Source organism: Bacillus sp. HY001, from assembly GCF_007558965.1.
Taxonomy (GTDB): domain Bacteria; phylum Bacillota; class Bacilli; order Bacillales; family Bacillaceae_G; genus Bacillus_A; species Bacillus_A mobilis.
In genome coordinates this window covers 1-115,343 of the sequence record NZ_VLTE01000021.1, presented here as the reverse complement: position 1 = coordinate 115,343, position 115,343 = coordinate 1, and the positions used below count along the sequence as shown (strand labels likewise).

Annotated in this window: 104 protein-coding genes and 1 riboswitch (1 of these 105 running past the window's edge); of the genes, 96 read left to right on the top strand and 8 right to left on the bottom strand. The window is 36.3% G+C overall.

All coding sequences use genetic code 11. The features are described 5' to 3' along the window. The 82 genes from acpP to FOT98_RS11990 all read left to right on the top strand — a co-directional run. A protein-coding gene (gene acpP, locus FOT98_RS12400) for an acyl carrier protein (RefSeq protein ID WP_000786062.1) crosses the window boundary here: on the top strand, nucleotides 1-163 show its 3' portion. Its footprint begins 71 nt before the window's first position; only the last 163 of its 234 coding nucleotides appear in the window; the start codon falls outside the window, past its left edge; its stop codon occupies nucleotides 161-163. Between the two features lie 58 nt (nucleotides 164-221). Next, complete coding sequence (gene rncS, locus FOT98_RS12395) at nucleotides 222-959, top strand: ribonuclease III (RefSeq protein ID WP_001146868.1); 738 nt, start codon at nucleotides 222-224, stop codon at nucleotides 957-959. A gap of 146 nt (nucleotides 960-1,105) precedes the next feature. Further along, entirely contained in the window at nucleotides 1,106-4,675 is a 3,570-nt protein-coding gene (gene smc, locus FOT98_RS12390; RefSeq protein WP_063260422.1) for a chromosome segregation protein SMC, read from the top strand. 15 nt (nucleotides 4,676-4,690) lie between these two features. Next, nucleotides 4,691-5,680, top strand: a complete 990-nt coding sequence (ftsY, locus tag FOT98_RS12385) for a signal recognition particle-docking protein FtsY (RefSeq protein WP_000007660.1) — start codon at nucleotides 4,691-4,693, stop codon at nucleotides 5,678-5,680. 134 nt (nucleotides 5,681-5,814) lie between these two features. Further along, complete coding sequence (locus FOT98_RS12380; RefSeq protein WP_000891061.1) at nucleotides 5,815-6,147, top strand: putative DNA-binding protein; 333 nt, start codon at nucleotides 5,815-5,817, stop codon at nucleotides 6,145-6,147. 12 nt (nucleotides 6,148-6,159) lie between these two features. After that, nucleotides 6,160-7,509, top strand: a complete 1,350-nt coding sequence (gene ffh, locus FOT98_RS12375; protein WP_000863466.1) for a signal recognition particle protein — start codon at nucleotides 6,160-6,162, stop codon at nucleotides 7,507-7,509. A gap of 100 nt (nucleotides 7,510-7,609) precedes the next feature. Further along, nucleotides 7,610-7,882 carry a 30S ribosomal protein S16 gene (gene rpsP / locus FOT98_RS12370; protein ID WP_000268750.1) on the top strand — a complete coding sequence of 91 codons (273 nt, stop codon included), beginning with the start codon at nucleotides 7,610-7,612 and terminating at the stop codon, nucleotides 7,880-7,882. 14 nt (nucleotides 7,883-7,896) lie between these two features. Next, entirely contained in the window at nucleotides 7,897-8,124 is a 228-nt protein-coding gene (locus FOT98_RS12365) for a KH domain-containing protein (RefSeq protein ID WP_000737399.1), read from the top strand. A 121-nt stretch (nucleotides 8,125-8,245) separates the two neighbouring features. Beyond that, nucleotides 8,246-8,761 (top strand): ribosome maturation factor RimM, encoded by a 516-nt coding sequence (rimM, locus tag FOT98_RS12360; protein WP_000170282.1) that lies wholly within the window; start codon nucleotides 8,246-8,248, stop codon nucleotides 8,759-8,761. Further along, the gene (trmD, locus tag FOT98_RS12355) at nucleotides 8,761-9,495 is read left to right on the top strand and encodes a tRNA (guanosine(37)-N1)-methyltransferase TrmD (RefSeq protein ID WP_061678208.1); all 735 of its coding nucleotides are present in this window, start codon (nucleotides 8,761-8,763) and stop codon (nucleotides 9,493-9,495) included. Before rimM ends, trmD begins: the two co-directional genes overlap by 1 nt. Before the next feature lie 146 nt (nucleotides 9,496-9,641). Then, complete coding sequence (rplS, locus tag FOT98_RS12350; protein WP_001186518.1) at nucleotides 9,642-9,986, top strand: 50S ribosomal protein L19; 345 nt, start codon at nucleotides 9,642-9,644, stop codon at nucleotides 9,984-9,986. Nucleotides 9,987-10,087: 101 nt separating this feature from the next. Further along, the gene (gene lepB, locus FOT98_RS12345; protein WP_000711857.1) at nucleotides 10,088-10,639 is read left to right on the top strand and encodes a signal peptidase I; all 552 of its coding nucleotides are present in this window, start codon (nucleotides 10,088-10,090) and stop codon (nucleotides 10,637-10,639) included. A 20-nt stretch (nucleotides 10,640-10,659) separates the two neighbouring features. Continuing rightward, on the top strand, nucleotides 10,660-11,550 hold the full coding sequence (gene ylqF / locus FOT98_RS12340) for a ribosome biogenesis GTPase YlqF (protein ID WP_063260421.1): 891 nt from the start codon (nucleotides 10,660-10,662) through the stop codon (nucleotides 11,548-11,550). Between the two features lie 51 nt (nucleotides 11,551-11,601). Beyond that, a complete protein-coding gene (locus tag FOT98_RS12335; RefSeq protein ID WP_063260420.1) occupies nucleotides 11,602-12,375 on the top strand; it encodes a ribonuclease HII in 774 nt (257 codons plus the stop codon). 194 nt (nucleotides 12,376-12,569) lie between these two features. Beyond that, nucleotides 12,570-13,730, top strand: coding sequence for an ADP-forming succinate--CoA ligase subunit beta (sucC, locus tag FOT98_RS12330; RefSeq protein WP_001020792.1), 1,161 nt, complete (start codon nucleotides 12,570-12,572; stop codon nucleotides 13,728-13,730). Between the two features lie 19 nt (nucleotides 13,731-13,749). After that, entirely contained in the window at nucleotides 13,750-14,652 is a 903-nt protein-coding gene (gene sucD / locus FOT98_RS12325; RefSeq protein WP_000115178.1) for a succinate--CoA ligase subunit alpha, read from the top strand. A gap of 87 nt (nucleotides 14,653-14,739) precedes the next feature. Next, on the top strand, nucleotides 14,740-15,609 hold the full coding sequence (gene dprA, locus FOT98_RS12320) for a DNA-processing protein DprA (RefSeq protein ID WP_063260419.1): 870 nt from the start codon (nucleotides 14,740-14,742) through the stop codon (nucleotides 15,607-15,609). 144 nt (nucleotides 15,610-15,753) lie between these two features. Further along, nucleotides 15,754-17,832 (top strand): type I DNA topoisomerase, encoded by a 2,079-nt coding sequence (gene topA, locus FOT98_RS12315; protein WP_063260418.1) that lies wholly within the window; start codon nucleotides 15,754-15,756, stop codon nucleotides 17,830-17,832. A gap of 48 nt (nucleotides 17,833-17,880) precedes the next feature. Beyond that, complete coding sequence (gene trmFO / locus FOT98_RS12310) at nucleotides 17,881-19,185, top strand: FADH(2)-oxidizing methylenetetrahydrofolate--tRNA-(uracil(54)-C(5))-methyltransferase TrmFO (RefSeq protein ID WP_063260417.1); 1,305 nt, start codon at nucleotides 17,881-17,883, stop codon at nucleotides 19,183-19,185. A gap of 65 nt (nucleotides 19,186-19,250) precedes the next feature. Then, nucleotides 19,251-20,150: a tyrosine recombinase XerC gene (xerC, locus tag FOT98_RS12305; protein WP_063260416.1), complete on the top strand. Its 900-nt coding sequence runs from the start codon at nucleotides 19,251-19,253 to the stop codon at nucleotides 20,148-20,150. Nucleotides 20,151-20,192: 42 nt separating this feature from the next. Then, on the top strand, nucleotides 20,193-20,735 hold the full coding sequence (hslV, locus tag FOT98_RS12300; protein WP_000526271.1) for an ATP-dependent protease proteolytic subunit HslV: 543 nt from the start codon (nucleotides 20,193-20,195) through the stop codon (nucleotides 20,733-20,735). 22 nt (nucleotides 20,736-20,757) lie between these two features. After that, complete coding sequence (gene hslU, locus FOT98_RS12295) at nucleotides 20,758-22,149, top strand: ATP-dependent protease ATPase subunit HslU (RefSeq protein ID WP_061678204.1); 1,392 nt, start codon at nucleotides 20,758-20,760, stop codon at nucleotides 22,147-22,149. 77 nt (nucleotides 22,150-22,226) lie between these two features. Beyond that, on the top strand, nucleotides 22,227-23,006 hold the full coding sequence (codY, locus tag FOT98_RS12290; protein ID WP_000421290.1) for a GTP-sensing pleiotropic transcriptional regulator CodY: 780 nt from the start codon (nucleotides 22,227-22,229) through the stop codon (nucleotides 23,004-23,006). 350 nt (nucleotides 23,007-23,356) lie between these two features. Then, on the top strand, nucleotides 23,357-24,058 hold the full coding sequence (rpsB, locus tag FOT98_RS12285) for a 30S ribosomal protein S2 (protein ID WP_000111485.1): 702 nt from the start codon (nucleotides 23,357-23,359) through the stop codon (nucleotides 24,056-24,058). 103 nt (nucleotides 24,059-24,161) lie between these two features. Next, nucleotides 24,162-25,049: a translation elongation factor Ts gene (gene tsf / locus FOT98_RS12280; protein ID WP_001018583.1), complete on the top strand. Its 888-nt coding sequence runs from the start codon at nucleotides 24,162-24,164 to the stop codon at nucleotides 25,047-25,049. Between the two features lie 66 nt (nucleotides 25,050-25,115). Then, complete coding sequence (pyrH, locus tag FOT98_RS12275; RefSeq protein WP_000042667.1) at nucleotides 25,116-25,838, top strand: UMP kinase; 723 nt, start codon at nucleotides 25,116-25,118, stop codon at nucleotides 25,836-25,838. Nucleotides 25,839-25,840: 2 nt separating this feature from the next. Next, nucleotides 25,841-26,398: a ribosome recycling factor gene (gene frr, locus FOT98_RS12270; RefSeq protein WP_000531505.1), complete on the top strand. Its 558-nt coding sequence runs from the start codon at nucleotides 25,841-25,843 to the stop codon at nucleotides 26,396-26,398. An 85-nt stretch (nucleotides 26,399-26,483) separates the two neighbouring features. Next, nucleotides 26,484-27,260 (top strand): undecaprenyl pyrophosphate synthase, encoded by a 777-nt coding sequence (gene uppS, locus FOT98_RS12265; RefSeq protein WP_000971311.1) that lies wholly within the window; start codon nucleotides 26,484-26,486, stop codon nucleotides 27,258-27,260. A gap of 17 nt (nucleotides 27,261-27,277) precedes the next feature. Further along, on the top strand, nucleotides 27,278-28,069 hold the full coding sequence (gene cdsA, locus FOT98_RS12260) for a phosphatidate cytidylyltransferase (protein ID WP_061678202.1): 792 nt from the start codon (nucleotides 27,278-27,280) through the stop codon (nucleotides 28,067-28,069). Nucleotides 28,070-28,092: 23 nt separating this feature from the next. After that, on the top strand, nucleotides 28,093-29,235 hold the full coding sequence (dxr, locus tag FOT98_RS12255; protein WP_063260415.1) for a 1-deoxy-D-xylulose-5-phosphate reductoisomerase: 1,143 nt from the start codon (nucleotides 28,093-28,095) through the stop codon (nucleotides 29,233-29,235). Between the two features lie 17 nt (nucleotides 29,236-29,252). Beyond that, nucleotides 29,253-30,509: an RIP metalloprotease RseP gene (gene rseP / locus FOT98_RS12250; protein ID WP_063260414.1), complete on the top strand. Its 1,257-nt coding sequence runs from the start codon at nucleotides 29,253-29,255 to the stop codon at nucleotides 30,507-30,509. Nucleotides 30,510-30,618: 109 nt separating this feature from the next. Further along, nucleotides 30,619-32,319 (top strand): proline--tRNA ligase, encoded by a 1,701-nt coding sequence (locus tag FOT98_RS12245; protein WP_063260413.1) that lies wholly within the window; start codon nucleotides 30,619-30,621, stop codon nucleotides 32,317-32,319. 124 nt (nucleotides 32,320-32,443) lie between these two features. Beyond that, complete coding sequence (locus FOT98_RS12240; protein ID WP_063260412.1) at nucleotides 32,444-36,745, top strand: PolC-type DNA polymerase III; 4,302 nt, start codon at nucleotides 32,444-32,446, stop codon at nucleotides 36,743-36,745. Between the two features lie 332 nt (nucleotides 36,746-37,077). Further along, nucleotides 37,078-37,548 carry a ribosome maturation factor RimP gene (gene rimP, locus FOT98_RS12235; protein ID WP_063260411.1) on the top strand — a complete coding sequence of 157 codons (471 nt, stop codon included), beginning with the start codon at nucleotides 37,078-37,080 and terminating at the stop codon, nucleotides 37,546-37,548. 17 nt (nucleotides 37,549-37,565) lie between these two features. Continuing rightward, on the top strand, nucleotides 37,566-38,672 hold the full coding sequence (gene nusA / locus FOT98_RS12230; RefSeq protein ID WP_000102596.1) for a transcription termination factor NusA: 1,107 nt from the start codon (nucleotides 37,566-37,568) through the stop codon (nucleotides 38,670-38,672). A gap of 11 nt (nucleotides 38,673-38,683) precedes the next feature. Next, complete coding sequence (gene rnpM, locus FOT98_RS12225) at nucleotides 38,684-38,956, top strand: RNase P modulator RnpM (protein WP_000071127.1); 273 nt, start codon at nucleotides 38,684-38,686, stop codon at nucleotides 38,954-38,956. Next, nucleotides 38,957-39,268 (top strand): YlxQ family RNA-binding protein, encoded by a 312-nt coding sequence (locus FOT98_RS12220; protein WP_001286520.1) that lies wholly within the window; start codon nucleotides 38,957-38,959, stop codon nucleotides 39,266-39,268. 4 nt (nucleotides 39,269-39,272) lie between these two features. After that, nucleotides 39,273-41,333, top strand: a complete 2,061-nt coding sequence (gene infB / locus FOT98_RS12215; RefSeq protein ID WP_061678197.1) for a translation initiation factor IF-2 — start codon at nucleotides 39,273-39,275, stop codon at nucleotides 41,331-41,333. Next, nucleotides 41,330-41,611 (top strand): DUF503 domain-containing protein, encoded by a 282-nt coding sequence (locus FOT98_RS12210; RefSeq protein WP_017151268.1) that lies wholly within the window; start codon nucleotides 41,330-41,332, stop codon nucleotides 41,609-41,611. Before infB ends, FOT98_RS12210 begins: the two co-directional genes overlap by 4 nt. 15 nt (nucleotides 41,612-41,626) lie before the next feature. Continuing rightward, on the top strand, nucleotides 41,627-41,983 hold the full coding sequence (gene rbfA, locus FOT98_RS12205) for a 30S ribosome-binding factor RbfA (RefSeq protein ID WP_000776444.1): 357 nt from the start codon (nucleotides 41,627-41,629) through the stop codon (nucleotides 41,981-41,983). Nucleotides 41,984-42,069: 86 nt separating this feature from the next. After that, nucleotides 42,070-42,993: a tRNA pseudouridine(55) synthase TruB gene (truB, locus tag FOT98_RS12200; RefSeq protein ID WP_063260410.1), complete on the top strand. Its 924-nt coding sequence runs from the start codon at nucleotides 42,070-42,072 to the stop codon at nucleotides 42,991-42,993. 43 nt (nucleotides 42,994-43,036) lie between these two features. After that, complete coding sequence (gene ribF, locus FOT98_RS12195) at nucleotides 43,037-44,008, top strand: bifunctional riboflavin kinase/FAD synthetase (protein ID WP_000766716.1); 972 nt, start codon at nucleotides 43,037-43,039, stop codon at nucleotides 44,006-44,008. Nucleotides 44,009-44,108: 100 nt separating this feature from the next. Continuing rightward, the gene (rpsO, locus tag FOT98_RS12190) at nucleotides 44,109-44,378 is read left to right on the top strand and encodes a 30S ribosomal protein S15 (RefSeq protein ID WP_001229392.1); all 270 of its coding nucleotides are present in this window, start codon (nucleotides 44,109-44,111) and stop codon (nucleotides 44,376-44,378) included. Nucleotides 44,379-44,538: 160 nt separating this feature from the next. Continuing rightward, on the top strand, nucleotides 44,539-46,677 hold the full coding sequence (pnp, locus tag FOT98_RS12185; protein ID WP_061678193.1) for a polyribonucleotide nucleotidyltransferase: 2,139 nt from the start codon (nucleotides 44,539-44,541) through the stop codon (nucleotides 46,675-46,677). Between the two features lie 151 nt (nucleotides 46,678-46,828). Beyond that, entirely contained in the window at nucleotides 46,829-47,728 is a 900-nt protein-coding gene (locus FOT98_RS12180) for a polysaccharide deacetylase family protein (RefSeq protein WP_063260409.1), read from the top strand. A gap of 86 nt (nucleotides 47,729-47,814) precedes the next feature. Next, nucleotides 47,815-49,056: a M16 family metallopeptidase gene (locus tag FOT98_RS12175; RefSeq protein ID WP_000593004.1), complete on the top strand. Its 1,242-nt coding sequence runs from the start codon at nucleotides 47,815-47,817 to the stop codon at nucleotides 49,054-49,056. Between the two features lie 130 nt (nucleotides 49,057-49,186). Further along, complete coding sequence (locus tag FOT98_RS12170) at nucleotides 49,187-49,438, top strand: YlmC/YmxH family sporulation protein (RefSeq protein ID WP_060631972.1); 252 nt, start codon at nucleotides 49,187-49,189, stop codon at nucleotides 49,436-49,438. A gap of 274 nt (nucleotides 49,439-49,712) precedes the next feature. After that, nucleotides 49,713-50,615 carry a dipicolinic acid synthetase subunit A gene (dpaA, locus tag FOT98_RS12165; protein ID WP_000954734.1) on the top strand — a complete coding sequence of 301 codons (903 nt, stop codon included), beginning with the start codon at nucleotides 49,713-49,715 and terminating at the stop codon, nucleotides 50,613-50,615. Next, on the top strand, nucleotides 50,612-51,211 hold the full coding sequence (dpaB, locus tag FOT98_RS12160) for a dipicolinate synthase subunit B (protein WP_001049480.1): 600 nt from the start codon (nucleotides 50,612-50,614) through the stop codon (nucleotides 51,209-51,211). Before dpaA ends, dpaB begins: the two co-directional genes overlap by 4 nt. A 150-nt stretch (nucleotides 51,212-51,361) precedes the next feature. Next, entirely contained in the window at nucleotides 51,362-52,408 is a 1,047-nt protein-coding gene (gene asd / locus FOT98_RS12155; RefSeq protein ID WP_063260408.1) for an aspartate-semialdehyde dehydrogenase, read from the top strand. Nucleotides 52,409-52,431: 23 nt separating this feature from the next. After that, nucleotides 52,432-53,664: an aspartate kinase gene (dapG, locus tag FOT98_RS12150; RefSeq protein WP_063260407.1), complete on the top strand. Its 1,233-nt coding sequence runs from the start codon at nucleotides 52,432-52,434 to the stop codon at nucleotides 53,662-53,664. A gap of 11 nt (nucleotides 53,665-53,675) precedes the next feature. After that, the gene (dapA, locus tag FOT98_RS12145; protein WP_063260406.1) at nucleotides 53,676-54,554 is read left to right on the top strand and encodes a 4-hydroxy-tetrahydrodipicolinate synthase; all 879 of its coding nucleotides are present in this window, start codon (nucleotides 53,676-53,678) and stop codon (nucleotides 54,552-54,554) included. Nucleotides 54,555-55,312: 758 nt separating this feature from the next. Then, the gene (locus FOT98_RS12135; protein WP_000823086.1) at nucleotides 55,313-56,983 is read left to right on the top strand and encodes a ribonuclease J; all 1,671 of its coding nucleotides are present in this window, start codon (nucleotides 55,313-55,315) and stop codon (nucleotides 56,981-56,983) included. Between the two features lie 104 nt (nucleotides 56,984-57,087). Continuing rightward, complete coding sequence (gene tepA, locus FOT98_RS12130; RefSeq protein ID WP_063260405.1) at nucleotides 57,088-57,837, top strand: translocation-enhancing protein TepA; 750 nt, start codon at nucleotides 57,088-57,090, stop codon at nucleotides 57,835-57,837. Next, entirely contained in the window at nucleotides 57,834-58,037 is a 204-nt protein-coding gene (locus FOT98_RS12125; RefSeq protein WP_000605027.1) for a YlzJ-like family protein, read from the top strand. Before tepA ends, FOT98_RS12125 begins: the two co-directional genes overlap by 4 nt. A gap of 212 nt (nucleotides 58,038-58,249) precedes the next feature. Beyond that, nucleotides 58,250-60,634, top strand: a complete 2,385-nt coding sequence (locus FOT98_RS12120) for a DNA translocase FtsK (protein ID WP_063260404.1) — start codon at nucleotides 58,250-58,252, stop codon at nucleotides 60,632-60,634. A 203-nt stretch (nucleotides 60,635-60,837) separates the two neighbouring features. Then, nucleotides 60,838-60,939, top strand: a riboswitch (purine riboswitch). A gap of 233 nt (nucleotides 60,940-61,172) precedes the next feature. Next, nucleotides 61,173-61,898: a GntR family transcriptional regulator gene (locus tag FOT98_RS12115; RefSeq protein ID WP_061678186.1), complete on the top strand. Its 726-nt coding sequence runs from the start codon at nucleotides 61,173-61,175 to the stop codon at nucleotides 61,896-61,898. A gap of 92 nt (nucleotides 61,899-61,990) precedes the next feature. Continuing rightward, nucleotides 61,991-63,067, top strand: coding sequence for a BMP family lipoprotein (locus tag FOT98_RS12110; protein WP_063260403.1), 1,077 nt, complete (start codon nucleotides 61,991-61,993; stop codon nucleotides 63,065-63,067). A 118-nt stretch (nucleotides 63,068-63,185) separates the two neighbouring features. Continuing rightward, complete coding sequence (locus FOT98_RS12105; protein WP_000456925.1) at nucleotides 63,186-64,718, top strand: ABC transporter ATP-binding protein; 1,533 nt, start codon at nucleotides 63,186-63,188, stop codon at nucleotides 64,716-64,718. Next, entirely contained in the window at nucleotides 64,711-65,769 is a 1,059-nt protein-coding gene (locus FOT98_RS12100) for an ABC transporter permease (protein WP_001085261.1), read from the top strand. Before FOT98_RS12105 ends, FOT98_RS12100 begins: the two co-directional genes overlap by 8 nt. Further along, complete coding sequence (locus tag FOT98_RS12095; protein ID WP_000008857.1) at nucleotides 65,770-66,729, top strand: ABC transporter permease; 960 nt, start codon at nucleotides 65,770-65,772, stop codon at nucleotides 66,727-66,729. Between the two features lie 199 nt (nucleotides 66,730-66,928). Beyond that, a complete protein-coding gene (yfmF, locus tag FOT98_RS12090; RefSeq protein WP_063260402.1) occupies nucleotides 66,929-68,203 on the top strand; it encodes an EF-P 5-aminopentanol modification-associated protein YfmF in 1,275 nt (424 codons plus the stop codon). Then, the gene (yfmH, locus tag FOT98_RS12085; protein WP_063260401.1) at nucleotides 68,204-69,490 is read left to right on the top strand and encodes an EF-P 5-aminopentanol modification-associated protein YfmH; all 1,287 of its coding nucleotides are present in this window, start codon (nucleotides 68,204-68,206) and stop codon (nucleotides 69,488-69,490) included. Between the two features lie 103 nt (nucleotides 69,491-69,593). After that, a complete protein-coding gene (ymfI, locus tag FOT98_RS12080) occupies nucleotides 69,594-70,307 on the top strand; it encodes an elongation factor P 5-aminopentanone reductase (protein WP_063260400.1) in 714 nt (237 codons plus the stop codon). A gap of 75 nt (nucleotides 70,308-70,382) precedes the next feature. Next, nucleotides 70,383-70,631: a DUF3243 domain-containing protein gene (locus FOT98_RS12075; RefSeq protein ID WP_000114455.1), complete on the top strand. Its 249-nt coding sequence runs from the start codon at nucleotides 70,383-70,385 to the stop codon at nucleotides 70,629-70,631. A 139-nt stretch (nucleotides 70,632-70,770) separates the two neighbouring features. Continuing rightward, entirely contained in the window at nucleotides 70,771-71,556 is a 786-nt protein-coding gene (locus FOT98_RS12070; protein WP_000574107.1) for a DUF3388 domain-containing protein, read from the top strand. A 21-nt stretch (nucleotides 71,557-71,577) separates the two neighbouring features. Then, a complete protein-coding gene (locus FOT98_RS12065) occupies nucleotides 71,578-72,489 on the top strand; it encodes a helix-turn-helix domain-containing protein (protein ID WP_063260399.1) in 912 nt (303 codons plus the stop codon). Nucleotides 72,490-72,552: 63 nt separating this feature from the next. Continuing rightward, complete coding sequence (pgsA, locus tag FOT98_RS12060) at nucleotides 72,553-73,131, top strand: CDP-diacylglycerol--glycerol-3-phosphate 3-phosphatidyltransferase (RefSeq protein WP_001052972.1); 579 nt, start codon at nucleotides 72,553-72,555, stop codon at nucleotides 73,129-73,131. Nucleotides 73,132-73,151: 20 nt separating this feature from the next. Beyond that, nucleotides 73,152-74,390: a competence/damage-inducible protein CinA gene (cinA, locus tag FOT98_RS12055; RefSeq protein ID WP_063260398.1), complete on the top strand. Its 1,239-nt coding sequence runs from the start codon at nucleotides 73,152-73,154 to the stop codon at nucleotides 74,388-74,390. A gap of 144 nt (nucleotides 74,391-74,534) precedes the next feature. Further along, entirely contained in the window at nucleotides 74,535-75,566 is a 1,032-nt protein-coding gene (recA, locus tag FOT98_RS12050; protein ID WP_063260397.1) for a recombinase RecA, read from the top strand. A 480-nt stretch (nucleotides 75,567-76,046) separates the two neighbouring features. Continuing rightward, entirely contained in the window at nucleotides 76,047-77,609 is a 1,563-nt protein-coding gene (gene rny / locus FOT98_RS12045) for a ribonuclease Y (protein WP_000099773.1), read from the top strand. A 144-nt stretch (nucleotides 77,610-77,753) separates the two neighbouring features. Then, entirely contained in the window at nucleotides 77,754-78,548 is a 795-nt protein-coding gene (locus FOT98_RS12040; protein ID WP_001221093.1) for a TIGR00282 family metallophosphoesterase, read from the top strand. Nucleotides 78,549-78,697: 149 nt separating this feature from the next. Next, nucleotides 78,698-78,958, top strand: a complete 261-nt coding sequence (gene spoVS / locus FOT98_RS12035) for a stage V sporulation protein SpoVS (RefSeq protein WP_000404341.1) — start codon at nucleotides 78,698-78,700, stop codon at nucleotides 78,956-78,958. A 58-nt stretch (nucleotides 78,959-79,016) separates the two neighbouring features. After that, entirely contained in the window at nucleotides 79,017-79,940 is a 924-nt protein-coding gene (locus FOT98_RS12030) for a dipeptidase (RefSeq protein WP_063260396.1), read from the top strand. Nucleotides 79,941-80,167: 227 nt separating this feature from the next. Beyond that, nucleotides 80,168-81,925 carry a 2-oxoacid:acceptor oxidoreductase subunit alpha gene (locus FOT98_RS12025; RefSeq protein ID WP_000625413.1) on the top strand — a complete coding sequence of 586 codons (1,758 nt, stop codon included), beginning with the start codon at nucleotides 80,168-80,170 and terminating at the stop codon, nucleotides 81,923-81,925. Beyond that, a complete protein-coding gene (locus tag FOT98_RS12020; protein ID WP_000190158.1) occupies nucleotides 81,912-82,778 on the top strand; it encodes a 2-oxoacid:ferredoxin oxidoreductase subunit beta in 867 nt (288 codons plus the stop codon). The genes FOT98_RS12025 and FOT98_RS12020 overlap by 14 nt, the downstream gene beginning before the upstream one ends. Before the next feature lie 429 nt (nucleotides 82,779-83,207). After that, nucleotides 83,208-84,737: a tRNA (N6-isopentenyl adenosine(37)-C2)-methylthiotransferase MiaB gene (gene miaB, locus FOT98_RS12015; protein ID WP_061678178.1), complete on the top strand. Its 1,530-nt coding sequence runs from the start codon at nucleotides 83,208-83,210 to the stop codon at nucleotides 84,735-84,737. A 3-nt stretch (nucleotides 84,738-84,740) separates the two neighbouring features. After that, complete coding sequence (locus FOT98_RS12010; protein WP_000870464.1) at nucleotides 84,741-85,172, top strand: YlbF/YmcA family competence regulator; 432 nt, start codon at nucleotides 84,741-84,743, stop codon at nucleotides 85,170-85,172. Nucleotides 85,173-85,297: 125 nt separating this feature from the next. Beyond that, nucleotides 85,298-85,840: an outer spore coat protein CotE gene (cotE, locus tag FOT98_RS12005; protein ID WP_001288800.1), complete on the top strand. Its 543-nt coding sequence runs from the start codon at nucleotides 85,298-85,300 to the stop codon at nucleotides 85,838-85,840. A gap of 181 nt (nucleotides 85,841-86,021) precedes the next feature. Beyond that, on the top strand, nucleotides 86,022-88,706 hold the full coding sequence (gene mutS / locus FOT98_RS12000; RefSeq protein ID WP_063260395.1) for a DNA mismatch repair protein MutS: 2,685 nt from the start codon (nucleotides 86,022-86,024) through the stop codon (nucleotides 88,704-88,706). An 8-nt stretch (nucleotides 88,707-88,714) separates the two neighbouring features. Further along, nucleotides 88,715-90,658: a DNA mismatch repair endonuclease MutL gene (gene mutL, locus FOT98_RS11995; protein ID WP_063260394.1), complete on the top strand. Its 1,944-nt coding sequence runs from the start codon at nucleotides 88,715-88,717 to the stop codon at nucleotides 90,656-90,658. 230 nt (nucleotides 90,659-90,888) lie between these two features. Further along, complete coding sequence (locus FOT98_RS11990; RefSeq protein ID WP_063260393.1) at nucleotides 90,889-91,875, top strand: choloylglycine hydrolase family protein; 987 nt, start codon at nucleotides 90,889-90,891, stop codon at nucleotides 91,873-91,875. Nucleotides 91,876-92,222: 347 nt separating this feature from the next. Here FOT98_RS11990 and FOT98_RS11985 read toward each other — a convergent pair whose 3' ends face one another. Beyond that, a complete protein-coding gene (locus tag FOT98_RS11985) occupies nucleotides 92,223-92,408 on the bottom strand; it encodes a hypothetical protein (protein WP_000461128.1) in 186 nt (61 codons plus the stop codon). Between the two features lie 483 nt (nucleotides 92,409-92,891). Between FOT98_RS11985 and FOT98_RS11980 the strand changes: the two genes are divergently transcribed. Further along, entirely contained in the window at nucleotides 92,892-95,675 is a 2,784-nt protein-coding gene (locus FOT98_RS11980) for a dynamin family protein (protein WP_063260392.1), read from the top strand. A gap of 84 nt (nucleotides 95,676-95,759) precedes the next feature. On the opposite strand, the gene FOT98_RS11975 is transcribed toward FOT98_RS11980, so the two are convergent. The 4 genes from FOT98_RS11975 to FOT98_RS11955 form a co-directional block, all read right to left on the bottom strand. Continuing rightward, nucleotides 95,760-97,679 (bottom strand): LTA synthase family protein, encoded by a 1,920-nt coding sequence (locus FOT98_RS11975; RefSeq protein WP_063260391.1) that lies wholly within the window; start codon nucleotides 97,677-97,679, stop codon nucleotides 95,760-95,762. A 434-nt stretch (nucleotides 97,680-98,113) separates the two neighbouring features. Further along, nucleotides 98,114-99,451, bottom strand: a complete 1,338-nt coding sequence (locus FOT98_RS11965) for an NAD(P)/FAD-dependent oxidoreductase (protein ID WP_063260390.1) — start codon at nucleotides 99,449-99,451, stop codon at nucleotides 98,114-98,116. Nucleotides 99,452-99,707: 256 nt separating this feature from the next. Next, nucleotides 99,708-100,955: a Zn-dependent hydrolase gene (locus tag FOT98_RS11960; protein WP_235607921.1), complete on the bottom strand. Its 1,248-nt coding sequence runs from the start codon at nucleotides 100,953-100,955 to the stop codon at nucleotides 99,708-99,710. Then, on the bottom strand, nucleotides 100,919-101,620 hold the full coding sequence (locus FOT98_RS11955; RefSeq protein WP_088028719.1) for an L-2-amino-thiazoline-4-carboxylic acid hydrolase: 702 nt from the start codon (nucleotides 101,618-101,620) through the stop codon (nucleotides 100,919-100,921). Before FOT98_RS11955 ends, FOT98_RS11960 begins: the two co-directional genes overlap by 37 nt. A 133-nt stretch (nucleotides 101,621-101,753) precedes the next feature. Here FOT98_RS11955 and FOT98_RS11950 point away from each other — a divergent pair, with 133 nt between their 5' ends. From FOT98_RS11950 to FOT98_RS11915, 8 genes are all read left to right on the top strand, one after another. Next, nucleotides 101,754-102,641, top strand: a complete 888-nt coding sequence (locus FOT98_RS11950) for a LysR family transcriptional regulator (RefSeq protein WP_063260388.1) — start codon at nucleotides 101,754-101,756, stop codon at nucleotides 102,639-102,641. 77 nt (nucleotides 102,642-102,718) lie between these two features. Beyond that, complete coding sequence (locus FOT98_RS11945) at nucleotides 102,719-104,176, top strand: sodium/proline symporter (protein WP_063260387.1); 1,458 nt, start codon at nucleotides 102,719-102,721, stop codon at nucleotides 104,174-104,176. Nucleotides 104,177-104,409: 233 nt separating this feature from the next. Continuing rightward, on the top strand, nucleotides 104,410-104,601 hold the full coding sequence (locus FOT98_RS11940) for a hypothetical protein (RefSeq protein WP_061678165.1): 192 nt from the start codon (nucleotides 104,410-104,412) through the stop codon (nucleotides 104,599-104,601). Nucleotides 104,602-104,654: 53 nt separating this feature from the next. Next, on the top strand, nucleotides 104,655-105,335 hold the full coding sequence (bshB2, locus tag FOT98_RS11935) for a bacillithiol biosynthesis deacetylase BshB2 (protein ID WP_063260486.1): 681 nt from the start codon (nucleotides 104,655-104,657) through the stop codon (nucleotides 105,333-105,335). Nucleotides 105,336-105,379: 44 nt separating this feature from the next. Next, a complete protein-coding gene (pdxR, locus tag FOT98_RS11930; RefSeq protein WP_063260386.1) occupies nucleotides 105,380-106,813 on the top strand; it encodes a MocR-like pyridoxine biosynthesis transcription factor PdxR in 1,434 nt (477 codons plus the stop codon). A gap of 33 nt (nucleotides 106,814-106,846) precedes the next feature. Then, entirely contained in the window at nucleotides 106,847-107,203 is a 357-nt protein-coding gene (locus FOT98_RS11925) for a CidA/LrgA family holin-like protein (protein ID WP_063260385.1), read from the top strand. A 23-nt stretch (nucleotides 107,204-107,226) separates the two neighbouring features. Continuing rightward, entirely contained in the window at nucleotides 107,227-107,898 is a 672-nt protein-coding gene (locus FOT98_RS11920; protein ID WP_063260384.1) for an LrgB family protein, read from the top strand. Nucleotides 107,899-107,919: 21 nt separating this feature from the next. Further along, entirely contained in the window at nucleotides 107,920-108,345 is a 426-nt protein-coding gene (locus FOT98_RS11915; RefSeq protein ID WP_073516037.1) for a YfmQ family protein, read from the top strand. A 63-nt stretch (nucleotides 108,346-108,408) separates the two neighbouring features. Here FOT98_RS11915 and FOT98_RS11910 read toward each other — a convergent pair whose 3' ends face one another. After that, entirely contained in the window at nucleotides 108,409-109,098 is a 690-nt protein-coding gene (locus FOT98_RS11910; RefSeq protein WP_063260382.1) for a Crp/Fnr family transcriptional regulator, read from the bottom strand. 78 nt (nucleotides 109,099-109,176) lie between these two features. Between FOT98_RS11910 and FOT98_RS11905 the strand changes: the two genes are divergently transcribed. Beyond that, the gene (locus tag FOT98_RS11905) at nucleotides 109,177-109,932 is read left to right on the top strand and encodes an HAD-IIB family hydrolase (protein WP_063260381.1); all 756 of its coding nucleotides are present in this window, start codon (nucleotides 109,177-109,179) and stop codon (nucleotides 109,930-109,932) included. Between the two features lie 53 nt (nucleotides 109,933-109,985). Here the strand turns inward: FOT98_RS11905 and FOT98_RS11900 are convergent, their stop codons facing one another. After that, nucleotides 109,986-110,468: a CBO0543 family protein gene (locus tag FOT98_RS11900; protein ID WP_235607919.1), complete on the bottom strand. Its 483-nt coding sequence runs from the start codon at nucleotides 110,466-110,468 to the stop codon at nucleotides 109,986-109,988. Continuing rightward, nucleotides 110,374-111,552: a DUF2515 domain-containing protein gene (locus FOT98_RS11895; RefSeq protein ID WP_063260380.1), complete on the bottom strand. Its 1,179-nt coding sequence runs from the start codon at nucleotides 111,550-111,552 to the stop codon at nucleotides 110,374-110,376. The genes FOT98_RS11900 and FOT98_RS11895 overlap by 95 nt, the downstream gene beginning before the upstream one ends. Nucleotides 111,553-111,862: 310 nt before the next feature. Here FOT98_RS11895 and FOT98_RS11890 point away from each other — a divergent pair, with 310 nt between their 5' ends. From FOT98_RS11890 to FOT98_RS11875, 4 genes are read left to right on the top strand one after another with little or no spacing between them, the layout of a single operon-like run. Next, complete coding sequence (locus FOT98_RS11890; protein WP_063260379.1) at nucleotides 111,863-112,849, top strand: UDP-N-acetylglucosamine 4,6-dehydratase family protein; 987 nt, start codon at nucleotides 111,863-111,865, stop codon at nucleotides 112,847-112,849. Then, complete coding sequence (locus FOT98_RS11885) at nucleotides 112,846-113,757, top strand: SDR family oxidoreductase (RefSeq protein WP_063260378.1); 912 nt, start codon at nucleotides 112,846-112,848, stop codon at nucleotides 113,755-113,757. The genes FOT98_RS11890 and FOT98_RS11885 overlap by 4 nt, the downstream gene beginning before the upstream one ends. A gap of 25 nt (nucleotides 113,758-113,782) precedes the next feature. Next, the gene (locus tag FOT98_RS11880) at nucleotides 113,783-114,103 is read left to right on the top strand and encodes a DUF6572 domain-containing protein (protein WP_063260377.1); all 321 of its coding nucleotides are present in this window, start codon (nucleotides 113,783-113,785) and stop codon (nucleotides 114,101-114,103) included. Between the two features lie 48 nt (nucleotides 114,104-114,151). Then, nucleotides 114,152-115,216 (top strand): undecaprenyldiphospho-muramoylpentapeptide beta-N-acetylglucosaminyltransferase, encoded by a 1,065-nt coding sequence (locus tag FOT98_RS11875; RefSeq protein ID WP_063260376.1) that lies wholly within the window; start codon nucleotides 114,152-114,154, stop codon nucleotides 115,214-115,216. The last annotated feature ends 127 nt before the right edge of the window (nucleotides 115,217-115,343 follow it).

The following is a 115,343-nucleotide window of genomic DNA, read 5'->3' as shown; positions in this document are numbered from 1 at the left end:
ACCAGCTGCGAGCTTTAAAGAAGATTTAGGCGCAGACTCCCTAGATGTAGTAGAACTTGTAATGCAATTGGAAGATGAATTCGAAATGGAAATTTCTGATGAAGATGCTGAAAAGATTGCTACTGTTGGCGATGCTGTGACTTACATAGAGAGTCATCTATAATGCTTAAGTGAAGTCCCGTTTTTTAGCGGGGCTTCTCGGCTTATATCTGGAGGGACTTATGCCGTACCGAAAACATAGAGAAAAAAAATACGAAACAAAATATCGTGAAGCGTTTAAAGTATTTCAAGAAGAAATAGGTATTACGTTTTCAGATGAAAAATTATTGATTCAAGCATTTACGCATTCATCGTATGTGAATGAGCATCGAAAAAAACCGCATGAGGACAATGAGCGTCTTGAATTTCTTGGTGATGCTGTATTGGAACTCACTGTATCGCAGTATCTGTTTCAAAAATATCCGACAATGAGCGAAGGAGAGTTAACAAAACTACGTGCAGCTATTGTATGTGAACCATCTCTTGTTCGTTTTGCAAACGAATTGTCATTTGGTAGCCTTGTTTTATTAGGAAAAGGCGAGGAAATGACGGGTGGACGTGAACGACCAGCTTTATTAGCGGATGTCTTTGAAGCGTTTATTGGTGCCCTTTATCTTGATCAAGGGCTTGAAACAGTTTGGGGATTCTTAAAAGAAGTTGTATATCCGAAAATTAATGAAGGTGCTTTTTCTCATGTGATGGATTATAAGAGTCAATTACAAGAGTTGATTCAGCGTGATGGTAGTGGCAATATTGAGTATCAAATTTTGCAAGAAAAAGGACCGGCTCATAACCGAGAATTTGTGTCACGTGTTACGTTAAATAACGTGGCTTTAGGTCTTGGTAGTGGCAAGTCGAAAAAAGAAGCAGAGCAACAAGCTGCTGCAGAAGCATTGAAAAAATTAAAAGAACAACTATAAGGAATCCCCCTTTGAATGAGGGGGATTCCTTATGCATAGAATGAAACTTTCTTTTGTTTGTGAATAAAGGGAAGGGAAATCCGTATAATAGCTCGTTTTTGTATAGATAACAGTTATAACAACGGAGAATAGGAGGAAGGCCTTTCGTGTTTTTAAAAAGATTAGAAATAGCAGGATTTAAGTCGTTTGCTGAGCGTGTATCTGTTGATTTTGTCCCAGGTGTAACTTCTGTAGTAGGACCTAATGGAAGTGGGAAAAGTAATATTACTGATGCGATTCGCTGGGTACTTGGTGAACAATCTGCAAAATCATTACGTGGTGCAAAGATGGAGGATATTATTTTTGCGGGCAGTGATACGAGAAGAGCAGTTAATGTTGCTGAAGTAACATTAACTTTAAATAATGAAGATCAACGTTTACCGATTGAATATAATGAGGTGTGTGTAACACGTCGTGTATCTCGTTCTGGTGATAGTGATTTTTATATTAATAAACAATCATGTAGATTGAAAGATATTATCGATTTATTTATGGACTCTGGTATGGGAAGAGAAGCTTTTTCGATTATTAGCCAGGGGAAAGTTGAAGAGATTTTAAGTAGTAAATCGGAAGAACGTCGTGGTGTATTTGAAGAAGCTGCTGGAGTGCTGAAATACAAACTTCGTAAAAAGAAAGCTGAAGCAAAATTAGCAGATACACAAGAAAACTTAAATCGTGTACAAGATATCATTCACGAATTAAGTAGTCAAGTAGAACCTTTAGAAAGACAAGCTTCTATTGCGAAAGATTATCTTGAGAAAAAAGAAGAATTAGAGAAAGTAGAAGCGGCGCTTATTGTACATGAAATTGAAGAATTACATGAGAAATGGGAAGCGCTTCGAAATCAGTTTGGACATAATAAAAACGAAGAAGCTAAAATGTCAACGCATTTACAAAAAGGTGAAGAAGAGCTAGAGGAATTACGAGGACAATTACAAGCAGTAGATGAGTCTGTAGATTCCTTACAAGAAGTACTTCTTCTTTCTAGTAAAGAGCTAGAAAAGTTAGAAGGACAGCGTGAGTTATTAAAAGAGAGAAAACAAAATGCAACGACGCATTGTGCGCAACTCGAGCAGTTAATTGTTGAATTAACAGAGAAAGCTACAAGTTATGATGGTGAAATTGAATCCAGTACAGAAGTGTTGATGCAATTTGTAAATCAAGTAAAAGAGTTGGAAACGAAATTGCATGATAATGAGTTACTGCTTGCAACTTTTGCTGACAATTTAGAGGAACAAATTGAGAATTTAAAAGGTGACTATATTGAACTTTTAAATCAACAAGCTAGTCATCGCAATGAGTTGTCTATGATTGAAGAACAATCTAAACAACAAAACTCTAAAAATGAACGCCTTGATGAAGAAAATGCGAAATATGTAGAAATGCGTATGGAAATTACCGCGAAAAAGACGAAGCTTGTGGAAAGTTATGAACAAGTGAAAGAAAAAGTAGCTGGTATCCTTTCGAATATACAAAAGACAGAAGCGGCACTTGGGAAATGCAAGACGCAGTATAGTGAAAATGAAACGAAACTGTATCAAGCGTATCAATTTGTACAACAGGCACGTTCTCGAAAAGAAATGCTAGAAGAGATGCAAGAAGATTACTCTGGTTTCTATCAAGGAGTACGTGAAGTATTAAAAGCTAGAGAAAATAAGCTGCAAGGTATCGAGGGTGCTGTTGCAGAACTGCTAACAGTACCGAAAGAATATGAAATTGCAATGGAAATTGCTCTAGGTGCAGCAATGCAGCATATTGTCGTACAAAAAGAAGAACATGCTCGTAATGCAATTGCGTTTTTAAAACAAAATAAACATGGACGAGCAACGTTTTTACCGCAAGCTGTTATTAAAAGTAGATCGTTATCATTTGAACAATTACGTATTGTAAATCAACACCCATCGTTTGTAGGTGTGGCGGCAGAACTTGTGCAATATAATAATAAATATGAAAATGTAGTTTCGAATTTATTAGGTACTGTTATTGTTGCAAAAGATTTACGCGGGGCAAATGAGTTAGCGAAACAACTGCAATACCGTTATCGCATTGTAACAATCGAAGGTGATGTAGTGAACCCTGGTGGTTCTATGACAGGTGGAGCGGTAAAACAGGCGAAATCTTCTTTATTAGGACGTCAACGTGAACTAGAAGAGTGGACGAGTAAGTTAACTGATATGGAAGAGAAAACAACGAAGTTAGAAAACTTTGTTAAAGCAGTAAAGCAAGAGATTCAAGAAAGAGAAGTGCAAATACGCGAACTAAGGCAAAGTGTAGAAGTAGAGCGTGTAGATGAACAGAAATTAAGAGAAGAAATTAATCGTTTAGAATTAGAAGAACATCGTATTAATGATCGTTTATCTATTTACGATTTAGAGATTGAAGGATTCTTACAAGATCAAGTGAAGATACAAGGGCGTAAAGAAGAGCTAGAAAAGATTTTAGCGACTCTTCAAGCTGAGATTACGGGATTAGATAGCAAAATTGTCGCTTTAACAAAACAAAAAAGTGAGCAGCATTCTTCTAAAGAAAAAGTTCAAAAAGAAATGACTGAGTTAAAAGTGCTGGCGGCTGAAAAGCAACAACGCTTATCTAATCAAAAAGAAAAAGTTGAACGATTGACTAAGGAAAAAGAAGAAACGGATGCAACGCTTGTCAAAACGAAAGAGGATTTAGCATTCTTAAAACAAGAAATGACATCGAATTCAAGTGGTGAAGAACAAATTACGAATATGATTGAGAAGAAAGCATATGATCGTAATCAAACTTCAGAGTTAATTCGCTCTCGTCGTGAACAACGCGTATCGTTACAAGAAAGAGTAGAACAGTTAGAGCGTAATCTGAAAGAAACAACAGGTAAGCATAAATACATTCTTGAGATGTTGAAAGATCAAGAAGTAAAAATAAACCGACTTGATGTAGAGTTAGAAAATAGATTACAACATTTACGTGAAACATATACAATTTCATTTGAAGCAGCAAAACTGAAGTATACAATGATAATGCCTGCCGAGGATGCACGTAAAAAGGTGAAACTAATTAAACTATCCATCGAAGAGCTAGGCACAGTAAACTTAGGGGCAATTGAAGAGTATGAGCGTGTAGCAGAGCGTCATACATTCTTACTAGAGCAAAAAGATGACCTAGAAGAAGCGAAAACGACATTACACCAGCTTATTACTGAAATGGATGAAGAAATGAAAAAACGCTTTTCTACTACGTTTGAAGGAATCCGAATGGAGTTTCAATCAGTATTCTCTGAATTATTTGGAGGCGGTAGAGCGGATTTAGTCATGACGAATCCAGAGGACTTATTAAATACGGGTATTGATATTGTAGCGCAACCGCCAGGGAAGAAACTACAAAACTTAGGTTTACTTTCAGGTGGAGAGCGTGCTTTAACAGCAATTGCGCTGTTATTTGGTATTTTAAAAGTGCGTCCAGTTCCATTCTGTGTACTAGATGAGGTAGAGGCGGCTCTTGATGAGGCGAATGTTGCCCGTTTTGCACAGTATTTAAAGAAATTTAGTGATGAGACACAGTTTATTGTCATTACACATAGAAAAGGTACAATGGAAGAGTCTGACGTATTGTACGGTGTAACAATGCAAGAGTCAGGGGTATCTAAACTTGTTTCGGTTCGTTTAGATGATGGAGAAGAACTAGTGGCAAGTAATTAGGAAGGATGGGACAGTATGAGCTTTTTTAAAAAATTAAAAGAAAAAATTTCAAAACAAACAGATACGGTAACAGAGAAATTTAAACAAGGGTTAGAAAAGACGAGGAATTCGTTTGCAGATAAAGTAAATGATTTAGTTTATCGTTATCGTAAAGTAGATGAAGATTTCTTTGAGGAACTAGAAGAAATTTTAATTGGTGCAGATGTCGGAGTTTCGACGGTAATGGAATTAATTGATCAATTGAAAGAAGAAGTGCAACGTCGTAACATCCAAGATCCAAAAGAAGTACAAGCTGTTATTTCAGAAAAGTTAGTAGGAATTTACAAAGGTGACAGTGAATTTAGCAACGAAATTAATATGCAAGAGGATCAATTAACAGTTGTTTTATTTGTCGGTGTTAATGGCGTAGGAAAAACGACGACGATTGGTAAACTAGCACATAAATTCAAAACAGAAGGTAAGTCTGTCCTATTGGCAGCAGGAGATACATTCCGCGCGGGAGCGATTGAACAATTAGAAGTATGGGGCGATCGCGTTGGTGTAGAAGTGATTAAACAAGGATCAGGATCTGATCCAGCGGCGGTTATGTATGACGCTGTACAAGCTGCGAAAGCACGTAAAGTAGACGTATTACTATGTGACACAGCAGGGCGCTTACAAAATAAAGTAAACTTAATGAAAGAGTTAGAGAAAGTGAAGCGTGTAATTGAGCGTGAAGTACCGGGGGCTCCTCATGAAGTATTACTTGTTATTGATGCAACAACAGGACAAAACGGTTTAAGTCAAGCGAAAACATTCCGTGAAGCAACGAATGTTACTGGTATTGTTTTAACGAAGTTAGATGGAACTGCTAAAGGTGGTATTGTATTAGCGATTCGTAACGAAATGGATGTACCGGTGAAATTTGTTGGATTAGGGGAGCAAATGGATGACTTGCAGCAGTTTGATCCAGAACAATATGTGTATGGTTTATTTGCGAACTTAGTAGAAACAGAAGAAGTGTAAGTGAAAGAAGCGGTATTTTCCGCTTCTTTTTCTATAAAAAATATGTGATGTTAAGAAAAAAACTTGACACTCTTTTGTACTCCATGTAAACTAATTCATGTAAAGGGAAATCACTTAACAAAGGATGATCCAACATGCTCGAGAAAACAACGAGAATGAACTATTTATTTGATTTTTATCAATCGTTGTTAACGCAAAAACAAAGAAGTTATATGTCGCTTTATTATCTAGATGATTTATCTCTTGGTGAAATTGCGGAAGAATTTGATGTAAGTCGCCAAGCCGTGTATGATAACATTAAACGGACTGAAGCGATGCTTGAAGAATATGAAGATAAATTAGTATTACTTCAAAAGTTTCAAGAGCGACAGCGACTTGTTGCAAAGCTAAAACAGCTAATCAGCGAAGAAGAGCATGTGAATGAAGAAATGAAACAAGTTGTTGAAGCTATCGAAAAATTAGATTAGGAGGGCGGCAATATGGCATTTGAAGGATTAGCCGACCGACTTCAACAGACAATGCAAAAAATCCGCGGCAAAGGAAAAGTTTCTGAAGCCGATGTGAAAGAAATGATGAGAGAAGTTCGTCTAGCTCTTTTAGAAGCGGACGTTAACTTTAAAGTAGTAAAAGATTTTGTAAAGCGTGTGTCTGAACGTGCTGTCGGACAAGATGTAATGACAAGTTTGACACCTGGACAACAAGTAATTAAAGTCGTACAGGAAGAACTTACAGAACTTATGGGCGGAGAGCAAAGCAAAATTGCTGTTGCTAATAGGCCACCGACTGTTATAATGATGGTTGGTCTGCAAGGTGCGGGTAAAACGACGACGACAGGTAAGCTTGCGAATTTGCTTCGTAAAAAGCATAATCGTAAACCAATGCTTGTTGCAGCGGATATTTACCGTCCAGCAGCGATTAAACAGCTTGAAACATTAGGGAAGCAATTGGACATGCCTGTATTCTCTTTAGGAGATCAAGTAAGTCCTGTTGAAATTGCGAAACAAGCGATTGCAAAAGCAAAAGAAGATCATCACGATTATGTTTTAATCGATACAGCAGGTCGTCTGCATATTGATGAAGAACTAATGGATGAATTAGCGAAAGTGAAAGAAGTTGCGAAACCGGATGAAATTTTCCTTGTTGTCGATGCGATGACGGGTCAAGACGCGGTAAATGTTGCACAAAGTTTCCATGAACAGTTAGGTTTAACAGGTGTTGTATTAACGAAATTAGATGGTGATACGCGCGGTGGTGCGGCATTATCTATTAAGGCTGTAACAAATACACCGATTAAATTTGCTGGTATGGGTGAAAAACTAGATGCGATTGAAGCGTTCCATCCAGAGCGTATGGCATCCCGTATTTTAGGGATGGGAGACGTCTTAACATTAATTGAAAAAGCGCAAGCTACAGTTGATGAAGAGAAAGCAAAAGAACTTGAGCAAAAAATGCGTACGCTTTCGTTTACGCTTGACGATTTCCTAGAACAACTTGGACAAGTGCGTCAACTTGGACCGCTTGATGAATTGTTAGGAATGCTTCCTGGTGCAAATAAAATTAAAGGGCTGAAAAATGCGCAAGTTGATGAAAAACAAATTGGGCATATTGAGGCAATTATTCGTTCTATGACTAAATTAGAGCGAGAACAACCGGAAATAATCAATGCTAGTCGCAAAAAGCGCATTGCCAAAGGTAGCGGTACAACGGTACAAGAAATCAATCGTTTAATCAAGCAATTTGATGATATGAAAAAGATGATGAAAACGATGACTGGCATGCAAAAAGGTAAGAAAAAAGGACTAGGTGGATTGAAGTTTCCATTCATGTAAGGAAAAAAGATGGCTCTGTTAAGAAAAAATACTTTACAAAGCAATAGTCTTTTTGCTAATATAATTATCTGTGTGAAATAAATTCGGAGGTGCTTTATAAATGGCAGTTAAAATTCGTTTAAAACGTATGGGAGCTAAAAAAACTCCTTTCTATCGTGTAGTTGTTGCAGATTCTCGTTCTCCTCGTGACGGACGTTTCATTGAGGAAATCGGTACTTACAATCCGGTTGCTCAACCAGCTGAAGTTAAGATCAACGAAGAAGCAGCATTAAAATGGTTAGGAAATGGTGCTAAACCATCTGATACAGTTCGTAACTTATTCTCTAACCAAGGTATCATGGAGAAATTCCACTTATCTAAACAAGGTAAGTAATTGAGGCAATGACTATGAAGAAGTTAGTCGAGACGATTGTCAAGCCTCTTGTCGATCATCCTGAAGATGTAAAAGTTACACAGGAACTTTACAACGGAGAGATAAAGTATCGATTAACTGTACATCCTGAGGATGTTGGAAAAGTCATTGGAAAGCAAGGGAGAGTTGCAAAAGCAATTCGAATGCTCTTGTATTCAGTGGGACATCATAATGATGAAAAAGTAACACTGGAAATTCAATAAACGTAAAAAGGGCGAGGAGTTATTTCCTCTCCCTTTTTTAACATTTAAAGAGAAGTTGCATGTTCCATATATGAAATGGAAATGCTTAATTTATATAGAAACCAGGGGTGACATACTATTTATGACAAAGTGGTTTAACGTAGGGAAAATTGTAAATACTCATGGCGTAAGAGGAGAAATTCGTGTTATTTCTCGTACTGATTTTCCAGAAGAGCGATATAAAGTAGGAAACACATTATACATAAGTAATGAGAAAAGTACAGACTACCTTCCGGTGAAAGTAACTTCTCATCGTCAACATAAGACATTTGATTTATTAACATTTGAAGGATACAACAATGTAGATGAAGCAGAGAAGTTTAAAGGTTCTTTAATAAAAGTACCAGAAGAGCAGTTAGGTGAACTAGCTGAAGGCGAATACTACTACCATGAAATTATTGGTTGCAGTGTTGTAACGGAAGAAGGAGAAGCGTTAGGAACAATAAAAGAAATTTTATCTCCTGGTGCAAATGATGTTTGGGTAATTAAACGTCCAAAAGGTCAAGATCTATTAATTCCTTATATTGATGATGTTGTACTTCAAGTTAACATTGAGAATAAATTAGTAACCATTCATGTAATGGAAGGATTGCTATAATGAAAATTGACATTTTAACATTGTTTCCAGATATGTTTACGGGTGTGTTTGGATCTTCAATTTTAAAGAAAGCACAAGAAAAAGAAGCGGTAGAGCTTCGTGTTGTCAATTTCCGCGATTATACAACGAGTAAGCATAATAGCGTAGATGATTATCCGTATGGTGGTGGAGCTGGGATGGTATTAACCCCTCAGCCTATCTTTGATGCAGTGGAAGAGTTAACGAAGGAAACAGACCGTAAACCGAGAGTTGTTTTAATGTGTCCACAAGGAGAGCGTTTTACGCAGAAGAAGGCAGAAGAGCTTGCTGAAGAAGAGCATGTTATTTTTGTGTGTGGTCATTATGAAGGGTACGATGAACGAATTCGTGAGCATCTCGTAACAGATGAGATTTCTATTGGTGACTACGTATTAACCGGCGGAGAGTTAGCCTCTATGGTTATTACTGATAGTGTCGTGCGTCTTCTGCCAGGAGTGTTAGGAAATCATGCTTCACAAGTTGAGGATTCGTTTAGTACAGGTTTATTAGAACATCCTCATTATACACGTCCAGCTGATTTTCGTGGTATGAAGGTACCGAATGTATTAATGTCAGGAAATCATAAAAATATTGATGAATGGCGACACAAAGAATCACTACGTCGTACGTACACGCGTAGACCGGATTTACTGGAAGAACGAGAATTATCTAAGCAAGAAGTGAAATGGCTAGAACAGATTAAAGAAGACAAGTAAGGGCTAGATATATTTTCTATTGCAACAGTCCTAGCAATATGCTATTATAACACTTGTGCTACTGAAATCAGTGGCCGTATTAACGATGTTCCGCTGTAATTTATTAAGACTTTATAAGAGCATCTGTTTAAAGGAGAGAATTTAATATGCAACAATTAATCGCAGAAATTACTCAAGGCCAATTAAAAACTGACCTTCCTTCATTCCGTCCTGGAGACACTTTACGTGTACACGTAAAAGTAGTTGAGGGAACTCGTGAAAGAATTCAGCTTTTCGAAGGTGTTGTAATTAAACGTCGTGGTGGCGGAATCAGTGAAACATTCACAGTTCGTAAGATTTCTTACGGTGTAGGTGTTGAGCGTACATTCCCAGTTCACACGCCAAGAATCGCGAAACTTGAAGTACTTCGTCGTGGTAAAGTACGTCGTGCTAAGTTATACTACTTACGTAACCTTCGCGGTAAAAAAGCACGTATTAAAGAAATTCGATAAGACATGTATGGGAGCTTGTAAATGCACAAGCTCCCTTTTTCCAATCTATATAAAATTTTGATATAATACGAGCAGCTTACATAATCGTGGAGGGGAAATGCATGAAGAAAGAAAAGAGTTCACTTTGGGAATGGATCAAGGCAATTTTGATTGCTGTTGTATTAGCGGGTGTTATTAGACAGTTTTTCTTTGCGCCAATTCTCGTAGATGGAGTGTCGATGGCGTCTACTTTACATGATCGCGATCGAATGATTGTCAATAAAATTGGTTATCACATAGGAGATCCGAAACGATTTGATATTATCGTATTCCGAGCAACGGAAGATAAGGATTATATTAAGCGCATTATCGGCCTGCCAGGCGATGAAATAGAGTATCGTAATGATAAACTATATGTTAACGGAAAGGCTTATGAGGAGCCGTATTTAGACAAGCAGAAAAAACAAATTGCTGACGGACCGCTTACATATGATTTTACTCTTGAAGAAATGACAGGGAAGAAAACTGTTCCAGAAGGTCAATTATTTGTTTTAGGCGATAATCGTCGTTTTAGTAAAGATAGTCGCTCGATTGGTACAATTTCAATGGACCAAGTGATTGGAAAAGCAAATATACTATATTGGCCGTTAAAAGATGCTCGTATTGTGAAATAAAAGAAAAAGAAGGTGGCAACATGGTAATTCAGTGGTTCCCGGGACATATGGCAAAGGCTAGACGCCAAGTAACAGAAAAATTAAAGTTAATTGATGTTGTAATTGAGCTTGTAGATGCTCGATTACCTTTATCTTCTCGAAATCCAATGATCGATGAGATCATTACACATAAACCGAGGCTTGTTGTTTTAAATAAAGCGGATATGGCAGATGATCGTTTAACAAAGCAATGGATCGCATATTTTAAAGAAAAAGACCAAATGGCAATTTCAATTAACGCACAAGCTGGACAAGGTATGAAGGAAATTGCAGCGGCTTGTAAAGTGTTGGTGAAAGAAAAATTTGATAAAATGGCTGCAAAAGGTATTAGACCGAGAGCGATTCGTGCATTAATTGTAGGTATACCGAATGTTGGTAAATCTACGTTAATTAATAAGTTAGCGAAGAAAAATATTGCTAAAACAGGAGATCGCCCTGGTGTGACAACAGCTCAACAATGGATTAAAGTTGGGAAGGAAATGGAACTGTTAGATACACCTGGTATTTTATGGCCTAAATTTGAAGATCAATTAGTCGGTCTTCGTTTAGCGACAACGGGCGCAATTAAAGATTCAATTTTAAATTTACAAGATGTTGCTGTTTACGCACTACGTTTTATGGAGAAACATTATCCAGAACGTTTGAAAGAGCGATATAATTTAAATGAAATTCCAGAAGATATTGTAGAGTTATTCGATGCAATTGGAAAAAATAGAGGCTGTTTAATGGGCGGCGGAATGATTGATTATGATAAAACATCTGAGCTTGTACTTCGTGAGCTTCGTGGTGGAAAACTTGGAAAAATGACGTTTGAAACACCGGAAGAGTTTGCAGAGCAGACAGAAGATGCAGAAAAAATAGAAGAAGTATAAGACGTGCGTTAGTACGTCTTTTCTTTTTTGTATATAAAGGGAGTGGCATGAATGCAAAAAGTGACTATTCAAGAAGCGGAACGTTTACTGCATGAAATAATGAGTGAAGAAGATGATCGCTTTCAACTATTAATGAAAGACGAGCGAAAAGGGATACAAAAGCTCATTTTGAAGTGGCATAAACAAAAAGAATTAGTGCAGAAAGAAAAAGAAAAGTTTTTCGAGATGTCTAGGTACGAGATTGCATTACGTGAAAAAGGGCTCACACTTATCGCGGGTATAGATGAAGTAGGGCGTGGGCCACTAGCTGGGCCTGTCGTGACAGCAGCTGTTGTCCTTCCGGAAGATTTTTATATTCCAGGGTTAAATGACTCGAAAAAGCTGAGTGAGGCGAAGCGAGAGCGTTTTTATGATGAAATCAAAGCACAAGCAATTGCAATTGGAGTTGGAATTGTATCACCACAAATGATTGATGAGATAAATATTTATCAAGCGACGAAACAAGCGATGTTAGATGCTGTTGCGAATTTATCTTGTGCACCAGAATATTTATTAATTGATGCGATGAAACTTCCTACACCAATTCCGCAAACATCCATCATTAAAGGTGATGAGAAAAGTATTTCTATTTCAGCTGCATCCATTATTGCGAAGGTAACGAGAGATCGTATGATGAAAGAACTTGGAGAAAAGTATCCTGCATATGGATTTGAACAACATATGGGATATGGTACAAAACAACATTTAGAAGCGATTGAAGCGCATGGAGTATTAGAAGAACATCGGAAATCGTTTGCACCAATTAAAGATATGATTCAAAAATAAGCTGCGAATATGCAGCTTATTTTTTTATTTTGGTATATGAACATTACTATTTTCAAAAAAGAATAAAGCGATTTCAGTTTTCTGACACTTTATTGTAGACAGCGTGCCAATCATCATATACAATGGCAATGTAATGTTTTTTAAACATTAAAAAACTTTTCGAGTAAAACAGGAAAACAGGGGAGGATGGGACCATGAATATCCATGAGTACCAAGGTAAGGCAGTCCTTAGAAGCTATGGGGTTAGCGTTCCGAACGGGAAGGTTGCATTTACAGTAGAAGAAGCTGTAGAAGCAGCGAAAGAATTAGGAACGGATGTATGTGTAGTAAAAGCACAAATTCACGCTGGTGGACGCGGCAAAGCTGGCGGAGTAAAAGTTGCAAAAAATTTAGATGAAGTTCGTACATATGCAGAGAGCATTTTAGGAACTACACTTGTGACACATCAAACAGGTCCTGAAGGTAAGGAAGTAAAACGCTTACTTATCGAAGAAGGTTGCGATATTAAAAAAGAATATTATGTTGGTCTAGTTTTAGATCGTGCAACTTCTCAAGTTGTTTTAATGGCATCTGAAGAAGGTGGAACAGAAATTGAAGAAGTAGCAGAACAAACACCTGAAAAGATCTTTAAAGAATATATTGATCCAGCAGTAGGCTTACAAGGCTTCCAAGCGCGTCGAATCGCATTTAACATCAATATTCCAAAAGAGCTTGTAGGACAAGCTGTGAAGTTTATGATGGGCTTATACCGTGCGTTTATCGAAAAAGATTGCTCTATCGCGGAGATTAATCCACTTGTTACAACAGGTGACGGTAAAGTTATGGCATTAGATGCAAAATTAAACTTTGATTCTAATGCTTTATATCGCAATAAAGACATTTTAGAACTTCGTGATCTTGATGAAGAAGATTCAAAAGAAATTGAAGCTTCTAAATATGACTTAAACTATATTCCATTAGATGGAAATATCGGTTGTATGGTTAATGGTGCAGGTTTAGCGATGGCTACAATGGATATCATTAAACATTACCATGGCGATCCAGCTAACTTCTTAGATGTTGGTGGCGGTGCAACAGCTGAAAAAGTTACAGAAGCATTCAAAATTATCCTTTCTGACAAAAATGTAAAAGGTATCTTTGTTAACATTTTTGGTGGCATTATGAAGTGTGATGTTATCGCAGAAGGTGTTATTGAAGCGACGAAACAAGTAGGTCTTGAATTGCCTTTAGTTGTACGTCTTGAAGGTACAAACGTAGAGTTAGGTAAGAAGATTTTAAATGAGTCTGGCTTAAATATTGTTGCAGCAGAATCTATGGCAGACGGTGCACAAAAAATTGTTTCACTAGTGGGCTAATAGAAAGCGGGGGAGAAAAATGAGCGTATTAGTTAATAAAGATACAAAAGTTATTGTTCAAGGTATTACAGGTTCTCAAGGATTATTCCACACAAAACAAATGATTGAATACGGTACGAAAATTGTCGGTGGTGTAACGCCAGGTAAAGGTGGCACTGATATTGAAGGTGTACCAGTATTTGATACTGTAGAAGATGCAGTGAAAGCAACAGGCGCAAATGCTTCAGTTGTATACGTTCCACCCGCTTTTGCGGCTGATGCAATTATGGAAGCAGTTGATGCAGAAATCGATTTAGTAGTATGTATTACTGAAGGAATTCCTGTATTAGATATGGTAAACGTAAAGAGATATATGGCAGGTAAACATACACGTTTACTTGGACCAAACTGTCCTGGTGTTATTACGCCTGATGAATGCAAAATTGGTATTATGCCAGGTTACATTCATAAAAAAGGCCATGTAGGTATCGTATCTCGCTCTGGTACATTAACGTATGAGGCTGTACATCAGTTAACACAAGAAGGTATTGGCCAATCTACTGCGGTAGGTATCGGTGGGGACCCAGTTAACGGTACGGACTTTATTGATGCGTTAAAAGCATTTAATGAAGATGAAGAAACGCATGCTGTAATTATGATTGGTGAAATCGGTGGTACAGCGGAAGAAGAGGCAGCTGAATGGGTGAAAGCTAATATGACAAAACCTGTTGTAGGCTTCATTGGTGGCCAAACAGCGCCTGCAGGCAAACGTATGGGCCATGCTGGTGCAATCATTTCTGGTGGTAAAGGAACTGCTGCTGAAAAGATTAAAACAATGGAAGCTTGTGGTATTAAAGTAGCGGAAACTCCAGCGGTTATGGGCGAAACGCTAATCTCTGTCTTAAAAGAAAAAGGTCTATTTGAGACTTGTAAAAACTACTAATCTGTTGAAAGACACCTTCTTGTTTGAAGGTGTCTTTTTACGTAATTCTTGTTTACATAATAAAAATTATGGGTAAGGAGAATTAATATGAAAAGAGAACGATTATTACACCTTCATTATTTTTTAGCAGATCATTGGAAGGCGATGGAAAGACTACTATATGTTGATCCTGAATTGAAGGGAATATACACTTTTAATGCAGCACAAATGGAATACTACACTGGAATATCCTCGAAAAAATCTTCAGAATTAGTACGTTTTCTTCAAAGTTCAAATCTCTCGCAATATATATCTTATTTAGAGAAAAATCGAATCTTTTATATGACTATCTGTGATGAAGATTATCCACAATTATTACGTGAAATACAAGATCCGCCCTTTGTGTTATATGGAAAAGGTGAGAAGGATTTTCTCAATAAGGCGAATAAATTAGCGGTTATTGGAACGAGAGAACCGACTTTATATGGGCATGAGAGTTTACAATTTATTTTACACCCATTATTAGAAAGAGAATGGCTTATTGTCAGTGGGTTTGCAAGAGGGATAGATACAATGGCTCATGAAATTACAGTAAGACGGCATTGTCCGACTATTGCAATACTAGGACATGGATTATCGTATATGTATCCAAAAGAGAATAGACATTTATATGAAACATGGAATGAATATATATTGTTATTAACAGAGTATCCGCTGCACTATGCACCGAAAAAATGGTATTTTCCAAAAAGGAACCGAATCATTAGTGGTATAAGTAAAGGTGTTTTAGTTGTAGAAGCGAAATCAAGAAGTGGAACACTTATTACTGCGGACCTTGCTTTAGAGCAAAATAGAGAGGTATTTGCACTTCCTGGACCTATATTTATAGATAGTGCATCAGGAACGAATCATCTAATTCAACAAGGAGCAAAACTAGTAAGAAATGCAGAAGATATCTTGGAAGAGATTTTAAATTAACCTTATATTTTCATGTTTTTATTAAACAATTATTGACAAATGGTAGAAAGGCACTGTATGGTATATTCATTCTTGATTGACAAAAACAAGAGAAATCAATAAGATTGATGAAGACTTGAATCCACCTCTTAAGGAGGCACTAGCATGTCAGATTACCTCGTAATCGTGGAGTCGCCTTCTAAGGCGAAGACCATTGAGAAATATTTAGGGAAAAAATACAAAGTTGTCGCGTCTATGGGACACGTTCGCGATTTACCTAAAAGCCAAATGGGGATAGAAGTAAAGAACAACTTCACCCCGAAGTATATTACCATTCGTGGTAAAGGTCCCGTCTTAAAAGATTTAAAATCAGCGGCAAAAAAAGCAAAGAAAGTCTATCTCGCGGCCGATCCAGACCGCGAAGGGGAAGCAATTGCTTGGCATTTAGCCAATACGTTAAATGTGGACGTTGAATCAGATTGCCGAGTTGTGTTTAATGAGATTACAAAAGATGCAATAAAAGAATCATTTAAACATCCTCGTGCGATTAATATGGATTTAGTAGATGCACAACAAGCAAGACGTATACTAGATCGTCTTGTGGGTTACAATATTAGTCCTTTATTATGGAAGAAAGTAAAAAAAGGATTAAGTGCAGGACGCGTACAATCTGTAGCAGTTCGTTTAATTATCGAACGTGAAAAAGAAATTCAAATCTTTGAGCCTGAAGAATTCTGGACAATCAAGACAGAATTTGTGAAGGGGAAAGACACATTTGAAGCAAGTTTTTACGGTGTAGATGGTGAAAAAGTTCAATTAACGAATGAAACGCAAGTGAATGAAATAATTGAACAGATGAAAGATAATGCGTTTTCAGTTGAAAATGTAACGCGAAAAGAGCGAAAACGTAATCCTGCATTACCGTTTACAACATCTTCCTTGCAACAAGAGGCAGCTCGTAAGTTAAACATGCGAGCAAAGAAAACAATGATGCTCGCGCAGCAATTGTATGAAGGGATAGATCTTGGTAAGCAAGGAACTGTAGGTCTTATTACGTATATGAGAACTGACTCAACACGTATCTCAGAAACAGCTCAAACAGAGGCGCGTACTTACATTACAGAGGCGTTTGGTGCGGAATACATAGGAACAGAAAAGAAGAAAGAAACGAAAAAGTCGAACGCACAAGATGCGCATGAGGCAATTCGTCCTACTTCGGTAATGAGAAGGCCAGAGGAACTAAAGGGTTTCTTAAGTCGTGATCAACTTCGGTTGTATAAACTGATTTGGGAGCGATTTGTTGCAAGTCAAATGGCGTCTGCTATAATGGATACTGTGACAGCTAGACTCATTAATAACAATGTTCAGTTCCGTGCAAGTGGATCGGTTGTAAAGTTTCCAGGATTTATGAAAGTGTATGTAGAGTCGAAAGATGACGGGGCTGAAGAAAAGGATAAAATGTTGCCACCTTTAGAAGTAGGGGAAACGGTATTTTCGAAGGATTTAGAACCGAAGCAACACTTTACACAACCTCCGCCGCGCTATACAGAGGCGCGTCTAGTAAGAACACTTGAAGAGCTTGGAATTGGAAGACCATCGACTTACGTACCGACACTTGAAACGATTCAAAAACGTGGATACGTAGGTTTGGATAATAAACGCTTTGTTCCAACTGAACTTGGTGAAATAGTAATTGAACTTATTTTAGAGTTTTTCCCAGAAATTATTAACATTGAATTTACTGCTAACATGGAGCAAAGTCTTGATGAAGTAGAAGAAGGAAATGCGAATTGGGTAAAAATTGTTGATGATTTCTACGTAGGCTTTGAACCGCGTTTAGAAAAAGCGGAAAAAGAAATGCGTGAAGTGGAAATTAAAGATGAACCAGCTGGGGAAGACTGTGAATTGTGTGATCACCCAATGGTCTTTAAAATGGGTAAATACGGGAAATTTATGGCTTGTTCGAATTTCCCAGATTGTCGTAATACAAAACCGATTGTGAAAGAAATCGGTGTTACTTGTCCGAAGTGTGATAAAGGTCAAATTATTGAACGCCGTAGTAATAAAAAGAAACGTCTTTTCTATGGATGCGGTACGTATCCAGAGTGTGACTTTGTATCTTGGGATAAACCAATTGGTCGTAAATGTCCGAAGTGCGAAGGTATGCTTGTAGAGAAGAAGTTGAAAAAAGGCGTGCAAGTACAATGTATTTCGTGTGATTATGAAGAAGAACAACAAATGTGAGCGTAACTGCTCACATTTTTTTCGGGAAGAAAAGGAAAGGTGATTAATATGACAACACAAGTAGTAAACGTCATTGGCGCAGGTCTTGCAGGAAGTGAAGCAACTTACCAAATTGCAAAACGTGGTGTCCAAGTAAAATTATATGAAATGAGACCAGTAAGGCAAACACCAGCTCATCACACAGATAAATTTGCAGAGTTAGTATGCAGTAACTCGCTTCGCGCAAACACATTAACAAACGCTGTTGGTGTTATTAAAGAAGAAATGCGTCTAATGGACTCTGTTATTATTCGTGCAGCTGATGAGTGCTCTGTACCAGCAGGAGGGGCTTTAGCTGTAGATCGTCATGAATTTGCGGCAAAGGTAACGGAGTATGTGAAAAACCATCCGAACGTAACTGTGATGAATGAAGAAATTACTGAAATTCCAGAAGGGCCTACTGTTATCGCGACAGGTCCACTTACGTCTCCTGATCTTGCTGCACAATTAAAAGAATTAACAGGTGAAGATTATTTTTATTTCTATGATGCTGCAGCACCGATTGTTGAGAAAGACAGCATTGATATGAATAAAGTATATTTAAAATCTCGTTACGATAAAGGTGAAGCTGCATATTTAAACTGCCCAATGACGGAAGAGGAATTTGACCGTTTTTACGAGGCTTTAATTGCTGCTGAAACAGTACCTTTAAAAGAATTTGAAAAAGAAATTTTCTTTGAGGGTTGTATGCCAGTAGAAGTTATGGCAAGTAGGGGAAGACAGACGTTAGTATTTGGACCAATGAAACCTGTTGGATTAGAAGATCCGAAAACAGGGAAAACGCCATATGCTGTTGTTCAGTTACGTCAAGATGATGCAGCAGGAACGTTATACAATATCGTAGGTTTCCAAACGCATTTAAAGTGGGGACCACAAAAAGAAGTGTTACAGTTGATTCCAGGACTGGAAAACGCAGAGATTGTACGTTATGGTGTAATGCATCGTAATACGTTTATTAATTCACCTAACTTACTTCGTCCAACATATCAATATAAACAACGTGATGATTTATTCTTCGCTGGTCAAATGACTGGAGTAGAGGGATATGTTGAATCGGCAGCATCAGGATTACTAGCAGGTATTAACGCTGCTCGACTTGTGAAAGGTGAAGAGCCGGTTGTATTACCATCTGTAACTGCAATGGGAAGTATGGCGAATTATATTACTGCGACAAATGCGAAAAACTTCCAACCAATGAATGCAAACTTCGGTCTGTTTGCACCGTTAGAGAAGAAAATTAAGAAAAAAGCAGAACGAAATGAAGCCTATGCAACACGCGCTTTAGAAACAATTCAAAATTTTGTAAATATTTAGTTAAATTTCTTGCAAAGGCTACTAAGTTGTGATACGATTTAGTAGCCTTTATTGAGGTGAATTGTGTGAATGTGAAGAAATTGTTACAATTATTCGTTGGATATTTACAAATTGAAAGAAATTATTCAAAATATACAATTGCAAGTTATCAAAATGATTTAGAACATTTTGTGCAATTTATGGAACGAGAAGGCATATCCTCTTTTTTAGATGTTACATACGCGGATGTTCGTTTGTACTTAACGACGTTGCACGATGAAAAGTTAGCCCGTAAATCTGTCGCGAGAAAAGTATCAAGCCTACGAAGTTTATATCGTTTTTTGATGCGTGAAGGTTATCGGAAAGATAATCCGTTTGCACTTGCGTCACTCCCCAAAAAAGAATTGTCAATCCCAAAGTTTTTATATGCTGAAGAATTAGAGGAATTGTTTGAAGTTTCTGATACGGAAACGCCGCTAGGTCAAAGGAATCAAGCTTTATTAGAATTGATGTATGCGACTGGAATCCGTGTGAGTGAATGTGTCAATTTACAACTTACCGATATTGACTTCGCGGTGGGAACAATTTTAGTAATGGGAAAAGGAAAAAAACAAAGGTATATTCCGTTCGGAAGCTATGCGCAAGATGCTTTAATTACTTATATAGAGAACGGGAGAAAACAGTTAGCTCGCAAAACTGAAGAACACTCTCATATGGTATTTTTAAATGCGAAAGGCACGCCGCTAACAAGTCGAGGGGTACGCTATGTATTAAACGAACTCATTAAGAAAGCTTCACTGACAATGCGGATCAGTCCCCATATGTTAAGGCATACATTTGCTACACATATGTTAGATGAAGGGGCAGATTTGCGTACTGTACAGGAGCTACTCGGTCATGAGAATTTGTCGACGACACAAATTTATACGCATGTCTCTAAAGAAAGATTGCGTTCGGTCTACATGAAGCATCACCCACGGGCATAAATTGCTTTTAAAGCTATAAAAACATATAAAGGAGTTTTTTCTATGGGGAATTTCCACGCTACAACGATATTTGCAGTTCATCATAATGGAGAATGTGCAATGGCTGGAGATGGCCAGGTGACGATGGGAAATGCAGTTGTAATGAAACATACAGCTCGTAAAGTCCGTAAACTTTTCCAAGGGAAAGTTTTAGCTGGCTTTGCAGGTTCCGTTGCTGACGCATTTACTCTTTTTGAAATGTTTGAAGGAAAATTAGAAGAGTACAATGGAAACTTGCAGCGTGCTGCAGTTGAGATGGCAAAACAATGGCGTGGCGACAAAATGTTACGTCAACTAGAAGCGATGCTCATTGTCATGGATAAAACAACTATGCTTCTTGTTTCAGGTACAGGAGAAGTAATCGAACCAGATGATGGTATTTTAGCGATTGGATCTGGTGGGAATTATGCGCTTTCTGCAGGTCGTGCTTTAAAACAATATGCAAGTGAACATTTAACAGCGAAGCAAATTGCGAAAGCGAGTTTAGACATTGCTGGCGATATTTGTGTTTATACAAACCACAATATAATTGTGGAAGAATTGTAGAATCGTAAGGGAGGCATTTTATATGCATTTACATTTTACTCCGCGTCAAATTGTGGAAAAATTAGATCAATACATTATCGGTCAAAAAGATGCGAAGAAAGCGGTTGCTGTAGCTTTAAGAAATCGATATCGTCGAAGTAAATTAGCTGAAAATCTACGTGATGAAATTGCGCCTAAAAATATTTTAATGATTGGACCAACGGGTGTTGGTAAAACAGAGGTAGCACGACGAATGGCGAAACTCGTTGGAGCACCTTTTATTAAGGTTGAAGCTACGAAATTTACAGAAGTTGGATATGTAGGTAGAGATGTAGAATCGATGGTACGTGACCTTGTGGAAACGTCAGTTCGTATCGTGAAAGAAGAAATGGTAGTTAAAGTACAAGATAAAGCAGAAGAACAAGCGAACCAACGTCTTGTAGAAATTTTAGTGCCGAGTCCAGAGAAACAATCTGGATTTAAAAACCCATTAGAAATGCTATTTGGTGGTGCTCAAAATTCGAATCAAACATCTGATGCACAGGAAGATGTTGAAATCGAAAAGAAACGTCAAGATGTGGAAAGAAAGCTTGCTGCAGGACTTCTTGAAGATGAAATTGTATCGATTGAAGTGACTGAGCAACAGTCTTCCATGTTCGATATGTTACAAGGAACTGGCATGGAACAAATGGGGATGAATTTCCAAGATGCATTAGGAAGTTTTATGCCGAAAAAAACAAAAAAACGTAAACTTTCTGTAAAAGAAGCAAGAAAACTCTTGACAAATGAGGAAGCACAGCGCTTAATTGATATGGATGAAGTTACACAAGAGGCTGTTTATCGTGCTGAACAGCTCGGGATTATTTTTATCGATGAAATTGACAAAATTGCTGGTAAGCAGTCGAATAGCGTAGATGTATCACGTGAAGGTGTGCAACGTGACATTCTGCCGATTGTAGAAGGATCGAATGTTGCGACAAAATACGGATCAGTAAAAACGGATTATATTTTATTCGTTGCAGCTGGAGCGTTTCATATGTCTAAACCGTCGGATTTAATTCCGGAACTGCAAGGGAGATTTCCGATTCGAGTAGAATTAACAAAATTATCGACAGATGATTTTGTTAAAATATTAATCGAGCCTGACAATGCGTTAATTAAACAATATATGGCTTTATTAGCGACTGAAGGTATAGAAATTGAATTTTCAGACGAAGCTATTCGTAAGATTGCTGAGATTGCTTATCAAGTTAATCAGGATACAGATAATATTGGAGCAAGAAGACTTCATACGATTATGGAGAAGCTCCTTGAAGATTTATCGTTTGAAGCATCTGAAATTACGTTAGAGAAAATAACGATAACGCCTCAGTACGTTGAGGAGAAATTAGCAACGATTGCTAAAAATAAAGATGTGAGCCAGTTTATTTTGTAATTGTGTCATCAGGTGACTCGCCCTAGTTTCCAAGTGATGAAAAAATATGTGAGTAACATGTAGGAGGAACTTTTGAAATGGAATTATTAGCAAAAACAAGAAAATTAAATGCGTTATTACAGAGCGCAGCAGGAAAGCCTGTAAACTTTAGAGAAATGTCTGACACAATGTGTGAAGTAATCGAAGCGAACGTATTCGTAGTAAGTCGTCGTGGTAAATTACTAGGTTATGCAATTCACCAACAAATTGAGAATGAGCGTATGAAACAAATGCTTGCAGAGCGTCAATTCCCGGAAGAATACACACAAAGCTTATTCAACATTACAGAAACATCTTCTAACTTAGATGTAAACAGTGCTTACACAGCATTCCCAGTAGAAAATAGAGAATTATTCGGTCAAGGTTTAACTACAATCGTACCAATCGTTGGTGGCGGTGAGCGTCTAGGTACATTAGTATTAGCTCGTCTTGGTCAAGAGTTCTTAGACGATGATTTAATCCTTGCTGAATACAGTTCAACTGTAGTAGGTATGGAAATCTTACGTGAAAAAGCGGAAGAAATCGAAGAGGAAGCACGTAGTAAAGCTGTTGTTCAAATGGCGATTAGCTCATTATCTTACAGTGAGTTAGAAGCAATTGAGCATATCTTCGAAGAATTAAATGGAACAGAAGGTTTACTAGTTGCAAGTAAAATTGCTGATCGCGTAGGAATTACTCGTTCTGTAATCGTAAATGCATTACGTAAATTAGAAAGTGCTGGTGTTATTGAGTCTCGCTCTTTAGGTATGAAAGGAACATACATTAAAGTGCTAAACGACAAGTTTCTACAGGAACTTGCTAAATTAAAAACAAACTAATTTATAAAACTCTCCTCATTTTTTGAGGAGAGTTTTTTGTGTATAAAAGATTGCTGGTGTTGGCAAGTAGCGTCATAATCGTGTTTTTCGGAAAAGCTATGAATTGTATTTCATTTCTTTGCTTAAAAGAAATACAGGTTGGTAATACTAGAATTCGAGTGTGAACAAAGAAAGTTTTACATTCTTCGCATTTTCGACTTGATTGTAATATTTCAGTATGATATAGTAAGCAGTGGTGTCAGTACAAAGTACACACGTTTACTGATTTAAGTGTTGGTGCTACGTTTGTAGTTTCGCTTAGAGATGAAGTAAACGGAGGATATCAAAAACCATTTAGGAGGAACTATATTATGTCAGTAATTTCTATGAAGCAATTGCTTGAAGCTGGTGTTCATTTCGGACATCAAACTCGTCGTTGGAACCCAAAAATGAAGCGTTACATTTTCACAGAGCGTAACGGTATCTACATCATCGACTTACAAAAAACTGTGAAAAAAGTTGAGGAAGCTTACAGAACGATGCGCGACATCGCTGCTGAAGGTGGAGACATCTTATTCGTAGGTACTAAAAAACAAGCACAAGAAGCTATTAAAGAAGAAGCAACTCGTGCTGGTATGTACTTCGTTAACCAACGTTGGTTAGGTGGAACTTTAACAAACTTCCAAACAATCCAAAAACGTATCAAGCGTCTTAAAGACATCGAAAGAATGCAAGAAGATGGTACTTTCGAAGTACTTCCTAAGAAAGAAGTTGTTCAACTTAAAAAAGAGTTAGAGCGTCTTGAGAAATTCTTAGGCGGTATTAAAGATATGAAAGGTCTTCCAAGTGCATTATTCGTAGTAGACCCTCGTAAAGAGCGTATTGCAGTTGCTGAAGCACGCAAATTACACATTCCAATCATCGGTATCGTTGATACAAACTGTGATCCAGACGAAATCGATCACGTTATCCCAGCAAACGATGATGCAATTCGTGCTGTAAAACTTCTTACATCTAAAATGGCAGACGCGATCCTTGAAGCAAAACAAGGTGAAGAAACTGTTACTGCGTAACAAAGTTGGAAAGGTGATAAGGGGTTCGGCCTTTTATCACCTTTTTTAAGGTATAAACACCTTTATAAAAGGTATAAATACATATTTTAGGAGGATGAATAGTATGGCAATCACTGCACAAATGGTAAAAGAATTACGTGAAAAAACTGGCGCAGGTATGATGGACTGCAAAAAAGCTTTAACAGAAACTAATGGCGACATGGAGAAGGCAATTGACTTCTTACGTGAAAAAGGTATCGCGAAAGCTGCTAAAAAAGCAGACCGCATCGCTGCTGAAGGTTTAACTTTCATCGAAACAAACGGTAACGAAGCTTTAATCTTAGAATTAAACTCTGAAACTGATTTCGTTGCGAAAAACGAAGGTTTCCAAGCGTTAATTAAAGAATTAGCTGCTCACTTATTAGCTAACAAACCAGCTAACATTGAAGAAGCTATGGCTCAAACAATCGAAGGCGGCAAAACAGTAGAAGAGCACATCAACGAAGCAATCGCTAAAATTGGTGAAAAACTTACACTTCGTCGTTTCGAAATCGTATCAAAAACTGATGCTGATGCATTCGGCGCTTACCTACACATGGGTGGACGTATTGGTGTATTAACAGTTCTTGAAGGTTCTACTGACGAAGCAGCTGCTAAAGATGTAGCAATGCACATCGCAGCAGTTAACCCTAAATACATTGACCGCGATGCTGTAACAGCTGAAGAAGTTGAGCATGAGCGTCAAGTATTAACACAACAAGCTTTAAACGAAGGCAAGCCTGAAAAAATCGTTGCAAAAATGGTTGAAGGCCGTCTTGGCAAATTCTTCGAAGAAATTTGCTTACTTGACCAAGCATTCGTTAAAAACCCTGATATGAAAGTTCGTCAATTCGTTGAGTCTAAAGGCGGAACATTAAAAGGATTCGTTCGCTACGCTGTTGGTGAAGGTATCGAAAAACGCGAAGACAACTTTGCTGAAGAAGTAATGAACCAAGTAAAAGGTAGTAACTAATAAAGATTAGGGAACACATTGTGTTCCCTTTTTTAAAATAAAGATGTAAGCAATTGGAGGTTCATTATGAGTAAACCGAAATATAATCGTGTCGTATTAAAGCTAAGCGGAGAAGCGTTAGCTGGCGAACAAGGATTTGGAATTAACCCATCTGTTATTAAATCAGTTGCGGAACAAGTGAAAGAAATTGCAGAACTTGATGTAGAAGTTGCTGTTGTTGTTGGTGGCGGAAACATTTGGCGTGGAAAAATCGGAAGTGAAATGGGAATGGATCGTGCTGGAGCAGATTACATGGGTATGTTAGCAACAGTTATGAACTCATTAGCTCTTCAAGATAGCCTAGAGAACATTGGAATTCAAACTCGTGTTCAAACTTCAATTGAAATGCGTCAAGTAGCAGAGCCTTACATTCGTCGTAAAGCAGTTCGTCATCTAGAGAAAAAACGTGTTGTGATCTTTGCAGCAGGTACAGGTAACCCGTATTTCTCTACAGATACAACGGCAGCACTACGTGCAGCGGAAATCGAAGCAGACGTTATCTTAATGGCGAAAAACAATGTAGATGGCGTATATAATGCAGATCCATCTCTTGACCCAACAGCTACGAAATACGAAACACTTACTTACTTAGATGTATTAAAAGAAGGTTTAGGTGTAATGGATTCAACAGCTTCTTCTTTATGTATGGACAATGATATTCCATTAATTGTATTCTCTGTTATGGAAAAAGGTAACATTAAACGTGCCGTTTTAGGCGAAAATATTGGAACAGTTGTAAGGGGGAAATAAATATGGGACAACAAGTATTGAAGTCTTCAAATGAAAAAATGGAAAAAGCAGTTGCTGCTTACTCTCGTGAATTGGCAACAGTTCGCGCAGGTCGTGCAAGCTCGTCTGTATTAGATAAAGTACAAGTTGATTACTATGGTGCACCAACACCTGTTGTGCAATTAGCGAACATTACAGTTCCAGAAGCACGTTTACTTGTAATTCAACCGTATGATAAAACTTCTATCGGTGATATCGAAAAAGCAATTTTAAAAGCAGATTTAGGCTTAAACCCTTCTAATGATGGAACTGTAATTCGTATTGCATTCCCTGCATTAACAGAAGAGCGTCGTCGTGATCTTGTTAAAGTTGTGAAAAAATATGCTGAAGAAGCGAAAGTTGCTGTTCGTAACGTACGTCGTGACGGTAACGATGACCTTAAGAAGCTTGAAAAAGCTGGCGAGATTACAGAAGATGATTTAAGAGGATATACTGAAGATATCCAAAAAGAAACAGATAAATATATTGCAAAAGTTGACGAAATCGCAAAAAACAAAGAAAAAGAAATCATGGAAGTGTAATAGCGATACCTTCGCAAATATGACCCTCTTCTTAAGGGGGTCTTTTTACACTTTTAGGCATACGTCTGCTTGCTGGAGGGTATGAATGATGTTTAAAAACTTTCCTTTTTTTAAAAGTAAAAAGGTCGCATCGTTTGATCATCTCGTTGAAAAAGTGAAAAAAGGATATATCCCAGAACATATTGCCATCATTATGGATGGTAATGGAAGATGGGCAAAGAGGAGAGCGATGCCTCGTATTGCGGGACATCATGAAGGCATGCAAGTTGTAAAGAAAATCACAAAATTTGCAAGCAAACTTAATGTAAAAGTATTAACTCTTTATGCTTTTTCAACTGAGAACTGGAAAAGACCTAAAAAGGAAGTTGACTATTTAATGAGGCTTCCAGAAGAATTTCTAGGTACATTTTTACCAGAATTGATTGAAGAGAACGTACAAGTCCGAGTAATAGGACAACAAGATCGTCTTCCTACGCATACACGCAGAGCGATGGAAAAGGCCATGGAAGATACGAAAGAGAATACGGGATTAATTCTTAATTTCGCGTTAAACTATGGAAGTCGAGATGAAATCGTTTCTGCTGTGCAACATATGGTGAAAGATAGTGAGGAAGGAAAAATTCGTGTTGAAGATGTAAGTGAAGAAATGCTTTCTTCCTATTTAATGACGAGTTCTTTACCTGACCCAGAGTTGTTAATCCGTACGAGCGGAGAGCTACGTATTAGTAATTTCATGTTATGGCAAATTGCATATTCGGAATTTTGGTTTACAGATGTGTATTGGCCAGATTTTACCGAGGAGCATTTGCTAAATGCGATTACAGACTTTCAGCATAGAGGGCGCAGATTCGGAGGCGTGTAGAAAGAGAGGGTTTGGTAGTGAAACAGAGAATTATTACTGGAGTGGTTGCTGCCGCGCTATTCATTCCCATCGTAATTTACGGTGGCGTGCCTTTTACGGTTTTAGTGTATGCACTTGCTTCTATAGGTTTATATGAATTAATTCGTATGAATAAGCTTACGCTTATTTCAATACCAACAGTTTTAGCTGCAGTATTATTATGGATTATTTTAATTCCAAGTAGTGCATCAGAACTGTTTACGCAGATTGGATTAGGTAAATTAGAAATCACATTTGTGATTGTTTTATTACTTTTATCATATACAGTCCTTTCTAAGAATACATTTACTTTTGACAATGCTTCATTTTTACTAATGGCAACAGCATATGTTGGAATGGGATTTCTATATTTGAATGAAACGAGAATATTAGGAATTAAATATGTGTTTTGTGCATTATTTGTTATATGGGCTACTGATTCAGGCGCATATTTCGTAGGAAAAGCATTAGGAAAAAGAAAATTATGGCCAGAAATTAGTCCTAATAAAACGATTGAAGGTTCATTAGGCGGCATCGTTTGTGGAATTGTTGTGGCAGTTGTTTATAATATGTTCTTCCCAGTTGAGGCTAATGTAGGGATTTTAATTGTGTTGACAATTATCATTTCTATTTTTGGACAAATTGGCGATTTAGTACAATCTGCATTTAAACGTCATTATGGCGTAAAGGATTCAGGTACGATTTTACCTGGGCATGGTGGTATATTAGATCGAACAGATAGTTGGTTATTTGTTTTACCAATTCTCTACTTCTTATTACAATATAATTAATAAATGAACGAGGGGTTGGAGTCATGAAAAACATTAGTTTATTAGGTGCAAGCGGATCAATTGGTACACAAACTTTAGATGTATTACGCTCGCACCCAGACCAATTCCGTCTCGTTGCTTTTTCTGTAGGGAAAAATATTGACTACGCAGTAAAGGTAATTCAAGAATTTTCTCCGCAAATCGTCTCTGTGCAAAGAGAGGAAGATGTTTTAAAATTACAAGCTGTTTCTGGTAATACAAAAATTGTATATGGTAGTGAAGGGCTTTTAGAAGTAGCATTACATCCAGATGCGGAGATTGTAGTAAATGCTGTTGTAGGTAGCGTAGGGTTGTTACCAACACTTCGTGCAATTGAGGCGAAAAAAACAATTGGAATTGCAAATAAAGAAACGTTAGTAACTGCAGGGCATCTTGTAATGGAAGCAGCGCGAAAACATAATGTTTCGTTACTTCCAGTAGATAGTGAACATTCAGCTATTTTTCAATGTTTGAATGGTGAAAATGAAAAAAGAATTTCTCGACTAGTTATTACGGCTTCTGGTGGAAGTTTTCGTGATAAAACGAGAGATGAATTGCATCATGTGACCGTAGAAGATGCGCTTCGACATCCAAACTGGTCAATGGGTTCGAAAATTACAATTGATTCTGCTACAATGATGAATAAGGGGCTAGAAGTAATTGAAGCACATTGGCTTTTTGGTATCCCTTATGAGCAAATCGATGTTGTTTTACATAAAGAAAGTATTATCCATTCTATGGTTGAATTTGAAGATCGTAGTGTAATGGCACAGCTTGGCTCACCTGATATGCGAGTACCAATTCAATACGCACTTACATATCCTGATCGATTGCCTCTTTCAGACACAAAACAGTTAAACTTATGGGAAACAGGAACGTTGCATTTTGAGAAAATGAATCAAGAACGATTCCGTTGCCTACGTTTTGCGTATGAAGCTGGAAAAGCAGGTGGAAGTATGCCAGCTGTAATGAATGCAGCGAATGAAGTAGCTGTTGAAGCTTTTTTACAAAAGAGAATTGGTTTCTTAACAGTGGAAGACCTCATTGAAAAAGCAATGAACCATCACAATGTCATTGCACGTCCGAGCTTAGAGGAAATTCTGGAAATTGATGCAGCCACAAGACGGTTTGTGATGGAACAAATTTAGCAAAGGTGGTTATGGAATTGAATACAGCGATTGCCTTTATATTAATTTTCGGTGCACTCGTATTTTTCCATGAGCTAGGGCATCTATATTTCGCAAAAAGAGCAGGTATTTTATGCCGTGAGTTTGCGATTGGTTTTGGTCCGAAAATATTCTCATTTGAAAAGAATGAAACGGTGTATACGATTCGATTACTGCCCCTTGGCGGCTATGTAAGAATGGCTGGCGAGGATGCAGACACAGTTGAGTTAAAGCCTGGTAAAAAGGTTGGCCTTGTATTAAATGAAAAAGACGAAGTTGCGAAATTAGTTTTTGATGGATATGAAAAGTATCCAAATGTTCGCGTCATTGAAGTCGAACAAGCTGATTTAGAGCATAATTTAACAATTTCGGGCTATGAAGAGTACGAGGAAGAGCTTCAAACATTCCGAGTGAATGAAAAGGCTCGTATCATTACTGCTGGTGAAGAAATTCAAATTGCTCCGTATAATAGGCAGTTCGGCTCCAAGAAATTGGGTCAACGTGCTTTAACAATCTTTGCGGGTCCTGCGATGAACTTCATTTTAGCATTTGTTATTTTTGTGATTCTTGGATTTGTACAAGGTGTTCCCGTTGACAAGCCAATGGTCGGAAAAGTAATGGAGAAAAGTGCAGCACAGCAAGCTGGATTAAAAGAAAATGATACAATTCAAGCAATCGATGGGAAAAACACAAGTACATGGAAAGATGTTGTTTCTATTGTACGTGAAAATCCAAATAAAGAAATTACGTTACAAGTAAAGCGTGATAGTGAACAGTTGAATGTGAAAGTAACGCCAACGCTCGATAAAGAAGGTAAAGAAGAAGTTGGGAGAATTGGTGTTTACTCTCCAGTAGAGAAAACAGTAATGGGTTCTATTAAATCAGGTTTTGAACAAACATACCAATGGACGAAACTAATTTTTGAGTCTCTTGTGAAATTAGTAACTGGTCAATTCTCTATTAATGAGTTGTCAGGTCCAGTAGGAATTTATAATCTAACAGATCAAGTTGTAGATTATGGATTTACACGTGTATTAAGTTTAGCAGCAGTTTTAAGTATTAACCTTGGTTTATTTAATTTACTACCAGTCCCTGCTTTAGACGGTGGACGTTTGTTCTTCTTCTTAATTGAGGCGTTACGAGGGAAACCAATTGACCGCCAAAAAGAAGGCATGGTTCACTTTATTGGTTTTGCATTACTAATGTTACTAATGTTAGTTGTAACTTGGAATGACATTCGTAAGTTTTTCTTGTAAAATAAAGTGAAACTTATAATGAAATAGAGATCGTAGAATAAAATCCCTCACCTAACTCGAGGTGAGGGGTTTTACTGCGTATAAGAGTAAAATGAAGAGGTGCGAATAAATGAAACAAAGTATGGTATTCAGTCCTACATTACGTGAAGTTCCAGCTGATGCGGAGATTAAGAGTCATCAGTTATTACTTCGTGCAGGTTTTATGCGTCAAAATGCTTCAGGTATTTATAGTTTTCTACCATTTGGTTTAAAAGTACTACACAAAGTAGAACGTATTGTTCGAGAAGAAATGGAGCGCGCAGGTGCTGTAGAATTATTAATGCCAGCGATGCAAGCTGCAGAATTATGGCAAGAGTCAGGCCGTTGGTATTCTTACGGATCTGAATTAATGCGTATGAAAGATCGTAACGCTCGTGAATTCGCATTAGGAGCGACACATGAAGAAGTAATTACGGATCTTGTACGTGATGAAGTGAAGTCATATAAAAAATTACCGTTAACATTATACCAAATTCAAACAAAATTCCGTGATGAACAAAGACCTCGTTTCGGTTTATTACGTGGAAGAGAGTTTCTAATGAAAGATGCATACTCTTTCCATGCTACACAAGAGAGCTTAGATGAAGTGTATGATCGTTTATACAAAGCATACTCTAACATTTTTGCTCGTTGTGGCTTGAATTTCCGTGCGGTTATTGCTGACTCTGGAGCAATGGGCGGAAAAGATACACATGAATTTATGGTATTATCTGATGTTGGTGAAGATACAATTGCATACTCTGATACATCTAATTATGCAGCGAACATCGAAATGGCTCCTGTTGTAGCTACGTATACGAAGAGTGACGAAGCAGAAAAAGCACTTGAAAAAGTAGCAACACCGGATCAAAAAGCAATTGAAGAAGTATCTACATTCTTAAACATTGAAGCTGACAAGTGTATTAAGTCTATGGTATTTAAAGTAGATGAGAAATTAGTAGTTGTACTTGTTCGTGGTGATCATGAAGTCAACGATGTAAAAGTGAAAAATGTATACGGTGCTTCAGTTGTTGAGCTTGCTTCTCATGAAGAAGTGAAAGAACTATTACATTGTGAAGTTGGTTCATTAGGACCGATTGGTGTAACAGGTGACATCGAAATTATCGCTGACCATGCTGTAGCATCAATTGTTAACGGATGTTCAGGAGCAAACGAAGAAGGATTCCATTATGTAAATGTAAATCCAGAACGTGACTTTAAAGTAAGTCAATATACAGATTTACGCTTCATTCAAGAAGGAGACCAATCTCCGGACGGAAACGGAACAATTCTTTTCGCACGCGGAATTGAAGTTGGTCATGTATTCAAATTAGGAACACGTTATAGTGAAGCAATGAACGCAACATTCCTAGATGAAAACGGAAAAACACAACCACTTATTATGGGTTGTTACGGTATCGGTGTATCTCGTACAGTGGCAGCAATCGCAGAGCAGTTTAATGATGAGAACGGTTTAGTTTGGCCAAAAGCTGTTGCACCATTCCATGTGCATGTAATTCCAGTAAATATGAAATCTGATGCACAACGTGAAATGGGTGAAAACATCTACAACTCATTACAAGAGCAAGGATATGAAGTATTACTAGATGATCGTGCAGAACGTGCAGGTGTTAAATTTGCAGATGCAGATTTATTCGGCCTTCCAGTTCGTGTGACAGTTGGTAAAAAAGCAGACGAAGGTATTGTAGAAGTGAAAGTACGTGCTACAGCCGAGTCTGAAGAAGTGAAAGTAGAAGAACTTCAAACATATATTGCAAATATTTTAAAATAAGAAGAGGTACCTCGCAATGAGGTACCTTCTCTTTCTTTGTAAACGTATTTTGTAAAAGAAGAAGGGAGAAATCTTTCTTTGTAGTACGTTTCAATTTATAATAGCAAATGGAAGGAGAGTGCTTATGTCTTTAACAAATGAACAACAAGAGCGATTTCAAATTTTGCTCCAGCAGTTGCAAATACCAGATGACCTTATAAATCAATATTTACAAGGCGGTGGTATTGAAAGACTCGTTATTGATAAAGCGAATAAAAGTTGGCATTTTAATTTACAAGTGCCACGTATTTTGCCTACAGAATTATATGAATTGCTAGAAACAAAGCTTAAGCAATCATTTTCTCATATTGCAAGAACAACATTTGCATTAGAAGCAGAGAATAAACAATTTACAGAAGAAGAAGTGAGGGCGTATTGGCCGCTTTGTACGGAACGAATTACATTTTCACCTATGTTTGCTTACTTAAAGAAGCAGCTTCCGCAGGTGAATGGAGTGAAGTTGCTAATAAATGTGAATAACGAGCTGGAATCTACCGCTTTAAAGAAAAACGTTGCGAAACCAGTAGGAGATCAATACGAAGCTTTTGGATTCCCGCGTTTTCAGTTAGACACACATATACAGCAAAATACAGAAGAAATGCAAAAGTTTCGTGAGCAAACGCAGCAAGAAGACCGTGAACGTGTTATACAAGCTATGGAAGAAATGGCGAAGAAGCAAGCGGAAGAAAGTAGCGTTGTGCATGAAGGACCGGTTGTGCTTGGGTATCTTATTAAGCCAGATGAAGAGATTACACCGATGCGAGAAATTCAAGATGAAGAAAGAAGAAAAACAGTTCAAGGGTATGTCTTCCATGTAGAAACGAAAGAGCTTCGTAGTGGCCGTACGTTATTAACTTTAAAAATAACAGATTATACGGATTCAATTATGATCAAAATGTTCTCACGTGATAAAGAAGATATTCCTATGCTGCAATCCTTGAAAAAAGGAATGTGGGTGAAAGCGCGTGGTTCTGTTCAAAATGATACGTTTGTTCGAGATTTAGTAATGATTGCAAATGATATTAATGAAATAACAGGACCATCTCGTAAAGATAAAGCGCCAGAAGGTGAAAAACGTGTAGAGCTGCATCTTCACACACCGATGAGCCAAATGGACGCTGTTACTCCTGTTTCTCGACTTGTTGCTCAAGCAGGTAAATGGGGACATGAGGCAATTGCTGTTACAGACCATGCTGTTGCGCAGTCTTTCCCAGAGGCATATTCTGCGGGAAAAAAGGCTGGGGTTAAAGTTATATATGGTGTAGAAGCGAATTTAGTTAATGATGGTGTACCAATTGCATATAACGAAGCGCATCGTTTACTTGCAGAGGAAACGTATGTTGTTTTTGACGTTGAGACGACAGGTTTATCAGCTGTATATGATACTGTTATCGAGTTAGCGGCTGTAAAAGTAAAAGGCGGCGAAATTATTGACCGCTTTGAATCTTTCGCAAATCCGCATCAACCATTATCTGCGACGATTATTGAATTAACAGGTATTACAGATGATATGTTAACGGATGCACCAGAAGTGGACGAAGTGTTTAAAAAGTTTGAAGAATGGATGGGCGACCATACACTTGTTGCGCATAACGCAAGTTTTGATATGGGCTTTATTAACGTAGGTTTTAAAAAGGCTGGACTAGAAAAAACGAATAATCCTGTTATTGATACGTTAGAACTTGCAAGATTCTTATTCCCAGAAATGAAAAACCATCGATTAAATACGATGTGTAAAAAGCTTGATATTGAATTAACGCAACATCACCGTGCGATTTATGATACAGAAGCAACGGGATACTTACTTGTGAAAATGTTAAAAGATGTGATTGAAAAGGGATTTGAATATCACGATCAATTAAATGATAGCATGGGGCAAGGGGATGCGTATAAGCGTGGACGTCCAAGTCATATGACGTTACTTGCCACATCAGATGTAGGATTGAAAAATTTATATAAACTTGTTTCCTATTCTCACCTAAATTACTTTTACCGAGTACCACGAGTACCAAGGTCACTATTAAAAAAATATCGCGAAGGAATTTTAGTAGGAACGGCTTGTGATAAAGGTGAAGTGTTTGAGGCGATGATGCAAAAAGCGCCTGAAGAGGTAGAAGAAATTGCGCAGTTCTATGATTACATTGAAGTAATGCCTCCAGAGGTGTTACGTCATTTAGTAGAGCGTGAACTTGTTCGAGATGAGGGACAGTTAAAAACAATTATTTCTAATTTAGTAAAACTTGGTGAGACGTTAGATAAACCAGTTGTTGCTACAGGAAACGTGCATTATTTAGATCCAGAGGATGGAATGTATCGCAAAATTTTAGTTAGTTCGCAGGGCGGAGCCAATCCGTTAAACCGACATTCATTACCGCCTGTACATTTCCGTACAACGGATGAAATGTTAGAGTGTTTTTCATTCTTAGGTGAAGACGTTGCGAAAGAAATTGTTGTAACGAATACACAAAAGGTTGCATCATTAATTGGTGATGTTCATCCAGTAAAAGATGATCTATATACACCGAAAATTGAGGGTGCAGATGATGAAACGCGTGATATGAGTTATAAAATGGCGCGTAGCATTTATGGTGAAGAGTTACCTGAAATTGTAGAAGCACGTTTAGAAAAAGAATTAAAAAGTATTATTGGGCATGGATTCGCCGTAATTTATTTAATTTCACATAAGCTTGTGAAAAAATCGTTAGTAGACGGATATCTAGTAGGTTCGCGTGGATCGGTAGGTTCTTCATTCGTTGCAACGATGATGGAAATTACAGAAGTAAACCCATTACCACCACACTATGTATGTCCGAAGTGTAAGCAATCAGAATTCTTTAATGATGGTTCTGTAGGTTCTGGTTTTGACTTGCCGGATAAAGAATGTCCTGCATGTAATGTTCCATACGTGAAAGATGGACATGATATTCCGTTCGAAACGTTCCTTGGATTTAAAGGAGATAAGGTACCCGATATCGATTTGAACTTCTCCGGGGAATACCAGCCACGTGCCCATAACTATACGAAAGTACTGTTTGGTGAAGATTATGTATACCGTGCGGGTACAATAGGTACAGTTGCGGAAAAAACCGCTTATGGGTATGTAAAAGGTTATGCAAATGATCATAACTTAACGATTCGAAATGCAGAGATTGACCGTTTAGTATCAGGATGTACCGGTGTAAAACGTACGACTGGACAGCATCCAGGTGGTATTATAGTTGTGCCAGATTACATGGATATTTTTGATTTTTCACCAATTCAGTTCCCGGCAGATTCAATAGGTGCTGAGTGGAGAACGACACACTTTGATTTCCACTCGATTCATGATAACTTATTGAAACTTGATATACTAGGACACGATGATCCAACTGTTATTCGTATGTTACAAGATTTAAGCGGTATTGATCCGAAAACAATCCCAACAGACGATCCGGAAGTAATGAAAATTTTCTCAGGACCTGAATCGTTAGGTGTAACGGAAGAACAAATTAACTGTAAAACAGGTACACTTGGTATACCAGAGTTTGGTACGAAATTCGTAAGGCAGATGTTAGAAGAGACGAAGCCTACGACATTCTCTGAGTTAGTCCAAATTTCAGGACTATCGCATGGTACGGATGTATGGCTTGGTAATGCAAACGAGTTAATTTATAACGGTACATGTACGCTGAGTGAAGTTATCGGTTGTCGTGATGACATCATGGTATATTTAATCTATCAAGGTTTAGACCCATCATTAGCCTTCAAAATCATGGAGTCGGTTCGTAAAGGTAAAGGTGTACCAGAAGAATGGGAAGAGGACATGAAAAGTAATAATGTACCGGGTTGGTATATTGATTCATGTAAGAAGATCAAGTACATGTTCCCTAAAGCCCATGCGGCTGCTTACGTACTTATGGCTGTACGTATTGCATATTTTAAAGTGCATTTCGCGCTTTTATTCTATGCGGCATACTTTACAGTTCGTGCAGATGACTTTGACGTAGAGGCGATGGCGAAAGGCTCAGCATCTATACGTGTGAAAATTGATGAAATTGCACAAAAAGGTTTGGATGCAGCGCCGAAAGAGAAAAGTTTATTAACGGTACTAGAAATGACACTTGAAATGTGTGAGCGTGGATACTCATTCCAAAAGGTTGATTTATACCGTTCGCATGCAACAGAATTTATTATTGATGGGGATTCTTTAATTCCTCCATTTAATGCAGTGCCTGGACTTGGTACAAACGCAGCTTTAAGTATTGTAGAAGCACGCAAAAATGGAGATTTCTTATCAAAAGAAGATTTACAGCAGCGCAGTAAGGTTTCGAAAACAATTATTGAGTATTTAGATAGTCAAGGTTGCTTAGGCGATCTACCTGATCAAAACCAGTTATCACTGTTCTAGTAGGTAGGAAAAGTCTTTGCAAATCAACATTTGCTATGGTATACTATTAACCGAGATAACCATGTCATGTATATTGTGTAAAAAAAAGAGTGGGGAAACCCACTCTTTCGTGTTACTATCTACGTTTTATTGATGTGGAGAGGTAAGAAATTTCTGTCGTATATACATATTTTGTTACAAGTTTTACTTCTTAAATTTGGTAATACTAAGACAGATATTCCCTGCTTAACGGCAGGGGCTTTTGTTAGCTAACGAGAAAGAATAAGATAAACCGTTTTATGGACGGAGTCTTTTCTTGTAAATGGTACATGGCGGCAGGAAGGAGGCTGTTTATGGATAAGAAAGTCACAGAAGTTGTAGAAGCATTTGCGCAGCCAATCGTTGAAGAGTTAAATCTTGAACTTGTAGATGTAGAGTATGTGAAAGAAGGACAAGACTGGTTCTTACGCGTATTCATCGATTCTGATAAAGGAGTCGACATTGAAGAATGCGGTGCGGTAAGTGAACGTTTAAGCGAAGCTTTAGATAAAGAGGATCCAATTCCTCATCTTTACTTTTTGGATGTATCATCTCCTGGAGCGGAACGCCCATTAAAGAAAGAGAAAGACTTCCAGCAAGCGGTAGGAAAACAAGTGGCAATTAAAACATATGAGCCGATTGATGGTGAAAAAATGTTTGAAGGAAAACTACTTTCCTACGATGGTACTACAATTACACTATTATTAACAATTAAAACACGTAAAAAAGAAATCCAAATTTCAATGGACAAAGTTGCAAATGCGCGACTTGCTGTTACGTTTTAGTTAGAAGGGGGATCTTCATGAGCACTGAGTTGTTAGATGCCTTGCTCGTATTAGAGTCAGAAAAAGGAATTAGCAAAGATATTATTATTGATGCGATTGAAGCAGCGTTAATCTCTGCTTATAAACGCAATTTTAACCAAGCACAAAACGTTCGTGTGAGCTTTAACCCAGAAGTGGGAACAATTCAAGTATTAGCACGTAAAGACGTTGTTGATAATGTGTTTGATCCACGTCTTGAAATTTCTGTTGAAGAAGCAAGACAAATTAATCCAAACTATCAAGATGGTGACGTACTAGAAATTGAAGTAACACCAAAAGATTTCGGTCGTATTGCAGCACAAACTGCAAAACAGGTTGTAACACAACGAGTGCGTGAAGCAGAGCGTGGTGTTATTTACTCTGAGTTTAGTGACCGTGAAGAAGATATTATGGTAGGTATCGTACAACGTCAAGATGCTCGTTTCATCTATGTAAGCTTAGGGAAAGTAGAAGCTTTATTACCTGTAAGTGAGCAAATGCCAAACGAACAGTACAAACCACATGATCGTATTCGTGTATTCATTACGAAAGTAGAAAAAACAACAAAAGGACCACAAATTTACGTATCACGTACACATCCTGGTCTTTTAAAACGTTTATTCGAAATGGAAGTTCCTGAAATTTATGATGGAACTGTTGAAATTCGTTCTGTAGCACGTGAAGCAGGCGATCGTTCTAAAATTTCTGTACATGCAGAGAACATTGATGTTGATCCAGTAGGTTCTTGTGTAGGACCAAAAGGACAACGTGTACAACGCATTGTAGACGAACTAAAAGGCGAAAAGATTGACATCGTTCGCTGGTCAAATGATCCAGTAGAATATGTTGCAAATGCTTTAAGCCCATCACAAGTTGTTAAAGTACTTGTAGATGAAGAAGAAAAAGCAACAACTGTTGTTGTTCCAGACCACCAACTGTCATTAGCTATTGGTAAGCGTGGACAAAATGCACGTCTTGCAGCTAAATTAACAGGTTGGAAAATTGATATTAAGAGTGAGTCTGATGCGAAACAACTTGGTATTGTAACAGAAGAAGATAGCGTAATCGCATTCGGATTCGATTCAGTTGAAGACGAAATCGAATAGAGGTGATGAGTATGAGCAATCGAAAAGTTCCGTTACGAAAATGTGTTGCAACGCAAGAAATGAAATCAAAACGAGAGCTCGTTCGCATTGTTCGTTCCAAAGAGGGAGAAGTGTCCATTGATTTAACTGGAAAGAAATCAGGACGAGGTGCTTATTTATCAAAAGATAAAGAAAGCATTCTTCAAGCCCAAAAGAAAAATGTTTTGGAACATCATCTAAAAGCGAAAATCGACGGTTCTCTATACGAAGAGCTTCTTGAGCTTGTTGAGAAGGAGTCGAAATAAGTGTCCGATTGGAAATCGTTTTTAGGACTAGCAAACCGGGCTCGGAAAATTATTTCGGGTGAAGAACTTGTTTTAAAAGAAGTACGAAGTGGCAAAGCAAAGCTTGTATTGCTATCTGAAGATGCGTCAGCAAATACTACAAAACGCATCATGGATAAAACGACGTATTACAACGTACCAATGAGAAAGGTCGAAAATCGACAACAATTAGGGCATGCGATTGGGAGAGATGAGCGAGTCGTTGTAGCTGTGTTAGATGAAGGCTTTGCGAAAAAGCTGCGTAGCATGCTCGATACAAATTACCGGGGGTGAAGGTATGAGTAAAATTCGAGTGCATGAATATGCAAAACAACATAATATCTCAAGTAAAGATCTTATGACAAAACTAAAAGAAATGAATATCGAGGTTTCGAATCATATGACAATGTTAGAAGATGAAGTAGTAAATAAATTAGATAATGCGTATCAAACTGAAAAACCTTCTGTTGCAGATGAGTTTGAAGTAGAAGAAAAAGTTGTTCGTAGTAAAAAGAACAGCAATAAGAAAAAGAAAAAAGGCAAAGGAAATGAAGACAAACGTCAAGATAACTTTGCTGGAAGACAACAAACACAAACTGTAGAAACACCAGATAAAATTACTTTCTCTGGAAGTCTTACAGTAGGTGAGCTTGCTAAAAAATTAAGCAAAGAGCCGTCTGAAATTATTAAGAAGCTCTTTATGCTTGGAATTATGGCAACAATTAACCAAGACTTAGATAAAGATACAATTGAATTAATTGCTACTGATTATGGTATTGAAGTAGAAGAAGAAGTAGTTGTAAGCGAGACTGAATTCGAAACATTCATCGATGAGCAAGACGATGAAGAGAACTTAAAAGAACGTCCAGCTGTAGTTACAATTATGGGACACGTTGACCATGGTAAAACAACTTTACTTGACTCTATCCGTAATTCAAAAGTAACTGCAGGCGAAGCAGGTGGAATTACTCAGCATATTGGTGCATACCAAGTTGAAGTAAATGACAAGAAGATTACATTCTTAGATACGCCTGGTCACGCGGCATTTACAACGATGCGTGCTCGTGGTGCGCAAGTAACAGATATTACAATCCTTGTTGTTGCAGCTGATGACGGTGTTATGCCTCAAACAGTTGAAGCGATTAGCCATGCGAAAGCAGCTGGAGTACCAATTATTGTAGCTGTGAATAAAATGGATAAACCAGCGGCAAATCCTGATCGTGTAATGCAAGAATTAACAGAATATGAATTAGTTCCAGAAGCTTGGGGTGGAGATACAATTTTCGTACCAATTTCTGCAATTCAAGGTGAAGGAATTGACAACTTATTAGAAATGATTCTTCTTGTAAGTGAAGTTGAAGAATATAAAGCAAATCCAAACCGCTATGCAACTGGTACTGTAATTGAAGCACAGCTTGATAAAGGTAAAGGAACTATCGCGACATTACTTGTTCAAAACGGTACACTTCGAGTTGGAGATCCAATCGTTGTTGGTACTTCATTCGGACGTGTTCGTGCAATGGTAAGTGACATTGGTCGTCGTGTAAAAGTTGCTGGACCATCAACTCCTGTTGAAATTACAGGTTTAAACGAAGTACCACAAGCGGGAGATCGTTTCATGGCATTCGCTGATGAGAAGAAAGCTCGTCAAATCGGTGAATCACGTGCACAAGAAGCGTTACTTGCTCAACGTGGTGAGAAATCTAAATTAAGCCTTGAAGATTTATTCCAACAAATCCAAGAGGGCGATGTAAAAGAAATTAACTTAATTGTGAAAGCAGACGTACAAGGTTCTGTAGAAGCAATGGCAGCGTCACTTCGTAAAATTGATGTTGAAGGTGTTAAAGTTAAAATTATCCATACAGGCGTAGGTGCGATCACAGAATCTGATATCATTTTAGCTTCTGCATCTAATGCAATTGTAATTGGATTTAACGTACGCCCTGATGTGAATGCGAAGCGTACAGCTGAATTAGAGAATGTTGATGTTCGTTTACACCGTATTATCTATAAAGTAATCGAAGAAATCGAATCAGCAATGCAAGGTATGCTGGATCCAGAATTCGAAGAAAAAGTAATCGGTCAAGCGGAAGTACGCCAAACATTCAAAGTAACAAAAGTTGGAACAATCGCAGGTTGTTACGTAATTGACGGTAAAATTACACGTGATAGTGGCGTGCGTATTATCCGTGATGGCGTAGTAATTTTCGAAGGACAACTTGATACGTTAAAACGTTTCAAAGACGACGTAAAAGAAGTTGCACAAAACTATGAGTGTGGTATTACAATTGAGAGATATAATGATCTTAAAGAAGGGGACATCATTGAAGCGTACATTATGGAAGAAGTGAAGCGATGATTATCGCTTCACTCTCATTCGAGTGTATGATTTACGATGTGCATTCTTTAAAAGAGAAACGAGCAATTTTACAACGGGTGCTAACTCGTGTGAAGCAGCGCTATAATGTAGCTGTTTCAGAAGTAGGGCATCAAGATGTATGGCAACGTACAGAAATTGCAATTGTTTCTGTATCCTCTAATCGTGTTGTTTGTGAAAAAGAAATGAATCGTGTACTCGAGTACATCGATTCATTTCCTGAAATTGAACGTACAATAACACAATTGGAATGGTATTGAATGAGGTGAAGAGTTATGAAATTACGTGCAAACCGTGTAGGCGAGCAAATGAAAAAAGAATTAGGCGACATCATCAGTCGTAAAATTAAAGATCCACGTGTCGGATTTGTTACAGTAACAGATGTACAAGTGAGTGGGGATTTACAAATTGCTACAGTATATATTTCTGTTTTAGGTGATGAAGAACAGAAAGAAAGTACATTAAAAGGTTTAGCGAAAGCAAAAGGCTTCATTCGTTCAGAAATTGGCCAACGTATTCGTCTTCGCAAAACACCGGAAATTTCCTTTGAATTTGATGAGTCTATCGGATATGGTCATCGAATTGATACACTTTTACATCAAATTAATAAAGACGATAAACGTGAAGAATAATGGATAGACATTTGTCTATCCATTTTTTCAATGCAAAATAAATTTTGGATAATTACTATGAAAGAATTATGATGAGGTGAACATATATGGAAGGTGTAGTATTATTACATAAGCCAAAAGGCATGACATCACATGATTGTGTATTTAAATTAAGAAAGATATTGCGTGAGAAACGAATTGGTCATACAGGAACATTAGATCCAGATGTAACAGGAGTATTACCTATTTGTGTGGGACGAGCAACGAAGATTGCACAATTTTTAACAAGTGAGACGAAAACATATGAAGGTGAAGTAACACTTGGATTTTCAACAACAACTGAAGATGCTTCTGGTGAAGTTGTTGAAACGAAACATGTAGATCGCGTTATTACTCGTAAGGAAGTAGAAGGGGCTCTTGCTGCATTAACAGGTACGATTGAACAAATGCCTCCGATGTTTTCGGCTGTAAAAGTTAACGGGAAAAAATTATATGAATATGCAAGAGCAGGACAAGAAGTTGAGCGTCCAGTTCGTACAATTACAATTCATGAATTTGTATTACTAGATGACCGTGAAGTGTTTGAGGGGGAAAATATTTCATTCCGTTTCCGTGTAACGTGTAGTAAAGGAACATATGTAAGAACGTTAGCAGTAATGATTGGTGAAAAACTTGGTTTTCCATCACATATGTCTCACCTTGTAAGAACAGCTTCTGGAGAATTTTTATTAGAAGATTGCATATCATTTGAAGAAATTGAAGAAAACGTGCAAAATGGAACAGTAGAGTCTATCTTCATTTCAATTGATGAAGCATTAAGTAAGTTCCCGAAAATTGTTGTAGATGAAAAGCAAGCAGAGAAAATAAAGAATGGTATGTTCTTAAAAAATGAATTGCAAATAACAGCACCATTTATAACAGTGTTTGATAAAAATGATCGCTGCCTTGCAATTTTTGAGCACCATCCAAAACACCCTGGTATGCTAAAGCCGATGAAAGTACTTGTGAATAATCAAGAACTAAAGCTATAATGAATTATTGGAAGGATTATTACAGAAAAAGGTGAATTCAAGCGTGAAACTTATTCATTTAACTCATCCACATGAACAAAATAAATTAGAATTACCACCGACTGTAATGGCATTAGGATTTTTTGATGGCATTCATTTAGGACATCAATGTGTAATTCGAACTGCGAAACAAATAGCGGATGAACGGGGATATAAAAGTGCAGTTATGACATTTTATCCGCACCCATCTGTTGTTTTAGGGAAAAAGGAAGCCCATGCGGAGTATATTACACCCATGTGTGATAAAGAAAAAATAGTCGAAAACTTAGGGATCGATATATTATATGTTATTAAATTTGATGAATCGTTTGCAGGCTTATTGCCACAACAATTTGTAGATGATTATATTATTGGTTTAAATGTAAAGCATGTAGTAGCAGGGTTTGATTATTCATATGGACGTTTAGGAAAAGGAAAGATGGAGACTTTACCATTTCATGCAAGAGGGGAGTTTACACAGACTGTGATTGAAAAAGTTGAATTTCAAGAAGAGAAAGTAAGTTCTACAGCATTACGAAAGTTAATTCGAAATGGCGAAATGGAACAAATTCCATCTATTTTAGGTAGAGCATATACAGTAGGGGGAACGGTTGTACACGGTGATAAACGTGGACGTCAAATTGGTTTTCCTACAGCAAATGTAGGTTTAAGTGATGAGTATCTATTGCCACCTGTAGGTGTTTATGCAGTGAGATTAAAGGTTCACGATGAATGGTACGATGGTGTATGTAATATTGGATATAAACCAACTTTTAAAGAAGATGAGCGTCAATTATCTATTGAAGTGCACTTATTTGAATTTAACAAAGACATATATGATCAAAATGTTACAGTAGAGTGGCATATGCGTATAAGAGAAGAGAAGAAATTCAATGGCATCGATGAGTTAGTTGAACAAATCGCAAAAGATAAGAAAACAGCACAAGAATATTTTGCGAACGAAAAGAATATACTTGCTTTTTCAAATGAAAAGTAGTATTCTATGTTATGTACTTTATGACAACCATTGCTTGGCATTGCGACTCACCGACGCTTGCTAGGTAATTGGGGGTTTAATTAATAGGAGGTGAAATAGGATGGCTTTAACACAAGAGCGTAAAAATGAAATCATTGCACAATTTAGAACTCATGAGACTGATACTGGTTCTCCAGAGGTTCAAATTGCTGTCCTAACGGAGCAAATTAACACTCTAAACGAGCACTTACGTACTCACAAGAAAGATCATCATTCACGTCGTGGTCTATTAAAGATGGTTGGTAAACGTCGTAACTTACTAACTTACCTTCGTAATAGCGATATCACACGTTACCGTGAATTAATCACAAAGCTTGGCTTACGTCGATAGTCAAAGAAGCGGGAATATTCCCGCTTTTTTGTTAGGTAAAAATATATCTTCTACCCTTTATAGCTTACTTCATTTTCGGTAATACTAGAGGTAGAATATTGTGATATACTATCCATTTACATAGAAGAATTGAATACTTTAAATTGAGAGGGGTACTTAAATGAGTCAAGAAAAGCAAGTCTTCTCGATAGATTTAGCTGGTCGCCAGCTAACAGTTGAAACAAGTCAGCTTGCGAAGCAAGCGAACGGAGCAGTATTAGTAAGATATGGCGATACAGCGGTTCTATCTACAGCAACTGCATCAAAAGAACCAAAAAATGTAGATTTCTTCCCACTTACAGTAAACTATGAAGAGCGTTTATATGCAGTCGGAAAAATTCCTGGCGGTTTCATTAAACGTGAAGGTCGTCCAAGTGAAAAAGCAATTTTGGCAAGTCGTTTAATCGACCGTCCAATTCGTCCACTTTTCGCAGATGGTTTCCGTAACGAAGTACAAGTTGTCAGCATTGTAATGAGTGTTGATCAAGATTGTTCTTCTGAAATGGCAGCTATGCTTGGTTCTTCATTAGCGTTATCGATTTCAGATATTCCATTTGAAGGTCCAATTGCGGGTGCAACAGTTGGTCGTATTAACGGCGAATTCGTTATTAATCCAACAGTAGAACAGCAAGAGCAAAGTGATATTCACCTTGTTGTAGCTGGTACGAAAGATGCAATTAACATGGTTGAAGCAGGAGCAGATCAAGTGCCTGAAGAAACGATGTTAGAAGCAATTATGTTTGGACATGACGAAATTAAACGTCTAATTGCATTCCAAGAAGAGATTGTACAAGCTGTAGGTAAAGAGAAATCAGAAGTGAAACTTTATGAAGTGGACGCTGATCTTAATCAAGCTGTACGTGAAATGTCTGAGAAGGATATGCATTCTGCAATTCAAGTACATGAGAAACATGCACGTGAAGATGCAATTAACGAAGTGAAAAAGCGTGTAATTGAGCATTACGAAGCGCAAGAAGCTGACGCTGATACATTAGGACAAGTAAATGAGATTTTATATAAAATTGTAAAAGAAGAAGTACGTCGTCTTATTACAGTTGAAAAAATCCGCCCAGATGGCCGTAAAGGTGACGAAATCCGTCCATTAGCATCAGAGGTTGGCATTTTATCTCGTACACACGGTTCTGGTTTATTCACACGTGGACAAACACAAGCATTAAGTATTTGTACATTAGGTGCATTAGGCGATGTGCAAATTTTAGATGGTCTTGGTGTAGAAGAATCAAAACGCTTCATGCACCATTACAACTTCCCATCATTTAGTGTTGGTGAAACAAGACCGATGCGTGGACCAGGTCGTCGTGAAATTGGTCACGGTGCACTAGGAGAACGTGCTCTTGAACCTGTAATTCCATCTGAAAAAGATTTCCCATATACAGTACGTCTTGTATCTGAAGTTTTAGAATCAAATGGTTCTACTTCACAAGCAAGTATTTGTGGTAGTACTTTAGCAATGATGGATGCTGGTGTTCCACTTAAAGCTCCAGTTGCAGGTATTGCAATGGGTCTAGTTAAAACTGGTGAGCATTACACAATTTTATCTGATATTCAAGGTATGGAAGATCATTTAGGTGATATGGACTTTAAAGTAGCAGGTACAGCAAAAGGTGTTACTGCACTACAAATGGACATTAAAATCGATGGTCTATCTCGTGAAATTTTAGAAGAGGCATTACAACAAGCGAAAGTTGGTCGTGTGCACATTCTAAATCATATGTTATCTGTTATTGGAGAGCCACGTACTGAATTATCAGCTTACGCTCCAAAGATTATTACAATGACAATTAACCCAGATAAAATCCGTGACGTTATTGGGCCGAGCGGTAAACAAATCAATAAAATTATTGAAGAAACTGGCGTTAAAATTGATATCGAGCAAGATGGTACAGTATTCATTTCTTCAATAAATCAAGAAATGAATGACAAAGCTAAGAAAATTATCGAAGATATCGTTCGCGAAGTACAAGTAGGTGAAATCTACGAAGGAAAAGTGAAACGTGTTGAGAAATTCGGTGCTTTCGTTGAACTATTCAGCGGTAAAGATGGATTAGTTCACATTTCTGAACTTGCACTTGAGCGTGTAGGTAAAGTAGAAGACGTTGTGAAGATCGGTGATGTAATTACAGTTAAAGTTATCGAGATTGACAAGCAAGGTCGTGTGAATCTATCTAGAAAAGTATTGCTAAAAGAAGAGCAAGAAAAAGAAGCTGCTAAAGAAGAAAACAAACAAGAGCAGCAATAAGTAAAAGCCAGTTGAACTGGCTTTTTTTGTTATGTAAAAAATATGATTTATATATATTTTTATGTCAGTTTAGGTATAGTTTTCATTATAACGCTCAAATTAACAAAGATAAGAAGAAAAAGGTATTTATATAGTTAATGGGAGGGTTTATATGAAAGCTCGTATATTGGCATACATATGTATATTTTTTTTATATGTCAGTGTAGGCTCTTATTCCGTTTTTGCACAGGATAACTTGTATGAAGAAATTCAAAAACATGCAAAACAATATGAGATTGCACCACAAAATGCGATGATTGATAAAATATGGAAAGCAACACCGGGATATAATGGAAGACAAGTTGATATCGAAGCATCTTATAATAATATGAAGAAGCTAAAGGAATTTGATCAAAAAAATCTTGAATTCAAGGAAGTATCCCCAAGTGTTCACTTAAAAGATTTATCACCAGCTCCAATTTATAGGGGACATCCAAATAAAAAGATGGTGGGATTAACAATAAATGTGGCATGGGGAAACGAGTATTTGCCGCGTATATTAGAGATATTGAAAAAACATGATGTGAAGGCGACTTTCTTTTTAGAAGGACGCTGGGTGAAAGAAAATTTGCGATTTGCAAAAATGATTGTCGATGCAAATCAAGAAGTTGGAAATCATTCTTATACACACCCTAATATGAAAACGCTATCGTCTGATGAAATACGAGATCAGTTACTAAAAACAAATCGAATGATTGAAGTTGCAACGAATCAAAAGGTGAGATGGTTTGCCCCGCCGAGTGGAAGTTTTCGGGATGAAGTCGTGAAAATTGCTGATGATTTCCAAATGGGAACGATCATGTGGACTGTCGATACAATTGATTGGAAACGACCTGATCCAGATGTACTATTGCAGAGAGTAATGAGAAAAATACATCCAGGTGCTATCGTATTAATGCATCCAACTTCATCTACAGCAGAAGCATTAGATACAATGATTACAAAATTGAAGGAACAAGGATATCGAGTAGGGAATATAACAGAATTACTGGATGAAAAACGTGTGGATTAAATACATTTGCATGACATTCATCCTTAAACTTGTTATCATTAAATAATAGCACTTATTTAGAGAAACTGGCAGTAGGAGGAAAGTTTTTGATTAAAAAATATACTTGTAAAAATGGTGTAAGAATCGTTATGGAGAATATACCAACCGTAAGATCGGTTGCGATTGGTATTTGGATTCATGCGGGGTCAAGAAATGAAAATGAAAAAAATAATGGGGTTTCTCACTTTTTAGAGCATATGTTCTTTAAAGGGACAGAAACACGTAGTGCACGCGAAATTGCAGAATCATTTGATAGCATTGGTGGGCAAGTGAATGCTTTTACTTCAAAAGAATACACTTGTTACTATGCAAAAGTGCTAGATGAGCATGCTAAATATGCTTTAGATGTACTAGCAGATATGTTCTTCAATTCAACATTTGATGAGGAAGAACTGAAAAAAGAGAAGAATGTCGTATGTGAAGAAATTAAAATGTACGAAGATGCTCCAGATGATATTGTACATGATATGTTAACGAAAGCAACATATGAAACGCATCCGCTTGGATATCCTATTTTAGGAACTGAAGAAACGCTTGATACGTTTACAGGTGATACACTACGCCAATATATAAAAGATCATTACACACCTGAAAATGTCGTTGTTTCAGTTGCAGGAAATATTGATGAAGCCTTTTTACAAACGGTAGAGCAATATTTCGGTAGTTATGAAGGAACAACAAACCGTGAACAAGTACATAGCCCAATTTTCCATTTTAATAAGGTAGCACGTAAAAAGGAAACAGAACAAGCTCATTTATGTTTAGGATATAAAGGCTTACAAATGGGACACGAAGATATTTATAACTTAATTGTATTAAATAACGTTTTAGGCGGTAGTATGAGTAGCCGTTTATTCCAAGAAGTACGTGAGCAACGCGGGTTAGCCTACTCAGTATTTTCTTACCATTCTTCTTATGAAGATACAGGTATGTTAACGCTGTATGGTGGAACAGGTAGCCAACAATTAGATACACTGTATGACACAATGCAGGAAACATTAGAAACATTGAAAAATACAGGTATTACAGAAAAAGAGCTTATTAATAGTAAAGAGCAATTAAAAGGAAACTTAATGTTAAGCTTAGAAAGTACGAATAGCCGTATGAGCCGCAATGGTAAGAATGAATTGCTACTTCGTAAGCATCGTTCACTTGATGAGATTATTGAAAGTGTAAACACTGTAACGAAAGCAAATGTTGATGAGTTAATTCGTAACATGTTTACAGATGAATTCTCTGCAGCATTAATTAGTCCAGATGGAAAACTTCCAAAAGGAATAAAACTATAATTGCTTTATATAAAGTATGTAAAAATAACCGTATCTCTTTTAAATGAGATACGGTTATTTTTTTTGGAAATACAGAATAGGTACTAATTATAGATAACTTACATTCATAACTTCTGTAGGGGGAGAGCGTATGCGATTAAGTGAATTAAGCGGTAAAGAGATCGTAAATTTAGAAAGAGCCGAAAAAATGGGGGTTCTAGGTTATGTGGATTTAGAAATTGATGAGAAGGATGGTCAAATACAGGCTCTTATCATACCTGCTGGGAAATGGGGAGGCTTTAAAAAGGAACCACAAGAAGTAAGAGTCACGTGGAGCCAAATTAAGAAAGTAGGGCATGATATGATCCTTTGTGATATTACAGATCGTCCAAATTCGAAGTGAAAGATGGCCATTTTGGTCATCTTTTTTTTGCACATTCCCCGCAGAGTATTAGCTCACATGAATCGAGCTTTTACGGGCAATCAATTTCCTACATAATGTCCTCTCATATGCGGAATTTTGAGGGGAGGTCTTTCTGCATACAAAGAGCGGGATCAATCATGTGTGCTTTTTGTTTTTCAATCACCTAAAACCCGTACATTACATATGATGTGGAGGAAAAAGAAAAAGTAGGCACTTTTCTTATAAATGACAGAAAAAGAAGGTGAATTAGGGAATGTTGACTGAGATGCATATTGCTGTCATAGGAGGAGATGCAAGACAGCTAGAAGTAATTCGCAAGCTAGTTGAATTGGATGCGAAACTTTCATTGATAGGGTTTGACCAGTTAGATCATGGCTTCACAGGGGCAGCAAAAGAAAGTATACAAAATTTAGATTTCACTTCTGTAGATGCAATTATTTTGCCAGTTGCAGGTACAAATGCCAAGGGAGAAGTAGATACTATTTTTTCAAACGAGAAAGTTTCTATAACGAAAGAACAAATTGAAAATACACCAGAACACTTTACTATATATTCAGGTATTGGCACGCCTTACTTGGAAAATCTCGTATCTACTACAAACCGCAAACTTATTAAATTATTTGATCGTGATGATGTCGCAATCTACAATTCTATTCCAACTGTAGAAGGTACATTAATGATGGTAATTCAACATACCGACTATACAATTCATGGTTCCAATGTAATGGTTTTAGGATTTGGTAGAACAGGGATGAGTGTTGCCAGAGCATTTCAATCATTAGGAGCCCATGTCAAAGTTGGAGCAAGACGATCGGAACATATTGCACGTATTACAGAAATGATGTTTTCTCCTTTTCATATGCAAGACATTGAGAAAGAAGTAGGGAATATCGATATTGTCATTAATACAATTCCGCATCTCGTTGTGACAGCGAATGTCATTTCAAAAATGCCGGCTCATACGTTAGTAATTGATTTGGCTTCTAAACCAGGCGGTACCGACTTTAGATATGCGGAAAAAAGAGGAGTCAAAGCGCTGTTAGCACCTGGATTACCAGGTATTGTTGCTCCGAAAACAGCAGGACAAATTTTAGCGAACGTTCTTTCTCAGCTACTAGCAGAAGATGTAATCGCAAGAAAGGAGAATGGGGAATGAATTTAAAAGGGAAAAGAATAGGATTTGGTTTTACTGGTTCACATTGTACGTACGAAGAAGTAATGCCTCATTTAGAAAAATTAATTGCTGAGGGAGCAGAAGTACGTCCTGTTGTTTCTTACACTGTTCAATCAACAAATACGAGATTTGGAGAAGGGGCAGAGTGGATTAAAAAGATTGAAGAAGTAACAGGCTTTAAAGCAATTAATTCCATCGTTGGCGCAGAACCACTAGGACCTAAAATTCCACTAGATTGCATGGTAATTGCACCGCTAACAGGAAATTCTATGAGTAAATTTGCAAATGCAATGACAGACTCTCCGGTACTAATGGCAGCGAAAGCGACGCTAAGAAATGGCAAGCCTGTCGTATTAGCTGTTTCGACGAATGATGCTTTAGGGCTTAATGGAGTAAACCTCATGCGCCTAATGGCAACAAAAAACATCTACTTCGTCCCATTCGGTCAAGATGCACCAGAGAAAAAACCGAACTCAATGGTAGCTCGCATGGAGCTGCTTGAAGATACAGTGTTAGAAGCGCTGCAAGGAAAGCAATTGCAACCGGTTGTCGTAGAAAAATTCAGATATATGAATTAAAAAACGAAAAAAAACGGACAATTTTTGATGAAACCATCATTCTTACTGTAGAATATGATAAAATTAACGTTATTAAGATTAGAAGGGGTATTCTATACTCCTTCTGATTCTAAGTTATAGAAGGATTGGTATCTAGAAAGGGGCATAGTGATGGAAAAGCAAAAAACTTTTCATGTCGCTGTAGTTGGAGCAACCGGCGCAGTTGGTGAACAAATGTTAAATACTTTAGAGAAACGAGAATTTCCAATCGGGAAATTAACGTTACTTTCATCTAAACGATCTGCAGGTAAGAAACTTGTATTTAAAGGCGAAGAAGTTACAGTTCAAGAGGCAACTCCTGAAAGTTTTGAAGGAGTAGATATCGCACTATTTAGTGCTGGTGGATCTGTATCAAAACAATTAGCGCCAGAAGCAGCAAAGCGCGGTGCGATTGTTGTTGATAATACAAGTGCATTCCGTATGACAGAAAACGTGCCACTTGTTGTACCTGAAGTAAATGAAAACGACTTAAAAGAACATAATGGTATTATTGCAAATCCAAACTGTTCTACAATTCAAATGGTAGTAGCTCTTGAGCCAGTTCGTCAGCAATATGGTTTAAAACGAGTAATCGTTTCCACATATCAAGCTGTATCAGGTGCTGGTGCGGCAGCGATTGAAGAACTTCATGAACAATCACAAGCAATCTTAAATGGCGAAGAAGTGAAGGCAAATGTTTTACCTGTATCAGGTGATAAGAAACATTTCCAAATTGCTTTCAACGCGATTCCACAGATTGATAAATTCCAAGATAATGGATTTACGTTTGAAGAAATGAAAATGATTAATGAAACGAAAAAAATTATGCATATGCCAGAGCTAGAAGTAGCGGCAACATGTGTACGTTTACCGGTTGTATCAGGTCACTCTGAGTCTGTTTACATCGAAGTAGAAAAAGAAGGTGTAACAGTAGAAGAATTCAAGAATTTACTTGCAAATGCAGAAGGTATTGTTCTACAAGATAACCCAGAAGAGCAGTTATATCCAATGCCAGCTACTGCAGTAGGTAAAAACGAAGTATTCGTTGGAAGAATCCGTAAAGATTTAAATAACGATAAAGGATTCCATCTTTGGGTCGTATCTGATAACTTATTAAAAGGCGCTGCATGGAATTCTGTTCAAATTGCAGAGCGCTTAGTAAAATTACAATTAGTGTAAACGGCTAAGAGAAGGTGCAAAATATGAAAATTATTGTTCAAAAATTTGGTGGCACATCCGTACGTGATGAAAATGGACGTAAGCATGCGCTTCATCATATAAAAAAATCGCTAGATGCGGGTTATAAAGTAGTTACTGTCGTCTCTGCTATGGGCCGTAAAGGTGAACCATATGCAACTGATACTTTGTTAAGTCTTGTAAATCAAGAGGAATCTCACATTTCTAATCGTGAGCAAGATTTATTATTATCATGCGGAGAATTAATCTCAGCAATCGTTTTCTCTAACATGTTAAATGAGAGCGGTATAAAAGCAGCGGCATTAAATGGTGCACAAGCTGGTTTTGTAACAAATGATGATTTTACAAATGCTAAGATTATTGAAATGAACTGCGATCGTATACATGAAGAGCTAGAAAATGTAGATGTAATCGTCGTTACAGGATTCCAAGGACAAACGAAAAAAGGTGATACGACAACACTGGGACGCGGAGGTAGCGATACTTCAGCTTCTGCATTAGGTGTTGCGCTTCATGCTGAATTTATTGATATCTTTACAGATGTAGAAGGTGTTATGACTGCGGATCCTCGTATTGTAAAAGATGCACGTCATCTTCAAACGGTAACGTACAATGAAATTTGTAACATGGCATATCAAGGTGCAAAAGTCGTTCATCCACGTGCAGTTGAAATTGCGATGCATGCCAAAGTACCACTTCGTGTACGTTCTACGTATTCTGATAGTGAAGGTACGCTTATTTCAGCATCGGACGGTGCGACAAAAGGCCGTGATGTAGAAGAACGTCCTGTTACAGGTATCGCTCATGTATCAAATGTGACGCAAATTAAAGTGCTTGCAAAAGAAACAGCATATGATTTACAACAGCATGTGTTTAAAGAAATGGCGAATGAAGGAATCAGTGTCGATTTAATTAACATTTCACCTACTGGAGTAGCTTATACGGTGAGTGATAGTGTATCAAGTCGTGCAGTTGAATTATTAAAAAACCTTGGATATGAGCCAATTGTGACAGAGCATTGTGCAAAAGTATCTATTGTAGGAGCTGGAATGGCAGGCTACCCAGGGGTTACTGCGAAAATCGTTACAGCTTTAGCGGAAAAAGGTATTCAAATTCTGCAATCGGCAGATAGCCATACGACAATTTGGGTTCTTGTAAAAGAAACTGATTTAGTGGAGGCTGTAAATGCATTACATAGTGCGTTTGAGCTTTCAAAAGAAAAGCAACTGGAACAATAAGGAGTGAGACCATGATAGATTTTGGGACAATTGCAACCGCGATGGTAACTCCGTTTGATAAAAACGGAAATATCGATTTTGCAAAGACAACGAAATTGGTAAATTATTTAATAGATAACGGTACAACAGCAATCGTGGTAGGAGGAACGACAGGCGAATCTCCTACATTAACTTCAGAAGAAAAAGTAGCGTTATATCGCCATGTCGTATCTGTTGTCGATAAAAGGGTGCCCGTAATCGCTGGAACAGGTAGTAATAATACGCATGCTTCTATTGACTTAACTAAAAAGGCAACAGAAGTTGGTGTTGATGCAGTAATGCTAGTAGCACCGTATTATAACAAACCGAGTCAAGAAGGAATGTATCAGCACTTTAAAGTAATTGCTGAAAGTACGCCGCTTCCGGTTATGCTATATAACGTTCCAGGACGATCTATTGTACAAATCTCCGTTGATACAGTTGTTCGTTTATCAGAAATAGAAAACATTGTTGCGATTAAAGATGCAGGCGGCGATGTGTTAACAATGACAGAAATCATTGAAAAAACAGCGGACGACTTTGCAGTATACAGCGGTGATGATGGTTTAACGTTACCAGCTATGGCAGTTGGAGCGAAAGGTATCGTTTCTGTAGCATCTCATGTGATTGGAAATGAAATGCAAGAAATGATTGCAGCATTCCAAGCAGGAGAATTCAAGAAGGCGCAAAAATTACATCAATTACTTGTAAGAGTAACGGATTCATTATTTATGGCGCCAAGCCCAACGCCAGTAAAAACAGCGTTACAAATGGTTGGATTAGACGTAGGTTCTGTACGTTTACCACTTCTTCCGTTAACAGAAGAAGAAAGAATAACGTTACAATCTGTTATGCAATCTATCCCTCGTTAATAAAAAATGACCTAGTGTAGAACTAGGTCATTTTTTATTGGTAAGAAAATCTTTGCCGTTCTTTTCTTACCTACATGAATACTTATAAGATTATTAACCGCTTTTTCATTATGTATTGCAACATGTATAAGAAAATATCGTACCCTTGAAATGAATAAAAAACTAAAGTGATTATAGAATAAACATTTGTATATACGTAATAAACCACCGCTTCTGTTTTTTAGAGAAATCCCCTCAAATGTCACGTAATTCATAAAAAAACTCCATTTTGTCTGTGTTTTTGTTCAATTTTAGAAAAATAAGTCTTGAAAATCCATATTATGAAATGAATTTAGTGTATGTATGGCTATTTCTTCAAAATAATATAGAGTATAAAATTGAAGTAAATATAAAGGAAATACGTTCGATACTTTTGTTATAATTCCGTTCTTTTACCTATTCTTTCGCACGATTTAACTTGTGTTCTATTTCTTGTATCAGGTATAATATGGCTAAGTAGCTTAGTACGGGTATGCTTAGCAAAATTGGTAAAAATTATAATTTGATTACATTTTCATATCATATCGAATAAGATATTTGATTTATATAATGAAAGAGAGGTGAAACCTGGTTTAAAAAATAAACAAGGACATGATATCGCATAACGGTAAGGACATTCGTCTTGGACGGTGAATATATGGTGGTTGTAGAGTTTCCCCTGGTGTCTCTGCAATTTTAGTGAAATCAGTGTTTGAAAGATTTTTAAACCAGGCAACAACATGAAGAGAAAAGAGAATGAGTCTGTTAAAGTATTTGCTCTTGGTGGAGTAGGTGAAATCGGGAAAAACATGTACTGTGTTGAAATTGATTCTGAAATCTTTATTGTAGATGCAGGGTTAATGTTCCCGGGAGATGAAATGTTTGGAATTGATATCGTTATTCCTGATATTACATATTTAGTGGAAAACCAAGAGCGAGTAAAAGGTTTATTTATTACTCACGGTCATGAAGATCATATCGGTGGTATTGTTTACGTACTTCGTAAATTATCTATTCCAGTGTATGCAACGAAATTAACAGTAGGACTTATACAAGAAAAACTTGGCGAAGCGGGTATGTTAGGCCGTGTAGACTTAAAAACAATCGATTCAAATTCAACAGTAGAGTTTAATACTACAACGGTGTCATTCTTTGGAACGACACATAGTATTCCAGATTCTGTTGGTGTTTGTTTCCATACATCAAAAGGTGCGATTGTATATACAGGAGACTTTAAATTCGATCAAACTCCAATTGGAAATAGTGGAGCAGATCTTGGGAAAATGGCGCAAATTGGAAATGAAGGCGTACTGTGCTTATTATCTGATAGTACAAATGCTGAGCGTCCAGGCTATACAGGTTCTGAAAAAGAAGTTGGTGTAGAAATTTCTAAAGTGTTCTACGGCGCAGAAGGACGTATTATCGTTGCTTCATTTGCATCGAATGTACATCGTATTCAACAAGTATTTGATGCAGCTGCTGAAACAGGACGAAAAGTAGCGGTTGTAGGACGTAGTATGGTGAAAGTAGTAGATATCGCAAGACGTCTTGGTTATTTAGATGTTCCAGAAGGTATGGTTATTTCACTACAAGAAGTAGACAATTTCCCAGAGAAAAAGGTAGCTATTTTAACGACAGGTAGCCAAGGTGAACCGATGGCGGCCCTTTCTAGAATGGCGAAGCAAGCTCATAAACAAATTTCAATTCGTAAAGGTGATACGGTTATTATTGCGGCTTCTCCAATTCCGGGTAATGAAATATCTGTATCAAAAATTATCGACTTGTTATTTAGAGCGGGAGCTGAAGTTGTTTATTACGGTGAAAGAAAAGTTCACGTTTCAGGTCATGGTAGCCAAGAAGAATTAAAATTAATGTTAAATTTAATGAAACCGAAATATTTTGTACCCGTACATGGTGAGTTCCGTATGCAAAAAGCACATGCATATTTAGCTGAAGATGTAGGTATTGCAAGAGAAAATATCTTTATCGTAGAAAAAGGCGATGTAATCGGTTTTGGTGACGATGAAGCGAACTTAGTTGGTAAAGTGCAAGCGGGCAATGTATTAATTGATGGATTAGGTGTAGGTGACGTTGGTAATATCGTTCTTCGAGATAGAAAAATGTTATCTCAAGATGGAATATTAGTAGTTGTTGTAACACTTGGTAAGGATGAAAAGAAAATTGTTTCTGGCCCAGAAATCATTTCACGTGGTTTTGTGTATGTACGTGAATCAGAAGCGTTAATTGACCGCTCTACAGAGATTGTACGTATGATTGTTGAGCAATCAATTAAAGAATATTCAATTGAATGGTCTATGTTAAAACAAAATATTCGTGAATTATTAGGACAATTCTTGTACGAAGAGACAAAGAGAAAACCTATGATTTTACCGATTATTATGGAAGTTTAAAAAAGGTCACCTTTACGGGTGATCTTTTTTTCTTTTTAAACTCTATCGAATGAAATTTATAACTTAAGAAATAATAGTGATATACGAGTGAAAGGGGATGCGATATGACAGAACGTGATCGTTATACAAATGAAGAGAAAGAGGCTGAGCCGAAAGAAACTGGAAAAGAAGCTTCAATAGTGGAAAAAATACAACAGCTTGGACAAACGAATGTACCACAAATGAATGAATCGCGTATTCATTGTTTAACAATCATTGGACAGGTGGAAGGTCATGTTCAGTTGCCGCCGCAAAATAAAACAACGAAATATGAGCATATCATTCCGCAAATTGTTGCGATAGAACAAAATCCGAAAATTGAAGGTTTACTTTTAATATTAAACACGGTTGGTGGTGATGTTGAAGCTGGGCTAGCAATTTCTGAAATGGTCGCTTCGCTTTCAAAGCCAACAGTATCACTTGTTCTGGGCGGAGGACATTCTATCGGTGTACCGATTGCTGTCTCTACGGACTATTCATTTATTGCGGAAACTGCGACGATGACAATTCATCCTATTCGTCTAACAGGTCTTGTTATAGGTGTGCCGCAAACATTTGAGTATTTAGATAAAATGCAAGAAAGAGTCATACGATTTGTGACGAAGCATTCGAAAGTAACGGAAGATCGTTTTAAAGAGCTTATGTTTGCGAAAGGGAATTTGACGCGAGATATTGGAACGAATGTAATTGGCGGAGATGCAGTGAAATATGGTCTTATAGATGATGTCGGTGGTATCGGAAATGCGATTCGAAAATTGAACGAATTAATAGATGCACGCGGGGATGATCGTGCAGAAGGGACAATGTTGCAATGATTTTATATACAATTATGCCGGAGCAACTTGTCTATCCAGCCGATTATTCGCAATGTGAAAGTCAAAAAGTTGTAAATATAAACGGTGTTGAGTTAATGGTTTCTGAAGAAGAACATGGGTATTATTCTATTGTACGTGTGCTAAGTACGGATCCGCTTCACTACTTAGAGTTTGAGCCTGGTCAGAAAATAACCTTTTAGCAAAAAGAAGGATTTTGTTTAGAAGCTATGGTATAATATAAAAAACAAGACGGTTGAGCAGCCATGAGAGGGCTGCTTTCTTCTGTTTATTTAACAATTTACAAGAAGTGTAAAAATAGAAGATATAAGACCTGAAAAAATAGAGAAAACAGACATATAAGTAGAGCTTTTTTCAGGAAGCTCTATTTACATGTAGAACACGAGGTGAAGAAATGGCAAAACAAAAGCAAAGAGGGACGAAGGCAAAAGCAAGACGCACGATAAAGCCAACTTTGTATTATGAAATCGTCGGTTTAACTCTTTTTGCACTTTCAATCATTACGATTTTACAGCTAGGCGTTGTAGGGAAATCGTTTGTGTTATTTTTTCGCTTCTTCTTTGGTGAGTGGTACATAATTGGTGTGTTAGGTGTAATAGCTTTATCGGTTTCGTTTGTTATCAAACGTGGATGGCCGAACCTTTTAAATAAACGGTTAATCGGTTTTTATTTAATAGTATTGGCGATATTAATGTTTAGTCATATTACATTATTTAACCTACTTACGAAAGATGGAGCAGTGCAAAATACTTCTGTTATTGTGAGTACGAAAGATAACTTCTTTCTTGAAATGAAAAAGGGTCCAGATAGCGTTCATTTAGGCGGTGGTATGTTTGGCGCGCTTATGTTCGCGACATGTTACTTCTTATTTGATGAAGTAGGAGCCTATATTATTGGAATTATTTTAGTGATACTCGGCATACTTTGTATAACAAATAAGCATATTGGGGAAGTACTTGCCCCTGTAGGAAGAATCCTTAGAAGTCAATTTGAAGTAATGCAAGGGGATTATAAAGATTGGAGATCCAAAAGAACGGCTGAGCAAACAGAAAAGAAAAAAACAACGAGAAGCACAAGGAGCAAACGTGCTGCAGAACAAGAAGAAATTATTGAGCCGATGGAAGAAATCTCAATTGATCCTCCTATTATTTCGAATTTTACTGAGAATTATCCAGTAAATGAAGAAGAGGACAAACGAATTGGTGAAGTACAGGAAGCAGAGTTGATAACTTCGCCGCCTATTGAAGAGGCTCCGCCTGCTGATGAATCTAAGAAAAAGCGTGGAGAAAAAATTGTTGAATCGCTAGAGGGTGAAACACAAGCACCTCCTATGCAATTTTCAAATGTAGAAAATAAAGATTACAAGCTTCCTGCACTTGATATATTGAAATTTCCTAAGAACAAGCAAGTTACAAATGAAAATGCAGAAATTTATGAGAATGCTCGTAAATTAGAACGTACATTCCAAAGCTTTGGAGTGAAAGCGAAAGTAACAAAAGTACATAGAGGTCCTGCAGTCACAAAATATGAAGTATATCCTGATATGGGAGTAAAGGTAAGCAAAATCGTTAGTTTAAGTGACGATTTAGCACTTGCTTTAGCTGCGAAAGATATTCGTATTGAGGCACCAATTCCCGGGAAATCAGCTGTAGGGATTGAAGTTCCGAACTCAGAAGTTTCTATGGTAACACTTCGAGAAGTCCTTGATTCTAAGGCTAATAATCATCCAGAAGAGAAGTTGTTAATTGGTCTTGGACGAGATATTACAGGTGAAGCTGTATTAGCCCGTTTAAATAAAATGCCCCATTTACTAGTAGCTGGGGCGACGGGTAGCGGGAAAAGTGTATGTATTAACGGTATTATTGTTAGTATTTTAATGCGTGCAAAACCACATGAAGTAAAATTAATGATGATTGATCCGAAAATGGTAGAGTTAAATGTATATAACGGTGTTCCACACTTATTAACACCAGTTGTAACTGATCCGAAAAAAGCATCACAAGCTTTGAAAAAAGTTGTGAGCGAGATGGAGCGTCGTTATGAGTTATTTGCTCATAGTGGCACGCGTAATATCGAAGGGTACAATGACTATATAAAAGAACATAATAGTCAATCAGAAGCGAAACAACCGGAATTACCTTATATTGTAGTTATTGTGGACGAGTTAGCAGATTTAATGATGGTTGCTTCATCGGATGTAGAGGATGCGATTATGCGTCTAGCGCAAATGGCCCGTGCGGCTGGTATTCATTTAATTATTGCAACGCAGCGTCCTTCAGTTGATGTTATTACGGGAGTTATTAAAGCGAATATTCCATCACGTATTGCATTCGCTGTATCTTCTCAAACAGATTCTCGTACAATTCTTGACGGTGGTGGTGCAGAGAAACTACTAGGTCGTGGAGATATGCTGTTTATACCAATTGGTGCATCGAAGCCTGTACGTGTACAAGGTGCGTTTTTATCAGATGATGAAGTTGAGAGAGTTGTAGAATATGTTATTGGTCAGCAAAAAGCGCAATATCAAGAAGATATGATTCCGCAAGATGTTCCCGATACGAAGCAGGAAGTAGAAGATGAATTATATGATGAAGCAGTTCAGCTCGTAGTGGAAATGCAAACAGCATCTGTTTCTATGTTGCAACGTAGGTTTAGGGTAGGTTATACGCGAGCTGCCCGTTTGATTGATGCAATGGAAATGAATGGTGTAGTAGGTCCGTATGAAGGTAGTAAACCACGAGAAGTGCTCATTAATGATGTACAAGAGAAAAGTTCATAAAAAAAGCCTAATTGTTTTTACAATTAGGCTTTTTTATATACTGGTTTTGTTATATACTATATTCAGCTACTAAGAAAGGGCTTACATTAGAAGGGGTTCTTTAGAATACGAATGCTTTGAATATGTTTTTGATGAATGTTCGATATTTAATGTAGAAAAATGTTAAATTTTGTTGACACGTATGGGAGCAAGTGGTAAGATTACTTCGAAAAGAATCACTGCCTCATATAATCTTGGAGATAAGGTCCATAAGTTTCTACCTGGCAACCATGAATTGCTGGACTATGAGGGGAAAAGTGTGTAACAAAGGATGTAAGAGATCTTTGTGCCGAACTTTTTCTCGAAATGAGGAATGTTTATGGTGCAAAGTTTTTTTTATGCAGTAAAGAGTGAAAATTTCATCTTAAAAAATTATTAATATTTATTCGACAATTAAGCTTATTTTTAGTATGTAGCAATTTTTATTATGTTGTAAGTTGAAAAAAGAGAAAAGAAGTCTTACATCAGAGGTCGAATAATTGAAATGCGGGGGAGTCTTATGTCAGTAAAATCCGATAGTCGTCACCTATATTTACGGGTGATTGATCACATCAAAGAAAAAATTAAAGATGGAGCTTACAAAGAAAGACAGAAGTTACCATCAGAGTTTGATTTAGCGAAAGAACTTGGTGTAAGTAGGGCGACTTTAAGGGAAGCGCTGCGTATTTTAGAAGAAGAAAATGTTGTCATTCGTAGACATGGTGTAGGGACATTTGTAAATGCAAAGCCGTTATTTTCTTCTGGGATTGAACAACTTTCCAGCATTACAGATATGATTTCTAGTGTGGGGAAAACACCAGGAACTATCTTTTTATCATCATCTACAACAAGTTTAACAGAAGAAGAAAAAGAGAAGTTTAATAGTGACGATGGTTTTAATGCAGTAATGATTGAGCGTGTGCGTACAGCAGATGGGGAACCTGTTGTATATTGTATCGATAAACTTGCAAAAGAAATCTTGCCGGATTTATCGGGATACAACGAGGAATCATTGCTTACAGTGATACATAACAATACGCATAAACGTATCACATACGCGGTTGCACACATTGAGCCAATTGGCTATCATCCGAAAATCTCACCGATTTTAGAATGTGAACCAGAAACAGCACTGCTAGTTTTAAAACAAATGCACTATGATCAAAATGATGAGCCAATCTTATATTCTATCAATTACTTTAGAGCTGACAAGTTTAGCTTCCACGTATTAAGAAAACGTATGTAGGTAAGTTCCATTTTAGGGAGGTGACAGCAAGAAGTTAGGGACAGCAGCGTAAGAATAAAGAGAGATATATAATTTCAGGAGGGGTTTCTAGTATGAAGAAAAAAACAGGTCTTTTATTATCATTAACATTAGCAGCAAGCACGGTTTTAGGTGCATGTGGTAACTCGGATAAGGCGAGCAGTGACAAGAAAGAAGATAAAGAATTCAAAGTTGGTATGGTAACAGATGTTGGGGGCGTTGATGATAAATCATTCAACCAATCTTCTTGGGAAGGTTTGAAAAAGTTTGGTAAAGATAATGGATTAAAGGAAAAAACAAATTATCGTTACCTACAGTCTGAAAAAGAAGCAGATTATATTCCGAACTTAAAGAAATTCTCAAAAGATAAGTATGATTTATCTTTCGGAATCGGTTATAAATTAGAAGGTGCAATTAAAGAAGTTGCAAAAGAGTCTCCAAAACAACAATTCGCAATCGTTGATACTGTTGTAGATGCACCAAACGTAACAAGCATTACATTTAAAGATCATGAAGGATCATTCCTTGTGGGTGCGGTAGCAGCTATGTCAACAAAATCGAATAAAGTAGGATTTGTTGGTGGAATGAAGAGTGATTTAATTAGTAAATTCGAAAATGGATTTAAAGCTGGTGCAAAGGCAGTAAATCCAAATATTGAAATCGTATCTGAATATGCGGAAGCATTTGATAAACCTGAAAAAGGTACAGTTCTTGCATCAGCAATGTATGGTCAAGGTGTAGATGTAATTTATCATGCTGCTGGTGGTACAGGTAACGGCGTGTTCACTGAAGCGAAAAACCGTAAGAAAAAAGGTGAAAATGTTTGGGTAATCGGTGTTGACCGTGACCAAAACCAAGAAGGTATGCCTGAAAACGTAACATTAACTTCAATGGTAAAACGTGTAGATATCGCTGTTGAAAAAGTAGCACAAGAAGCGAAAGATGGTAAATTAAAAGGCGGTAAAGTAGAAGCGTTTGGCTTAAAAGATGACGGTGTTGGTATAGCAAAAACAACTGACAACGTGAAAAAAGTTAACCCTGAAATTTTAACAAAAGTAGAAGAGCTTGAAAAGAAAATTACAGATGGTGAAATTAAAGTACCAGCTACAGATAAAGAGTATAAAGAATATGAAGCTTCTCTAAAAAAATAAATAGAGAAATAGCAAAGGTTAGTTCATAGAACTAACCTTTGTATGTATAAAACTTCCAAATTGCTTAATAAGTTAATAGTGTAATAGGGGAATGTTCCCTGTTAAAAGGAGGAACACAATGGAATACGTAATTGAGATGAATAACATTACGAAAGTATTCCCAGGCATTGTAGCGAATGATGATATTACGCTGCAAGTAAAGCAGGGAGAAATACATGCTTTACTTGGAGAAAATGGTGCAGGGAAATCCACATTGATGAATGTACTATTTGGTTTGTATCAACCGGAACAAGGTGAAATTAAAATTAAAGGAAAGTCTGTAAACATTACCAATCCAAATGTGGCAAATGACCTTGGTATTGGAATGGTTCATCAGCACTTTATGCTTGTTCATAATTTTACAGTTACAGAGAATATTATTCTCGGAAATGAACCGAAGAAAAAAGGGAAAATTGCTGTTGAGGAAGCTGCTAAAGAAATTCAAAAACTGTCTGAACAATACGGATTAGCTGTAGATCCATATGCGAAAATACAGGATATTTCAGTTGGTATGCAGCAGCGTGTTGAGATTTTAAAAACACTTTACCGTGGTGCAGAAATTTTAATATTTGATGAACCGACAGCTGTGTTAACACCACAAGAAATTCATGAGCTAATTCAAATTATGAAAAAGCTTGTACAAGAAGGAAAATCTATTGTTCTTATTACACATAAGTTGAAAGAAATTATGGAAGTGTGCGATCGTTGTACGATTATTCGTAAAGGAAAAGGGATTGGAACGGTTGACGTTGCAAATACGGATGAAAATAAACTTGCAGAATTAATGGTCGGACGTCAAGTGAATTTTAAAACAGAAAAAATAGACGCGAAGCCAAAAGAAGAGGTACTTTCAATTGCAAATCTTGTTGTTCACGATGCACGTCAACTACCTGCTGTAAAAGGCCTTGACTTAACTGTTCGTGCGGGGGAAATTGTTGGAATTGCAGGGATTGATGGAAACGGACAAAGTGAATTGATAGAAGCAATTACTGGTTTACGAAAAGTTGAGTCAGGTTCTATTGCAATTAAAGGAAAAGAAATAACGAATTGGCCTGTTCGAAGAATTACAGAGGAAGGAATTGGTCATATTCCAGAAGATCGTCATAAACACGGCCTTGTTCTTGATTTTTCTGTTAGAGATAATATAGTGCTACAAACGTACTATAAAAATCCGTTTTCAAAGAAAGGGATTTTAAATTTTAGTAAAATTACAGAAAAAGCAAAGGCACTTATTGAACAGTTTGATGTGCGTACACCTAGTGAGCAAACGTTAGCGCGCGCTTTATCTGGGGGGAATCAACAAAAAGCAATTATTGCACGTGAAGTAGACCGTGATCCAGATTTATTAATCGCGGCACAGCCAACACGTGGTTTAGACGTAGGAGCAATTGAATTTATTCATAAGAGATTAATAGAGCAGAGGGATAAAGGAAAAGGTGTATTACTTTTATCTTTAGAGTTAGATGAAATCTTAAATGTTAGTGACCGAATTGCTGTTATTTATGAAGGGAAAATTGTAGCAATTGTTGATGCGAAAGAAACGAATGAACAACAGCTTGGATTGTTAATGGCTGGAGGAACAAAGAAGGAGCAGGTGGGTACAAATGGCTAAAAAACTTTTAACAGAACGAACGATAAATATTTTAGTCCCAGTACTATCCGTTATTTTCGGCTTACTTGTCGGAGCAATTGTAATGCTAGTTAGTGGCTATGATCCGATTGTTGGTTATAGTGCACTTTGGACAGGAATGTTCGGTAGCCCAAGTGCAATAGGTGAAACGCTTCGTACAATGATCCCGCTTATTCTTGCCGGCTTATCAGTGGCGTTTGCATTTCGTACAGGTTTATTTAATATCGGGGTAGAGGGTCAATTACTAGTTGGTTGGCTTGCAGCAGTTTGGTTCGGTTATGCAGTTTCGCTACCAGCTGTTCTTCACATTCCGTTATCTATTTTATTTGCAGCATTGGTAGGTGGAATTTGGGGTTTCATCCCTGGATATTTAAAGGGGAAATTTCAAGTTAATGAAGTTATTGTAACAATTATGATGAACTATATTGCGTTATACGTAACATATGACATTATTAAGCGTTTCTTGCATGAGGGTAATGATAAAACGTACGACATCAAAGCGAGTGCGTCATTATCTTCAGACTGGCTTGCTGCCATCACTGATGGTTCGCGCCTTCACTGGGGAATTGTTGTAGCAATTTTAATCGCTATTTTAATGTGGTTCTTATTAGATCGAACAACTTTAGGGTATGAATTAAAGTCGGTAGGATTTAATCAACATGCTTCCCAATATGCTGGTATGAAGGTTTCTCGCAATGTAGTATTCTCTATGACAATTGCTGGTGCATTTGCGGGGATTGGTGGAGCGATGGAAGGGTTAGGAACATTCCAAAGTATGACAGCAATGTCTTCGTTTACAGGAGTAGGATTTGACGGGATTGCCGTAGCCTTACTTGGGGGGAATAATCCGTTTGGTATTATCCTTTCAGCTTTATTATTTGGTGGTTTGAAAAGTGCTTCCCCTCAAATGAACTTTGAGGCAGATGTACCATCAGAGCTTATTAATGTGATTATTGCATGTATCATCTTCTTTGTTGCATGTAGTTATGTGTTAAGATGGGCGCTTACACGCATGAGCAAGGAGGGGAAATAAATGAGCTTTTTAGATATATTAGCCATTCTTGTGACGGGTACGTTATATACATCAGCACCTATAATTTTTACAGCACTAGGTGGTGTATTTAGTGAACGGTCAGGTGTTGTAAATATAGGGTTAGAAGGACTAATGCTATTTGGTGCATTTATTGGAGTTGTTACAAACTTATTAATGGGTGATACTTGGGGAACGATGACTCCGTGGATTGCGTTATTATTTGCGGCAATTGGTAGTGGATTATTTGCATTACTTCATGCGGTAGCATCTATTACATTCCGAGCGGATCAAGTTGTAAGTGGTGTAGCGATTAACTTCTTATCTCTTGGATTAACGGTATTTGCAATTAAGAAGATTTTTGATAAAGGACAGACTGACTTTATTCAGTACCGTATTGAAAAGATTGATATTCCAGGCCTTTCGGATATTCCGGTTTTAGGGAAGATATTCTTCTCGAACGTACCGATAACGTCGTATATTGCTATTATTTTAGCATTCGTTGTTTGGTATGTTATTTATAAAACACCGTTCGGTCTGCGTCTTCGTGCGGTTGGTGAGCATCCAATGGCAGCTGATACGATGGGGATTAACGTATATAAAATGCGCTATATTGGTGTGTGTATATCAGGTGTGTTTGCTGGAATTGGTGGAGCAATTTTTGCAATGTCAATTTCTAATAACTTCTCAGGGGCAACTATTACTGGACAAGGTTTCTTAGCGTTAGCTGCTATGATCTTTGGGAAGTGGAATCCACTAGGTGCATTAGGTGCAGCGCTATTCTTTGGTTTTGCACAATCGTTAAGTGTAACAGGTGGAACAATTCCTGTATTAGATCAAATTCCGAGTGTTTTATTAACGATATTACCGTATGTATTTACAATATTAGCACTTGTTGGTTTTGTAGGTCGTTCTGAAGCTCCGAAAGCATTAGGAACACCTTATGAAAAAGGAAAACGATAAGTATAAAAAAAGCTCGCACATTAGTGCGGGCTTTTTTACATAGACTATATTTAATACGGAATTTTACGCTGTTCCTTACAAATGAAAGTTTTTAGAAAGAGCCTAATGTAAGTAAAGTGAGGAAGAAAAGTTGATTTTTTATTTCTAAAAACTGTATATTGAAGAGGAATATTCCTACATACGTAAAGGAGGGCTATAAATGAAACTAATGGAACAACAGTTACATGAGTTAGGTGGTTTACGAGTACATATTATTCCAACAGATAAATATAAAACAAATACTTTTGTATTTCGTTTGAAAGCACCTTTAAATGAGGAGACGGTGACAGAGCGTGCCCTATTGCCATACGTATTACAAAGTGCGACAGAAAAGCTTCCTTCTGTAATTCGTCTTCGTCAATATTTAGAAGAATTATACGGATCTTCTTTGGCAGTAGATGTAAGTAAAAAAGGTGAAGACCATATTATCTCTATTTATGTGGACATTGCAAATGAAGTATATTTACATGATGCGCCACCGTTATTTGAAAAAGCACTTTCTATGTTATCGGATATAGTTTTACATCCAGCGACAGAGGGGAACGGTTTTCTACCTTCTATCGTAGAAAGTGAAAAACGCGCGCTCTTGCAACGAATTGAAGCTACGTATGATGATAAAATGCGCTATGCAAACGAGCGTTTAATTGAAGAAATGTGTAAAGTAGAACCATATCGTTTAAGTGCAAATGGGAAAAAAGAGAGTGTTTCTTCTATTACAAATGAAAGTTTGTATCAATATTATCAAAAAGTGTTAGCGGAAGATGAAATGGATCTATACATTATTGGTGATATTTCAGAAAACGCAGTTGATCTTGTAAGTAAGTATTTTTCTATTTCAGCGCGTCCTGCGAGAGAAAGAAATGTACTTCTTCATAAGAGAAATAATGAAGAAAAAGAAGTTGTAGAAAAACAAGAATTAAAACAAAGTAAATTACACATCGGTTATCGTACGTTTATTACGTATAAAGACGAAGATTATTTTGCACTGCAATTGTTCAATGGATTGTTTGGAGGATTTTCTCATTCGAAGTTATTCGTTAACGTTCGTGAAAAAAATAGTTTAGCGTACTATGCGGCATCCCGCTTTGAAAGTCATAAAGGCTTATTGTTTGTTATGTCAGGGATCGAAGCGAAAAATTATGAAAAAGCTGTTGAGATTATTAAAGAACAAATGTTAGCGATGCAAAATGGTGATTTTTCTGAAGAAGAGATGCACCAAACGAAAAGTGTCATTCAAAATCAAATATTAGAGGCGATTGATACACCACGCGGATTTGTGGAAATGTTGTATCATGGTATTATTTCAGAGCGTACGCGTCCGGTTGAAGAATGGCTTACAGGTATTGAAAGTGTGACGAAAGAAGAGATTGTGAAAGTTGCTAAAAATATTGAACTAGATACAATTTACTTTTTACAAGGAACGGAGGGAGAATAAATGGAGAAAATTGTTTATGAGCAATTAAAAGAGACACTCTATTATGAAAAACTTCCTAATGGATTAGATGTATATATTTTACCTAAGCAAGGATTTAATAAAACATTTGCAACGTTTACGACAAAATATGGTTCTATGGATAATACATTCGTACCATTAGGTAAAGAAGAAATGATTCGTGTGCCTGATGGAATTGCTCATTTTCTTGAGCATAAATTATTTGAAAAAGAAGATCATGATGCTTTCCAATTGTTTAGTAAACAAGGAGCATCGGCAAATGCGTTCACATCTTTCACAAGAACAGCTTACCTTTTTTCATGTACATCAAATGTAGAACAAAATTTAAATACATTGTTAAACTTCGTACAAGAGCCTTACTTCTCTGAAAAAACAGTTGAAAAAGAGAAGGGGATTATTGGGCAAGAAATTCAAATGTATCAAGATAATCCAGATTGGCGCTTATACTTTGGTTTAATTGATAGCTTGTTTGTAAAGCACCCAATTAAAATTGATATTGCAGGGACAATCGAGTCTATTAGTAAAATTACGAAAGACCTATTATATGAATGTTATGAAACATTTTATCATCCGAGCAATATGTTACTATTTGTTGTGGGTGCGATTGATCCAGAGAAAACAATGGATTTAGTACGTGAAAATCAAGCGAAAAAAGATTATAAAAACCAACCAGAAATTGTACGTTCATTTGAAGAAGAACCAGATGAGGTAAATGAAAAGAAGAAAATTATTTCAATGCCTGTACAAACACCGAAATGTTTAGTCGGTATTAAGGCGACGAATTTAAAAGAAAAAGGGAGAGCTCTTTTAAAACAAGAAATTGCGCTTACGTTACTTTTAGATTATTTATTTGGAAAAAGCTCCGTTCATTACGAATCTTTATATAACGAAGGGCTTATTGACGATTCGTTCTCGTATGATTATACGGAAGAGAATAACTTCGGTTTTGCAATGGTTGGCGGCGATACGAAGCAACCTGATGAGCTGGAAGAGCGTTTGAAAGGTATTTTATTAAATACAAATTATGATCAATTAGATGAGGCGGCATTAGAACGAGTAAAGAAAAAGAAAATAGGTGGCTTTTTACGCTCCTTGAATTCACCGGAATATATTGCAAATCAGTTTACACGATATGCATTTAATGAATCGAGTCTGTTTGAAGCATTAACTGTATTAGAAGGGTTAACTGTTCAAGATTTACAAGAAGTAGCGAAAACATTATTATCAGAAGAAAGAATGAGCGTTTGTCAGGTTTTACCGAAGAAATAAAAGGTTTCATAATAATACCCTCATCTTATCATTGATAAATTGTAAGATGAGGGTATTATTTATTTGTAGGATAAAGATTTTGTTGAGATAAGAGAGGAATTATATGAAAAAGTATGCATTAGTAACTGGAGGGAGCGGAGGGATTGGCTCTGCTATTTCAAAACAATTAATTCAAGATGGATATACAGTATATGTTCATTATAATAACAGTGAAGAGAAAGTGAATGAGTTGCAGAAAGAATGGGTTGAAGTGATTCCCGTTCAAGCCAATTTAGCTTCTGCTGATGGAGCAGAGCAATTGTGGGAACGAATTGAACAGCCTCTTGATGTTATCGTATATGCAGCTGGGAAGAGTATATTTGGACTCGTAACAGATGTAACGAACGATGAATTAAATTATATGGTAGAACTTCAAGTGAAGAGTATTTATAAATTATTATCAAAGGCACTGCCATCTATGATTCAGCGGAGAAGTGGCAATATTGTACTTATTTCGTCTATATGGGGACAAATTGGCGCATCATGTGAAGTGCTATACTCGATGGTAAAAGGTGCACAAAATTCATATGTGAAAGCTTTAGCAAAAGAAGTATCATTAAGTGGAGTAAGAGTGAATGCGGTAGCGCCAGGTGCAATTGAAACGGAAATGTTAAACGTATTTTCAGAAGAGGATAAGAATGGGATTGCTGAAGAGATTCCGTTAGGCAGGTTGGGACTACCAGACGAAGTAGCGAAAACAGTGTCATTCCTCGTATCGCCAGGTGCATCTTACATAACGGGACAAATTATCGGAGTGAACGGCGGTTGGCATTGCTAAAAATTTCTTACATAAAAAATAAAAAACTGTACAAATTAAGCATGATTCTATTACTAAGTAGTGAGGTGCTTACACATGTCAGTTTTAGATAATTTTGATCAATGGAAGAGCTTTTTAGGAGAAAGATTAGAACAGGCATCAGGAAAAGGTCTTGATGGCGGTGCTGTATCAGATATGGCATTTCGTGTTGGAGATTATTTAGCAAATGAAGTAGAAGCGCGCAACGATCAAGAGAAATTATTGTCTGAGCTTTGGAAAGTTGCTGATGAACAAGAGCAACATACAATCGCAAACTTAATGGTGAAGTTTGTACAACATAAGTAAAAAATAGAGAGGAGATTCTCCTCTCTATTTTTTTTGTATAATAATAACGCGGGTTAGATTATACATTTAGCTTCCCTATTAAGGTGAAATCATATAATATAGTACGTAGGTGTAAAGTAAGCAAGGGGAGTGATCTTGGATGATTGAATGGTATTTTGAATATGAAATACATAAAAACCGACCTGGCTTGCTTGGTGACGTTTCTTCGTTAATCGGTATGCTCGGCATTAATATTGTCACAATTAATGGTGTAGATAATGCACGACGTGGATTACTCCTTATGTGTGATAATCAAGAGCAAATCTCTAGACTTGAATCAATTTTAAATACGATGGATAACATAACGGTAACGAAATATCGTCCGCCAAAGCTCAGAGATAAGCTAGCGGTTAGACATGGTAGGTACATACAACGAGATGCAGATGATAAGAAGACATTTCGATTTGTACGTGATGAATTAGGATTACTTGTAGACTTTATGGCTGAAATCATGAAAAAAGAAGGTCATAAACTAATCGGGATACGAGGAATGCCTCGTGTCGGAAAAACAGAATCCATTGTTGCCGCAAGTGTTTGTGCAAATAAAAGATGGTTATTTGTATCATCTACTCTTATTAAGCAAACTGTTCGTAGTCAATTGATTGAAGATGAGTATAGCGACGACAATATTTTCATCTTAGATGGAATCGTGTCAACAAAGCGTGCTAACGAAAGGCATTGGCAGCTTGTTCGTGAAATTATGAGGTTACCTGCAACGAAAGTTGTGGAACATCCTGACGTATTTGTGAGTCAGTCAGAATACACATTGGATGATTTTGATTATATTATCGAGTTGCGTAACGATTATGATGAAGAAATTCAATATAATTTAGTAGATGAAATTGAGCAAGGTACGCAAAATAATTTCTCTATGTTTGACTTTTAAAGAAATATTGAGGTGTTAGTAGTGACAGAATTAGGACAAAAGCTGAAAGAAGCAAGAGGAACGAAAGGCTTGTCTATTGATCAGCTGCATGAGGTTACAAAAATTCAAAAACGCCATTTAGTAGCGATTGAGGAAGGCAATTATGATGTATTGCCAGGAGCTTTTTATGCGCGTGCATTCATTAAACAATACGCAGATGCGGTTGGATTAAATGGAGAGGAACTGCTTGTAGAATATCAGAGTACGATACCACAATCTGAAAAACGCGACGTTCCACAAGTATCAACAGGACAAAAAACACAAGAAACAATGCAAAAATCTTCATCATGGCCAATTGCAGATCATATGCCAAAAATTTTAGTTGCGTTGTTAGTAATCGCATTTGGAGTGGTGATTTGGTTTGTTTTCCAAGCGTTAACTGGAAAAGATGATGAAAAAGTTCCGAACGCTCAAAGTGAGAAAATTGAAGTTAAAAAAGCAGAAAACTCTCCGTTAGATACGAAGAAAGATGAAGTGAAAGCGGAAGAGCCGAAAAAAGAGGAACCAAAGAAAGAAGAGCCAAAGAAAGAGGAACAACCAGCACAACCAACTGGACAAGAAGAAGTGAAAGTAGTTGGAACAGCCGGTAAAGTATCTACTTTGGAAATTCATAACAATAAAACATTAGAACTGGAAATATCGGGTAAAGGTGCGAGTTATGTAGATGTTAAAGATGATACTGGTAAAGTAATTTTAAACACTACAGTACAAGAGGGTCAAATAGAAAAACATGATGTATCAACAATAAAAGAAGTGCGACTTAATATTGGAAATGCAACGAATGTTGAAGTTAAACTGAATGGCCAAGTGGTCGCTTATCCATTGGATCCAGAAAAAGAACTTCACCAAAGATTGGTGATAAAAAACCAAGGGATAGAGCAACCTGCACAATAACAGTCATCGCTTCGATGACTTTTTTCAATGAACAAATGTTTTTGATATGATGGAGGAATAGCTGTGAATTTACCAAATAAAATTACAATATCTAGAATCTTCTTAATTCCAATTTTTATGGTAATTATGTTAGCGCCCTTTGATTGGGGTTCATACACAATTGGTGATGTTGATTTACCAATTCAACATTTAGTAGGGGCACTTATCTTTATTATTGCTTCGGCTACAGATTGGATTGATGGATATTACGCAAGAAAGTATAATCTTGTAACGAATTTAGGGAAGTTCCTTGATCCGTTAGCTGATAAATTACTTGTTTCAGCAGCACTTATCACGTTAGTTGAGATGCAATACGTACCTGCTTGGATCGTTATTGTAATTATAAGCCGTGAGTTTGCAGTAACAGGTTTACGCCTTGTACTTGCTGGAACAGGAGAAGTAGTGGCGGCAAATCAGTTAGGAAAAATTAAGACGTGGACACAAATTATTGCGATTGCAGCGTATTTATTACACGATGTACCTTTAAATTTAATCCATATTCCAGTTGCTGATATCTTTATATGGATTGCATTATTCTTTACTGTTATTTCAGGGTGGGATTATTTCTGGAAAAATAGAGCTGCTTTTGTAAACTCAAAATAGAAGTTTATGGGGGAATTGGGATGAATGCTGAAATTATTGCGGTTGGAACTGAATTATTACTTGGACAAATTGCAAATACAAATGCCCAGTTTTTATCTGAAAAGTTAGCTTCAATTGGAATTAATGTGTACTACCATACTGTAGTTGGAGATAATAACAAGCGATTACAGCAGGCGATTGAAGTTGCGGAAGAACGTGCTGACATACTTATTTTCACAGGTGGATTAGGCCCGACAAAAGATGATTTGACGAAAGAAACGATATCTTCTAGTTTGGGTGGAGAGCTAGTGTATGATGAACAGGCATTAGCATCGATAAGCGAGTACTTTAAGCGTACAGGTCGTGAGTTCACAGAGAATAATAAAAAGCAGGCGCTCGTTTTAGATGGAGCAACTGTATTTGCGAATGATCACGGCATGGCACCTGGTATGGGGTTAAATAAGAACGGGAAAGTTTATATTTTATTACCAGGACCACCGAAAGAGATGAAGCCGATGTATAACAGTTATGTAGAGCCTTTTTTACGTAACTTTACAACAGGAGAAAACATTTATTCTCGTGTGCTTCGCTTCTTCGGGATTGGGGAATCTCAATTAGAAGTGAAAGTTCAAGATTTAATTGATGGACAAACGAATCCGACAATCGCCCCCCTTGCGAATGATGGGGAAGTGACATTACGTTTAACTGCCAAACATCAAAATGCTGATGAAGCGGCGAAACTCATTCAGCATATGGAAGATTTGATTTTAGAAAGAGTAGGAGAATTTTTCTACGGGTATGATCAAGAGTTTCTGCATGATAAGGCGATAGAGTTATTGAAGAAAAAAGAATTAACTTTAGCGTGTGCAGAAAGTTTAACTGGTGGATTCTTCGGGAATCAAGTAACAGAAAGTGCTGGGGTGTCTTCAGTATTTAAAGGCGGTGTCATTTGTTATCATAATGATGTGAAGCAACATGTTTTACATGTACCTGAGGGAGTGTTGTCTACTGATGGTGCAGTAAGTAAAGAATGTGCTCGTTATCTTGCTGAAAATGTTAAGGGCTTATTAAAAGCAGATATCGGCATTAGTTTCACTGGGGTAGCAGGACCGGATGCTTCAGAACATAAAGAGCCGGGAACAGTATTTGTTGGATTGGCGATGAAGGATGAACCAACTGTAGTCTTTCCTCTTAATTTAAGTGGAAGTCGTCAACAAATCAGGGAACGTTCGGCGAAATATGGATTTTATCATTTATATAAAAAGCTAGAAGAGATATGAGTCTCTTCTAGCTTTTTTTAATGCTTAAATTCAGTTTTATTTAATGGAAAATAAAAAAATCGAATAAATGTTCGATTTTTGTTGGCAAATTGAATTGAAAATAGGTATAATAAGATTAGCAATTCAGTTAAGGAGGAATTTTGAATGAGTGATCGTCAAGCGGCATTAGATATGGCGTTAAAACAAATAGAGAAGCAATTCGGTAAAGGTTCAATTATGAAATTAGGAGAACAAGCGGAGCGTAGAGTTTCTACAATTTCAAGTGGTTCTTTAGCACTTGATGTGGCACTAGGGGTAGGCGGATACCCACGCGGCCGTATTATTGAAATTTACGGACCTGAAAGTTCAGGTAAAACAACAGTTTCATTACACGCAATCGCTGAAGTACAGCGTCAAGGTGGACAAGCAGCGTTCATTGATGCGGAGCATGCGATGGATCCTGTATATGCACAAAAATTAGGCGTTAACATAGATGAATTACTATTATCACAACCTGATACAGGGGAGCAAGGTTTAGAAATCGCAGAAGCACTTGTACGAAGTGGCGCGGTTGATATTATCGTAATTGACTCTGTAGCAGCTCTTGTACCGAAAGCTGAGATTGAAGGAGACATGGGTGACTCACACGTAGGTTTACAAGCTCGTTTAATGTCTCAAGCACTTCGTAAACTTTCAGGTGCAATTAATAAATCAAAAACAATCGCAATCTTTATTAACCAAATTCGTGAAAAGGTTGGGGTTATGTTCGGGAACCCAGAAACAACTCCAGGTGGTCGTGCGTTGAAATTCTATTCAACAGTTCGTCTTGAAGTACGTCGTGCGGAGCAATTAAAGCAAGGTAATGACATCGTTGGTAATAAAACGAAAGTAAAAGTAGTTAAGAATAAAGTAGCACCACCATTCCGTGTTGCTGAAGTTGATATTATGTACGGAGAAGGTATTTCAAGAGAAGGTGAAATCTTAGATATGGCTTCTGAACTTGATATCGTTCAAAAGAGTGGTGCTTGGTACTCTTATAATGAAGAGCGTTTAGGACAAGGTCGTGAAAATTCGAAGCAATTCTTAAAAGAGAATACGGATTTAAGAGAAGAAATTGCCTTCTTTGTTCGTGATCATCACGGAATTGGTGAAGACTCTGGTGTGGAAGACACGGAAGATTCAAATCTTCAAGATTAAAAAATAAAAGACACGGTCCCGTGTCTTTTATTTTTAATTATTATGAAAGCGTTGTATATCGTTGGCGAAAAAATATTTAATCAGCTTAAAAGGCTATGTATAAAGAGGGATATATGCATGTTTTATATGAATAAACTGGAATTTACTAAGGTTTTCCAGGATAATATGCTGTCTGCTTTTTAAATTCATATATGAATTAGGGCTGAAGGTAAAGAAAGTAAAAGTAGACAACGCTTGACAATGAAAATTGCGATAGATACAATGAGAATGTATATTTTTTCTTATATACGAAACACTCTTCTCAAGAAGAGAAGTAATATTCGGAGTAAGACTTAAATCTTGCCGAAATAATAATATGACATTTTAATTGTGAAATGAAGAAAGTCCCTTAAAAAGTGGGACGACGGTCTTTGCTGTATGTTGGTATTCAATGTACATGCCGACAGTCTTTTTTCATTCATAGCAAGGGGAGGTGAAATCATGAGTAGTACAGTTTGGATACTCATCTCCATTTTGCTTGCAACAGTCGGTGCAGTTGTTGGCTTTTTTGTTCGAAAGTCTATTGCTGAAGCGAAGATTAATGGTGCAGCTAATGAAGCGAAACGTATTCTAGACGAAGCGAATCGTGAGGCTGAAGCACTTAAGAAAGAAGCGCTTTTAGAAGCAAAGGATGAAATTCATACACTTCGTACAGAAGCTGAATTAGAAATTCGTGACCGTAGAAGCGAATTACAAAAACAAGAAAATCGTTTAATGCAAAAAGAAGAGAACCTTGATCGTAAAGACGAAACGCTCGATAAACGCGAGCTGCAGTTAGAAAAGAAAGAGGATTCTCTTGTAGCGAGACAACAACAGATTGAAGAGTTGGAAAGCAAAGTGGGAGAGTTAGTTCAAAAGCAACAAACAGAATTAGAGCGCATTTCCAATCTGACACGCGAACAAGCGAAAGCAATTATTCTTGGTAAAGTAGAAAGTGAAGTTTCTCATGAAATTGCCGTAATGGTAAAAGAAAGTGAAGTTCGTGCGAAAGAAGAAGCGGATAAGAAAGCAAAAGAAATCTTATCTCTTGCAATGCAAAGATGTGCAGCTGATCATGTTGCTGAAACAACCGTTTCGGTTGTAAATCTTCCAAATGACGAAATGAAGGGACGTATTATCGGACGTGAAGGTCGAAATATTCGTACGTTAGAAACGTTAACAGGTATTGACCTTATTATCGATGATACACCAGAAGCGGTTATCCTTTCTGGATTCGATCCAATTCGTCGTGAAACAGCTCGTATCGCTCTTGATAAACTAGTACAGGACGGACGTATTCACCCAGCGCGTATTGAAGAGATGGTCGAAAAATCAAGACGTGAAGTGGACGAGTATATTCGCGAAGTCGGAGAGCAAACAACGTTTGAAGTGGGTGTTCACGGATTACATCCAGATTTAATTAAGATTTTAGGTCGTTTAAAATACCGTACAAGTTACGGACAAAACGTCTTAAAACACTCTATGGAAGTTGCATATTTAACTGGACTTATGGCAGCAGAGCTTGGTGAGGATGAAAAACTAGCAAGACGTGCTGGTCTATTACATGATATCGGTAAAGCGATTGACCATGAAGTAGAAGGTAGCCACGTTGAAATTGGTGTCGAACTCGCAACGAAATATAAAGAGCATCCTGTAGTTATAAACAGTATTGCATCTCACCATGGGGACACAGAACCAACTTCTATCATTGCAGTTTTAGTTGCAGCAGCAGATGCATTATCAGCTGCAAGACCTGGAGCTCGTAGTGAAACGCTTGAAAACTATATTCGTCGTCTTGAAAAGTTAGAAGAAATTTCAGAGTCTTATGAAGGCGTAGAAAAATCTTTCGCAATTCAAGCAGGACGAGAAGTTCGTATTCTGGTAAAACCAGATACAATTGATGATTTAGAAGCTCATCGTTTAGCTCGTGATATTCGAAAACGTATTGAAAATGAACTGGATTACCCAGGACATATTAAAGTAACTGTTATTCGTGAAACACGTGCAGTGGAATACGCAAAATAAAGTGGTGAAACACCACTTTATTTTTTTGTGTTGGAATTGGTTAAAATAAAGGAAATTAGCATACAAGTGAAACAAACTTTATTGTAAGGAAATCACTTGAAGCTATAGTAATAAAAAATGTAGTACATAGGAAGGGTAAGACATATGAGAATATTATTTGTTGGGGATGTAGTAGGATCTCCTGGTAGAGGTATGATTCAACAATACGTACCGGCATTAAAGAAAAAATATACACCTACAGTAACCATTATTAATGGAGAAAATGCAGCAGGTGGACGTGGAATTACGGAAAAAATATATCGAAACTTTTTAGAATGCGGGGCACAAGCGGTTACACTTGGAAACCACGCTTGGGATAACCGTGAAGTATTTGAATTTATTGATGATGCAAAATATCTTGCAAGACCAGCTAACTTCCCAGAAGGAACTCCAGGAAAAGGACTTATCTTTGTGAACTGTAATGGAACAGAAGTTGCAGTTATTAACTTACAAGGACGTACATTCCTTCCTCCAATTGATTGCCCATTCCGTAAAGTGGATGAATTAATAAACATTGCAAAAAAACGTACGAATATTATCTTTATTGATTTTCATGCGGAAACTACAAGTGAAAAACAAGCGTTAGGTTGGTATGTAGATGGTCGTGCTACAGCAGTAGTAGGTACACATACACATGTTCCTACAGCAGATAATCGTATTTTACCAAGCGGAACGGCATATATCACAGATGTTGGTATGACAGGACCTTACGATGGAATTTTAGGTATGGACCGAGAAGCAGTATTGAAGAAATTTTTAACAAACTTACCAGTACGATTTGAAGTGACAAGTGGTAGAACACAATTAAGTGCAGTGCTAGTTGATGTGGATCCGAATACAGGAAAAGCTAAGAAAATTCAGCGTATCTTAATTAATGATGATCAACCATTTTTTGAGTAATTTCTAGGCAAAAATTAGAAAAGTTATTATTTTTTAATTTTTTAGAAAAATTACAGAAATTTAGCAGGAATACGCGTCATTCCTCGTGAATATAAGTTAAAGTGAAATAATTGCTAATACTTTTTATAGAAACGAGGAGGAAACGCGGAATGGAAATATTAAAAGTTAAAGCAACGTCGGTCCCTAATTCTGTAGCTGGTGCACTTGCAGGTGTTATTCGCGAACGCGGAACAGCAGAAATTCAAGCCATTGGTGCAGGTGCATTGAACCAAGCGGTAAAGGCAGTAGCAATTGCAAGAGGATTTGTAGCGCCTAGTGGTTTGGACCTGATTTGTATCCCAGCGTTCACAGATATTATGATTGATGGGGAAGAGCGTACAGCAATAAAATTAATTGTAGAACCTCGTTAAGTTTAAACAACCTGTTTGCAGTATGCAAACAGGTTGTTTTTATAATGGAGGAATGGAAATGAAAATTTTTGATGCTCATTGTGATGTACTCTTTCAGTTATGGAGTGCACAGGGGAAAAAGGATTTTAAAAACGATCCGCAATTACATATTACATTTGAACAATTAAAGAAAAGAAAAGGGAGTATACAATGTTTTGCTATATATGTGCCAGAAACGGTGCTATATGAAAAACGCTTTGAAGTAGCATTACAGATGGTCGATATTTTTTATAGTGAAATTTTATCATTACCGGATGTGAAGTTTATTCAGACAAAAGATGATATTAACATGTTAAAACAGGACGAGATTGGAGCGATATTAACACTAGAAGGATGCGAAGCAATTGGAAAAGATGCAATGAAATTACGGTTGTTTTATCGTCTAGGAGTACGTTCTTTTGGACTAACATGGAATTATGCCAATTTATTAGCTGATGGTGCGCTAGAGACACGTGAGGCGGGTTTAACGACCTTTGGTAAACATGTTGTACAAGAACTTAATACGTTACATGTATGGACTGATGTGTCTCATCTGAATGAAAGAAGCTTTTGGGATGTGATAGAAATTGCAAAAAATCCTATTGCCTCCCATTCAAATTGTATGAAACTTTGTCAGCACCCGCGTAATTTAAAAGATGAACAACTTAGAGCTCTTATACAGCGAAATAGCATGATTGGTGTTACTTTTGTACCACAGTTTCTAACAAGTGAAAAACAAGCGAATATAGCGGATATAGTAAAGCATATCGAATATATTTGTTCATTAGGTGGAGAGAACAATATAGGATTTGGTTCGGATTTTGATGGGATTTTAGAAACAGTTGTAAATGTATCAGCGTATAGAGAATACGAAAATGTAATAAATGAGCTTTGTAAACACTATGCAGCAGCTACTGTAGAGCGATTTTTATATGATAATTTTATGGAACGTATAAGCTTTTAAGATTTTTGTTTTAAAAATCCAGAAAAATTAGAATTAATTCATTTGATATTATTGCTTTTTTTAAGACCTAATACTAGAATGAAAAACAAAATAGCTTTATACTAAAGATTCAGGGAAATCAGAAGAGGCATAATTTGCGTCCGTTGTAGTTTATTTGTATAAAAAATGCTAAACTATTACTGTAAAAAAATACACTACAATGAATGCAGCCAAAAGGGGTGTAGGAGATGATTAGTCAACTTTCATGGAAAGTTGGAGGCCAACAAGGTGAAGGAATTGAAAGTACAGGAGAAATCTTCTGTATTGCATTAAACCGATTAGGGTATTACCTATACGGTTACCGCCACTTCTCATCACGTATTAAAGGCGGCCATACAAATAATAAAATTCGTGTAAGTACAACAGAAGTACGCGCGATCTCAGATGATTTAGATATTTTAATTGCTTTTGATCAAGAAACTATTGATTTTAACTTCCACGAACTACGTCCAGGTGGAATTGTAGTTGCGGATGCGAAATTTAATCCGACAATACCTGATAATACAGATGTAAATCTATATGTGATACCGTTTACAGATATTGCTTCAGAATTAGGCACATCATTAATGAAAAACATGGTTGCTGTTGGGGCATCAAGTGCGGTATTAGGATTAGATGAAACAGCTTATCTAGATGTTGTTGAAGAGATCTTTGGTCGTAAAGGAGAGCAAGTTGTTCAAAAGAATATGGACGCAATTAAGCGCGGCTCTCAATATATGAAAGAATTGCTAGGTGAAAAAGTAAACATGATGCAGCTTGAAAAAGCTGATGGTAAGAAACGTATGTTTATGATTGGAAACGATGCAATCGCATTTGGTGCCGTAGCTGGTGGTGCTCGCTTTATGTCTGCATATCCAATTACACCTGCATCTGAAATTATGGAATACTTAATTAAAAAATTGCCAAAAGTTGGCGGGACAGTAATCCAAACTGAGGATGAAATCGCAGCTTGTACAATGGCAATCGGTGCAAACTATGCTGGTGTTCGTACATTAACTGCATCTGCTGGTCCGGGTCTATCTTTAATGATGGAAGCGATTGGTTTAGCAGGTATTACAGAAACACCATTAGTAATTGTTGATACACAACGTGGTGGTCCAAGTACAGGATTACCAACGAAACAAGAGCAGTCTGATTTAATGGCGATGATTTACGGTACGCACGGTGAGATTCCAAAAATCGTAATGGCGCCAAGTACAGTTGAAGAAGCTTTCTATGATATTGTAGAAGCATTTAACCTAGCTGAAGAATATCAAGTTCCTGTTATTTTCTTAACGGATTTACAGCTTTCTTTAGGGAAACAAACGGTAGAACCGCTTACGTTAGATAAAGTGGAAATTCGTCGCGGTAAGCTTGATTTAGAAGCGGAATTACCAGAACGTGAAAATAAAGCATACTTCAAGCGTTATGAAGTAACAGAAGATGGCGTTTCACCACGTGTTTTACCTGGTATGAAAAATGGTGTTCACCATGTTACAGGTGTAGAACATGATGAAACTGGTAAACCATCTGAATCAGCAATAAACCGTAAAGATCAAATGGACAAACGTTTCCGTAAAATGGAGAACTTGAAGTTTAATACCCCTGTTTATAAAAATGTTAAGCATGAAGAAGCAGACGTATTGCTTGTTGGATTTAACTCAACTCGTGGTGCGATCGAAGAAGCAATGGAGCGTTTAGAACAAGAGGGTATGAAAGTAAACCATGCTCATGTGCGTTTAATTCACCCGTTCCCAACAGCTGAAATCGATCCACTTGTGAAAAATGCAAAGCGTGTTGTAGTGGTAGAAAACAACGCAACAGGTCAGCTTGCTAACATTATGAAAATGAATCTTGGTAACGGTGAGAAAATTTCTAGTCTTTTAAAATATGATGGGAACCCATTCTTGCCGAAAGAGATTTACAACGAATGCAAAAAAGGGGTTGTATTAAATGGCAACATTTAAGGACTTTCGTAACAGTGTAAAACCAAACTGGTGCCCAGGTTGCGGAGACTTCTCGGTGCAAGCTGCAATTCAACGTGCGGCAGCTAACGTTGGCTTAAATCCAGATGAACTTGCTGTTATTTCTGGTATCGGCTGTTCAGGTCGTATTTCAGGTTATATTAATTCATATGGTGTGCATAGTATTCATGGTCGTGCCCTTCCAATTGCACAAGGTGTAAAAATGGCAAATCGTGATTTAACAGTTATCGCATCAGGTGGCGATGGTGATGGATTTGCGATTGGTATGGGACATACAATCCATTCTATTCGTCGTAACATCGACATTACGTACATCGTAATGGATAACCAAATTTACGGATTAACAAAAGGGCAAACTTCACCACGTAGTGAAGCTGGATTTAAAACGAAGAGCACACCACAAGGTTCAATTGAGCCATCACTAAATGTTATGGAAATGGCTTTAACAGCTGGTGCGACATTTGTGGCGCAAAGCTTTTCAAGTGATTTGAAAGAATTAACACAAATTATTGAAGCTGGTATTAACCATAAAGGTTTTTCATTAATTAACGTATACAGCCCATGTGTTACTTACAATAAAGTAAATACTTACGATTGGTTTAAAGAGAATTTAACAAAACTAAGTACAGTAGAGGGATATGATCCATCTAATCGCATGATGGCTATGCAAACGTTAATGGAAAATAACGGATTAGTAACAGGTTTAATTTATCAAAATACAGCGCAACCTTCATATCAAGAACTTGTAAAAGGTTATAGTGAGAAGCCTTTAGTGCAAGCTGATTTAAATATGGATCAGAAAATGTTTGATGAACTTGTTGCTGAATTTATGTAATATAAGAAGAGGAGGTTGCCATGTGGCAGCCTTTTTTTATTAGAAAATATAGGATAGTTTTATTTACTTAGAAAATTCAGAATGGTAATATAATATATAAATCGTTGTATGAAAATGGTGAGTTCATTGCTTATGAAATGTAAGATCCAAACAGAGCATCTTTCTTGTTAAAATTGGCGAAACGCTTCATACTATGGTAATGTTTATAAGGATAAAGCAATATGCTTTTGGGTAGGACAAAAAGAAATATTAAAAGGGAATGTCTATTTGTGTGTGGGGAAGACTTCATTTTTATGAATGATTAGATTGACTACTCAAGTTTCAAAGGACAAGTTATCTCTCAAGCTATCTAACCATTTTTGAGGTGAGTCAAAGCGCATTAAAATGGACTATAGAGTGTGTATAGTTAAGGGTGAAAGGAGATTACCGATGAACGAGCAACAACGATTAGCAAGTCAACAAGCAAATTCCTCTACGAAAAAAGAAGAGAAAGATTATAGTAAATACTTTGAAAGTGTATACCAACCACCTTCCTTAAAAGACGCGAAAAAACGAGGGAAAGAAGAAGTTAAAATTGAACGGGATTTTGGCTTACCTGAAGAGTTTCGTAATTTTGGTACAGGAAGAAAGTTCTATATTCGTACATATGGTTGTCAAATGAATGAGCATGATACAGAAGTAATGGCGGGTATTTTCACTGCACTTGGATATGAACCAACCTTTTCAACTGAAGATGCAGATGTAGTGTTATTAAATACTTGTGCCATTCGTGAAAATGCTGAAAATAAAGTGTTCGGTGAACTAGGTCATTTAAAGTCATTAAAACGAAGAAATCCTGACCTTTTAATTGGCGTATGTGGTTGTATGTCGCAAGAAGAATCTGTTGTAAATAAAATTATGCAAAAAAATCAGCATGTAGATATGGTGTTTGGAACGCATAATATTCATAGATTACCGTACATTCTAAAGGATGCAATGTTCTCGAAGGAGACGGTAGTTGAAGTTTGGTCAAAAGAAGGGGATGTAATTGAAAACCTTCCGAAAGTACGCCGTGGTGATATTAAAGCTTGGGTAAATATTATGTATGGCTGTGATAAGTTCTGTACATATTGTATTGTGCCGTATACACGTGGAAAAGAGCGAAGCAGACGTCCAGAAGATATTATCCAAGAAATTCGTCATTTAGCTGCGAATGGTTATAAAGAAATTACGTTACTTGGCCAGAACGTAAATGCATATGGTAAAGACTTTGAAGATTTTGAATATGGACTTGGCGATTTAATGGACGAACTCCGTAAAGTTGATATTGCCCGTATTCGTTTTACAACGAGTCATCCACGTGATTTCGATGATCACCTAATTGAAGTGCTTGGAAAAGGTGGAAACTTAGTAGAACATATTCATTTACCAGTTCAATCTGGAAGCACAGATATGCTAAAAATTATGGCGCGTAAATATTCACGTGAGCATTATTTAGAGCTTGTAAGAAAAATTAAAGAAGTAATTCCAAACGCGGTATTAACGACTGATATTATCGTTGGTTTCCCAAATGAAACAGATGAGCAATTTGAAGAAACGATGTCGTTATATCGTGAAGTAGGATTTGATACTGCCTTTACCTTTATTTATTCTCCGCGCGAAGGTACACCAGCTGCAAAAATGAAAGATAATGTACCGATGGAAGTGAAGAAAGAACGTCTGCAACGCTTAAATACATTAGTAAATAAATTGGCAGTTGAAAAGAATGATCGTTATAAAGGTCAAATTGTAGAAGTGTTAGTTGATGGGGAAAGTAAAAATAACGCGGAAGTACTTGCAGGTTATACTCGTACGAATAAACTTGTAAACTTCGTTGCACCAAAATCTTTAATTGGTCAGCTTGTGAAAGTAAAAGTAACGGATGCGAAAACTTGGTCTCTTAACGGAGAATTAGTTGAAGAGCCGATCGAGGTGGAATAATAGATGAAAGTATATACGAAAGATGACATTGTTGAGCAAGCGAAAGAATTAGCAAAAATGATTTCTGAAACAGAAGAAGTTGATTTCTTTAAGAAAGCAGAGGCGCAAATTCATAAAAATGAAAATGTAAAGCGTGCAATTGATGAAATTAAAGCACTGCAAAAGCAAGCAGTAAACTTGCAGCATTACGGGAAATGGGAAGCTTTGAAAAAAGTAGAAGCTGAAATTGATGCATTGCAAGATAAGTTAGACAGTATCCCAGTTGTACAAGAATTTAAATCTTCACAAACATATGTAAATGACTTACTACAGCTAGTTGCCAGTACGATTTCTAACAACGTTACAGATGAAATATTAATTTCAACTAATGGCGATGTATTGAAGGGTGAAACGGGCGCAGAGGTAGAAAGTAAAAAAGGAAATTGTGGTTGTTAAAGAGATGTCGAATTGACATCTCTTTTTTTAGTGGGTTAAACGTAAGTTCTTCTCGAAAAAAGAATGACACATTCCGCTATTGTCACGCATATGATTAAGTGAATAGTGATTGAGGAGGGTTACGAATGTCCGAATTTAGAGAGATTATTACAAAAGCAGTGGTTGGAAAAGGACGTAAGTATACAAAGTCAACGCATACATGTGAATCGAATAATGAGCCAACAAGTATTTTAGGGTGCTGGGTAATTAACCACTCGTACGAAGCAAGAAAGAATGGAAAGCATGTGGAAATTGAAGGTTTCTATGATGTGAACACTTGGTATTCATTTGATGGTAATACAAAGACAGAAGTTGTAACAGAACGTGTGAACTACACTGATGAAGTGAGTATTGGGTATCGTGATAAAAACTTTTCTGGTGATGATTTAGAAATTATTGCTCGTGTCATTCAGCCACCAAATTGTTTAGAAGCTCTTGTATCACCAAATGGTAATAAAATTGTTGTGACTGTAGAACGTGAATTTGTAACAGAAGTAGTTGGAGAAACGAAAATTTGTGTAAGTGTAAATCCTGAAGGTTGTGTAGAATCAGACGAAGATTTCCAAATCGATGATGATGAGTTTGAAGAATTAGATCCGAACTTTATCGTTGATGCAGAAGAAGAGTAATAGAAAGCTAGGGAGAAGTTCTTCCTAGCTTTTTACTTTACATAAGTAATACGTGAATGAACATGATTCTTTATGAAATGTGCTATAATGAAGAAAGACTCCTGAAATAGGAGATATGGATGTCCGTGAAGTGTGACATATATGAAAATTGATTACTATGTAAGAATTACGGAGGATAAGTATGACGCAATATACCCCTATGATACAGCAATATTTAAAGGTTAAGGCAGACTATCAAGATGCCTTTTTATTTTTCCGATTAGGTGATTTTTATGAAATGTTCTTTGAAGATGCGGTTAAAGCAGCTCATGAACTTGAAATTACATTAACGAGCCGAGATGGTGGTAGTAGTGATCGTATACCGATGTGTGGTGTACCGCATCATGCAGCTAAAAATTATATTGAACAACTTGTTGAAAAAGGATATAAAGTAGCTGTTTGTGAGCAAGTCGAAGATCCAAAAACAGCTAAAGGTGTAGTGCGACGTGAAGTCGTACAACTCATTACGCCAGGAACGATGATGGAAGGGCGTACGATTGATGAGAAAGAAAATAACTTCTTAGCAACATTAACACATTTTGAAGATGGATCGTATGCTTTAGCTTGTAATGATTTAACGACTGGACAAAATACAGTAACGTTGTTAACAGGTTCAGTAGAAGATATTTTATTAGAAGTGTATGCAACTGGTTCAAAAGAAATTGTTGTAGATTCTACATTTTCAAAAGATGAATTAAATAAGTTAACTGCAACATTAAAAATGACGATTTCGTATGAAGATGCAACAGCGATTCCAGAGGGATTAGAACATCTTGTGAAAAACGTTTCGCAAGCAAAGTTAATTAAAGCAGTTGGACGCTTATTTAACTATGTGATAAGAACGCAAAAACGTTCGTTAGACCATTTGCAACCAGTGGAAATTTATTATACGAACCAGTTTATGAAAATTGATGTGCATTCAAAGCGAAATTTAGAGCTGACAGAAACACTTCGAACGAAAGAAAAAACAGGATCATTATTATGGCTATTAGATAAAACGAAAACAGCTATGGGTGGTCGTATGTTAAAACAGTGGATGGAACGTCCACTTATTCAGAAAGAAAAAGTGGAAGAGCGTTTAGAAATGGTTGAAACATTTGTAAATGATTACTTCTTACGTGAAGATTTAAAAGAAAAATTAAAAGAAGTATATGATTTAGAACGTTTAGCAGGGAAAGTTGCATTTGGTAATGTGAATGCACGGGACTTATTACAGTTAAGACGATCTTTACTTCAAGTACCAGCTATTTTAGAAGCGATTAGTTTGTTAGATAATGCGTATGCAGCAAGGTTAATTCAAGGTGCTGATCCATGTGAGAGCTTAACTGAATTACTAGGAAGAAGTATTCAAGAAAACCCACCGCTTTCTATTAAAGATGGAGATATTATTAAAGACGGTTATAATGACAAGCTTGATCAATATCGTTACGTTAGTAAAAACGGAAAAACGTGGATTGCTGAGCTTGAAAAACGAGAGCGTGATATTACAGGAGTTAAATCATTAAAAATCGGGTACAACCGTATTTTCGGTTATTACATTGAAGTAACGAAAGCGAACCTTGCAGCACTTCCAGAAGGCCGCTATGAGCGTAAACAAACGCTTGCTAATGCTGAACGTTTCATAACAGATGAGCTGAAAGAAAAAGAAACGTTAATCTTAGAAGCAGAAGAAAAAATTGTACAACTAGAATACGATTTATTTACAGCACTTCGTGAAGAAGTAAAAGTATTTATTCCGAAATTACAGCATTTAGCGAAAGTAATTAGTGAATTAGACGTACTGCAAAGTTTCGCGACAGTTAGTGAAGAAGAGCAGTTTGTAAAACCTGTACTAACAACGAAGCGCGAAATCTTTATTAAAGATGGTCGTCATCCTGTCGTGGAAAAAGTATTGAACGGGAAATTGTATGTACCGAATGATTGTATTATGCCAGAGAAGATGGATGTCTTTTTAATTACAGGACCGAACATGTCTGGTAAAAGTACGTATATGAGACAGTTAGCACTTGTAACTGTTATGTCACAGATTGGTTGTTTCGTACCAGCAACAGAAGCAGTATTACCTGTATTTGATCAAATCTTTACGAGAATTGGTGCAGCGGATGATTTAATTTCAGGTCAAAGTACATTTATGGTCGAAATGTTAGAAGCGAAAAATGCAATTGCAAACGCATCTGAAAGAAGTTTAATTTTATTTGATGAAATTGGACGAGGTACATCTACGTATGATGGTATGGCACTTGCACAAGCAATCATCGAACATATTCATGACCAAATTGGGGCAAAAACGTTATTCTCTACGCATTATCATGAATTGACGGTGCTAGAAGAAAGTTTAGATCAACTGAAGAATGTACACGTTTCAGCTATTGAAGAGAACGGAAAAGTAGTATTCCTTCATAAAATTCAAGATGGAGCAGCAGATAAAAGTTACGGAATTCACGTTGCGCAACTTGCGGAGCTCCCAGATAGCTTAATCGCTCGTGCGAAAGAAGTGTTAGCACAACTAGAAGGACAAGAAGAAATTATTATTCCAAAGCGTGTAGAAGTGAAAGCGCAAGAGCAAGAGCAAGAAGTAATTTCAGAACCTGTAGTTGTAAAAGAAGAACCAGTAGAAATAGAAGAAACGAAGGTAGAGACTGAAGAAGAATCGCAACTATCATTCTTTGGTGGAGAACAGTCTTCGAAAAAACAAGACAAGCCAGTTTTAGATGCAAAAGAAACGGCAGTACTTACGCAAATTAAAAAAATTGATTTACTTGATATGACACCTTTAGAAGCGATGAACGAACTGTATCGCTTGCAGAAAAAGTTAAAGAAAGGATGAGTAAGTAGATGGGGAAAATTCGCAAACTCGATGATCAACTCTCTAATTTAATTGCGGCAGGGGAAGTAGTAGAGCGCCCTGCCTCAGTCGTAAAAGAACTTGTGGAAAATTCTATCGATGCGAATAGTACATCTATTGAAATCCACTTAGAAGAAGCTGGTTTATCAAAAATTCGCATCATTGATAATGGGGATGGCATTGCAGAAGAAGATTGTATTGTCGCTTTTGAACGACATGCAACGAGCAAAATTAAAGATGAGAACGATCTGTTTCGCATTAGAACACTCGGTTTCCGAGGTGAGGCATTGCCGAGTATTGCCTCAGTTAGTGAATTAGAATTAATCACGAGCACAGGTGATGCGCCTGGTACGCACCTTATGATTAAAGGTGGAGACATTATAAAGCAGGAGAAAACAGCGAGCCGAAAAGGAACAGATATTACAGTACAAAACTTATTCTTTAATACACCAGCGCGTCTTAAATATATGAAAACCATTCATACAGAGCTTGGGAATATTACAGATATCGTGTATCGTATCGCAATGTCACATCCAGAAGTATCGTTAAAGCTGTTTCATAACGAAAAGAAATTGCTTCACACATCAGGAAATGGTGATGTAAGACAAGTACTTGCATCAATTTATAGCATTCAAGTTGCGAAGAAGCTTATTCCAATTGAAGCTGAATCTTTAGATTTCACAATTAAAGGTTATGTAACATTACCAGAAGTAACGAGAGCATCTCGAAATTATATGTCAACGATCGTAAATGGTCGCTATGTTCGAAATTTCGTATTAATGAAAGCCGTTCAGCAAGGATACCATACATTATTGCCAGTCGGACGATACCCAATTGGCTTCTTATCGATTGAAATGGATCCAATGCTTGTTGACGTTAACGTACATCCTGCGAAATTAGAAGTTCGTTTTAGTAAAGAACAAGAATTGCTAAAACTTATCGAAGAAACATTGCAAGCAGCATTTAAAAAAATACAGCTCATCCCAGATGCAGGTGTAACAACGAAGAAAAAAGAAAAAGATGAAAGTGTGCAAGAACAGTTCAAGTTTGAGCATGCGAAGCCGAAAGAGCCATCTATGCCGGAAATCATTTTACCGACGGGCATGGATGAAAAACGAGAAGAACCACTGGCAGTGAAACAGCCAGCCCAACTGTGGCAACCGCCGAAGAAAGAATGGCAACCACCACAGTCGCTCGTAAGAGAAGAACAAAGTTGGAAGCCATCTACTAAACCGGTAATGGAAGAACCAATTCGAGAAGAGAAATCGTGGAACAGTAACGATGAAGACTTTGAATTAGAGGAATTGGAAGAAGAAGTTCAGGAAATAGAAGAGATCGAAATGAACGGTAATGATTTACCACCGCTTTATCCAATTGGACAAATGCATGGAACATATATTTTCGCTCAAAATGATAAAGGCTTATATATGATTGATCAACATGCTGCGCAGGAACGTATTAATTATGAATACTTCCGTGATAAAGTAGGAAGAGTAGCGCAAGAAGTACAAGAGCTACTTGTACCATACCGTATTGACTTATCTCTTACTGAATTTTTACGTGTCGAAGAGCAACTAGAAGAACTGAAAAAAGTTGGACTGTTCCTAGAGCAATTCGGTCATCAATCCTTTATCGTCCGCTCACATCCAACGTGGTTCCCAAAAGGTCAAGAAACAGAAATTATCGACGAAATGATGGAACAAGTCGTCAAACTAAAAAAAGTTGATATTAAAAAATTACGTGAAGAAGCAGCCATCATGATGAGTTGTAAAGCGTCCATTAAAGCAAATCAATATTTAACGAACGATCAAATATTTGCTTTACTGGAAGAACTACGTACAACAACAAACCCATACACATGCCCGCACGGAAGGCCAATTCTTGTGCATCATTCTACTTATGAGCTGGAGAAGATGTTTAAGAGGGTTATGTAGGGATACTGTCCATAGAGAAAAAATGAATCATGGTTATTTTAATAAAATATAGAGAGAAAAAAAGGAGCGATAGTAACAAGTCGCTCCTTTTTTTAAATTTATTTATAAACTTAACCCATTTATAAATTATATGTGTTTTCTCATTTTTTTGTGAAGAAAGAGGTTTTTAATTTACAGATTTATCAGAATTATGTAAAGTGTAGATAAAACCATAAAATGGGGTGTTCTTTATGTGTACGAGTTTGACATTACAGACAAAAAACGGTCAGCACCTTTTTGCAAGAACGATGGACTTCACATTAGATATGAATCAAGAAGTAATAATCATTCCTCGACATTACCGGTGGAATAATATAACTGGTGAAATCATTAATACGAAACATGCTACGGTTGGAATGGGAATTAATCATCAAGGAAGGATCATTATGGCGGACGGAGTAAATGAAGCAGGTATGACATGTGCAACACTCTATTTTCCAGGATTCGCTACTTATAGTCAAAGCATAGATGACAACAATACGAATTTAGCTCCATTTGATTTTGTGACTTGGAGTCTCACACAATTTAATTCTGTCAAAGAGTTAAAGAAATCTGTAGATAGCCTTACCTTTTTGGATATACCATTACCGGATTTAGGACTTACGCCACCGCTACATTGGATTTTAGCGGATAAATGGGGAGATTGTATTGTACTGGAGCCGACAAATGAAGGGTTAAAAATGTATGATAACCCACTAGGAGTGATGACGAATAGTCCGGAGTTTAATTGGCATTTGCAAAATTTAAGACAATATATTGGCCTTAAATCGCAGCCATTCGCGCCAACTGAGTGGAGTAACTTACCATTAAGTGCTTTTGGTCAGGGCTCAGGCTCAATGGGACTTCCAGGGGATTTCACCCCGCCATCAAGGTTTGTGCGAGCAGCATATGGTAAACAAAACATTCAAGGTATAGATAGTGAAGAAGAGGGAGTGTCGGCCCTATTTCATATCTTATCAAATTGCGAGGTTCCTAAAGGCGGAGTAATAACAGAAGAAGGTGCATTAGATAATACCATTTATACAAGCGTAATGTGTATGGAGTCTGGAACATATTATTATCATACCTACGATTGTAGACAAATTATAGCCGTTCATTTATTTCATGAAAATTTAGATACGGATGAAATTAAAGTCTATCCGTTCCAACGAAAACAAAAAATATTTTACGAAAACTAAGTTGCTTTGAAACAGTGTTTGGTAAATTTTAAAATATATATGATAGAGCAATAATATGGATTGGAAGAGGTATAAATTCGATTCAATGACTTCTAGAAGGCCCATTAAAGTACCATTGGATGAAATGAATATGGACATACGCCATTTATAAATAGTAAAGAACAAAAAAGGTGTGGAAAATATCCATACCTTTTTTGTTCTTCTATTATCTATGTATAAAAAAGCGCTGTATATCAGCACTTTTTAAAAGTACATGAGTTGTATAAGAAAGATTTATTTATTACCTATAACTATACAAGGTCTAATATAGATTCTTATTTGATTAATTGTTATAAGGGCCTATAAGGTTATTTGTTTTTATTATTATTAATTTTTTCCGTATATAACACCTGTTCTTTATAGTGTTTTTTAATTGGGAAAGTATGTGTACCAGAGCCGTTTTTGAAGTTTTTATTGATGGGATTTTTTAGCGGGATTGTTGTAGTTTCAGTAAATTCATATGGGTAGTTTATTTTAGATTTATCTTCAAACATGAAAATGCCTCCTTTTAGGATTTCCTGAATTCTTTACTATAACATGATATGCATATAGATTTTTTTTGGACTAGTTATTTATATAGGTTAATGGAATTTAATTCTGTACTTACTGAAATATTTCAAAGAAAAACAATGTGAGAAATGTATGATAATGATTTTTTTCATTTATTAGTGAAAGGAGTTTTGCATATATATTCGTTATAAATTGTTTTTATAATATGGTTTATATAGGCTTTTCCTGATAATATAATGCGAGAGATTATAGTGTTATTAGGTTATTAGGAACATTTAATGCTGTTTCAAAACTGAAAGGAAATTGAAAAAAAACTGAAACTTTTCTCATAAAAATTCAATCTTACTTGAAAAATGAAAGGAAAATGAAATTTTCCACAAGATATTCTTTGTTAAGATAAAAAGCATACATACAAAAAGTATTGACATATCTTAAAAATGTATTTTCAAGATATAGTGGGGGAAAAGATGAGAGTAGAAAAACAATTAATAAAAAAGATGTATTATGAAACATTCCTAATGGAGAATGAAACAAAACCACCTCTTGACGTACTTGGGGAAGTTTATGTAAACGAAGAAAGAAATGAGATTTCTGATGGATCTTATATTCGTTTTGCACAAGGTGAGTTTTATTATCGTCATCAAGATTTTGAAGCTGCTATTTTTAAATGGGAAAAAGTTAGTAATGAATTAGCGCCGTGGGCACAAAAAAATATTGCGGATGCTTATTTCGAACTGAATCAATTATCAGTTGCTGAAAATGTGTATACTTCTATTACTACTGATAATAAAATATTGATGACCGAAATTGGATTACAATTACTTTCTCTTTACATAGAGCAAAATAATTTTGATTCCGCTTTCTCTGTTATTAAAGAAGCGGTTTCTTTAAATCCCGATTACCCGAATGTCACAAAAATTGCCCGTTCTTTTTATGAGGAGCAGCAAGATTTTGATAGTGCAGTAGAGCTTGCTGTGAATGAGTTAATTCGAACAGAATCTTATCCGTGGTTTGAGGTTTTAAAAGGATATATTGATAAAGGATTCACTAAACATATTTCACCAGATTATTTCTATGAAGTATTAGTTACGTTAAATACTGTAGATCAAGTACAATTTACGCAAATGGTTTCATCACTTTGGAATAGTTATAAAAATGAACAAAATTACTTATTATGGCTTAATACAATAAATGAATTTTTCTTACATATTGAAATACATTCGTCCGATATATGGAACAAAATTTCTTCTCTTTACGAAGAAACGTACTTTGAATTAATTCAAGGTCAATATATGCTTACACAATTGCACGACATCATTCCAAACTTGTTAACAAATTGGTTAAAGGTAGTCAATCCATCTTATGCTGTATTTCCATCAGCAGCTGTATTGGCATGGGATGAGATTTTCCCTTCTAAAATAGATTCAGCAAATATAAAACATGCGGAAAACCTGTTGTTATATTCTATTAATCATGTGAATGGCTTAGAGTATAGTTTGCATCTTTTTGAATCTATTACAAAGTGGGCACAAGAGCATAATATAGAAATGGGTCACCGATTTAGATGGTTAGTTGGCGAACTCGCAGATTTAAGCACAAACCGCATTTTAGTAACAGGAACTTCAGGGAACGGAAAAACTACATTTATTAACTCTATATTAGGAGAAAATATAGTAGGAAAATCAATTTCAAATGTAGTAGTTTTAAAAAATGATGCTCATACAGAAATTAACGCCATAACAGACTCTGCAATTACAACAACGGAAGATGTCTCTGATTACCATAATATGATGTCTCAACACCATCAATCATATAGAGAGAGAGCATGTGTGGAATTTAAATTACCATGCATATTTTTAAGTGAAAATAAACTTACATTTGTAGTTACACCTGGATTTAATAGAAATAACGACACTAGGGATGAGATATTCGAATATTTAAATTCCGTAGACGAATTACTATTCGTATTGAATGCGGATTCACCTTTTACTGACAAAGAACGTGACATTCTATTAAGCATTCAAGAACATACACCAAATTTACAAATTCATTTCTTATTAAATAAAATCGATAACATATACAGTGAAGCAGAAGTGAAAAGAGTATTATATGATACGCAAGCTAGAATAAACACATATTTCCCGCATGCGAGAATTTTCCCTTATTCTTCGCTATATACAAGTAGTCAACAATTAAATGAGTTAACGGAGTTTATTCATTTTAACTGTAATCATAAAGATATTGATGTAGAACGTACTGAAAAGCTATTGTTTTTCATTCGAAAAACAATTACATATCTTTTAGATAAACGCGTTGAGAAAGAAAATAATTTAGTGGATGCGATTAATTGGAATGAAGATATGCTAGTGAAACTAAATGGTAGTACTAATAATCTTACTGCTTTTGAGAAGGAAAAAATTCATTTTATTACACAATCATATCGTACAATGAAAACTGAAATTACGAATGATCTTACTGAAAATATTCCGAAGATATTACAAGGGTGTTCGGATTTAATTAGTGAAGAAAGTAATTTCGGGCATATGGATACGGAACTAAATAAAGCAATGAATGAAAGAGTGCATAAATACCTAGAACAAACGGTATTACCTAATCTTGCTCTTTCTATGCAAAATTGGATTGCAACTTCTAATAATGAGCTCCTTCAGAGTCAATCGTACCTAGAAGAACTTAGTGAAGGACTTAATTCTTTATTTGGAGAAAATCGAATACAGTTAGCATGTGATTTTAAAGTGCTTGATGACTGGCGCAGAGATACTGACAGAATGACGACTAGAATACAAATGGATGAAGTAAATATTTTACGTCGATTTACGCCAGCACAATTTTTACTGAAAAGTGCCGGTAAATTATTTGGGGTTCTTCCTAAAAACAAAACTATGCTATATAACAAATATAAACAGTATGTTGAAAATGAGGATTATACCGAGGTAACAGCTTCTATTATGAGGAAGTTTTTCTTGCAATTTGAGCTATTTGAGAACACGCAAGAGAGGGATATTCATATATTCTTTAGGAATCCATTTAACTCCTTGAAACAAGCTGTAGAAAACACTCATTTGGAAATACAAGAAAAACAAGAGATGTTACATAAAATGAAATCAAATCCTGAAGTCTATCATGATTCTATCAAGCTCTTTGAATTGAGATTACGTCAATGTGAAGTAATTTTAAATATAGGTGACAATCATACTTATACAGATGTAACTTTGGAAACAAGCGTAGAATAAAAGTTCTTATACGACATTGCATCATATGTTATAAGAGAGTAAAAGGGAGCAACTGTAATGAGTTGCTCCCTTTTCATATTTACATTATTTTTCAGTTTCTTTAATTTTAGTTTGTACTTCGCCAGTTTTAATTTTATTACTTTCTGAGAAACGTAATAAATCACCTTCAATAATTTTGTCAGACATTCGTAATTCATTTTGTGCACGGTTAATGAGTGCTTGTGCTTCTTTTTTTGGTAAATCCACAATTTCACCTGTTATGCGGTCGTAGAAAGTGTTGTTTGTGTATGCATACTTGTCTGTAATAAAGCTGCCATCACGTAAAACAACAAATCCGGTATATTCATCTGAAAACATATCATGGCCAAAACGAATATCGTTCGTCGTATCAATCCCAAGTAAATTTAGAATAGTAGGTTTCATATCGATTTGTCCCGTAGGCTTTGAAATCGTTTGACCTTCTGTTTGGCCAGGCATATGAATATATAAAGGTGTGCGTTGTAAATTTAAAGTATCAAATTCTGTTATTTGATCTTTTTCTAAAAACTGTGCCATTGCGCGATTATGTTTTTCAGAAATACCATAATGATCACCATACAATACAATAATAGAATCATCATACATTCCTTCGGCTTTTAAACGCTCAATAAATTTTTTGATGGATTCGTCTAAGTAACGTGCTGTTACGATATAACGATCAAATACGCCATTACCAGAGTTGTATGGTTCAATGAATTTTGTATCTTCATCATACGTAAATGGATAATGGTTCGTTAACGTAAGGAAACGAGCGTAAAATGGTTGATCAACCGTTTTTAATATATCTACAGATTGATCAAAGTATTCGATATCTTTTAATCCCCAATTTAAATTTGTTTCGGGCGTAATTTTGTAATCAAGTTCGTTATAGTAACGATCATAACCAAGAGCAGAGTACATAATGTTACGATTCCAAAATGTTGCGTTATTCGCATGGAATACAGAAGTGAAATAACCTTGCTGACGTAAAATTTCTGGAGTCGCAGTGTAATCATTGTTACCGTGTGTGAAAAATACAGCTCCTCGATTTAATGGATACAATGACGTATCGATTAGAAATTCAGAATCGGACGTTTTTCCTTGCCCAGTTTGGTGGAAAAAGTTATCGAAGTAATAGCTTTCATTTATGAATTGATTCAAAAATGGTGTAACTTCTTGCCCGTTAACTGATGCGCCTATTAAGAAGGTTTGTAGGGATTCAAGAGTAACGACAATTACATTTTTTCCTTTCGCTGCACCAAACATGTTAGGATTCGGTTCACTTTGGTTTGCCTTTACGTAGTTTTCTGTTTCTTGTAATTTACTGCTATCAGCAAGTGCTTTTTGTGAACCTGCTTTTACTTGTAGTGTTAAATCATATACTTGATGAGTGTATAGTCCTAAATTTTTAACAAGCATGACTCGGTCAAATGATCTCGTTAATAGTTCAGGTCGCTCTTTTTCTGCAAGATGTAAATTCGCAAAAAATACACTAATCGTTAAAAGAAAATATAGTAAGCGTGCCGGATGAGTTACACGTCCTGTTTGGAAGACTATTGATTTTTTCTTCAATAAAATAAAGAAGAAAATAATGTCTACGAATGCGAGTATAATTTTGTAGTTCAATATTTCTATAATACTACCGCCTAATTGGCCGAAGTTTGATGTTTGCCCAAGTACTGGTAACGTAACGAAATCGCTATAAAAATCATAGAACATTACATTCCCAACAAGTACGATTGTTAATAAGAGATTAATACATAGCGCGATATAATTTCTCTTTTCACCGGTTGCAAATAATGCTAATCCGACAAATGCTAATGATGCAGCGAGAGGGCTAATAAACAAAATAAGCTCTTGTGTAGAAGACTCAATTTTTAAATCAAAACTGAATCTTGTAATAAGATATGTTTTTAACCATACTGCTAAAGCAATTATTAAAACAAAGCTTATATTTTTCATTTGTAAATTGATTTTATTTTTCATTTTTACACCTTCTTTATACAATTTATTTAACTTGTGTTATATATTATATTTTTATAACTATTAGAGTGTGATGAACCATTTAGCTTATGTTTTCTAAATGAAATAATATGAAGTATTCATATACGTATAATGAGGAATTTTAAAGTGTAAATCTATTTTTTAGAAACAGAGCAGAAAAAGTCATAGTTGTAGTAAAAAATACTTATAGACATCCTAACATATTAAACACTATGATGATGTTACAAAATATCGAACAAATGAAAAGGGAAATGAATAGAGGCTTTTAAACCTGTTGACATTCAATTTGTTAGAATTGAATGTCAATGGTTATGTTAAATATGTATCTCATAAAACCCGGATTCTTTGCGGCAGAATCGTTAGTAAGCTATTACTATGGAAGTTAAAATATTTGATTGCAATCTTAATGAAAGAAATTAAATGTGAGATAAATATTTTCCAACATACAACCCACTTGCAGCAGCTTGAGATAATGAATGAGTGACGCCGGAACAATCTCCAACTAAAAATAGCCCATGCACACTTGTTTCAAAGTGGTTATTGATTTTTATCGTAGGAGCATAGAATTTTCCGTCAATTCCATATAATAAAGTATCTTTATCGATCGGTTCTTGGATGAATTGTTCTAAGCGTAATAAAAATTCTTTAAGTCCTTCAATATATAATGGAGGAATTTCTGTATTTAAATCTCCATAATCTCCTTGTAGTGTAGGTTGTATACGGTTATGTTTTATGTCGTTCTCTGTTGTAGGTTGTTTATTTAGTAAATCCTCTAAGCGCTGTATAACAATCCGATCTTGTCCTTGGTTGATGTTTTTAATGATTGAATTTGCGTATACATTTGCTTCTTTGAGAGTTGAAAAATAGCGCGGGATAAATAAAGTGAAATTTAAGTTAGGTGTGCCAGTTCCTTTCTCTCGGAAATTTTGACCATCAGGCATAACTAAACCTTCTTCGTACTTTCTAATAATGCGTCCTTTCGGATTCATACAGTACGTAGTTGCTGTGAAGTGTTCATGCTCATAAGAAAGTTTAGTCTCAAATGTATCTTTTAATATAGAACGTAATTGGTGTTCTTTCATCTCTACTCGAATACCTAAATCAACACGAGTTTGCTCCTGAGAAATATTAAGAGAAGTGCACATTTCTTTTAACCAATCCGCTCCGGAACGTCCAGTTGCAAATACTAGTTGCTTAGATTGAACTGTTCCTTCATTTGTCTCTATTGTAAAATGATCTTTCTGTTTCATAATATGTTGCACATCTATATGAAATTGTATATTTATTTTCGTAAGTAAAGATTCATAGAGTTGCTGAAAAATCTCACTTGAAAGGGTAGTGCCAAGATGCCTTACTTCTGTTGTTAGCATTCGTAAGCCACACGCTTCAGCTCTCTTATTGAGAGTTGGATTTTCTGTAGAATATTTTGAAACAGAACTTCCTCCGAACTGACATAGAATTTCATCTACTTCAGCCATGAGTTGTATAAAGCCTTCTTTACCGACTTTTTGCTCAAGTTCTCCGCCAAATCCGTTTGTATAATTAAACTTCCCTTCCGATTTTCCTAAACCACCAAACCCAAAATATTTAGCACATGTAGTACAAGTACACGCTTTTCCATCGTCTAAAGGACAATGACGATCTTCTAGCGCTTTACCTTTATCTAGAATTAAAACCTTTTTGTTACTTTTAGCTAGTGAATAAGCCATAAAAATGCTACTTACTCCAGCGCCGATAATTGTAACATCATACATATTCTTTCACCTGCTAACGAATAGTTTGTTTTCTATTTTCTTAGTGTATAACAAATTATGAGTGGTAGGAAATAGCTATATGTATAGTGAGGGGGAATGTGTTTGTTTTCGTAAGGTATGTAATATCCGAGGGAATAGTCTTTAAGGAATTACTCATCCACATAATGAGTAAAGGGTTACTGGTATTTAAATAAGAAGCCATCTGAAAAAAATCAGATGCCTTCTTATTTGGGTTTTCTTCTATTATATAGAAAAATTATTTTGCAAGCTCAACGACTGTATCATAAAAAATATTCGTTGCGATTATGATATCTTCATCTGAACTATGTTCTAACGGGTTATGGCTAATACCATCTTTGGAGCGGACGAACAACATACAGATTGGTGCCACAGCTGCAATGTTCATCGCATCGTGTCCGGCACCACTTATTAATAAATAAGGACGTATTCCATTTTTTTCGATACTTTTTGTTAGTTGTCGATTTAAGATAGCATCTGTTTTTGCAGGTTTGACACGTTGTAACACTTTTGAATGTATCGTAACATTTCTACGCCTAGCAATTTTTTGTAGTTGATCTATGATACTAGTTTCTAATGTGCTTATTTTTTGTTCTTCTATGTCACGGATATCCACAGTGAACGTTACTTTACCTGGAATGACATTTACACCGTTCGGTTCTACATTTAGTTTCCCAACAGTTGCTACAGAAGTTATCGTGTTATTCAGCATCTGTTCAATGGATAAAATCATTTCACTTGCTGCTGTTAGAGCGTCATGCCGAATTGGCATTGGCGTTGCACCAGCATGCTCACTAATTCCTGTAACTGTAACTTCTAGCCATAACGGTGCAGCGATTCCTGAAACTATACCCACGGGTAATTCTTCATTTTCTAATACTTTTCCTTGTTCAATATGCATTTCTAAATATGCTTTTATATCGTTACGTTTAACTTTGTCTAAGGGAAGGGGGGACAATTGGAATTGTTTCATAGCTTCTTCAATAGTAATGCCAGTTGTATCATTTTGTTGTAATTGTTTAGCGGTTAAAAGGCCAGCCATTGCACGACTACCAATTAATCCAAATCCAAAACGTGTTCCTTCCTCGTCTTTAAATGCAACTACTTGTACTTTTTTTGAAAGTGCTAATCGTTGTTCATGGATTGTTTGCACAACCTCAATTGCGGCTAGAACTCCTAAAGCACCATCATATTTTCCGCCCTCGGGTACTGTATCGATATGTGAGCCTAGCATAATAGTTTCATTATCTTCACCAAATGTGCCAATAACATTTCCAACTGCATCAATAGTGACTGTCATACCCGCTTCTTCCATGAAGGAGGTTATAAGGTTAATAGCTAGCTGTTCTTCATGTGTGAAAGAAAAGCGATTAATGCCACCAGTTATTTCATTGCGACCAATTTCGCTTAAGTGTTGAAGGCGGTCTAACAACCGATTATTATTAACCATTACATTTGTTCTTTCATTTGGAATTGGAAATGACATTGACCTTCGCGAAGTACAAATCGATCATGTACGACTTCAAAATCTTTATTATATCCTTTTGCGATGGATGGATCGATTACTTTGCAATACAGGATACCGTATTTACCCATCTCATCATCGGCCCATTGTTGACCAAATGGACATTGAGTAAATGTTTGTTCAATCTCATTTGGTTTGTAGATGGTATCTATTTCAAATAAATCACTGCGTCCCATATCATAGTTTGTTAAATAATTTTCAATCGAATTGTCTAGGCCATTTGTTCGCGCGCGCTGTGCAATTCCAGCTCCTCGTTTTTGACCGAAACGTTCAACTGCTCGCATGATGACTTGCTCGCCTTCCGTCCCATATTCATCAACAACTTGTTTTGCAATTTGTGCAAACATTTTTGAAAAACGTGCATACGTAGTTAAGTTAGAAAATTTTTCTTCACATTCAACGGTTTGCGGTAAATATTCAAAGAAGGTATGGTTTTCACCTTCTGCAGTTGCTTTTTTTGCCATCGCTTCAGCATCTTTCAGCCCGAAAGCTTCTAACCCTTTTTGGATTAAGTTCTGTCCACGTTCATCATACTCTTCTGTAATAGATACATGTAATTCAGTAAACATTTTTGCTGTAATGATGTCCATGGATAAGGCCTTCATCATCAATTTTTCCTCTGCCATGTTTTCTGCACCCCTCAATAATTCGTATTGATTTACTTGGTTTTTGTTTTTATTATAGAGGTGGGTATGAAAATAAATCAAATGAATGTTTTTGTATTCAAGTATGAAAAAAATTCATAAAAGGAGTTAGACAATGGCTACATTAGCACAATATATAGCATTTCATACACTCATCAATACAGGGAATTTTACTGCAACTGGTTTAAAGCTTAATCTTACACAGTCATCTATTAGTCACGCTATTAGCAACTTAGAAGCAGAACTAAACTTAGCTCTTATTATCCGTAATCGAAATAATATTGTTTTGACGAACGAAGGAAAAGTTGTTTATGAACATATTTCAAAAATTTTAAAGCAACAGCAACATCTTGAAAGTGCAGTTGCTGATTTAAAGAATCTTATTGGAGGTTCATTATCTGTTGGTATACTTCCAAGTGTGTCACTCGTTTTATTACCGAAAGTGTTAGCGTATTTTGAGGAGCATCACCCAAACTTAAATATTCGTTTGATGGAAGGGGATTATGATCAAATTGAGGAATGGCTACATAATGGGGTTGTTGATATTGGATTTTTAGTAGAGCCACATTCAAAACATCTTCTGTTTAATCATGTTTTTAATGATGAACTCGTGTGCATTATGGCAAAGCAACATCCGTTAGCTAATGCAAAGAAACTGCACTTAGAACAGTTGAAAAATGAAAGATGGATTATGCCAAAACGAACGATTGATCGTGATGTGTCACGTATCTTAACTGAAAATAAAATACACCCAAATATTGTGTATGATTTTTCTGTTGATCAAGTTATTTTATCAATGGTAAATGAAAATTTAGGGATTTCAATTGTACCAAAATCGCTTTTAATTCATGCACCACATCATCTTATCCGAAAAAAATTTTATGAGTCGTATGTTAGGAAGGTCGGAATTGCTCATAATCGTAGTATTCATCTTTCTCCAGGTGCTTTAGAATTTTTAGAAATATGTAAGAAATTTGCCTCGAATTTAGAATCAAACTATTGACAAATAAAAAAAACCGAAATACTATCTGATAAAACCTATAGGTATTGTTAACTTTAATCAGATGGAGGAATAAAGTCATGCAAACTGTTGTATATGTTGAAATTTTTATATATTTGCTTGCGATGCTCGCAATTGGTATATATTTCAGCAAAAAAGATTTATCACACAACGACTATTTTTTAGGAGGGAATAAACTTCCGGGATGGGCATTAGCTTTCTCAGAGCGTGCAACAGGAGAATCAGCCTATATGTTTTTAGGGGCAATTGGATTTATTTATGTAGCTGGTTTATCAGGCATTTGGATTTTGTCTGGCATGTTTTTAGGAGTTATTTTTTCATGGATATTTTTATCAAAACGTTTTATGACGGAACAACAAAAATATAAGGTGAACAGTTTAACCGATTACATAGCTGTGAAATTTCCAAAGCATGCGGATGTCATCCGTTGGTTAGCTTCCATTGTTCTTGTGTTGTTCTTTGTTTGCTATTTAGCAGCACAATTTTCCGGGATGGGGAAAACGGTTTATTCATTCTCTGGTTTTAATATTACATGGGGAACGATTATTATTGCCATAATCATTATTGCATACTCTTGTATGGGAGGTTTTATGTCCGTAGTATGGACAGATACGATTCAAAGCTTTTTAATGCTTGTATCATTTATTATCGTTCCCATTGCAGCTTTTATGGAAATTCAAAACCAAGGATTAAGCATTTCAACTGAGCTTGCCGAAATGGAAAATGGTGCAGATAGTTGGGTTGGTGGCTTAAATGGAATCGCCCTAGGTACAATGTTATTTACAAATGTATCATGGTTTTTTGGCTGGCTAGGTGGTCAACCACAATTAAGTTCTCGTTTTATGGCAATTACGACTGAAAAAGAGCGTATTACAGGTCGTAATATGGCGATTCTTTGGACTTTAGTCGTATACATTGGTGCCTTTTTATCTGCCATCTTCGCTTCAACTTTATATAAACAAGGAACAATAGACGATCCAGAGATGATTTTACCTCATATGGTATTTGATATATTACCGCCATGGATAGCGGGGATAATAATTGCAGGTATTTTAGCGGCGATTATGTCGACTGCCTCATCGCAATTATTAGTCATTACAACTTCTATTAGTGAGGATATTATTCATAAAACATTACGCTGGAATATTTCAAGTAAAAAGCTAGTTCATTTATCTCGCATTGTAGCGGTTATGAGCGGTATAGTTGGTATATTTATTTCACTTAAATCTGGATCTGTAATTTACAGTCTCGTATCTTTTGCATGGGCGGGTATTGGTAACACATTTTCAGCCATTATTTTATTAATATTTTTTTGGAAAAGTATGTCGGGCGCAGGTGTTATTGCGACGATTATTGTTGGATTTTTCAGTGCAATCATTTGGTCACTTTCACCGCTTGAAGTGTTTGTATCTGCCAAGGCTGCAACATTCTTTATTTGCTTATTGGTTGGTATTGTAGTCTCTTTATTACGTCCTGATTCGGAAGAAGAATTAGTTGAATTAGGAAAATCATCATAATACATGTTAATTGTATATGAAAACGGGTGTAGATAATCCTGTGAAAAAGCAACTGATCATAAGTGATCAGTTGCTTTTTATTTTCAAAGTGGATGAGCAAAAAAACACAAAAGTGGTTGGTCCGTTTTTTGCAAACATCCATTATGATAAGAGAAGAAAGGTAGTATGTTATTAACGTTTTAAAGAGAAAGTTCTTTATTAAAATAGATTGTCTGTAGAGAGGTGAAAATACAATGAGTTTTGCAATTTCACTAGTCGTTATTATTGTAATTGGATCGCTGTTCGGCACCGTGCTAGTAGCACGAAATGTAGAGGAGAATTACGGCAAGTCTACAAAGAGAAATGTGAAAAATTTATCAACTATTTATATTCTTCTTCTTTTCGTACTACTTGTTGGGGTAACGTGGTATGCGGTAGTGATTTAATAGTTTTGAAAGAAAAAAGTTAATATTGTATATGATGGAGGAGTATGATTTTGATAAAAAATGAACGCCACGTTTTAATTGTTTTTCCGCACCCAGATGATGAGTCATATTGCGTGGCAGGTACAATTTTAGCTTATACGCAGCGAAATGTTCCGCTTACTTATGTTTGCTTAACGTTAGGTGAAATGGGGAGAGCGATGGGAAATCCTCCTTTTGCAACACGTGAATCATTATATGCGATAAGAGAGAAGGAACTAAAGAAGGCTACAAATATTTTAGGGATTAAAGATGTACGTATGATGGGATATCGTGATAAAACTCTTGAATTTGAAACTCCTGGAGAGTTAAGACGTGTCATACAAAACTGTGTGGAAGAATTGAACCCTTCATTGGTTATTTCTTTTTATCCGGGATATGCAGTTCATCCAGATCATGATGCAACAGGAGAAGCGGTAGCCGAGGCGTTAGCTCATATTCCGGAAAATAAAAGACCAACATTTTATGCGGTAGCTTTTTCAAATAATCATGAAGCGGAAATAGGCCCTCCGCATTTTAAAAATAAAGTGAAAGAATATGTTCCCAAAAAGCTCGAGGCGTTGCAAGCACATGCATCACAATTTGCGACGAAAGTAACGGAGCTAAAAAGAGAGTATGAAGAAGGTGTGCGAGAAACAGTTGAATGGTTAGAGGAAGAACCATTTTGGATATATTCATTTAAGGATAAGAAAATGTGACTGATTCATACTATTATTACTTGAATAAGGGAGGGGGCAACAGGATGGAATGGAAACCAAATCGTACAGATAAGACGCCTGTATATAAACAAATAGCTGATTATATTGAAAGGGGTATTTCTTCAGGTGAGTTTCCTTCTGACAGCAAGTTACCTTCTGAGCGTATGTTAGCAAAAGAATTGCAGGTGAACCGGAGTACAATAGTAGCTGCGTATGAAGAATTAAAATCACTTGGAGTAGTAGAACGGCAAAAAGGAAGCGGAACACGGGTGAATACAGACATATGGGGTGTTTCACATAAACGAATACCGAACTGGGGTAGGTACGTTGAGGATGGGTCGTTCTTACCTAATGTACCACTCGTTCAACAAATTAGAACGGAAACACAAAAAAACGACTTAATTAATTTAGCGAGTGGTGAATTATCACCAGAGTTAATTCCAAGTGATAGATTCCGAACGATTTTGTCGGAGAAAACATTTATGGAAAACCTCGGTTATGACCATCCACTTGGAAATGAAATGTTGAGAAAAACAATTGCAGCACATGTTCAGCAATATAAACAAATTGAAGCAGATTCGAATGCTATCCTTATTACATCTGGAGCACAACAGGCACTGAATCTTATCGTGCAATGCTTATTAAAACCTGGCGATGCGATTGCAATTGAAGATCCGTCGTATTGTTTTTCATTGCCGATGTTTAAATCCGCGGGCTTACAAATATTCCATCTACCTGTTGATCAGAATGGAATGAATCCAGATGACTTAATTGATTTGCATAAAAAGCATCGTATTCGCATGGTATTTTTGAATCCAGATTATCAAAATCCAACGGGAACAGTGCTTTCATTAGCAAGACGTAAAAAGATTTTAGAACTGTCTTCTGAATTTGGTATACCGATTGTAGAAGATGATCCGTATAGCTTAACGTCATTTAATGGAGAAGTGAATCCAACATTAAAATCAATGGATCAAAACGGGAATGTTCTTTATATAAGTTCATTATCAAAAATTGTTGCATCAGGATTACGTATTGGCTGGGTAATTGGCCCTACACGTGTAATTGAACGTTTAGCGGATGCGAAGCAGCAAGTTGATTTTGGCCATAGCGTATTTACGCAGTGGGTGGCAAATCAATTTTTAGAATCAGAAGATTTTCATGCACATATTACAATGCTTCGTGAACAATTGAAAGAAAGAAGAGATGTGTTAATTAGAAAGCTTGAAGAAATATTGGGGGACCAGGTTGAATTTTTTGTTCCAGAGGGTGGAATACATTTATGGTGCAAAGTGCAAGGAACGTTTGATGAATATCATTTATTAGGCGAATCTATACGAAATGGTGTAGCGTTTGTCCCGGGTAGTGTTTTAGGTACTAAAAGTGAATATATTCGTTTTACTTTTGGGAGAGTAAATGCCGAACAAATTCAGCTGGGAATGACAAGGTTTGCTAAAACGTTAAATGAGATTTCATAATAGAGATGTGTAATATTGAAATGAGGGAAAGAAATGAAGTACGTGACGCTTTTACTTCAAGTAGGAGTGCTATATGTATTTAGTTTAGTTGGTACGTGGATTCAGGGAGAATTCCATCTATCAATGCCAGGAAGTTTAATTGGGATGTTAATGCTGTTTCTACTCCTTTCTACTCGTATTTTATCATTAAAGTGGTTTGAGGACGGGGCGGAAAAATTAATTGTCTTTTTACCGTTATTTCTAATTCCTTCGACAACAGGGCTGATGGAATATGGGTCTTTTCTTTTCAGTAAAGGGAGCGTTATATTTCTTTTAGTAGTTGTGAGCACGGTAGTAACTTTGATTATTTCAGGGTATATAAGTCAATTATTAGTAACATCAAAAAAATAAAATCGACAAGGTGCAAGATGCAAATGGTCTTAATTATTATTACTGTAGTAATGTATGTATTGGCGACAAAGTTATATAAAAAAATTCCGTTTCCATTTACGTTACCGGTGCTAACAGTTACAGTAAGTATGATTTGCTTATTTTTAATTTTTGGTATTTCTCATCATGAGTATAGAGCAAATGGGGGAGATATTCTTTCCGGTTTATTGAGTCCTGCAATTGTAGCGTTAGCGATACCATTATTTAAAGAGCGAAACATACTTATGAAAAACTTTTTGTCGATACTTATCGGCGTAGCTGTAGGTATAGTGGCTTTAACGAGTATGAATGTAGTGATTGGCGGTATGTTAAATATAGATAAGGAACTCATATTAACGACACTGCCGCAATTAGCGACGATGCCTATCGCCATATCATTAGCGGATCAAATTGGTGGTATTCCATCTATGACTTCTAGTTTCGTAGTAGTTGCAGGAATAACAGGTGCTATGATCGGACCGACAGTACTGAAGTTTTTCCGAATAACAAGTACGATTGGAAAAGGAGTGGGGATGGGATGCGCATCACATATTATTGGTGTGAGCCGTCTCGTGAAGGAAGGCGAGAAAGAGGCGACGATTGGTTCAGTGACGATGATTGTAACTGGAATACTCATTAGTATATTTATACCGTATGGAACGAAATTTATATTTTAAAATGTAATGGAGATGATGAAAATGACAACATGGTTTATAGTTACATTATTTATTTTTGGCGCTCTTAAAGTACTAGTTTCTAGTATGCCAACTTCTGTTGTAGAATCAATTATTAGTAGATTTGAATTGCATCAAAAACTTGAGGAAGAGAATACCTCTATATCGATAGATGGAAAAAATATAGAGGGAGAAATGAAACTACAAGTTATTCATGAATTTAATGAAGCTTTATTTTTAGATAAACATTATTTCCCACCGCACGGGGAAGGAACACCGATCGTTATTAACACGAAGAAAGGGAATAAAGAGATTAGGTTTTCTCTATATAGCCATGAGGAACATGTTGATGTAATCAAGCAATATAAGAAGAAAATCGTAGCCTACCGTTTACGTTCAAAAAGTCTTCAAAATCCCGCATCATTAGCAATAACTGAAGATTATGCTTAGGAAGAGATCGTTGTAAAAACGGTCTCTTTATTATAGGGAGAATCTATATAATTATTAAATTTTTTATTCATATCGTAGTCCATTTGAAAGGGTATCAATAGCTTTCCAATCGTCAACAACAATTTGTTTATTATTTTTATGAATTATATTGTTAGCTATTAGTTTTTCGATGACTCGATTAAGATGACGGGTAGTTGTCCCAATTAATGAGGCGATTTCATGATGATCTTTAGTATGAATTTCGCGCCCAAATAAATGAGATGGATTTCGGGCTGTACATAAATAACTAGCAAAGCGTGTTTCCACAGGAGCTAGTAAATTGATACGTGAAGCCGTTGTGCAGGTTTGTAGTTTATAAGTGACGTGATGAATGAGCTCTTGAAGGAAGACTACATCGTGTAATAAGTAACTTGTTACATAATTTTTATCGATAAAAAGAAAATCGGTCTGTTGTTCAGAGGTTACATGAGATTGTATATCTACGGACTGAATTAATTCAATATCTCCCATGATAGAAACGGCAGAACAAAATCTTAGTAATAATGCTTTGCCTGTAATTACACTTGAGGTTATTTTTGTACGCCCCGACATTTGAATATATAGGCCATCAATCGTTTCGCCTTCGTGTAATACAGCTTCTTTCGCTTCATATCTACGGATTTCAAATGGATGATTGAATTGTTGGAATAGCTTCTTTATGTACTCGTTATTTAAGTAGCTTAATAATAAGGTATTATCTACAATATTTTGCATAATGCTTCTCCTTTTGGGACATCTGTCCTGTCTATTATAAAATAATTCATATACATTAAAAAGAAAGGAGTGATGTATATGAAATTTATTTTTGATATTGATGGTACTATTTGTTTTAAAGGGAACGCAGTAACGAAAGGGATAATTCAGGCACTAGACGTATGTCAAAGTAGAGGGCATGAGATTATTTTTGCATCAGCCAGACCGATTAGGGACTTATTACCGGTGCTACCAAGTCATATGCATCATTATTCAATGATTGGTGGGAATGGTGCATTTATTGCAAAGGGAAAGGAGAATATTGAAGTTATAACTTTTAATCCTGGAACGGTAAGTGCTATACATTCAATAATAGAGAAACATAGCCTTTCATATTTGATAGATAGTCATTGGAATTATTCTTATACAGGAAGCGAGAATCACCCTATCTACAAAAACATAGACCCTAATCAATTGGCTAATAATGTACATATTGATGAAATTAAGGAAGTAGTAAAGGTGGTATTATTTCCTGATAATGTTCAAAAAGCATATATTATGAATATGTTGAAAGAACTTCCTATACGTATTTATGAACATGATAATGAGGGAATTGTAGATATAAGCCCTGAAAATATTGATAAATGGATGGGGTTACAACGATTAGGAATAAAAGAGAGGGAATTCGTAGTGTTTGGTAATGATTTAAACGATTTGTCAATGTTTATACACGCTAAGGAAAGTATTTGTGTTGGGAGTCATGAAGTATTAGTGAGCCATGCGTCCACATGTTTAAAAACAGATGAACAAAGTATTGTTAATAAAATAATTGAGTTATCCGAATTATATGCGTAATAATATGTATGTGAAACATAATAAAAAAGAGTACTAAAATGTTTGTTAGCCTTTTAGTACTCTTTTTTATTAATCATGAAATGATATACTTTCCAAATAAAAGAAAAGAAAATCATATAGCCGAATAAAGAGTATGTATGATTCCAATCCAAGCTATGAATAAATAAACCGAAGCTTTCAGCAACCTGTTCAAAAATGCTGGCACAAATACCTATTGAAATAATAAATAGAATTCTAGAAACTGCAGATAAAGTTTTTGAAATTTGTATGAAAATCGTTGTTAAAATCGGTAGTACAAACAAAGTAAAGCCAATGTTAATTGAAAATATGGATGAGAACGGTCTAACCGGAAAGGAATACATTTGTTTCGCAACGAAGAAAGCATCTAAGCAAGTTCCAATCATAGAAGAGAGTAAGATTGGAACGACTAATGCGAAAAGGTTATTCTTCTTCTCGAAGAAGGACGTTTTTCTTTGCAAGAATGGCGAGTTCAATTTTTTCGAGCGTTTTACAGTAATCTTCTGTAATTTGTCCATTTATATTTTCCTCCTTATCTACTAAGTAATTTACAACTTGCCAGTCCGTAAACCAATCTTCACTGTCAACTTCTTCATGCTTCATATCTCGCCATGCATAGATGAGTGCAGGACTGTATATACGATGAGCGCCATTACGCAACTGGCATTTCTTTATTCGACGCTTATAAAATTCACGGGAAAAAGATTCATTTACACTTGAAAATAAATGAGGCCAGTAATCTTTCCTTGATCCTGTATGTGGATGGTGCTGGGCCCAGCTTATTATTTGAGATAAGACATGTGTGTCTCGAAATAATAATGAATACAACCTTTTTCCAATTAAGATTCGTTCGTGTAAGGAAGTGAAATGTTTCATTGTATCACCAAATAGTAATACTTTGTGTTTCTTATCATTTTCGTAGAATGGGAAAAGGATATGATTAAACTGAAAGAAATCAAAGAGTTTAAATCCAATACTATTAAGTACAGTCTTTTGAAATTGTATATTTTGTATCACTCTTTTTTCTAAGTAGTTTTGTTCATTAATAATAGTTGCAATGGCTAATGTTTTTTTGTTACCTGTTTTCCAAAAATCGTTCCACATCGTTTCCATAAATGTAGAAACATTTAGGTGAGGAAGAAGGTGAAATAGTTTTTGTGCTCTTTTTATACTTTGTTCATAAAGCAGAAATTGAGGATATACATCTTGGAAAATAAGCCAATTCCCTCTTTCTAAAAAAGAAAAAAATGTGATTTGCTCTTTCTCTGATAAAATTTTCGTATATAAATCGCCCTTTAAATCAGTCATATTCCAACCGCCGTTACGTGATACCATATGCCCAAGTAGTGCCCAATGTATTTCTGGATATTGAATGTAAAATTGGTAGTATGCGCGTGTTCTCGTCACATTATTTTTATTTAGCTGTTCTGTTTGTATTTTTATGTTGTTGATGATGAGTTGCTCTTCTTTCGTTAATTTATACATCGTGCCAGAATGAATGAACTTGCTTTTTTGTTTCAATTCATTTTTTACATCGAATAGGGAGAGAGGCAGGGCTTTGGAAGGTCCGTTATATGTATGATCTGAATTGCTTCGGTACATTCCATTACCTCCCTTTTTCATAAAATTAAACATGATTATTGGCTATGAGTCATTCTATTTATTTTATTACGAGTATAAGAAATAAATGAGCGGTGTTTTTTACAAGGATTTAGTTATCATACAAAAAGCATAAAAAATCTTACTGTTGTGAGGTGAAATGAAAAACAGAAACTATGTTTAATAGTTTCTGTTTTTTTATTTTGTCAATTAAATGTAACAAACGACGATTATGATTTAAATCAATTGAAAATAATTCAATAAATTTTTATAAATACAATTTTAATTGAAATGTGTAGTAGGAGGAAAAGAAATGCTAAATAAAATAATTTTAATTACTGGTGGTACAGGTTCGTGGGGACATGAACTTATAAAACAACTATTAGAAAAATCACCGAAAGAAATTAGGGTTTTTTCAAGAAATGAAACGGTTCAGTTTGAAATGCAGCAACAGTTTATAAATGATGATAGATTAAAATTTATTATTGGAGATATTCGTGATAAAGATCAACTAGCCTATGCTTGCCAAGGTGTACATTATGTATTCCATCTTGCAGCTTTAAAACATGTTCCAGTATGTGAGTATTATCCTTATGAAGCTATAAAAACTAATATACATGGTACACAAAATGTAATTGAAGCATCTATACAGATGCAAGTTGAGAAAGTTATATATGTTTCAACGGATAAAGCGGCCGATCCATCAAATACGTATGGGATGACAAAAGCAATTGGTGAGAAATTAATGGTTCATGCGAATATGCAAACGAAGAAAACAAAATTCATTTGTGTTCGTGGTGGAAATGTTTTAGGAACGAGTGGAAGTGTAGTACCACTTTTTAAACAACAAATTAAAAAATCTTCACAAGTAGGGATTACCGATGCCAATATGACTAGATTTTTCTTAACAGTTGAAGATGCTGTTGAATTGTTATTTAAAGCCGTATATCAAGGTAGAGGTGGAGAAATCTTTGTTATGAAAATGCCGGCATGCAAAATAACAGATTTAGCAGAAGTGTTAATTGAAGATTCGAAAAAGGAAAACGTGAAGGTAAAAGAGGTAGGGATGAGACCGGGTGAAAAATTAAGTGAAATGCTTTTATCTGAGGTAGAGAGTAAAACAAGTATAAGTTTTGATCAAAATTATTTTGTGGTACTACCGACTATTCCTATAGAAGGGCTGCAGGAATATTATGCTAGTTATCGGCTAGTGGATGTAAAGAGTTTTAGTTCTCAACAAGACTTACTTACAAAACGTGAGGTGAAACAAATGCTAGAAAAAGGAGGGTTTTTACGATGAAAAAAAATGCGAGCCTTTTAATAACTGGTGCAAATGGTTTCACAGGACGTCATGCCTGCCAATATTTTTTAGAGCAGGGCTTTCATGTAATCCCTATGTTTCAAAATCGTGCATATAGAGAAACAATTGGGAATGGTATTACTTGTAATTTAACTAATAAGAGCGAAGTAATGAAGGTAATGAAACGAATAAAGCCAGATTATGTATTGCATTTAGCAGGAAGGAATTCGGTCATAGAGTCTTGGACAGCTGCTCTTGAATATGTAGAGATTAATGTAATAGGGACATTATATTTATTAGAAGCAATTAAGCAAGAAGCACCTCACTGTAGAACTTTGGTTATAGGATCTGCTTTGCAAGCAGATAGTATGAACGAAATAAAAATTTCAAATCCATATAGTTTAAGTAAAACGATGCAAGTCATTATTGCAGAAGCGTGGAGTGAATTAATGAATTCAAATATTATCATTGCAAAGCCCTCGAATTTAATTGGTCCAGGAGTATCGAATGGTATTTGTTCTATTCTTGCAAAAAAAATGATAACTATAGAGTCGAATAAAAGTGAAGCAATTATTGAAGTAAACAGTTTGAAAGATAGTAGGGATTTTTTAGATGTACGTGATGCGGTTAAAGCGTATCATGTGTTATTACGCGATGGAAAAAATGGAAAACAATATAATATTGGATCAGGGGTAAAACGGTCTTTATTAGATGTAATAGAACAATACAAAGAATTAACACAGCTGAATTTTTCCATAAAAGAAGCAGAGCATAGTGGGAGCGAATCAAATGAGAGTTTAGTAATAGAGGATATAAAAAGGTTAGGTTGGGTCCCAGAAATTCAATTTCATCAATCATTAAAAGATGTACTCGAGTATGCGAAGTGTAGTGAAATCTGCATTCAATGAAAAATAAAAAGGGTGTAAGAAATATATGAATGGCTATAAAACAATAGATAATCAAAATACGCTATTTCTTTTAATTGTTGATACGCTGGACTGGAAAGATGAGGAAGAGCATGTTTTGTGCCTCTATGAGGCGATAAATAAATGTCGAGCTTATGTGGAAGGTAAAAAGGGTGATAGGAAAAGTCCAGTAATAGGTACAGGAACTAGGGTGGTAATTCAAGTCTTTGCTCAGTATGAATGTAGTGAGTATGGAAATGATTTTTATGATCTCGTTAAAGATTTTTTGCAAGATATAGGATTTGAGTTAAATGTATATATAAATAATAGTAAGTTTACTTACATTTAATAGATAAGTATAAAACAAGATTTTTAATGATAAAGGTGGATATAAATTATGAATAAAAAGATTCTCTTTACTGGGGGCGGTACAGCCGGACACGTAATGATTAATATGGTATTGATTCCTAAATTTATGGAAAAAGGATGGGGAGTTGAGTATATTGGATCTCAAAATGGAATTGAAAAACTATTAGTTCAAAATGTGAAATACAATAGTATTTCAACGGGAAAGCTTAGGAGATATTGGGATTGGGAGAACTTTAAAGATCCTTTTAAAATAATAAAAGGTTGCATACAAAGTTATAAATTGATGAAACGAATAAAACCAGATGTTATTTTTTCGGCAGGAGGATTTGTGTCCGTTCCTGTAGTAATAGGAGCGTGGATGAATAAAGTACCCGTAATAATACGTGAACCAGATAGTACGTTAGGATTAGCAAATAAAATAGCATTACCTTTTACTACAAAACTATGCACAACATTTCCTCAGACAGGAGAAAATGTAAGTAATGAGAAGAAGGTTTATGTAGGACCAATTGTAAGGGAAGAAATTGAGAGGGGCAACGTATTGTGGGGAAGAAGCTATTGTAAATTTCAGCAAGATAAACCAGTATTGTTAATTATGGGTGGGAGTCAAGGTGCTCAATGGATAAATGATATGGTAAGGGAAAGTTTGGAAACATTACTATTAAATTTTAATATTGTTCATATGTGCGGTAAAGGGAAGGTGGATTCATCTATTGGTATGGAAGGTTATATGCAATTTGAATATATAGGGGAAGAGTTGCCACATATACTAAATATGGCGAGTGTTGTAGTTTCGAGAGCGGGTTCTACTGCTATTTCTGAATTGCTATTCTTGAAGAAACCAATGTTGCTTATCCCGCTAACTAACAGTTCCAGTAGGGGAGATCAAGTTTTAAATGCTGAATATTTTTCTCGGCAAGGATATGCAGAAGTTATACTCCAAGACAAAGTAAGTATGAATGTATTCATACATGCAGTAAATAAGTTGTATACAAATAAGGAGAGATATATTCAAAACATGATTGGCTATACGAAAACAAATGATGAGGGGATTCATCAATTAATAGATATAATAAATGAAGTGGTGCAGTAATAGAAATTTAAATAAAAAAAGGAAAGAAGATATAAAATGTACCCTATAGAATAGACACTTGAAAAAAGTCTATTCTATAGGGTATTTCTTGTATAATAAAAGGAAAATCGGGATCGGAGAATGTTAA

Coding starts and splice junctions, on each gene's coding strand:
- FOT98_RS11910 (WP_063260382.1), bottom strand. CDS start 109,098: ATGCAAAATATTGTAGATAATACCTTATTATTAAGCTACTTAAATAAC.
- rpsB (WP_000111485.1), top strand. CDS start 23,357: ATGTCAGTAATTTCTATGAAGCAATTGCTTGAAGCTGGTGTTCATTTC.
- nusA (WP_000102596.1), top strand. CDS start 37,566: ATGAGCACTGAGTTGTTAGATGCCTTGCTCGTATTAGAGTCAGAAAAA.
- FOT98_RS12020 (WP_000190158.1), top strand. CDS start 81,912: ATGGCAACATTTAAGGACTTTCGTAACAGTGTAAAACCAAACTGGTGC.
- FOT98_RS12240 (WP_063260412.1), top strand. CDS start 32,444: ATGTCTTTAACAAATGAACAACAAGAGCGATTTCAAATTTTGCTCCAG.
- FOT98_RS11990 (WP_063260393.1), top strand. CDS start 90,889: ATGTGTACGAGTTTGACATTACAGACAAAAAACGGTCAGCACCTTTTT.
- hslV (WP_000526271.1), top strand. CDS start 20,193: ATGGGGAATTTCCACGCTACAACGATATTTGCAGTTCATCATAATGGA.
- truB (WP_063260410.1), top strand. CDS start 42,070: ATGGAAGGTGTAGTATTATTACATAAGCCAAAAGGCATGACATCACAT.
- FOT98_RS11890 (WP_063260379.1), top strand. CDS start 111,863: ATGCTAAATAAAATAATTTTAATTACTGGTGGTACAGGTTCGTGGGGA.
- lepB (WP_000711857.1), top strand. CDS start 10,088: ATGAAGAAAGAAAAGAGTTCACTTTGGGAATGGATCAAGGCAATTTTG.
- uppS (WP_000971311.1), top strand. CDS start 26,484: ATGATGTTTAAAAACTTTCCTTTTTTTAAAAGTAAAAAGGTCGCATCG.
- dapG (WP_063260407.1), top strand. CDS start 52,432: ATGAAAATTATTGTTCAAAAATTTGGTGGCACATCCGTACGTGATGAA.
- FOT98_RS12380 (WP_000891061.1), top strand. CDS start 5,815: ATGCTCGAGAAAACAACGAGAATGAACTATTTATTTGATTTTTATCAA.
- FOT98_RS11980 (WP_063260392.1), top strand. CDS start 92,892: ATGAGAGTAGAAAAACAATTAATAAAAAAGATGTATTATGAAACATTC.
- ffh (WP_000863466.1), top strand. CDS start 6,160: ATGGCATTTGAAGGATTAGCCGACCGACTTCAACAGACAATGCAAAAA.
- spoVS (WP_000404341.1), top strand. CDS start 78,698: ATGGAAATATTAAAAGTTAAAGCAACGTCGGTCCCTAATTCTGTAGCT.
- cotE (WP_001288800.1), top strand. CDS start 85,298: ATGTCCGAATTTAGAGAGATTATTACAAAAGCAGTGGTTGGAAAAGGA.
- FOT98_RS12180 (WP_063260409.1), top strand. CDS start 46,829: ATGAAAGCTCGTATATTGGCATACATATGTATATTTTTTTTATATGTC.
- mutL (WP_063260394.1), top strand. CDS start 88,715: ATGGGGAAAATTCGCAAACTCGATGATCAACTCTCTAATTTAATTGCG.
- ymfI (WP_063260400.1), top strand. CDS start 69,594: ATGAAAAAGTATGCATTAGTAACTGGAGGGAGCGGAGGGATTGGCTCT.
- dapA (WP_063260406.1), top strand. CDS start 53,676: ATGATAGATTTTGGGACAATTGCAACCGCGATGGTAACTCCGTTTGAT.
- FOT98_RS12210 (WP_017151268.1), top strand. CDS start 41,330: ATGATTATCGCTTCACTCTCATTCGAGTGTATGATTTACGATGTGCAT.
- rbfA (WP_000776444.1), top strand. CDS start 41,627: ATGAAATTACGTGCAAACCGTGTAGGCGAGCAAATGAAAAAAGAATTA.
- dpaA (WP_000954734.1), top strand. CDS start 49,713: ATGTTGACTGAGATGCATATTGCTGTCATAGGAGGAGATGCAAGACAG.
- rimM (WP_000170282.1), top strand. CDS start 8,246: ATGACAAAGTGGTTTAACGTAGGGAAAATTGTAAATACTCATGGCGTA.
- FOT98_RS11940 (WP_061678165.1), top strand. CDS start 104,410: ATGAGTTTTGCAATTTCACTAGTCGTTATTATTGTAATTGGATCGCTG.
- FOT98_RS11895 (WP_063260380.1), bottom strand. CDS start 111,552: ATGTACCGAAGCAATTCAGATCATACATATAACGGACCTTCCAAAGCC.
- FOT98_RS12335 (WP_063260420.1), top strand. CDS start 11,602: ATGCAAAAAGTGACTATTCAAGAAGCGGAACGTTTACTGCATGAAATA.
- infB (WP_061678197.1), top strand. CDS start 39,273: ATGAGTAAAATTCGAGTGCATGAATATGCAAAACAACATAATATCTCA.
- FOT98_RS11885 (WP_063260378.1), top strand. CDS start 112,846: ATGAAAAAAAATGCGAGCCTTTTAATAACTGGTGCAAATGGTTTCACA.
- rpsP (WP_000268750.1), top strand. CDS start 7,610: ATGGCAGTTAAAATTCGTTTAAAACGTATGGGAGCTAAAAAAACTCCT.
- yfmH (WP_063260401.1), top strand. CDS start 68,204: ATGGAGAAAATTGTTTATGAGCAATTAAAAGAGACACTCTATTATGAA.
- pdxR (WP_063260386.1), top strand. CDS start 105,380: ATGGAATGGAAACCAAATCGTACAGATAAGACGCCTGTATATAAACAA.
- FOT98_RS11960 (WP_235607921.1), bottom strand. CDS start 100,955: ATGTCATTTCCAATTCCAAATGAAAGAACAAATGTAATGGTTAATAAT.
- trmFO (WP_063260417.1), top strand. CDS start 17,881: ATGACAACACAAGTAGTAAACGTCATTGGCGCAGGTCTTGCAGGAAGT.
- FOT98_RS11875 (WP_063260376.1), top strand. CDS start 114,152: ATGAATAAAAAGATTCTCTTTACTGGGGGCGGTACAGCCGGACACGTA.
- hslU (WP_061678204.1), top strand. CDS start 20,758: ATGCATTTACATTTTACTCCGCGTCAAATTGTGGAAAAATTAGATCAA.
- FOT98_RS12100 (WP_001085261.1), top strand. CDS start 64,711: ATGGCTAAAAAACTTTTAACAGAACGAACGATAAATATTTTAGTCCCA.
- FOT98_RS11955 (WP_088028719.1), bottom strand. CDS start 101,620: ATGGCAGAGGAAAAATTGATGATGAAGGCCTTATCCATGGACATCATT.
- FOT98_RS11985 (WP_000461128.1), bottom strand. CDS start 92,408: ATGTTTGAAGATAAATCTAAAATAAACTACCCATATGAATTTACTGAA.
- FOT98_RS12010 (WP_000870464.1), top strand. CDS start 84,741: ATGAAAGTATATACGAAAGATGACATTGTTGAGCAAGCGAAAGAATTA.
- rplS (WP_001186518.1), top strand. CDS start 9,642: ATGCAACAATTAATCGCAGAAATTACTCAAGGCCAATTAAAAACTGAC.
- mutS (WP_063260395.1), top strand. CDS start 86,022: ATGACGCAATATACCCCTATGATACAGCAATATTTAAAGGTTAAGGCA.
- FOT98_RS11905 (WP_063260381.1), top strand. CDS start 109,177: ATGAAATTTATTTTTGATATTGATGGTACTATTTGTTTTAAAGGGAAC.
- sucD (WP_000115178.1), top strand. CDS start 13,750: ATGAGCGTATTAGTTAATAAAGATACAAAAGTTATTGTTCAAGGTATT.
- FOT98_RS11880 (WP_063260377.1), top strand. CDS start 113,783: ATGAATGGCTATAAAACAATAGATAATCAAAATACGCTATTTCTTTTA.
- FOT98_RS11900 (WP_235607919.1), bottom strand. CDS start 110,468: ATGGACAAATTACAGAAGATTACTGTAAAACGCTCGAAAAAATTGAAC.
- FOT98_RS12040 (WP_001221093.1), top strand. CDS start 77,754: ATGAGAATATTATTTGTTGGGGATGTAGTAGGATCTCCTGGTAGAGGT.
- cinA (WP_063260398.1), top strand. CDS start 73,152: ATGAATGCTGAAATTATTGCGGTTGGAACTGAATTATTACTTGGACAA.
- sucC (WP_001020792.1), top strand. CDS start 12,570: ATGAATATCCATGAGTACCAAGGTAAGGCAGTCCTTAGAAGCTATGGG.
- FOT98_RS12170 (WP_060631972.1), top strand. CDS start 49,187: ATGCGATTAAGTGAATTAAGCGGTAAAGAGATCGTAAATTTAGAAAGA.
- FOT98_RS11950 (WP_063260388.1), top strand. CDS start 101,754: ATGGCTACATTAGCACAATATATAGCATTTCATACACTCATCAATACA.
- rpsO (WP_001229392.1), top strand. CDS start 44,109: ATGGCTTTAACACAAGAGCGTAAAAATGAAATCATTGCACAATTTAGA.
- tepA (WP_063260405.1), top strand. CDS start 57,088: ATGACAGAACGTGATCGTTATACAAATGAAGAGAAAGAGGCTGAGCCG.
- dpaB (WP_001049480.1), top strand. CDS start 50,612: ATGAATTTAAAAGGGAAAAGAATAGGATTTGGTTTTACTGGTTCACAT.
- rncS (WP_001146868.1), top strand. CDS start 222: ATGCCGTACCGAAAACATAGAGAAAAAAAATACGAAACAAAATATCGT.
- FOT98_RS12110 (WP_063260403.1), top strand. CDS start 61,991: ATGAAGAAAAAAACAGGTCTTTTATTATCATTAACATTAGCAGCAAGC.
- FOT98_RS12365 (WP_000737399.1), top strand. CDS start 7,897: ATGAAGAAGTTAGTCGAGACGATTGTCAAGCCTCTTGTCGATCATCCT.
- FOT98_RS12070 (WP_000574107.1), top strand. CDS start 70,771: ATGATTGAATGGTATTTTGAATATGAAATACATAAAAACCGACCTGGC.
- FOT98_RS12120 (WP_063260404.1), top strand. CDS start 58,250: ATGGCAAAACAAAAGCAAAGAGGGACGAAGGCAAAAGCAAGACGCACG.
- FOT98_RS12135 (WP_000823086.1), top strand. CDS start 55,313: ATGAAGAGAAAAGAGAATGAGTCTGTTAAAGTATTTGCTCTTGGTGGA.
- FOT98_RS12030 (WP_063260396.1), top strand. CDS start 79,017: ATGAAAATTTTTGATGCTCATTGTGATGTACTCTTTCAGTTATGGAGT.
- FOT98_RS12075 (WP_000114455.1), top strand. CDS start 70,383: ATGTCAGTTTTAGATAATTTTGATCAATGGAAGAGCTTTTTAGGAGAA.
- FOT98_RS11965 (WP_063260390.1), bottom strand. CDS start 99,451: ATGTATGATGTTACAATTATCGGCGCTGGAGTAAGTAGCATTTTTATG.
- topA (WP_063260418.1), top strand. CDS start 15,754: ATGTCAGATTACCTCGTAATCGTGGAGTCGCCTTCTAAGGCGAAGACC.
- FOT98_RS11920 (WP_063260384.1), top strand. CDS start 107,227: ATGGTCTTAATTATTATTACTGTAGTAATGTATGTATTGGCGACAAAG.
- frr (WP_000531505.1), top strand. CDS start 25,841: ATGGGACAACAAGTATTGAAGTCTTCAAATGAAAAAATGGAAAAAGCA.
- rimP (WP_063260411.1), top strand. CDS start 37,078: ATGGATAAGAAAGTCACAGAAGTTGTAGAAGCATTTGCGCAGCCAATC.
- trmD (WP_061678208.1), top strand. CDS start 8,761: ATGAAAATTGACATTTTAACATTGTTTCCAGATATGTTTACGGGTGTG.
- pnp (WP_061678193.1), top strand. CDS start 44,539: ATGAGTCAAGAAAAGCAAGTCTTCTCGATAGATTTAGCTGGTCGCCAG.
- pyrH (WP_000042667.1), top strand. CDS start 25,116: ATGAGTAAACCGAAATATAATCGTGTCGTATTAAAGCTAAGCGGAGAA.
- ftsY (WP_000007660.1), top strand. CDS start 4,691: ATGAGCTTTTTTAAAAAATTAAAAGAAAAAATTTCAAAACAAACAGAT.
- FOT98_RS12095 (WP_000008857.1), top strand. CDS start 65,770: ATGAGCTTTTTAGATATATTAGCCATTCTTGTGACGGGTACGTTATAT.
- miaB (WP_061678178.1), top strand. CDS start 83,208: ATGAACGAGCAACAACGATTAGCAAGTCAACAAGCAAATTCCTCTACG.
- yfmF (WP_063260402.1), top strand. CDS start 66,929: ATGAAACTAATGGAACAACAGTTACATGAGTTAGGTGGTTTACGAGTA.
- recA (WP_063260397.1), top strand. CDS start 74,535: ATGAGTGATCGTCAAGCGGCATTAGATATGGCGTTAAAACAAATAGAG.
- dxr (WP_063260415.1), top strand. CDS start 28,093: ATGAAAAACATTAGTTTATTAGGTGCAAGCGGATCAATTGGTACACAA.
- FOT98_RS12105 (WP_000456925.1), top strand. CDS start 63,186: ATGGAATACGTAATTGAGATGAATAACATTACGAAAGTATTCCCAGGC.
- ylqF (WP_063260421.1), top strand. CDS start 10,660: ATGGTAATTCAGTGGTTCCCGGGACATATGGCAAAGGCTAGACGCCAA.
- FOT98_RS12245 (WP_063260413.1), top strand. CDS start 30,619: ATGAAACAAAGTATGGTATTCAGTCCTACATTACGTGAAGTTCCAGCT.
- FOT98_RS12125 (WP_000605027.1), top strand. CDS start 57,834: ATGATTTTATATACAATTATGCCGGAGCAACTTGTCTATCCAGCCGAT.
- FOT98_RS11975 (WP_063260391.1), bottom strand. CDS start 97,679: ATGAAAAATAAAATCAATTTACAAATGAAAAATATAAGCTTTGTTTTA.
- FOT98_RS11945 (WP_063260387.1), top strand. CDS start 102,719: ATGCAAACTGTTGTATATGTTGAAATTTTTATATATTTGCTTGCGATG.
- codY (WP_000421290.1), top strand. CDS start 22,227: ATGGAATTATTAGCAAAAACAAGAAAATTAAATGCGTTATTACAGAGC.
- rny (WP_000099773.1), top strand. CDS start 76,047: ATGAGTAGTACAGTTTGGATACTCATCTCCATTTTGCTTGCAACAGTC.
- rnpM (WP_000071127.1), top strand. CDS start 38,684: ATGAGCAATCGAAAAGTTCCGTTACGAAAATGTGTTGCAACGCAAGAA.
- FOT98_RS12025 (WP_000625413.1), top strand. CDS start 80,168: ATGATTAGTCAACTTTCATGGAAAGTTGGAGGCCAACAAGGTGAAGGA.
- FOT98_RS11915 (WP_073516037.1), top strand. CDS start 107,920: ATGACAACATGGTTTATAGTTACATTATTTATTTTTGGCGCTCTTAAA.
- FOT98_RS11925 (WP_063260385.1), top strand. CDS start 106,847: ATGAAGTACGTGACGCTTTTACTTCAAGTAGGAGTGCTATATGTATTT.
- dprA (WP_063260419.1), top strand. CDS start 14,740: ATGAAAAGAGAACGATTATTACACCTTCATTATTTTTTAGCAGATCAT.
- FOT98_RS12115 (WP_061678186.1), top strand. CDS start 61,173: ATGTCAGTAAAATCCGATAGTCGTCACCTATATTTACGGGTGATTGAT.
- asd (WP_063260408.1), top strand. CDS start 51,362: ATGGAAAAGCAAAAAACTTTTCATGTCGCTGTAGTTGGAGCAACCGGC.
- tsf (WP_001018583.1), top strand. CDS start 24,162: ATGGCAATCACTGCACAAATGGTAAAAGAATTACGTGAAAAAACTGGC.